This is a genomic window from Bifidobacterium sp. ESL0690 (genome assembly GCF_029392315.1).
Lineage (GTDB): Bacteria > Actinomycetota > Actinomycetes > Actinomycetales > Bifidobacteriaceae > Bifidobacterium.
This window is the reverse complement of sequence record NZ_CP113939.1, coordinates 2,364,531-2,479,873: the sequence shown is the minus strand read 5'-3', so window position 1 is coordinate 2,479,873 and position 115,343 is coordinate 2,364,531. Positions and strand designations below refer to the sequence as shown.

Here is a 115,343-nt window from a genome sequence, read left to right as displayed (position 1 = left end):
CGGTGTTGAAGCCGGAAAGGTCCAGTTGGCTCAGCCCGGTGCAGAAGTAGAACATGCTGGCCATGCCCGTGGTCTGGCTGGTGTCCCAGCTGGTGATTCCGTTGATGGTGGTAAGCGAGGTGCAGCTGTCGAACAGTCCGGCCGCTGCGGATTCGGCCAGATGCAGCGAGCCGCCCGTGGTGTCGACGCTGGTGAGGTTGTACATATTGGTGAACATGGGATTCAGGTCGATATCGCTTTTGAACAAGGTGAGGTTACCTTCAACTTTGACCCCGACAATGCTGCCGCGCCGTGAATTCCAAGGAATGTTGCCTTGTCTGTTCGAGATGTCAGGGCTTGTGCCGCCGGTGAGGTGCAATACGCAATCGCTTGTGATTTGCCATTGGACGGTGCTGCTGTCCTGGCCGCTTACGCCTGTGGCCCCGCTGTATGGCGTACCCCAGTTGGCCCAGTTTGTCGCCCTGCAAGTGGCTTGAGGCCCTACCTGCGGTTGGGATGTTTCCTCTTGTGGCCCGATTTGGCTTGAGGTTTTTACGGGGTTTGTGAGGTTGTTGTTTCCGGAGTTGTAGAAGTTGGTTTGTGCCGTCGCTGACGCAATGTTTGAGTCGTTGGTAAATGTTGTGCCGTCGGTTCCGCTATCGGCGCTTGCAAAAACCGCGCAGGAAGCTACGGCTGCGCATACCGCTGTCGCAATGATGCGCAGCGCAGTTACGAACGAAGGCTTTTTCATAGGGAATCACCTAGCTGACACGCCTGGAGTAACGCATAAAAAGCCCACGAAGCCCCCGTCCTGCTTTTGAGAACGGAGGTTCGCAATGGGCTTTGTAATGCGTGTTGACGATTTACCATAGGCCGATCAGCTTCCACCAGAGCGTGCCCACTCCGGCGTAAATAATGAGGTTGACGAGGCTGACGATGAAGCCGACCTTCCACCATTCTTTCTGGCTGACGTAACCGGTTGAGTAATAGATTGATGCGGTGCCGGTGCCGTAATGCGTCATGCCCGGCGAGATGCAGGTCAAGAGTCCCAGCAGCATGGTCGCCACGATCGGTGGCACGCCAAGCGAAACTAGGATGACCGCAAACGGGATGAAGAACGTCTGCACGTGAACGAGCACGCTGGTCAGCAGATAATGTACGTAGAGATAGAGCAGCACGATGACCGTGATGGCGAGCCATGCGGGGATGCCGGCGACGCTGGAAGTGAGCACTCGCTTGATCCAGCCGACCACGCCGGTTTTGTTGAGGTATTCGGTCACGCCGATCAGCGGGGCCAGCCAAAGCAAAATGTTCCAGCCTTGCTTTTCGGCGAAGACGTCGTCGAGATCGATGATTTTCAAAATCAACAGGGCGGTGAGGCCGAGCATGGCGATCAGCGTGTTGTCAAGCTTGGTGATGGTCGAGGTGCCCCAAAGTACGACGACGAGCACGAAGACGGCGATCATCAGGTACTCGTTCAATGCCATCTTCGGCATCTTCTTGAGCTCGGCCTGTGCGGTCTTGTGCACGATGGTGAGGTCGGCGCTTTGGCCTTGCGGGTGATGGATGGCCAGGATGACGATTGGCACGATTACTGCGGCGAGCAGCGTCGGGACGCTGGCGTACGCGAACCACTGGAACCACGAGATCTTGATGCCGAAGGTGCTGGCGGCCATGCTGGCGACCAGCGGGTTCGTGGCCATCGAGGTCAGGAAAAGCCCGCCGATAATCAGGTTGAGATGGAACGTAGCCAACGTGAGGAACGAGCTGACGGAACGTTTGCTCGGGTCCTTCGGCTCGTTAAGCGCCTCGACCAGCGACTGGTTGATGGGGAAGAGGATGCCGGCGCCGCGTGCATTGGTGTTCGGAATGACCGGAGCCAAGACCAAATCGCAGACGGCCATGACGTAGGCCAGGGCCAGCGGGCTGCGGCCGAAGTGGGCGATCAGCCAGTAGGCCATGCGCGCGCCGAGGTTCGTCTTACGGAAGCCGATGGCCATGAAGAACGCGAAAAGCACGAGCCAGACCGGGGCGGAGCCGAAGAATGAGATCAGCGTCGCTGCCGGCATCGTGAAGGTGACTCCCAGAAGCGTCATCATCGTCAGCGAAAGTATGGAAAGCGGGGCCACGTTGAAGACGCACCCGGCGAGGAAGAAGAGCACGATCGCGAAGCTGTGCCAGCCCGTGGTCTGCACGTGCGCGGGCGCGGGCGTGAACCACATGAAAATGAGGCCGATGCAGCATAGAAGGAAGAGGGCTAGGGGAATTTTCTTCTTGGTGAGTACCGAAGACATAATGGCTGCTCACGGTCCTTTCAACTCATGGTTTTATCGTTCTCTTTAAAGCTTTCCGCCACCTTCCGCTCGCGCCATGAAGCGCACGAAATCCACGGTCTTTCCCACCGTACATGTTGGGATTTTGTATTGCATTGGATGACTGAATGCGTTCTGTCTAAAAGAATTTCCAGAACCTACTGTTTTTATCTATCGTGTCGAAGAAACGAATTTTTTCGCCATCTTCTGTTGTATTATTCGCTAAAAAAACTAGCAAAAATCCCCGATTTCGTCTTCGCTGATAAAGAAATGTGACAGTGTGGAGTTTCCGACGCATTCGCGGTGTAGTTGCTTTTGGGATAAGTCGTAAAGGGCGAAGTTGTTGCGTCAAAATGGCGTAACTCCAAAAAAGTGTAAGAAAATACATTTTTATCTCCAAAAAAATGTAAATTTCTGCACTTTTTGGAGATAACTAGAAAACGGCATATACATTGGCAATATTTGACGGCAACTTATGTTGGGATATACTGTTCATATGGGATTTGAGGAAGAAGAACCGTTGATTCTTCCGTCAGCTTTTAAGCATGGGGTGTCAGAAAATGACATTTTGCATGCATATCGACAGGCGAGGGGACCGGTGGACGTCAACTACGACAGAGACCCGCCTACGTATATGTATGTGGGGCCGGGAGTTTCCGGAGCAGTGTGGTATGAAATCGGTACGGCAGCAAGAGCTGGGTATACTCAGGAATTGATTGTGCATGCGATGAAAGCGCGTGAAAGCTACCTTAAGAAGGAGGGGTTGCGATGAAGTTTTCCGATTTGTCAAAAGAAGAGCAGCGCGAATTGGCTGCTTATGGCGAGGAAATCAATGATGAGATGGATGCGCGTGTTTCTCCCGCGCCGGGAGACCCCACGATGGACTCGCGTTGGGACCCTTCGCGTGAATTGAGACGGCTCAATTATCAGCGTCATGCCGTCGAACGTGACATCGACCATACTGTTCAGCAAAGCCGAAACCGTGGCCAGTCGTGGAACACCATTGGCCGAGCTCTGGGTATCACCGCGGAAGCGGCTCGTCGGCATTACGGCAAGGGCCGCCTGCAGGTCGCCTGATTAGGTTTCGATTTTCGCCGGTAATGTCAGAATAGTGCACTTCGGCAGTGCCAATTTGCACTATTCAGACACTAGTGTCCAAAAGGTGCGTTTTGGAAGTGTCAGAGTGCACTTTTTGGACGATAGGGTCAGAAGAATGCACCTTTGCGGGTACCGGCTTGCACTTTAATGTCAGTGACGTCGGAAAAGTGCGTTTTGAGGTGGTAAAACGCGCGTTTTCGATAGTAGCGTCTGAATGGTGCACTTTGCAGGCGCTAACTTGCACTTTTATGGCAGTAGGGAGGCGCTCGCAGAATCTGGCACGCGAGATCTGCAGAAAATCACTGGCGTTCGCGGACAGCTAATGTGACTGTTGAAATACTGGTGAGCTTGCTGCCCATGCGCACCTCTACGCGCCAAGTTTGCAATGTTTTACCGACGTTTTCCGGAGTTGCGGTGGCGGTCAATGTGCCGGAAGTCACTGGGCGGAAATGATGCGTGCTGATGTCCACGCCGACGGCGATATGGGTGGCGTCAAGCCGCGCCATAGCGCCCAAACTCGCGGCTTCCTCGGCCAAAACCGCGTTCACTCCGCCGTGCAGAATGCCGAAAGGCTGTAGAACGTTTTCTGTAACCGGCAATGTTAAGATGACCTTTGACCGCGAGATTTCCTGTTGTTTGATGCCCAGATAATTCGCAAGTGACATAATATCGAACCTCGCATTCGTAATAGGGGACATGACGCTAAGGAGCCAACATGGCGACAAGTCACGATTTTGAGACTGTCAAAACGTATGACGAAATACTGTTCGACCGCCTCGACCATATAGCTAAAATTACCATCAATCGACCGGAGAAGCGAAACGCTTTCACTCCGAAAACCATCGAGGAGCTGCTCGACGCCTTCACCATCTGTCGTGACGACGCGACGATCGGCGTCATCATCTTCACCGGAGCGGGCGATCTCGCCTTCTCGTCCGGCGGCGACCAGGGTGTGCGTGGTAACGGCGGATATGTCGGCAGCGACCACGTCGCGCGCCTGAACGTGCTCGACCTGCAGCATCTCATTCGCATCATCCCCAAGCCCGTCATCGCGATGGTCAAGGGCTGGTCCGTGGGCGGCGGCAACGTGCTGCAGCTGGTCTGCGATTTGACGATCGCGGCCGACAACGCGAAGTTCGGTCAGACTGGTCCCAAGGTCGGCAGCTTCGACGCGGGCTACGGCTCGGGCCTGCTCGCCGATGTCATCGGCCAGAAACGCGCGAAGGAAGTCTGGTTCCTGGGCCACTTCTATACGGCCGAAGAAGCGCTGCAGATGGGCTGGATCAACAAGGTCGTGCCGCTCGCGGACATCGAAGAGGAAACGCTCAAGTGGTGCGACGAGCTGCTGACCAAGTCGCCCATGGCCCTGCGCTTCATCAAGGCCTCCATGAACGCGGCGACCGACGGGCTCGCCGGCCTGCAGCAGTTCGGCGGCGACGCGACGATGCTCTTCTACACCACCGACGAGGCGAAGGAAGGCCGCGACGCGTTCAACCAGAAGCGCAAGCCCAACTTCGACCAGTTCCCGAAATTCCCGTGATCGGAGGCCGTTGCGCATATCGCGGGGCCTGCACTCGCGTGCGCGTAACGGTTGCTTGACTGGGCATAGTCGCAACGGATTAGGGGGAAATCTGTTATGGATAATTGGGTGCTGAAACGCGCGATGCTCACGCCGGAACGTACGGCGGTTTTCGACGGCGAGACGCGCTATACGTTCGGTGACGTGTTCGACGAGGCCCAGAGGCTGGGCGCGGTGCTCGACCAATTCGGCGCGTTCAAAACGCAAAACGTCGCGATGGTTTCCAACAATAACGTCCGCGGCTATCTGTTGGCTGTGACGCTGCTGCTATACGGCAAGACGGTGGTGTGGCTCAACAAGCGCCTGACCAATTCCGAACTCGCGGAGCAGATGCGCGATGCCGGCGTGGCCTGCTGCCTCAAGGATGACAGCCTGCCGAACGATTTGCTGGGTGAGTCGTCGGCTACCAGCGCGGTTGAGAAAGATGTTGCCGCAAGCAAGAGTGCTGAAAACCTTGAAAGTCCAGCGAATGCGAAGGTTCGCATTGTTGGATTCGATGAGATATTCGCAAAGGCCCATGATTTCAAGCTTGGCGGCACCGGCAAGGTTTCGGGTGATGTACAAAAGACCTCCGGCAATCCCGCTTTGGTCTATTGTTCTTCTCCATCCGCGTTGGCGGAACCCACCGCGAAGAATTCCGTCGGTGATAACGACGTGGATCCCATAGTTTCGGCTCCGCCGATTCCGCGCGAATTCGACGACGACCAGGTGGTGAGCATCATGTTCACCTCCGGCTCCACTGGTGAGCCAAAAGGCATCCAGCAGACGGTGCGTAACCACTTCACCTCGGCGACGAGCGTGGCGCTGAACCTCGGCACGAGCCCTACTGACGAATGGCTTTGCGCGGTTCCGATTTTCCATATCAGCGGCTATTCAATCGTTTTGCGCGGCCTCATTTTCGGCGTCACCGTGCGCCTGATGGATCATTTCGACGCTCCTGAAATGGAACGGATTCTCACCAACGAGCCGGTGACATGGGTCTCTGTCGTGCCGACGATGCTCATAGAACTGGTGCCCGAACACGAGAAGCGCGTCACGGCGTCTACGGGCTCGGCGGCCGCTTCCGATTCCGGTCTGTCCGGTTTGCCTGGTGACAATGACGGGCCCATGCCGCTGCCTGCCAATTTCGGCTATTCGCCGGCGTTCAAGGGCTTCATTCTTGGTGGCGAAAAGTCCGACCTCAAACTGCTGAAACGTTGCCACGCGCTTGGCATGGTCGTCGTGCGCTCGTACGGAATGACCGAAACCTGCTCGCAGATCGTCGGCACCGGCACTGGCGATGGTGCTCGCAAGCTGTTGGCAAGCGGCAAGCCGTACTTCACCACGTCGCTGAAACTCGCGGAGAAAACCGGCGAAATCCTGATTAAAACCGATGCACTCACGCCTGGTTACCTCAATTGTCCCGGCGTTTTTGAGGCCAAGAAAACCGCCGATGGCTGGTACTGCACCGGCGACGTCGGCCATATCGATGACGACGGCTACCTATACGTCGACGGCCGGCTCGACAACATGATGATTTCTGGCGGCGAGCACGTCTTCCCTGAGGAGGTCGAGCGCGTCTACGCCGATTGCCCCGGCATCGACGAGATTGCCGTCACCGCCGAACCCGACGAAAAGTGGGGCGAAGTTCCAGTGGCCTACGTGATTTGCAAGGCTGAAGCCGAGAAAAATGGCGGCAGTAAAGGTTCCAATGCGGAGGTCGCGGCCTCCCTCGCTGCTCAGTGGCGCGAGTTCGGCCGAAGCAACCTGGCGCATTACAAAGTCCCGAAGCGTTTCTACCGTGTCGATTCCCTGCCGCGCACAAGCACCGGCAAGGTCCGTCGTTTCCTGCTTGGTAAAAGCTGAAGCCGAAGGCGGACTATGTCTCCGGGGAATGCTGGCTGACCGTTGCAGAGGTCGGTTGCCCGTTATCTTTCTGCTGTCAATCCAATCGTCGTTCATCCAATCGTTGCCAGCGTGAGTGTTTCTGCCGGGTTCGACGTGAATTCTGCTATCGCGCACAGCTTCGGTTGTAGGGCATTGCCTATAGGTCGTCGCCGTGGAACCAGCGTCGGAAGCGGAGGCGGCGGCCCTTACTGGAGTTGGAAGCGAAGTTTAGGGTGCGCTGGTGGGCGTTGAGCATGCGAGAGCGGCACCAGTCGGCGAATGCGTCGGGGTCGGGCAGTGCGCGGGTGTCGACGAGCACGCAGCCGTTCACGTCGCCGAACCGGTAGCCCCTGCCATTGAATATCGTGGTGTTAATCTTGCGTGCGGCGGAGGGGCCGATGACGATGGCGTGTGGTGTGCGGCGCACGCATTCAACCTCTTCCCATGGCACGCTGACGGTGTATGTCTTGCCGGATACCCATCGAATTAGTTCCAATCCTCTGTTGGAGGCGGTGAGCCGGCATGGTGTCTCCCAGCCGGGCCCGTAAAGCTGCGCGCCCGTCACTCTGCGCCACTGCAAGCGGTGCAACATTGCGTTGGATGTAACCGCCGGGAACCAAGTGTGCCATTGCCTGTACAAGCCAAACATCATTGCCATATGCCTGATTCCGCGCGAGAAAAAAATAATCAGGAAAGCCGATAAAAGGATAAATGTGACAGCGCCAAAGAAGATGGGATGTTTTTGCTGGTATATCACGCCGTCTAGGATGGTGATGATGTCTCCGACGGAGCAAATCACGAAAAATGAGATGCTGAACAACTGGAATTTGCGGCCATAAGCATTGGCGGCATCGACGAATTCTTCCATGACTGGTACCGTGAGTATGAAGTCATAGTGCTGCTCGTCAGAGGCAAGTTTGACGAATGGCTGGGCGATCTGTCCATTCATGTATTGCTGTTCCATAAGATCACCAATCCTCTGGGAACCAACTGTCGGCTTCCATCTGTCCTAGCATGCCAACAATGACTGTTCCAACGGCAATCCCTCCCGGACCTGCGAATGAGCCGAGTATAGCTCCTGCAGCGGCACCGCCATCGCCGACGACAGTGACAACGAGGTCCTTTGCAGCACGTTTGCCTCCGGCCTGTAACGCTCCTGAAATGCCACCGGTCTTGTAGCCCTCATGACCTCTGTGGATAATGTCGTAGACATTGTAGACAGCGATAGCTCGGCCTAGGAATTTTCCGCCTAGTGTGCGTTCGCCATATTCGGGCGTTTCCTTTTAAAAGTAACTGTAATTATACTAATTTAATAATAACAGCGTATCCGAGTCGATGATGGGAATGAGAGGGTATTGATATAGCGCATGTCTGTTTCCCGTGCTTTTCGTTACGTAATGTTGTCCATATAGTGGACGTTGTGGCGGTGGTCGCACTCGGACTCGCCTATGGTAATCCACTAAACGGGTCACGAACCCGAAAGAACTTGGTAAATGTTGAAAGGAGGACGCCATGAAGAACGGATTGATGAGTTTTAACGCGCAGTCTGCACGAATTATTAGCCCGTCTTCGTTGGCGGCCTGATTTTCGCATTCAGCTTGAGCCCCGCCAATGAAGGCAGGGCAAGCAAGCAAATCGTTCAGTCGAACGAAAAATGATATGAACAATATCTAGCGTATAGCTTTCTGAGCCCTGCATTCAAGCGCAGGGCTCATTTTGTTATTACGTCCCAAAAGGTCACCGTGGTAATGCCGCAAGTTCGTGCACGAACACAACTGAAAACTCGATAACTCAACAATGCAAAACTCAAAACCGACTAGTCGGCCGGAATCCATCGCATTCCGCAAGGATTTCAGGTCGGCCGCCCGCGAAGCGCAGGAAGCAAGACGCAACGCAGGCCGCGGGCGGCAAGGGCGGCAACGAGCGACGAGAGAACGAATGAAGCAGTAATCGGTGCGGAAAAGACAAACGTACCGGAGGAGAACATCATGACATCAGTCGACACAGCGACTGGAAACGGCAGTGGCAGTGGCAGCGGCAACGTTGGGGTCGCCGCACGCAAGGCAAAACTTCAGGAGATGGCGCACGATTCGGTCGGCACCGTCATCGCCGCCTCGATGGTCGGTACGGCCATTGAATTTTACGATTTCTACGCCTACGGCACCGCCTCGGCCAATTATTTCCCGAAGATTTTCTTCTCGGACAAGACCAACCCGACCGTAGCGCTTCTGGTCAGCCTTCTGACCTTCGCCATTGCGTTCATCGCCCGCCCGCTCGGCTCGCTGATCTTCGGCCACTACGGCGACAAGATGGGCCGCAAGACCACGCTGGTCGTCAGCCTGATGACCATGGGTCTCTCCACCTTCCTCATCGGCTGCCTGCCGACGTATAGCCAGTGGGGCCTGCTCGCGGTCGTCGTGCTCTGCCTTTGCCGCTTCATTCAGGGCATCGGCCTGGGCGGGGAATGGTCCGGCGCGGCTCTGGTCGCCACCGAAAACGCCCCGGCCAACAAGCGCGCGCTCTACGGTTCCTTCCCGGAGCTCGGCGCGCCGATCGGCTTCTTCCTCTCCAACGGTACCTACTTCGTGCTTGAGTCCTTCTGCACCCCGGCGCAGATGCTCTCCTGGGGCTGGCGCGTGCCGTTCCTGCTCTCCATCGTGCTTGTCGTGGTCGGCCTCGTCGTTCGCGTCCACATGGAGGAGACCCCGATCTTCCGCCTCGCTCAGGAGCAGAAGAAGACTGTCAAGTCGCCGCTGAAGGAAGTCTTCCGCACCAGCTGGCGTCAGGTCCTGCAGGCCACGTTCATCGTCGCGGTCACCTACACGCTCTTCTACACGCTGGCCACCTGGTCGCTCGCTTGGGGCACCAAGACCAAGCGCGAAGGCGGCGGCGGACTCGGCTTCACCAATCGCGAGTACCTGCTGATGCTCATGGCCGGCATCTGCGTCTTCGCCCTGTTCATCGTGCTCTCCTGCGTCTACGCCGACAAACTCGGTCGTCGCCGCGTGCTGATGTTCTCGGCGGTCGCGCTGGTCGTCTTCTCCTTCGTCTTCCCGTACCTCTTGATGGGTCACCGCAACTTCGTGGAGATCATGGTCTTCCTGTGCGTCGGCTTCGCCCTGATGGGCATCGCGTTCGGCCCTGTCGGCGCAATCCTGCCCGAGCTCTTCAGCGCCAACGTCCGTTACTCCGGCTCTGGCCTGGGCTATAACCTCGCCGCCATCGTCGGTGCGGCCTTCGTCCCGACCGTCGCCACCTGGCTTTCCTCCCACTGGGGCGTGCGTTCCGTCGGCCTTTACATGGCTGTGATGGCGCTGTGCTGCTTGGTCGCCCTGCTCACCTGCAAGGAAACCAAAGACACCGACTTCACCGCGTGATTGTGCCGGGCTGCCGCTGTGCGGTTCGTTGTGCAGGCCCTTCGGCGGCAGTCCTTATATATATAGGCGGCTAAATAAGCGGTTGAACGTTCGATTGTCATTTGCCGCAAAGGTTTTTATAACTGAATATTAATAATTAAAAAGTAATATAAAGATTTGAAAATGGTTATTGATTCGAGATTGATTTCGTCTCAAATATATTTATTACCTGTTCGATAATTGGACGGCGGCACGATTTGCATTGTGACCGGCGTTACAATGAACGGACAACGGGACAAAATCCCTATCGATCAAGAGCCAATTTCTACGCACGGCAGGCAGAGTGCTTAGTCGTGCAAATAATAATAAATTATGCAAGGAGTGCATATTATGGCAGCACAAATCTGGTACGAAGACGACGCTGATCTCTCCGTTCTCGACGGCAAGAAGGTCTGCATCATCGGTTACGGTTCGCAAGGTCACGCTCACGCGCTGAACCTGCGCGACTCCGGTGTGGATGTCGTCGTCGGCCTGCGGCCTACCTCCAAGTCCGTTGAGTACGCCAAGGAGCAGGGCCTGGAAGTCAAGCCCGTCGCTGACGCGGTCAAGGAAGCGGACATCATTATGTTCCTGGCTCCTGATCAGTATCAAGGTCAGATTTACAAGGACGAGGTCGAGCCCAACATGAAGCCTGATGCGGCGCTCGCCTTCGCACACGGCTTCAACATTCGTTACGGCTACATCAAGCCGGGCAAGGGCCACATGACCTTCATGGTCGCCCCGAAGGGCCCGGGCCACATCGTCCGTCGTGAGTACGTCGCCGGCCGTGGTGTGCCGGTGGTCGTCGCCTGCGAGAACGACGACAAGGGCGACGGCTGGGCCATCACCCTGGCTTACGCGAAGGCTCTCGGCGCACTGCGCGCCGGCGCCATCAAGACCACCTTCAAGGAAGAGACCGAGACCGACCTCTTCGGCGAGCAGGACGTGCTCATGGGCGGCGTCAACCACCTGGTCGAGACCGGTTTCGAGGTCCTCACCGATGCCGGTTATCAGCCGGAGATCGCCTACTTCGAGGTCTGCCACGAGCTGAAGATGCTCGTCGACCTGATGAACGAGGGTGGCTTGAACAAGGCTCGTTGGTCCTGCTCCGACACCGCTCAGTACGGCGATTTCACTTCGACCGTCATCGACGAGCATACCCGCCACAACATGGAGCATCAGCTCCAGCGCATTCAGGATGGCTCCTTCGCCAAGGAATTCATGGACGACCAGGCCAAGGGCGCCCCGCACTTCAAGGAGCTGCAGCAGAAGTACAGCCACGAGCGCATCGAGACCGTCGGCCCGAAGCTTCGTTCGATGTTCTCCTGGCTCAAGGGCAAGTCGGCCGACGCCGACGAGAACGAGTCCTTCAACGGCGACATCGCCCGTACGCAGGTTCAGAAGTGAGCTTGCTGCGGTTGCTCGTTTTGAGCTGCTGAGTTGAAGTTACTCGTTTCGACTGATTGAGCGGTTTCGCTCGTCAGGTTCGAGAGTTTCGTAAGGGTTGTCATCGGGTTTCGCCCGGTGGCAACCTTTTTTGATGCATACGTCACGGCGTGAGCTGACGTTTGCGTTGTAATAATCGCGATATTTCAACGGCTTATTATTTTGAAGATAGAGGTTTTCAGTAAATTTTAAGAGAAACACCAATAAAGTAGAAATAATTTCTTACCAGTGATAATATATTTTTACTAGGAACTGTTTCACTACAAAGGAGTTGAGATGAGCACAGGTCCATTATTGGTTGTTCTGCTTATCGCCATCGCCGTGATAGTGCTGCTGATCGTCAAAGTCAAGATGCATCCGTCTCTGGCTTTGCTGATTGCCGCATTCTTCGTGGCGTTTGTGACGAAAGTGCCATTGGGCAAGATTACCGATACGATTCAAAACGGTGTGGGGGATACTCTGGGGTTCCTTACGCTGATTATCGGCTTCGGCGCCGTTCTAGGCAAGCTGCTTGAAGTCTCGGGCGGGGCCCAGCGCCTCGCGTCGACGATGCTGCGGGTTTTCGGTAAGAAGCACGCCACCATCATCATGGCTTTGCTGGGATTGATTTGCGGCATTCCGGTATTCGTTGAGGTAGGTTTCGTGCTTTTGGTCCCGCTGGTGTTTGTGGTGGCCAAGGAAGCGAAGATTTCCCGTCTGAAGGTCGGCATCCCGCTGGCCACTTCGCTGATGGTGGTCCATTGCATTCTGCCTCCGCACCCCGCTGCAACGGCCATCGCCGGCACCTTGCACGCCGATATCGGCACTGTCATTTTGCTCGGCCTCTGCGTTGCCATCCCGTCGGTTTTGGTCGGAGCCGTTCTTTTCGCGCATTTCGCGATTCCCGAGAAGGATGACCCGAACGAGAACCTCGAAGAGGATCCGTCCGCCAATTTCGTGGAGAAGGACGAGAAGGATCTTCCCGGCTTCGGCATTACGCTTTTCACCATTCTTCTGCCGCTTCTCATCATGGTGGCGCGCACGATCTGCGAGCGTGTGCTTCCTGCGGACATGCTGGCCATGAAGTGGATCAACGTCATCGGCAACCCGATCACGGCGTTGATGCTTTCGCTGCTGTTCGCCTATTTCTCGCTCGGCCTTCACCGCGGCATGAATATCGAAAAGCTGCAGACCCTTACGGACAGCTCGTTCGGCCCCATCGGCGGCATTCTGCTGATCATCGGCGCCGGCGGTGCGTTCAACGCGGTCCTTACCGCTTCCGGCGTGGCCCCGAGCCTCGCGAAGGTTCTTTCCGGCCTGCCCGTCAGCCCGATTATCCTGGCCTGGCTCATCGCGCTGATCCTGCATTTCGCCGTCGGTTCCGCCACGGTCGCGATGATGAGCGCTGCCGGAATCGTCCTGCCGATGCTGACCGCAACACCGGGATTGTCCCCGGCGATTATGGCGCTCGCCATCGGAGCCGGTGCCATCGGCCTCACCCACGTTACGGATTCGCTGTTCTGGATGGTCAAGGAATATCTGCATATCACGGTTCCGCAGGCCTATAAGACACTGACCGTAGGCACCACCATCACATCCGTCGTGGCGCTGTGCATGACCCTGCTGCTGAGCCTGTTCGTCTGAGCGCGCAACGCAACATACCTATATATATATCTATATATCCGCGTTAATTAATCCGTTTCGTATCGATTCATACGCGACGGAAGGCAAGAAAAACAAGGAGTCGAAATGACAAATGAAGTATTGGGAAAGCCGATCAGCCAGTGGGTTGACGAATTTCCGCTGATCGATACGCTGATGAAGGAAGAGGAGACGACGTGGTTCAACGACCGTCTCCAGCCCACCGAGCAAGGCATGAAGCAGGTCGGGCTGAGCGTCAAGGACGTCGATGACGCCGCGGAGAGGCTCAAGCGTTTCGCGCCGTTGATCGAAGAGCTGTTCCCGTCCACCAAGCCGACGGAAGGAATCATCGAATCCCCGCTCGTCGCCGTTCCCGATCAGCGTCATGCCCTTTCGAAGCGTTATGGGCAGGAACTGCCGGGTCAATTGTGGGCCAAGCTGGATAGCGAGCTTCCCATCAGCGGTTCGATCAAGGCTCGTGGCGGCATCTACGAGGTGCTGAAGCACGCCGAGGATTTGGCCATGGAAGCTGGGCTCCTCACTTATGATGACGATTATCGCAAGCTGGGAACTCCCGAAATGCGCAAGTTCTTCGGCCAATACAAGATCGCCGTAGGCTCGACGGGCAATCTCGGCCTGTCCATCGGCATCATGAGCGCGGCGCTTGGTTTCGATGCCAGCGTGCACATGTCGGCGGACGCCCGCCAATGGAAGAAGGACAAGCTTCGCGCCAACGGCGTGCACGTCTTCGAGTATGAGCAGGATTATTCGGTGGCTGTGGCGGCTGGCAGAAAAGAAGCCGAAGCCGATCCGATGGCTTACTTCATCGACGACGAGAATTCCTCCACGCTCTTCCTCGGCTATGCGGTGGCGGGCCGCCGTCTCGCCGGTCAACTGCAGGCTTGCGGCGTCGAAGTCGATGAGGATAACCCGCTGTTCGTCTATCTGCCCTGCGGCGTCGGCGGCAGCCCGGGCGGTGTCGCGTTCGGCATGAAGACGGTGTTCGGCGACAACGTCCATTGCATCCTTGCGGAACCGACGCATTGCCCGTCAATGCTCATCGGCACCTATACCAAGGAATACAACAACGTCTGCGTGCAGGACTTCGGCATCGACAACGTCACGGCGGCCGACGGACTGGCTTGCGGCCGTCCCTCGCAGTTCGTCTGCAAGGCCATGGAGCATCTTATCGACGGATTCCTGACCATCGACGATGACGAACTCTACCGCATCGAAGCCCAGCTTCACAATGCGTGCGATATCGATATCGAGCCCTCGGCGGCCGCTGGCTTCGTGGGCCCATGGCGCGTGCTTGCCGGCAAGGAATATCGCGACCGCATGGGCCTTGACGACACCAAGATGGCGCACGCCACCCACGTTTCGTGGTGCACGGGCGGCTCGATGGTTCCTCGCGACGAGATGGCATCGTACATCGAAAAGGGGAATGGCCTACTGTAAAGCCGGGATTTTGAAGTGATGTTTTCGTCAGGCGTGTGTGTGGCGTTTGCCGTGCCGCGCCTGACGATTTTTATATCCCTTTTGCGGAAACGGGATACGGCTGCTGTATAGGAGGAAGTCCGATGGATGAGCAGAATCCTTTGGAATCAGATGCATACCATGGTTACGAATATGATGGGGGTATGGCAACAAAACGATTTTCTCGCGCTCGCAATGCGGAAGAGGAAAAACTTGATACGCAATTGCTCCAGCAATTCGTTCCGCTGGTCGAATTCCTCGGCAAAGTGCTCGGGCCAAGAAGCGAGGTAGTGCTTCACGATGCTTCCAAGGCCGACAAATCCGTTATCGCGATTGCCAACAATCAGGTTTCCGGCCGTCAAGTGGGGGCGCCTGCTACCGATTTCATGCTCAAGCTGTTGCAGGAAAGCAATTCGAAGGGCAAGGATTATGTCGTCGGCTACCAAGGAAGAACGGCGCTGAGCAAAAACGCTTTGATATCGTCCACGTACCTGATTCGGCGGAAGAAGCGGATTATCGGCGCTTTATGCATCAACACCGATCAGACTCCTTTCCTCAGACTGGAACGAGCGCTGGAGGAAGTGGGCGCGTCCTATTCATTTGCGGCCCAAGACGAGACGCCTCAGTCGCACGAGGAAGAAAATCTCATCACCTCGATTGAAGACGTCGCCACTGAAGTGATTGCCGATGCCAGCGCCAAGGCCGGCACGGGCGTCGAATCCTTCGGCTTGGACCAGCGCCTTGCCGTGATCTCGCAGTTGAACGACCAGGGCTATTTTAATTTCAAGGGTTCGGTCGCCAAAGTCGCCAAGCAGCTGGGCATCTCGGTATCGACGACGTACCGCTATCTGCATATGATCGACGATCAGCAATGAGTTTTCTTGCGCCGGCAAACTGATATTTCGTTTGTTGGGCTGCAAATTCAGCAAGGGTTGTCATCGGGTTTCTGCCCGATGGCAGCTTTTTTGATGCGTGGATAAGTTCAGAGTGCTTGTTGATAGCTGCTGATGAGCCGTTGCCGATTGTTGAATAGACCACTGATGGCTGTAGCTGATTGTTGATAGGCCGGAATAGGCCTCTGGCGGGCTGTCAAACAGCTGCCCAATAACTAGGCAGTTTCGTTGCGTGATACCTGCATTGCATTGTATGACGACATAATGGTGTGACGTACTTCACAACGAATAAAAACGGTTAAAACGTAATTATTGCCTTGATGTAATGCTGAAACGTTCTGCTGTATGGCGAAAGGTCGCGGCGGGGCGGATTCGCATCAAACCTTATGCGTGAAAACAGGCGTCATCTCGCGCAATACTAGGCAAAACGTGAAGACGGAATTGCGATACGCTACTTAGACATTACAAAAAAGAAAGCAATTTGTACCAGCGCGAGAAGGCACTACGAGTGCCGACAAGAGGCAACGCGCAATGTTCTAAGGATAACAGCCATGACCACACGTAACGATTTCAGCAAGCAGGGTAACGTCTTCAGTCAGCAAGGTGATTTTGCGGGCAAGCGCGATTCTGCAAGCAAGGGCGGCAGCCGCCCGGCCAAGCGCGGCATCTTCGCGCGCAAGCACAAGGACTTCGCAAGCAGCTACAAGTTCGTCGACACTTCTAAGAATTCCTCCAACAAGCAGGGCATTCTTTCCCGGCTCGGTTCATGGAAGCGCATCGCGGTCTTGGCGTTCGTCTTCGTTTGGGTCGCGCTCGCCTGCTTCGCCACGTTCAAGGCGTTCAACACCACGACTATCGTGACGGAAGATCCGCAAACGGTTTCCGCGACTTACGAGCAAAAGCAGTCTGATGCCGACAAGCCCGCCGCCGCGGTTCCTGCTGTGGATTCGGCTTCTGTGACGGCGTAGGTTCCCAGCGGTCGCGCCGATTGTGCGTTAATCCGCGACTTTCGGAATTTGCAACGAAAAGCGATGTTATTGATTGTCGAGCAGCCAGTCGAGCAGATTCTCCTGCTTGATGCCGTCGTGGTCGCCGTTGCCGATGCGGTCCAGAGTCAGCAGAGTTTTGGGATGGTTGTCGTCGATGTTTTTCAGCGGTGCGAGTTCGCGGCTGAGAGTCGCGCTGTCCAACACGGTCTGCGAAACCTGGAAATAATGAACCCCGTCGGCATCGGTGGCGCAAAAATCAATTTCCTTGGTGCCGATTTTTCCGATGGAAACGGTGCGAAAGCGCCGCAAAAGTTCAAGGTAAACCACGTTTTCGATGCGATGGCAGGTGTCGCCGCCGGATTTGCCGAGGAACCAGAACCTGAACCCGGGGTCGCCCAGGTAGTATTTCTCAAGTGTTTTCATATAGGCTTTGCCCTTGATGTCGTATCGCTCGGCCCTGAAGAGTAGATAATTTTCGCAAAGCGCTGCTATATATTCGCGGACGGTGTTGGGGGAGATGCCCTTATGCTCCTGTTTCATCGTGTCCGCGATGCCTTTGACTGAGGTGATATTGCCAACGTTGTCGGCCAGGAATGCGGCTACTTCGTTGAAAGCAGGCATGTCGATTTTCGGGTGTCGCACCGCGATGTCTTTAACGAGAATGGTGTTGAACACGCCGCTAAGGTAATCGGCAATGCTTTGTTCGTCGTCGAGATAGGTGGTGTATGGCAGGCCGCCGTAGGTGAGGTAACGTTCGAACGATTGGTCGGTGGTTTCGGATTGTGGCCGAGTCGTTCGGTACTCAGCGAACGAAAGTGGGAACATGTTGAGTTCGACGTAACGGCCGGTCAGCAGTGTCGCAAGTTCGCTGGAAAGCAGCTTCGCGTTCGATCCGGTGATGTAGATGTCGGTATCGTTGCGGATATACAGTGCGTCCACGGCTTTCTCGAAGTGCTCGACGTGCTGGATTTCATCCAAAAAGATATAGTTCTGACCGTGTTGCAGACGCTTGACAATGTAGTCGTAAAGCGGCTTGGCTTCAGTTGGGTAGCTCTCATCGAGACTTTCGAAGTTGATGGCGATGATGTTTTTGGGATTGACGCCTTCTTTGGCGAGGCGGCCGCGGAAGATTTCGAGTATCTTCGACTTGCCGCTGCGCCGCATTCCCGTCACGACTTTGATGGGTTCCTTATCGCGCCAGCGTTCCAGCCAATCCAAATAATAAGGACGATCAATCATTTTCAGCTCCAAACCTGTCAGTCTGTTGACAACTTTAGCATGAAATTAAAAGTTCTGTCAGTCTATTGACACAACTTTTAGTTTAGGTATAAACCTGTCAGTCTATTGACAAGATTGATAGAAAATCGAAAGTTCTGTCAGTCTGTTGACAACTTTTGTGGGAAAGTTCGGAAATTGTCAGCCTGCTGACAGGATTTTGGATTCTCGCAGGTGCTTTGGGGGCGTAATGGATGAGGTTGGTGCGCGAGTTTGCGCCGGCGGCGGGTTGCGATCAGATTCGCAGAAACAGTGTCGTTTATACTGCTGGGGGCTCGAAAGAAGTTATATTGTGACTAAGATTGTCTATTATCAATAAAGGGAGTGGATGGCCCGCTGCCGGGAAGATTGTTGGAAGGATATAAAAACAATGCAGGAAGATAATAACCCATATGGTGGCGGCACGTCGCCGCAACCCAATACGCCATACAACGGCCAGCCGGTATATCCGTGGCAGCAGTCGGCGGATTCCGCGCCGCAGCAGCAGGCCAACCCGACGCAGCAGAATGCAAACCCGACGCAAGCGCAGCAGCCGGCGAATTTCGCGGCCCCGCAGCAAGCGCAGCGCATGCCGTGGCAGCAGCCAGTAAATTCGGTACTTCAGCAGTCGGATTCTGCACTGCAGCGCTCGTCGGAGCCAGAATCACAACAGCAGAACGCAAACCCGACGCAAGTACCGCAGTCGGCGGATTCCGAGGCGTCGCAGCAATCGTCGGGTTCGGCGTGGCAGCAGGTAGATTCGGCTTCAGAACAGTCGAACGGTTCGGCGTCGCAGCAGCCGTTCAATCCCGGACAATCGCAGCAATCTGAGACTCCGTCGTGGCAGCAGTCGGGCACGGCCCCTCAGCATTTGCAGGGCTCGTGGCAGCAGCCGGTAAATTCGGCACCGCAGCAAACAGCCGGCATGCCGGCGCAGCAGCCGATGGGGCCCATGTATCAGCAGCCAGTGGAGGTGTCGTCTCAGCCGCCGACCACTCCTGTCTCTGCGCCCCCGATGGGCACGTCATCCCAACCTCCAATGGGCACGTCGTCTCAGCCGCCGGCAGGCATGTCGCCGCAGCAGCCGTTCGGACAGGCGCCGCAGCGTCCGCGTATGGCCATCGTCTCGCTGATCCTGGGCATCGTCGCCATCGTTCTCTTCTGGATTCCCGTCGTCGGCATCGCCTGTGGCATCGCGGCCATCGTGACCGGCTTCATGTCCATGCGCAAGATCAACGCCGGAAGGCTTCCTGGCAAGGGTCTGTCAATCGGCGGTCTTGCTACCGGCATCATTGCCGCCGTCCTTTCGGTTATTGTGTTCATCGCCTCTTTCAATACCATCATGGACGCATTCAACGGCAATGGAACGACGAGTTTCTCTGATTCTTCCGCCATCTCGGCCACTCCGCGTGGCGACGATCAGCAGAAGAAAGAGCAGGAAGACTACAAGAACCCGGAAAAGAAGGTGCTGAAAGGCAGCGGAAGTTTCACGGATACCGAAGTGAAAATCGCCTCCGCCAAGCGGGGCCCGAAGGATCATGAGGGGAACTGGACGCTAATCATTACCTATCAATATAAGAATACGGGCAAGGAGAAGACTTCTTTCCTGAAGGCTGTTGACGATAGGGTTTCCCAGAACGGCGTCAATCTCGCAAAGGACTATCTTCCGGACAACACTGAGGGATACAGCTTCGATAGCTACGACGCTGATGTAGCGCCCAACGCCAGTTCGAAAGTCACTGTTGCCTACAAACTCGTCGACGGCTCAACGCCTGTGAATGTGGTGCTCGAGTCCGGGATTAATTTCAAAGAGGAGACATACGTTACGCAAACCATCAACATTAAGTGATGGAACAACGGCTTTTGTAATAGAAAACCGTGATTGAAAATCTGCTCCCAAAGGTTTGAATATCTTTGGGAGCAGATTTTTGTTGTTTCTAGGAGTTTGCCGCACTCTTTTCGCGCTTCTCTTTCAGCACTTCGGGGCGGGCGGAGGAGACGTCCATATCCTTGAGCTTGACGATGTGGGTGTGGTGCGTGAACTTGAAGCCGAAGTAGAGGATGGCGACGAGAATGACGCTGAAATAGGTCATCAGCAGCTCGCCCACATTGCCGGAAGCGAAGGCGGGGAGATCCTGGCCGCAGATCACGACGAGGCAGATTACGATGGCGAGAATCGGGCCGAGCGGGAAGAGTTTCGCGTGGTACTTCAACTCGGAGAGCTTGTGGCCCTGCAGCTTGAATGCGCGGCGGAAGCGAAAGTGGCTTAGCGCGATGCCCATCCACGAGATGAAGCCGGTCAGGCCGGTTGCGGTAACGAGCCACATATAGAACTTTGGTCCGAAAATGCTCGACGAGAACGCCAGCGCCTCGATGCAGAGCGTGGTAATCAATGCCGCCAGCGGCACCCCGCGCTTGGTGGTGGTGCCGAGGAATTTCGGCGCGTAACCGTCTTTCGCCATGCCGTAGAGCATGCGGCTTGAGGCGTAGGCTCCCGTGTTGACGGCTGACAAAATCGAGGTCAGCACCACGGCGTTCATGATGCTTGCCGCACCCGCCAAGCCGGCCTTTTCGAAGACGATGGTGAACGGCGACATCGCGATGTTGGTGTCGGAAGCGCCGAGGAGGTTCTTGTCGGTATACGGAATGATTGCCGCAATCACGAAAATCGAAAGCAGATAGAACAGCACGATACGCCAGAAGACGTTGTTGATGGCCTTCGGCACCGCCTGGCTTGGGTTCTCGGATTCCCCGGCAGTAACGCCTACGACTTCCGTGCCTTGGAACGAGTAGCCGGCGATGAGGAAGACGCCCATGATGGCGGGCAGGCCGCCGATGAACGGCCCTCCTTTATAGGTGAAGTTCTTGAATCCGACGGCCGGTTGGAACATGATGCCGCAGATCATCATCAGACCCACCACGATGAAGATGATGATGGTGACCACTTTGATCAGCGCCAACCAGAATTCGGTCTCGCCGAACGCGGAGACCACGAAGGCGTTGAGACAGAAGATGATCACGAGCATGGTCAGGCTCCATACCCAACCCGGTGATTTCGGGAACCAATATTGCATCAAAAGCGCGGCGGTCGAGATGTCGGTGGCGCCGGAAATCGCCCAGTTGAGCCAGTAGTCCCAGCCCATCGCAAACCCCAGCGCGGGGTCGACGTATTTCGAGCTATACACCGAGAACGAGCCGGAGACCGGCATGTTCGTGGCGAGCTCGCCGAGGCTGGTCATCAGGAAGTAGACCATGATGCCCATGGCCGCGTAGGCCACGAGTCCGCCGCCAGGTCCGGCCTGTGCGATGGTGCCGCCGGAGGTCATAAAGAGGCCGGTGCCGATGCACCCGCCGAGCGCAATCATCGAGATATGGCGGGTTTTGAGCTTGCGGACAACTCGGTTGCCGCCTTGATTTTGTGGTTTGCCAGCTTGCGTATTGTTGCCGGAAGCGGCGTTTGCGTTGTTGCTGCTCATGCTTTGGCCGCCATCGCGAGTAGGAATGTCGTCATCGTCAAAGGGGCGTGGTGGTGGCTTGCGTTGGGCATATACCTTATACTCAAACCGTTGCCGCCTCTACTGCTCGTAGCGTTACTTCTTGCTGTGCCCGACTCGCTGGTCATGTGGCGCTCCTCTTTCACGGGATTCCCTGCTCGTGTATTACATATCGCGTCCTTCGGCGCGATGTTTGCGATGGAAATAAAACTCATGGGCCGTTTTGGCCGTGACTGGCGGTCGGAATTTGCGGCTCGCTTGAAAATTCCCCCAACATTTCGAAAGTGTAAGGGTGCAAACGGATATTTGTGCGGATAGGTTCAGGATGCGGTGAAGCTTTCCGGTGATTCGTGGCGTCGTTCTGGTTTTGCGTTACGTATTAATGTGTTCCTGCGTCCCACCTGTTTCAAGCCAGTTTTGCTTTTTGTGATACAAACTCTCATTTATGCGTCGAGATAGTCCACGTTATGAGACGCGGCCCGAAACTTTTGCATTTCGGCTAAAAGGGAGCGATAACCCCTGAAATTGCGTGTTGCTTATGTGAAAGCGTCCAATTAATTTTGTCATTTTTTATCATATATCGTCATTTTGCCGGTGATAAACCCCGCAAAACCGGGCTTCGAAACCTTGATGTCATCTCTCGCGGCGTACTCTATTCACTATTGCGCGCATAAGCAGCAAGAAGCGAAGGGAAGATTATGACACAAATGGATGAAAGCAGGAATGCCAGAACCAATGCCGAAACCAACGCCAAAGCTGCAACCGATACCTCGGCAAACATCCGCGGTGGCAGCGCCGGCGAAACGACCAATAAGCTCGAGCGCGGCCTGAGCAACCGGCATGTCCAGTTCATCGCCATCGGCGGCACCATCGGCACCGGCCTTTTCCTCGGCTCCGGCAAGTCGATTGCGCTGACGGGCCCCAGCATCATCCTGGTCTATATCCTCGTTGGCGTGATGATGTTCCTTCTGATGCGCGCCATCGGCGAACTGATGTACTACGACCCGAACCAGCACACGTTCATCAACTTCATCGGCCGCTACCTCGGCTCCGGCTGGGGCCATTTCGCGGGCTGGACCTACTGGATCGTCCTTATCCTTATGGGCCTCTCGGAACTCACTGCGGTTGGCACATATTTCGTCACCTTCTTCGACACGTTCGGCTTCAACCTGCAAAAATGGCAGCCGCTCATCGAGGTCTGTTTCCTTGCGGTGCTCGCGATTATCAACCTCATCGCCGTCAAAGCGTTCGGTGAAACCGAATTCTGGTTCTCGATGATCAAGATCACCCTGATCGTCGGCCTGATCGTTACGGCAATCGTGATGGTTATTATCGGATATCACTATCCCGCCGTCCATATTCACGGTCTCGACCACGTCAGCCCCGCTGGTCACGCCGGTTTCGACAACATCTTTAAGGGCCTTTCGCTGGCCCCGAACGGCTGGCTGGCGCTTCTGATGAGCTTCCAGATGGTCTTCTTCGCCTACGAGATGATCGAGTTCGTCGGCGTCACCGTCTCCGAGACCAAGAACCCGCGCAAGGTGTTGCCGAAAGCCATTAACGAGATCATCATGCGAATCCTGATCTTCTACGTAGGCGCGCTTGTCGCCATCATGCTCATCGTGCCGTGGCGCACGTTCAAGCCGAACAAGGACGGTTCCTTCGCTTCCCCGTTCATCATGGTCTTCCAGTACGCGGGTCTCAACTGGGCTTCCGCGCTGGTCTTCTTCGTCGTGATCACCGCCGCGTCCTCGGCGCTCAACTCCTTGCTCTATTCCGCAGGCCGTCATCTCTTCCAGCTGGCCGAGGTCTCCACTTCGCCCACGCTGCGCAAACTCGGTGTCGTCTCCAAGCGCAAGGTACCGGCGCGTGCCATCGTGGTCTCCGCCTGCTTCATTCTCCTCTCGCCGATCATCAACGCGATTCCGAAGGTCTCCAACGTCTTCGTGCTCTTCTCCTCGGCCTCCAGCGCCGTGATCATCTTCGTCTACGTCCTGACGATGATCGCCCACCAGCGCTATCGCCAGTCCGCCGATTTCATGGCTGACGGTTTCGTGATGCCGGCCTACAAGTTCACGAACACGCTGACGATAATCTTCTTCGTGTTCATTTATGTGACGCTTTTCCTTTCCTCGGATACGCGAGGCTCGGCCATTGCCGGGCTGGTCTGGCTGGTGCTGTTCGGTGGCTATAGCCTGATTCGTTACCGCGGGAAAGAAGCCGAGCTTTTGGTTTGAAAGAACCATAACCGTTGCCGTTAAAAAACCTTCGATTGGAACGTTTGATTGCCTCGACGCACCCTCTCTCAGGCGGGTTTCGCTGTGAGCGAGAAAAATTTTTAAAAGGTTTTTAATGATTTTTCGGTTCGCGAAAGTATCGCAAAAAATACTTTTTCCGATAGTTATTATTGGAACCTAATTGTAAAAATCGTTGTGAAACGTGGGGTTTGAATCGGAAAAATGAAACGCCGTATTACCTAAAATTGTATTGGAATCCGAGTATATTACATTAATGTAATATGTGCAACGCTAGCTGGCCCTCGATTGGGCCTAAAACTGTTCCCGTTTGCCGGGAAAGTGATACAATAAAACTATCTGTAACGCAGATTTTCACGAACAAACGGAGGTAGGAAATGGCTAAGGCAGTTAAGGCACAGCATGGAGTTCGTCAGCTTCAGGAGCGCACTTGGTGCGTTCGTGCGACGTCGGAGCTGGCTGATTGGGTTCTTTCGGGCGCAGCGGACGAAGAGGTTCGTCCTTCTGCACTCATTCGCGAGGCGGTTGGCGAGTATCTGAAGCGTCATCACGCTGATCTTCGTCCGGTCGCCAAGGCCTGATTGAAATTTTCTAAAACTTTCCGCGTTTGCGCTTGATTTGCGCGGGCGCTGCCACTCGTCGCTTGATGCGGCGGGTGGTTTTTTATTGCCTTTTGGGGTGTCTCTCCGGCGAATCGGGGTTTGTCGGGAAGCGGGTTCTGTCAGTGTGCGTATGGTGTTGCGGTTGAGAAACGGCAAGCAGGCACTGCAGAGAACCGGTTCCTTGGCTGATGTAAAGTATGATACTCTTCACATTTGGTAAAATACTGATAGTGTTAGCTATTTAATGGTGTTAGCATTATGTACGCAATAATCTTCTAGAAACGGAATGGTCATGGGATTCGAACAGGAAGCGCTGCAAACGCTGCGCGATACCGTACATGGCAACAAATCGGCCATGTGGCACCAGGTCGAGGGCGCAGGCAAGGGCGAGCCGTTTGTGCTGCGGCATCTGCTTAAGCATGGCACCCAGACCCCTTCACGTCTTGCCGAAGCGTTGCATGCCAGCTCCGGCAGGATTTCCGCGTTGCTCGGCACGATGGAGAAAAAGGGCTATGTCACGCGAGAAATCGACGATCACGACCGGCGCAATATCCTTGTTTCCCTAACGCCGAAAGGCACTGAACAGGCTGAGCGCGACCGCGATGACATCGATTCCGTTGTCCGTTGGATTTTCTCGCAGATGGGGGAGCGCCGCACCCGTGAGTTCGTCGATCTCGCCCAGGAATTCATGACCTATATGTCGGTGTGCAAGCCTGGCGCTCCAAGGCCTACGGCCGAAGAGGTCAACGCAGCGTTCGCCGCCAAACGCGAGCAAAGCGACGAGAAGGCTGAGGCTGCTTCCACGCAGACTAACGGGTGATGCCCGGCTCCGGCCTTGCCGACGGATTCCAGTGCGGTGATGCTGGTAAACGGCATCTGGTGGTCAAGAGGAAGCCGTTTACCGGTATGAATGTGTTGGATGGGACTGTTGGTGCTGGTAAACGGCATCTGGTGGTTGGTAAGAGTCCGTTTCCCGGCAGTAAGTACGGTTTTCGGTAATCGGCATTTGCGGCCACGTGTTCATTCTGCAGATTCCTACGCGTTGGGTGAAAAGCAGGCATCATCCAGAAGTCGCGAGTATTGTACTTCAAGTCAAGAAAATATTTAACATCGTTAATCATTATGGGTGCTCGGTAATTACGACTCCGAGGCCAAAACCAATACGGAAGGGGATTCATGCTTCGCATCAGCAAATATCTCTCCAAAACGGAGATCGGGCAGCTGCTGCTGAGCCTTGCGTTCATCGCAGGGCAGGTCTTTTTCGACCTGAAGCTGCCGGACTACATGTCCAAAGTCACGGCGCTGGTCGAGACGCCGGGCAGCAAGATGATCGACATCTGGAAAGAGGGCGGCAAGATGCTGCTCGTCTCTCTGGGCTCGGTGATTTGCGCCATCGTCGTCGGCTATTTCATGGCCCGCGTCGGCGCTTCGTTCAGCCAGCGTCTGCGCTCGCTTGAGTTTCGCAAGGTGGAATCCTTCGGGCCTGCCGAAATGAGCAAGTTTTCCACAGCCTCGCTCATCACCCGCTCCACCAACGACATCACGCAGATCCAGATGTTCATCACCATGGGCCTGCTGCTCGTCTTCCGCGCGCCGATCATGGCCGTCTGGGCCATTTTCAAGATTGCCGGCAAGGGCTTCGAATGGACGGTCGCCACGGCCATCGCCACCGCGATCATGCTGGTTTTCGTCATTATCATCATGATCATGGTGATGCCGAAGTTCCGTTCGATGCAGCGCCTGACCGACAACATAAACGCTGTCGCCCGCGAGAACCTGACCGGCCTGCGCGTCGTCCGCGCCTATAACGCCGAGGATTATCAGGAAAACAAGTTCGCGCGTGTCAACGACGATTTGACCAATACCCAGCTCTTCACCACCCGCGCGATGGCCGCGATGAACCCCGTCATGTCCAGTGTGATGAACGGCCTCGGCCTGGCGATCTACTGGATTGGTGCCTACCTCATCAAGGACGCGGCGCTGCCGGCCACCAAGCTTACCGATTTCTCGAACATGGTCGTCTTTTCCAGCTACGCGATGCAGGTCATCATGGCCTTCCTCCTGCTGAGCATGGTCTTCGTGCTCTGGCCGCGTGCCGACGTTTCCGCCCAGCGTGTGCTGGAAGTGCTCGACACCGAGCCGAGCGTGAAGTCCGGAACGCTCAAAGAAGGCAAGCCCGGCGAGACCGGAACCGTCGAGTTCAAGAACGTCAGCTTTGCCTACCCCGACACCCGCGAGGCGATGCTCAAAGACATCAACTTTACCGCCAAGAAGGGCCAGACCGTCGCGTTTATCGGCGCCACCGGTTCCGGCAAATCCTCGCTGGTGAACCTGGTGCCGCGCTTCTACGACGCGACCGAGGGTGAAGTGCTCGTCGACGGCGTCAATGTCAAGGACTACGACATCAAGGATTTGCGCGACAAGATCGGTTACGTGCCGCAGCAGTCGGTGATGTTCAAGGGCACCGTGGCTTCCAACGTGAGCTATGGCGACCGGCCCGGCGACGCCGAGACCGTCGAGGTCGCCGACACTTCCACGGCCAAGGGGCGCAAGCGCGAATTGGAGCTGATTGCAGGCGAAGACAAGCGCGACGAACTAACGCCCGAACAAATGGCCAATGTCCGCGAATCCAGCGAGGTCGCGCAGGCCGACGAGTTCGTGGAGCGCATGGACGGCGAGTACGAGGCGCCCATCGCGCAAAGCGGCTCCAACGTCTCCGGCGGTCAGAAGCAGCGGCTTTCCATCGCCCGCGCCGTCTACCGTCACCCCGAAATCATGGTCTTCGATGACTCGTTCAGCGCGCTCGATTTCAAGACCGACCGTGCGGTGCGCGACGCCCTCAAGAAAGACGCCGCCGAGTCCACCAAGCTCATCGTCGCCCAGCGCGTCGGCACGATCATGGACGCCGACACCATCGTCGTGCTTGACGACGGCAAGGTCGTGGGCGAAGGAACGCACAAGGAACTGCTCAAGACCTGCAAGGTCTACAAGGAGATCGCCGAGTCCCAGCTGAGTCCCGACGAGCTGGCCGCATAATCTCGCGTCTACTGCTTGGGAACGGCATCTGGCGCATGCTCAGAGTCCGTTTTCCCGCAGGATTGTGTGGATGCTGCTGGTAAACGGCTCCTAGCTCGGGCTTAGAGTCCGTTTCCATGCAACACTGCCAACGCTGTGCTGGTAAACGGACTTTAGCCCACGCTTAGAGTCCGTTTCCCAGCACTAATGAAATCGCAACTGAAATAAAAGTAAAACGTCAATAGGAAAGTAGCCAAAATGCCAAGAATGAGGGGACCGGTCGAGAAGCCGGCTGATTTCGGCGGAGTGATGCTCAAACTCGTGCGTTACTGCCGCAAATACCTGCCCGTCATCATCATCGCGCTCGTTTTGGGCGCGGCCGGCACCATCTGCCAGATCATCGGGCCGGATCAACTGAAGAACATGACCAACGCCATCGCCAAGGGCCTGCCCGCCCTGGTGCACGGCAAGCCCGTGATGGGCGCGGTCGATATGGGCGAGGTCACGCGAATCGCATGGCTGCTGGTCGGTCTCTATGCCGGCTATGCCATCCTCGGCTACGCGCAGCACTGGATGATGGCCACCGTCACCCAGCGCATCGCCCAAAGCCTGCGCAAGTCGATCTCCGACAAGATCAACAAGCTGCCGCTCAAATACTTCGACCACACCAGCTACGGCGACGTGCTTTCGCGCATCACCAACGACGTCGACGCCATCGGCCAGACCCTGGGCCAGTCGCTGGGCATGCTCATTACGTCGATCACGCTGTTCGTCGGCTCGCTGATCATGATGTTCTACAACAACGTCATCATGACGCTTTGCGCGATTGCGGTCTCGGTTTTGGGCGTCGTGGTCATGCTGCTCATCATGCACTATTCGCAGAAATACTTCGCCCGCCAGCAGATCGCGCTCGGCGACGTCAACGGCCACGTCGAAGAGATGTACTCCGGCCATATCGTCGTCAAGGCCTACAACGGCGAAGCCGACTCCATCCGTCGCTTCGAGAAGTACAACAACGACCTCTACGATTCCGCGTGGAAGAGCCAGTTCCTCTCCGGCCTGATGGGCCCGATGATGAACATGATCGGCAACCTGAGCTTCGTCGCGGTCTGCATCGTCGGCGGCGCGCTCGCCATCAACGGGCAGATCGAGTTCGGCGTCATCGTGGCCTTCATGATGTACGTCCGCCTCTTCACCCAGCCGCTTTCACAGTTCGCCCAGGCCTTCCAGAACCTCCAGCGTTGCGCCGCAGCGTCCGAGCGCGTCTTCGGCTTCCTCGAGGAGCCCGAGATGAGCGACGAGAGCAAGAAGCCCGCGCTGCTCGGCCGCGACCCGAAGACCGGCAAGCCCGTTCGCGTGCGTGGCGACGTCGAGTTCAAGGACGTCAGCTTCGGCTATGAGCCAGGCAAGCCGATCATTCACGACTTCTCGGCGAGTGTGAAGGCCGGCCAGAAGGTCGCCATCGTCGGCCCGACCGGTGCCGGCAAGTCCACTATGGTCAACCTCTTGATGCGCTTCTACGATATTGACGGCGGCGCCATGTACATCGACGGCATCGATACCTCGACGGTCCCACGCGCCAACGTACACGACCAATTCTCTATGGTTCTGCAGGACACATGGGTCTTCCGCGGAACGGTCAAGGAGAACGTCGCGTATAGCAAGAAGGGTGTCACCGACCAGCAGATCGAGGACGCATGCAAAGCCGTCGGTCTTGACCATTACGTGCGCTCGCTGCCGCAGGGCTACGACACCGTGCTCGACGACAATTCCTCGCTTTCGCAGGGCCAGCGCCAGTTGCTGACGATCGCCCGCGCGATGGTGCAGGATGCGCCGATTCTGATCTTGGACGAGGCCACGTCGTCGGTCGATACCCGTACCGAGGAGCTGATCCAGAAGGCGATGGATGACCTGACGGTTGGCCGCACGAGCTTCGTGATCGCGCACCGTCTCTCGACCATCAAGGATGCGGACATGATCCTGGTGATGAACCACGGCGACATCGTCGAACGCGGCACCCACGACGAGCTGCTGAAGAAAGGCGGCTTCTACGCCGACCTCTACAACAGCCAGTTCTCCACGTTGGTCGCATAAGCGCCCGCAGCCGATGGTTTTATCAATCAATAAGTGCGCATCGACCCGCCCAAGCTGCTTGCCATTCGGTTCGGTTTGAGGCCAAGGCATTTTACATAACAAGAAGCCGTTCATTGCGTGGTAACGCGCAGTGAACGGCTTCTTTATTCCGTAAACGTTTATCGTTTTAAATAATACTGTTAACTTGTCGCCGAACCTACCGCATTGTTGAGGTGGATGTTCGGTTAAGTGGCAAATTTGGCAAAAATCCGCGCCGAAAGCTGATCAAGAAGGCGAGGCCGGCCTGATTGTATTAGATAAATATTATAGATATGTGTAGTTTTGGCTGGCAAGAATGTCGACAAGATTATTGTTTTCATACGTTCAGAGAAAAATCAACTGATTTATTAGGCATTATATTGCATTGTCTCTAATCTGCATTACGATAAACGTTAAACGAAGAGATGCAGCGTATCTCACTAAGAAGGTATCGAGAGATGAGTAGAAGGAGCACGAAACTTGTCGGCGTTCTGGCTGCTGCGGCAATGATGCTGAGCACCGCCGTCACTGCGTTGGCGCAGTCGACGGGTAGCAGCTCGGCTGACGGTGAGCAGACCAGCGTGCAGAGTACGAATGCCGCCCAAGGGCAGAATGGGCAGCGGCCCGGCGATAGCGGTTCGTCCAATGACGCGCAGCAACAGTCCACCGGAAAGCTAAGCCAAGCCAACGATAAGAAAGGCGATGCGGGTGCTGCCAAGCCAAGCGATTCCGCAAATGCCGAGGTCAAGAGGGACGCTGCTCCCGCGGCCCAGGCAAACGGCCCGGTGCAACGTCAGCAGCCCACGATCAGCCAGCAACCAGTGATCGGTCCGCAGGCCACGTGCCCGGGCGGTACGTGGGGCACGGCCAGCTATACCTGCGAGGTCAATTCCGATTCCACCTACACGCTTCACGTAGGTGCCGGTACGCTGGAAGCCAACTACCATGTCGATCATGATGGCTATCGACTGATGTCTGAAGTGCTGACCAACGTCAGCAAGGTGGTGTTCGACGATCCCGCCGATACCCATTTGCCTGCGGATAGTTCGTATCTTTTCGGTTATGACAAGTTGGATAATTTCAGTCCCAGCCAGAATCTGCTCACGGAGATCGTGGGTATCGGCGATGTCGATACTGCCCAGGTCACCGGCATGAGCGGCATGTTCGATGGCGCCACTCACCTGCAGTCGCTTGATTTGCACAAGTGGGATACGTCCCATGTGCGTTCAATGTATTACATGTTCTATGTGGATTCGGCACTTACCGCGGTCGGTGACATCGGCAATTGGAACGTTTCCCAAGTCGGGAACATGGAGCATATGTTCGCATATGCTAAAAGTCTTCAAAGTCTTGATCTTTCGAGATGGAAAACCAGCAATCTGAGCCGTATGGACAGCATGTTTATGGGCGCCCGCTCTTTGACCGGCGTCGGCAATCTGTCAGGCTGGGATGTCTCCCATGTCAACGATATGCAAGACGTCTTCTCGTATATGGATTCTCTGCAGTCGCTTGATTTGCACGGCTGGGACGTTTCCCATGTGGATTCCGTCGGGGGTCATGGAATGGATTCCCTGTTCGAAGCCGATAATGCGTTGAAGAGTGTGGACGTGCGAGGTTGGAACCCCAGCCATGTCGTCACGATGCAGCAGATGTTCATGGAAGACTGGAATCTGACTTCCATCCCCGGAATCGGAGGTTGGGATGTCTCTCACTTGCGCAACGCGGGCGATATGTTCGCACATGCCGGCAGGTCGGTGCAACAGGAGCCCGCCTGGGGAGCCGAAATCGCCAACTGGCACATTTCTTCGGCGTTGACCAGCGCATCGTACATGTTTGAATCGACCAATCTGACCAAGCTCGATCTTTCCCAATGGAACACGCGCTCGCTGACGGATGGCGAGGGTATGTTCGATACGCCTTGCAACTATTCCAACCAAGATGTTTGGCGTACCCACGGAATCCGTGATCTGATACTTGGCCCGGATACCGTCATCGATGCGAATTTCTTCAGTACTTATGAGGCTACCGGCCAGCCGCCGAGCGACCCGGAATTGGGATACAGCGGCCAGTGGATTCTCACGCATGACGCGGCTGGAAACGCGCATTGGCATGGCGAGCGTACCAATTCCGATGCTTCCGCGCAGTTTGCGGCGCGTACGCAAGGCAGCCAGCCGTTCGCGGGTGAATACCAGTGGGAGCGTTCCTATACCCTGCGTTATGACACGGGTAGTCTGCCCAGTGGGTCGGTCAGTGGCATGCCCAACCCCGCGGATTCGGTCTATTACGGTAAAACCGGCACCAAGGATTTGACTTTCGATTTCCCTGAAGGTGCCCCGACTGCAGAGCAGTACGACTTTACCGGTTGGAAGACCGACGACGGTATGGTCTATCAGGCCGGCGCCACCGGCGTTTCCCTGGCGCTCAAGGCCGGTGTCAATCACCTGACGGCTCAGTGGCAGCGCAAGCAGGTGCAGGTGCAGTACAAACTGACGATGGAAAAGAACGGGAAACCGGGAGCCGTCATCGATGGTGACACCATCACGCTCAGCAGCACGACGACCGATACCAGCCACACGTTCACGCTCAGCAACGACGACGTCTACACCGACACCAGTGGTCTCCACCAGTTCGTTTGCTGGTCGACGGAATCTGACGGAACCGGTATCAATTACCATATCGGCGATCCCGTCACGTTGAGCAGTGGCAAGCCGACATTGACGCTTTATACACAGTGGTCCACGCGTTACAAGCTGTCCATGGCTGCTCATGCTCCGGAAGCGGGGATTACCGTCAAACAAGATGAAACGTATACTGGCAATCCTTCGTTCTTTGTCTCTGCGTCCCCTGCAATTGGTTGGGCGATTCCGGCCAATTTGAATACGATATTCACGCTTCATGATGGCACTGGCGCCGATGTGACTTCGGACTTCGAGTTCACCGGATGGACCTATGACGAAGAAGGCAACGATAAAGTTACCGGAAACGCAGAGTCTAGCGAAACCAATCCGAACACTACCATCTACGCTCAGTGGAAGCGGGTCAGGGCCAAGAAGCAGTATATCTATTCGCTTGAGTTCGACACCAACCTTTCCGGTGGAACTCTCTCCAAGACATTCCCGACAGTGACCAGCGGCCCTAACAAGGTGGCAGACATGACCTATGCGTTGACTATTCCCAGCGAATACACGGTCGACCACGATGACAGCAACGGCCATGTGTTCCATGGCTGGACCGACAAGGATGGTCATACCTATCAGGCCGGAGATACGGTCAATCTGACTTCTGACCATACGAAGGTCAAGCTCTACGGCATTTGGACGGCTCGGCCCGGTCATATCACGCCTATCACCGGCCCGTCTATTCCGCAACAGCCTTCCCCGGTAGCTCCGTTGCCGTCTACACAGCCTGGGCAGCCCGGTGAGCCAGCTGAGCCGACTCAGCCTGCCGAGCCTACCCAGCCTGCAGGTTCGACAAAGCCGACGACTTCGAAGACCCCTGCAAAGTCCAAGGCTCCTTCCAAGGGCCGCCAGAGCGTAATTGCCAACAATAATGCCAAGTCGACGTCATCGGCTGTGCCGACGCAGGCCGTGCCTGTGCCCGTTCCTGTGTTCAGAACCAACGCGCCGACTATCGTCACGGTTCCTCGTGTTGCATCGCGGGCAGCTACGCCGCAAACCGCTTCTCGGGGCGCCGCTCCGGTCGTCCCGCAGCAGCGTAATCAGGCTGCGCCTCGGCGCCACAACCCTTGTGTGTCGGGCGACAAGCGTGCCAATACCGCAGCATTCATCATGCAGGCTTCCGGCAATGTCAACCTGGCTGGCAATGATGTCTGCGGCGGAGAAGAGGCGTTACCGGCCTCATCTGCCCTGAATCGTCCGGCGTTCCCCTGGTGGATTTTCCTGGTTTTGGCGCTGGTGCTTGCTGCGGCTGTCTATATTCGCCGGGAAAAGATGGTGTATGCCCAGCACCGTAGCGAGGTGTGCGATCGGTGATTGGGTTTATGCCGAGCAATGATAGGGCATAATCCCGCGAACCACGGCGACATCGCCGAGGCGTGGCGCCTACGACGGCGTCGCTGAATAAGGATCGCTTGCTTCGGCGCTGACCCTGCGACAACCGGGTTCTCCACGTTGTTGGTTTGGGTCTGGGATTGAAGCCTGAACGGTTCGGACGTCAAAAGCCGTTCACTACGTACTTATCGCAGTGAACGGCTTTTCGTATCGATGTATTGATGGATTAATGGCTCTGCAATAATCCCTTATTTCATTTCTTGTTGGATTGTCCGCCATCGGGTTTATTCGGCTTGGATCCGGTATCCCGAGAATCCGGCTTGGGATCTTTGTGTACGACCGGCTTGATGTTTTCCGGACGTTGGGGGAGCGTCTGGCCCACCGGAATTTCCACCGTGATCATCGGCATCGGCATCGTGCTGGTGTCGAGGTTCGGGTTCTGCTCCTGGGTCAGCACGAGTTCGCGTGCTTCCTCTTCGCTGCCCACCGTCGGCATGGAGCCGGGCAGCGGCGACTTGGAAGATTCGCGCATCACGATGGCGGCGATGCCGCTGAAAATCGCGAAGAACATGATATAGAAGCCGGGGGCGTCGTGGTTGCCGGTGAAGGTGATCAGTGCCTGCGAGACCAGCGGCGTGGTGCCACCGAACAGGGAGACCGCGAAGTTATAGGAAAGTCCCATGCCGGAGAAGCGCGACTCGGTGGGGAAGAGGGCTGGCAGCGTACTCGCCGAAACACCGGCATAGAAAGCTACAGGCACTGCGAGCATGGCCAGCGCGCCCTGGATCGACCAGAACGTGCCGTGGTGCAGCAGCTGGAAAGCAGGATAGACCAACACGAACGTCGAAACCACTGCGATTCCGTAGATCGGCTTGCGTCCGATGATGTCGGAAAGATGGCCGATGAGCGGCAGGCACAGTGCCATGATGATGAGCACCGGCACCGTTGCGGCGGCGGCCATCGTCGGGGTGGTGCCGACTTCCTCACGCAGATAGGTCGGCATGTAGCTGGTGAGCACGTAGCCGGCGGTGTTGGTGGCTGCGACGATGGCTACGGCGATCAGCAGGCGGCGCCAGTGGCGCTTGATGACGTAGAGCATCGTACCGGGGCGGTCCCAAGGCGATTCCTGACGCCATGCGGCTTCGCGCGCCTCGTGCGACCAATGCTCCTGCTCTTCCTCTTGACGTTGCTGGTGTGCGGCGAACTGCGGAGTTTCGGGAATATGCGTACGCAGCGCCATCGCGAGGATGCCCAGCGGAATGGTCAGCAAGTAGGGAATGCGCCAGCCGCCGTTGACCATCGCGTTCGCGCCCCAGCCGTGTTCGGCGATAAGCGTTGTGGCAGCTACCATCGCGGCGCCGAACGCCGAGCCGATGTAAGAGCCCATGTCAAGCCAGGCGCTGTAGAAACCGCGCTTGCGGTCTGGCGAGAACTCGGAAATGTAGGTGGTCGCGCCGGAGTATTCGCCGCCGGTCGAGAAGCCCTGCACCATCTGCAGTGCGTAAAGCGGGACGATGGCCCATACGCCGATTTGCTTGCTGGTGGGCAGAATGCCGATAAGCGCGGTGGAGACCACCATCATGCCCATCGTCAGGAACAGCACCTTCTGCCGGCCGACGCGGTCTCCGAGCGGGCCCAGAACGATGCCGCCTAAAGGTCGGACCAAGAAGCTCACGGCAAAGCCGAGCAGCATCACGATCAGGCTCATACTTTTCGGCAGTCCGCTGGTGAAGACGCTCGCCATCGTCACCGCGAGATAGCCGTAAATGCCGAAATCGTACCATTCCATGAAGTTGCCAACCACGGTGCCCGCGATGGCCTGCTTCAGCGTCTTTTCCTCGACGACGGTGACGTCTTTGGTGCGTAGGAACTGGCGGCGGACGTGGATTTTCTGCATTTTCGGTTCGTCGGATTCGGTCGCAGTTGACGAACCGGCCTTCTCGGAACCGGCTTGTGTCGAACTCACTCCGATATGTATTACGTTTTTGACGGTTTGAATCGGATGCACGCCGTGCTGGTTTTGTCCTGAGCCTTCAGAATCGCGGTTCTGCCCCTGATTGGCTGGTGATGACATGACGAATTTGTCCTTTCAACGCGCAATATGGCTCGTCTTATGGGCTTAGCGCAATTACACCATAATAACCCCTTACCGTTTTAATTTTATTGGTGGGCTTAATTGTCGAATTTTGCGTTATCGATTTTCGTTTATTAAAAATTGTCTGGCGACTGGTTTTCGAAATCCTGATCAACCCATGCCAGAAGCAGGCCATTTTGGGCTTACCAGTAACTGTTTTCTTGCAAATCCGCGAGACGATGCTAGAGGTCGGACTTTTAGAGATCGCCAGTGGCCAGTTTCTTACGTAAGCCGACGCGGAAGCTAGAAACCGGTCATTGAGGACTTGTCAGTGGCCAGTTTCTGGCACAACGCAAACCGGACGCAAGAAACCGGCCGTTATATATATCCTCGTGGTACCGTCTGCCTAACGTTCTAGAAGCAATACTGAACGGCTTTGAAGAACTGGCGAGCCTGTGGCACATTCGGCCAGAAATGGTTCTTTTCGAGTATCTCCAGGCATTCGGCTGGATCGATATGGTATTCCTGTACGATTGCGCAGGTCAATTCAGCACGTCGTTTGTCGGGTATGATGGCGGAGCTCATCAGCGCGATGTCGCAGGCTGTCCTGGTCGGAGAGGTCACTTTTAGCCCGGCGATGGAGCTCATTTGCCCTTCAGGGACGATGCGGTCGTAGGTTTTGATCGGCCGCCCGTAGGTCATCGAGCGGAAGTGCGAGGCCGAAATGATGTCGATGGCATCGGGGAAGGTGCCGCCCATCCATATCCATAGTGCGCTGCGTCCGCAGGCGATCGAAGGCCTTGGCACGACTTTGGTCATGATGATGCCTCGGCCGAAAAGCGTGTCGGAGTATTCGGCGAGATAGGCGTTGATATCGTCCAAACGATGCACCGCGCCGAAATCATCGAGCCGGTTCATGCTCAACGGTCCGGGCAGGTCGCGGTTGCTCATCAGCATCGGCATGGTGCGGTTTACGGGTGCTGGCATCACGGTTGTGCTGACGTTGCCAAAGTCCGTACTGGTATTTGTCGAAATGCCGCGTTCGGCGAGGTCAGGGACATTCTCTTCGAAACGTTCTTCTTCGCGGCGGATGCCTTCTCCGCCCTCGTCTTTGAGGGCTTTCGGTTTGCGATTGCGTTGTTTGCGTCCCAGAACGCCGGGGCGCCCGCTGCTGTTGCCAGAGCGCGTGGCTGGTTTTGCCTCGTTTGGTGGCGGAGGTCGGCCGGTGCCGGGGTACTCGCTTCGGCTTGCAGTCTCGCTGGCAGTGGAGTGATTGATGTGCTTTGTATTGATGGTTGTAGTGTTCATGGTCAGCAATATAGATAGGTCACCAAGGTATTGCAAATCGAAAATTGCAAAAAGTGGATATGTGCATAACTGGCGACCTGGCTTCAAAAAATGTGGACGACACAGTCAACAAGTGGCCTCGTTCCGCTCATTGTCTCAATTCCATCGGTGCTCTTTCCTCCAAAGTTCGGTGCTGTCCCCGCTGCGCCCAATAATCGGTAGTTATGACTCATATTTTGGTGAACGTTGCATGGCCGTACGCGAACGGCCCACGCCATATCGGCCACGTGGCTGGTTTCGGCGTGCCGTCCGACGTGTACGCGCGCTACGAACGTATGAAGGGCAACGATGTCCTGATGGTTTCGGGCACCGACGAACATGGCACCCCGATTCTGGTCGAGGCGGACAAGGAAGGCGTGAGCCCGCAGGAGCTCGCCAACCGCTATAACCGTGTGATTGCCAAGGATCTCTGCGACCTCGGCTTGAGTTACGACCTTTTCACCCGTACCACGACGGGCAACCACGAGCATGTCGTCCAGGAAATGTTCAAGCAGTGCCTGAAGAACGGGTATATATATAAAGGTACGCAGAAGGTTGCGATTTCGCCTTCCACCGGCCGTACCCTGCCCGACCGCTATATCGAGGGCACCTGCCCGATCTGCGGCGCGGACGGCGCTCGCGGTGACCAGTGCGACAACTGCGGCAACGAGCTTGACCCGGACGAGCTGATCAACCCCGTCTCCAAGATCAACGGCGAAACCCCGGACTTCAAGGAAACCGAGCACTTCTTCCTTGACCTGCCGGCGCTCGCGGAGGCCAACCTCGCGTGGCTCAAGACTCGCAAGGGCTGGCGTACCAACGTCATCAACTTCTCGCTGGGACTGTTCAAAGAGGTCAAGCCCCGTGCCATCACCCGCGACATCGACTGGGGCATCCCCGTGCCGGTTGACGGCTGGATCGACAACCCCAACAAGAAACTTTACGTCTGGTTCGACGCGGTGATCGGGTATTTGTCCGCCTCCATCGAGTGGGCACGCCGCAAGGGTGACCCGGATGCGTGGCGCGCTTGGTGGAACGATCCGAAGTCTCCGGCCTATTACTTCATGGGTAAAGACAACATCACTTTCCACTCCCAGATTTGGCCTTCTGAGATGCTCGCTTATAACGGCGAGGGTTCCAAGGGTGGCGAGCCGGGAGACTACGGCAAGCTCAACATGCCTGAGCAGGTCGTTGCCAGCGAGTTCATGACGATGGAAGGCAAGAAGTTCAGCTCCTCGCGTGGCATCGTCATCTATGTCAAGGACATTCTGGCGCGTTATCCCGTTGACGCCGTTCGGTACTACATTTCCGTGGCCGGCCCGGAGACCTCCGATGCCGACTTCACTTGGTCCGAGTTCGTGCGCCACAACAACGAGGAACTCGCTGCAAGCTGGGGCAACCTCGTCAACCGCGTTGCCAACCTCATGTACAAGAACTTCGGCGAGATTCCGGAGCTTGACGAGGATTCCATGACAGCAGAGGACCGTGCGCTTCTGGAAGAAACGGCCACAGCGTTCGACACGGTCGGCGGGCTCATCGAGCACCATCATCAGAAGAACGCCTTAAACGATGCCATGAAGGTCGTCGGCGACATCAACAAGTACATCTCCGCGGTCGAGCCGTGGAAGATTAAGGACGACCCGAAGCGTCTCGGCACCGTGCTGCATATCTGTGCCCAGGCCGTTTCTGACGCGAACCATCTGCTCGCCCCGTTCCTGCCGCAGTCCGCGCAGAAAGTCTGGGAGGCGCTTGGTGGCGTCGGCACGTTCTCACCGCTGCCGCATATCGAAGAGGTCGAGGATCTTGACAAGCCCGGCTTCAAGTATCCGATCATCACCGGCGACTACGAGCTCGGCCGCACAGTGCACCCGTGGCAGAGCGAGCCGTTGATTGCCGGCACCCCGGTTCCCAAGCCTTCGCCCATCTTCCAGAAGATTCCAAAAGAGGCCATCACCGAGGAGCTGACTCGTTTCGAGGCTGACTTGGAGGCCCGCAAGGAGGCCGAAGCCAAGCGCCTGGAAGAGGCCAAGGAAAAGCTTGCCGAAGAAGAAAAGGGCAAGTGATATCTTAGCGATACCGTCTAGTTAGGCGAGTGGATCGCGAATATATCTCTGCAGTACTTTAGCCCTGCCGCAGCAGCTTTTGCGGTGGGGCCAAAGTGTTTTCTCGTATGGAGTAGTCGCGATGTCTTATCTGGTTGTGGCTTCGCATCGAGTTGTGGCGTCTTATATGGATCTCGGTATCTGCCAAGTTTGTGCTTTGAGCTGAGCTTTGATAAGGGGACAAGTTTTCGCTGAAAACGGGGAGTTGTGACCTGTTTGTTGTTTATTTACGGTTGATTTGTTTACCGTTAGACATGAAAATGTGTTTGCCGTCACACATTTTGCCCTATCTTTACAAGATAATTACAATTTTCACAGACTTCTTTGAGTATCACATATCGTTTCTCCAAGGAAGATGCTGTTATATTAAAGATGTCAGCAGTTAAACCGCTGGCGAGATTCTTCTTTGAATCCCATAATTGAACCTTCTTCTCTCTTCTCTCGCCCGGCGGCTTTCTCTCCGCCGGGCATCTCTTTTTCTAAGTCTGGCTCACTGCTCGCCAATATTCCGCCGTAACGGTCGGGGAGTACTCCAAGTTGCAGCAATGAACGAGTATCTATCAAGCCACGGCATTTCGCCGTCACGCTCTAGACTGGGATTATCGGCTCATTGCCAAGGAAGGTGTGAATAATGAAATACAGCGAAATCGGAACGTCCGGCGTGAAAGCCTCGCGCGTGGCCCTCGGAGCAATGCGAATGAATGCCAAGAGTGCCGACGAAGCGCGCAAGATCGTGAGCACGGTGCTGGACGGCGGCGTGAATTTCTTCGATACCGCGGACTGCTATACGGCCGGCGAAAGCAGCAGGCGGCTCGGACAGGCGCTCAAGGACGTCGGCGTGGACCGCAGCAAGATTTATGTGCAGACGAAGTTTGGCATTTATCGCGATCCGGCGAACGATGAAATCACACGTTACGATTTTTCCAAGGATCATCTCATTGCTGCGCTTGACAGCGAACTGGAGAACCTGCAGACCGATTACGTCGATTTCGTGCTTCTGCATCGCCCCGATACGCTCGTCGAGCTCGATGGGCTGGCTGAAGCGTTCAACGAGCTGCAATCGAGTGGCAAAGTCCGTCATTTCGGCGTGAGCAACGTTAACCCAATGCAGGTCGAGATGCTGCAGAGTGCGCTCGACCAGAAACTCGAGGTCAACCAGCTGCAATTCGGTCTTGGACACACCGGCATGGTGCAGCAGGAAATTCACGTCAACATGCAGGACGCGCCGAGCGTCGACCATGATGGCGGGCTGATCAGCTACTCGCGCTTGAAGAAGATGACCATTCAGGCGTGGAGCCCGTTCCAGTTTGGCTTCTTCGAGGGCGTCTTTATCGACAACCCAAAGTTCCCCGAGCTCAATGAGGTGCTGCAGCGCGTTGCTGATGCTCATGGCGTCGCTAAGAACGCGATCGCCGTGGCCTGGATTCTGCGGCACCCAGCCAAGATGCAGGTGCTGTTGGGTTCGATGACCCCCAGCCGTCTCAAGGAGATGATGGCTGGCGCGGATGTCGAAATCACCGCTCAGGAGTGGTACGACCTCTACGTCGCCGCCGGCAACGATCTGCCGTAAAATCGCCGATCGATTATTCATGCGGGTAAACGGCATCTGGTTTCAACTCAGGTGCCGTTTACCCGCATTTTTGCATGTATACGCGCTGCTAGTGCTGGTAAACGGATGTTGGTTCGTTGTTGGATGAGGTTTACCCGCACCACTGTGTGCTATTAACGATTTCGTCGTGGTGCTGCTGGTAAACGGACTCTGGTTGCTGTGTACGTGCGGTTTTCCAGCACTAATGCGTAGGCTTTGCATTTTGCTGCTGGTAAACGGCATCTGGTTGTTGGTTATATGCAGTTTCCCAGCAGCAAAGTGTGAACGTGTGCGTCTGCTTGCTTGGTAATTGCAATTTCGTCGTTGTTCAGCCCGCTGTAATCCCGCGTTGCTAGGGTAGTGGCGTGCACTACTTCACCCCGAAACGTTGCGCCAGCTCGCGCAAGATCATCTACCACGACAAGGCTCAGGCCGAGCGCGCCGCCCGGCAAGCCTTCATCGAGCGCGGTGCCGAGTTGTGGGTGTATCGGTGCGAATATTGCGGTGGCTGGCATCTGACCCACCACGATCCGAAAGAGGAACAGTTCCTGCGCGGCGTGAGTGCTCAGGCTGCTGCCCAACGCAAAAGGCCTCACTCTCGCAAGCGCGGTTTCAAGCCGCGTCGCAGGTAATCGCCCTTTATCCGTAGCAAATTGGATTCAGCAAAGTGCACTTTTTTGACGCCAGCGTGAGAAAAGTGCACTCAAGGTGTGTAAAGTGCAGGTTTTTGACGGTGGCATGGGAAACGTGCAAGTTGGCTTGCTCAAAGTGCATGTTTTATACGGTGGCGTCAAAAAGATGCAGATCAGGTTTGGCAAAGTGCACTTTCTTGACGGTGACGTGGCAAAAGTGCGAGTTGACTGAAGCAAAGTGCATGTTTGAAACGTTAGCGTGTAAAACGTGCATGTAAAGCTGCGCAAAGTGCACTTTTTACACGCTAGCGTGAGGAAAGTGCACCCTGCGTAACTTAATCAGCAGGTTCAGCGGTCGAAACGGAAGCCTTGGTCTTCGGCGACCGGCTTGATGGAGCGGCTGAAGACGCCGGTGTCGACGGCATTGTTGGCGATTTGGTCACTGAAAGCGTCGACCGGGCGCGAGGTGTTGCGCAGATCGTAATACTTGTGGACCGTATCGTCGAAAGCTTTGAGTCCGTGGAGCAGCTCAGCATCGTCGGCAGGGTAGCGGTCGGCGAAGAACTGGTCGTCGCGCTCCATGCGCGGCTTCAGCGCCGGCGACTGGTCGGGTTTGCCGATGGCGAGGCCGAGCACGGGGTAGGTAAATTCGGGCAGGTGCAGCAGTTCGATGAGCTTGCGCGGGTTGTTCAAAACGGAACCGAGGATCACGCAGCCAAGGTCCAGCGAATACGCGGCCGTTTCCATGGCATGCAGCGCGAGAACGGCGTCGTTCTGCGCCTGGGTGAAGCGGTAGCTGGAGTTCAAGGTAAATTCGTCGGAGTGCACGTTGACGCCCTTGCGCTTGGCGATGGCGGCGTTGCGATGCTCGTCGGCGACGAAGAGGTATAGCAGCGGCGCTTCAGCCACGTAGGTCTGGTTGCAGATTTCGGCGATGGCGTCCTTGAGACTTTGGTCTTCCACGCGCACGGCCGACCAGTCCTGCAAATACTGGCTTGAGGCGGCGTGCTGGGCCACGGTTTCCAGCGTGGCGACGGTCTGTTCGTCGATGGTGTCAGGCTTGAATTTGCGGATCGAACGGCGGTTCAGCAGCGTTTCGATGGTTTCGTTGGTGCGAAGATTATTTTGAGATTCAGTCATAGCGCCATTCTTTCAGATAGGCACGAAACAAGCCAACGATTTTCCGCTCTGGGTAACGAGACGAATGTGAGATTGATATCTATTTCCTGCTGCGTCGGTTCTGCCGGCGGGTGACCAGCGCGTTCGAACCGCGCGTACCGAGCGTGGAGATGATGGAGCCGAACGCTGCCGAGGCCGCTGCGAAGATGACGCTGGCGATGAAACCTTGCTGTTGGGCTTCTTCGGCCCCATTCCCGGCCGAAGCGTGCCTGTTGGTGACTTGGCTATCCCAAACGGTTTTGAATACCTTGCCGGCCAACGCTCCCAGAACGGTTGGCAGCACGATTTTGAAGATTTTGTCGCCCAGAGTGTCCGGGTCTTGCAAGCGATGTTGACGCATGGTTTCTACTTTCTGGTCGACGCGATGGAGAGTTTCGACGATGTGGTCGGCCGATGAGGACGAGGGTGAAGATTCGTATGAAGTTGGTGCGGATGCGGGCGCGGACTGGTAGGAAGACGAGGGCAGCGTGAACGAGGAAGTTGCGGATGGCGAGGATGCGGGAATCGGAGCCTCTGAAGACCGTGATGCATTATTGCTGTTGCCGGATTGGCCGCTATCTAGACCACCGGTTGGCGCGGAATCAATTACGGAGCTGGCTTCGGTCTGATTGGATAGCGTGGAAGATACGGGCGGTACCGAAGACGCGGAAAGTCCGGAAGGTTTGGATGGCTTTGACGGCATGAACGAATCCCATTCTGACGTTTCGGGATTACGTGCGTTTTCCCTGCCGGCTTCCTTTATCGCGGTTTTGCTGTGTCTTGCGTGCATTTTTCCATAATAGACGCGGCACTGTCCCTGACACCGAATCCTTTGACGATAGCTGATTGATTTTGCGCCTTTTCCGGGCCTGCGTTAGAGTGGCGGTATGACTAATTATCTTACTTCGGGCGAAGGAGCCTCGAAACCCGGTTACTTGGTATTGATGCGCCACGGGCAAACCGCGTGGAGTTTGATCGGACGGTATACGGGTTGGACGGATGTGCCGTTGAACGCGGAGGGACGGCGACAGGCGTTGGCTGGCGGCAAACGATTGCGCGAGGCGTTTCCCGACGGTTTTGGTCGCGGGCACATTTTCTGCAGTCCGCTGCATCGTGCCAGCGAAACCGCACAATTGGCGGGATATTCCGATTTTGAAACGCTGGATGATTTGATGGAATGGGATTACGGCCCAGCTGAAGGCCGCAAGCGTGAGGAGATCAGCGCGGCGCTGGGGCACGATTGGTGCGTATGGGACGAAGGCCCTGAAATGCTGCCGTCTTCTCTGCAGGGTGACTGGGTCTGCACGCTTCCCAGCAGCGAAAAAGTGAACGTCCACAGTGGTACCGGTGAAACCGTCGAGGCGACCGCCGTTCGCGCTCGTCGCGTCATCGAACAGGTGACGCCGCTGATTCTCGCCGGCCACAACGTCTTGCTCGTCGCGCACGCGCATATCCTGCGAATCCTTACCACGCAATGGTTACACGCCGACCCGCATGCGGGCCGCCTCCTGCGTTTCGACACTGCCCACCATTCGGTGCTTGGTTACTACAAAAACGACCCGGTCATCGTCCGCTGGAACGTGTGAAGCGTGAACCTGTGAACTTGTGACCGATTGCGACGCAACACATTCTTGCGTTCGTTGCAGCGAAAAACGAAAAGTGCTTGGAACCTTATAAATTGCAAGGTTCCAAGCACTTATTCGTTATTGCTTGTTTCGGTCGCTACGGCTTACTTATCGAGCAAAAGCCAGGCGCTTGCGTCTTGCGGCAGGCCGCCGTCGGCTGCAAGTTCCGCGGAAGTGAGCAGAATTCGGCCCTTCGGCAAGGCTACGGGAGCCGCACCGAAGTTCGTGATGCTCGCAAACGTGGTCGGTGAGCCCTGGTAGACCGCCGGGCGCGTGTAGGCGATGACGTCATCGCCCATGTCGAGCCAATCAAGGCTCACGTGGTCGCCGGTGGCGGTCAGCAGTTCGGCACGATCCTTGAGCGCTGCGTGATAAAGCGTGAGCATTGAGGTCGGGTCGGCGGCTTCTTTGTCTGCTGCAAAATCCTTGAACCACAAGGGCTGCGGGAGATGCGGAGCCGCGGCGGGAGTTCCGTCGGCTTTGGTTGCAGGGGAGAAGCCGAACGTTGCGCCTTCGCCGAAGTTCTTGTCCCATTGTGCCGGCTTGGGTTCATCGTCAGCAACCCACGGCAGCGGCACGCGGCAACCGTCGCGCCCCTTGTCGGTGGCGGCTTGCTTGGTATTTGTCGCGTTCGGGTCTTCCAAACGGTCCCAAGGAATATCCGGCACCTCGAAAAGCCCGAGTTCCTCGCCCTGGTAAATGTAAACGGAACCTGGCAGACTCATTTCCATCAGGGCAGCGGCGCGTGCGCGACGGGTGCCGAGCGTGCGGTTTTCGAAGTAAGTCTTGCCGTCGCGCAGCAGCCAGTCCTTGGCGATTTGGTGCTTGTCGGTCGACGGGACCTGCGGCAGCCCGTAGCGCGTGGCGTTGCGCGGAATGTCGTGGTTGCTCATCACCCAAGTGGAGGTCGAACCGTTGGTGCGGGCCGCGGAATCAAGTCCTTCCGTGATGGCCGTGCGCATCTGGTCGACGTCCCAGTCGGCCTTGGCGAACTCAAAGTTGAAGACCTGCCCGAGCTCGTCGGTCGAAGCGTAAAGATGCTGGTGCTCGGGAACCACCCAAGCCTCCGCAACGGCGAAACGCGGCGGATTGTACTCGTTGAAGACCTGACGCCATTCCTTGTAAATGTCGTGGACTTCCGGCCGATCCCACATTGGGCTGCTGCCGTCGTGGCTCTCTTGGTCCTGTACGCTGAATTCCGCGCCCAGTTCCTCCATCGACTTGGAATCGAAGTCCTTGGCCAAACCGTGAGCCACGTCGATGCGGAAGCCGTCGACGCCATGGTCGCTCCAGAAGCGGAAGGTCTTCTTGAACTCTTCGTGGATGTCCGAGTTCTTCCAGTTGACGTCGGGCTGCTCGACGGCGAAGATGTGGAAATACCACTGGCCGTCATCGACGCGTTCCCAGGCCGGGCCGCCAAAAAGCGACTGCCAGTCATTCGGCGGCAACTCGCCGTTCTTTCCGCGTCCTTCGCGGAAGATGTAACGGTCTCGGGCGGCCGAGCCGCGGCCGGCCTTGAGCGCTTCTTGGAAGAAACGATGCTTGTTGGAGGTGTGGTTCGGCACGATGTCGACGATGACCTTGAGGCCGGAACCGTGCGCGGCGGCGACCATGTTGTCGAAATCGTCCATCGTCCCCAGCCGCGGGTCGACATTGCGGTAATCGATGACGTCGTAGCCGCCGTCGGCAAGTTCGGAAGGATAGAACGGCGAAAGCCAGATCGCGTCCACGCCCAGAGTCTTCAAATAATCCATCTTTTCGGTGATGCCGGCGATGTCGCCGAGTCCGTCGCCGTTGACGTCCTTGAAGCTGCGCGGATAGACCTGATAGACGACGGCCTGCTTCCACCAGTCGTCGCGCGAGTTGTTAGCGGTCATGATTTCCTTTCGTTGAAGGTTTCCCATTGGAATGTTGTTGCACGCTGTCGTTTTCGAATTTTATAAAACCGTAACATTCAATTTTTTTCATGTCCCTTATTATCCAATAATAGACTCTTGCGCGAGATGGCCTGTGTATCGCATATAGCAGATATAGGCGCGTCCAATGATTTAGAGTGTTCTGGGCGTCGCAGTTGTGTCGCGTAGCATTAATTGGATCGGGAAAGTGATATATGGGTTGTCAATTTCGCTGGGTTGGTCGCCTTTGGGCGTATCTTTTCCCGGTTGTGCAGAGCGTTTCTCTTGTTCGTGATTCATCGCGTCAAGGGTCTTGCGTGCCGCAGTTGCGCCTAGGAGATATGGGTCCTGATGCAGCGTCGTCAATCCGGTTTGCTTCGAAAGATTCACGTCGTCAAATCCGATTATCGAAAGATCTCGCGGTATTTCTCTGCCAAATCGTCGAATCCGATACAGTACCGGTAAAGCCACTTCGTCTCGAACGAAGCATACTGCGGTGGGAGCAGGGTCAGCGGTAAGGATCCCGTTGATTGCGGCATCGATAAGATTTTCGTCGTGATTGAATAGCATGACTTGCGGTATTACACTTGGATGATCTTTGCAGGCCTCTTGGAAACCTTGCAAACGCGAATCGGTGCTGTAATGCATGTGGCTGCCGTTTGCCGTTTCGCCAACATATCCGATAACCTTGTGGCCGAGGGCTACCAGATGATTGACGGCGATATGCATTGCTTTGCGATCATCGATGCTTACCGTGGCATCAAATCCTTTATTCGAAGGTACGCTGATTCCTATGACCGGAACGTGCATGCTTCCCAAACGTGAGACCTCGGAGGGATCAATATCGAATGAATTGACCACAACGGCGTCGACATTGCGTCTAACGGGAAGGTTTTCGAAAAACGCCTGCCTTTCTTTGATGTTGGCAAGTATGAAAACGGAAATGTCGTAGCCGGCCGGGTGCAGAACCGAATCGAGCCCCGCGAAAATGTGAGAATTGAACCATGTGGGTATGCCGTCATTGGTCAGCAACGCAACTCGGAATGATTGCCCGCTTTTTAATGACGCAGCCGAACGGGAAACGCTGAAGTCGAGATTTTCGGCAATTTCCATGACCTTTTTGCGGGTTTTGGCTGAAACGAGATCGGGTCTGGTAAATGTTCGCGAGACAGTGGAAATGGAGACGCCTGCCTTGTCGGCTACGGTTTGTATATCTGCTTCCATATTCGCCTCCGTGCGTACCGGCACTTATTATTACAACCGTTTATAGTATCAGCGCTGCAATTCATCGGTTGTTCAAGCTAATTTTAGCGTTGCCTTTGATTAAAGCGACTATTTGCGCGTCAATATGCCCTTATGTGCAGCGCCGTGCCGCGCATCATATCGAATACAACCTGATTCCATATTCGTGGCTGATCCGGTTTGGATGGCCTTTCGGGTGCTGAGGATGGTTGAATATATCTGTATACGTATTCTTGGCAATAACGGTTCCGGAGAGATCCTGCAAGCACAGTTCTGCGTCCCAACGATGGCCGTTATCGGTGATATCCAAAGTTGATACATCGGTTACGTCGCCGTTACCCAAAGTTATGGTTGTGTGGCTCTCGGCTTTCGTTCCGGCATCCCGGTCGACAATCTTCCACGAGACTTCGACGTTGGCCAGAATGCGGTTGGAATCGTTGACCGCCTTGATACTTTTGATGCAATGGGCTGTCTGCTCGAAAAATACCCCAATTGGTTGGTTTATGGCTTTTAGTTCGTTGTAAGCGGGCTTCGGCGTCCCTTTCCAGTCGAGCAGCCCGTAGAAGCTTTGAGGGCACAAATCGATGAACATAAACTGCACATAGCCCCAATTCGGCCTGTTTTTCTGGCAACGATAATGCTCGATGTAATACTTGGTGAGTCTGGATTGATAATGCTGCAGAGATGGAGTCAGCTTCGTCAATTCCTGAGTTATCCTGCTCGGCAAACCAACGGATTCCAAGTTGGCCGCTGCCCCGGGAGCGTCAAAGCCGAATTCCGTGTTCAATTTTTCTCTCGTGCCGTCGATATCGGTGTATGGCTTGTCAGGAGCTTCGAGAGATCCGCAGTAGTTATGGCTGTCGCCGCTATAAATGTCATCTGAGCAGAAAGAGCCTTTGATTGCTGGTCTTGTCCTGTCGAATTCGGTGATGACCTTGTAGATTTGTGGACCGGGACTTGTCGTCATGGCATAGCTCTGCGTGCCTTGGACCATGTCGTCGCAGCCCGGCTCATTGAGACAGATCCAGCAGATAATCGAGGGATGCCGGTCGAGCACGGCGACGGTATCGCGGAAAATTGTGATGAACCGACGTTCCCAGTCTTCGGATTTTGGTTGTGTCCAGTTGTATTCCGAATCTTGGATGATGACGATTCCCACGCGGTCGCACAAGTCATAGAATTCCGGATTTTCAACATGGACATGAACGCGGATAAGGTTGAAACCTGCGGCTTTTATCGCTTTGATGTCGCGTTCGTACCTTGCCTTGTTCATGGCGGACAAGTAGACGTCGGGGAAATAAGAGGTGCCTCGTACGTAGAACGGCAGTCCATTGATACGGAATTGCGTTTGATTATGGGTACGAATGAGCTCTACCGTTCTGAAGCCTATCTTTCGGCACAGGTTTTCATTGCCATCTATTGACAGACGAAGCGTATAGAGATTCTGTTCGCCTTGGTCCCACGGCCACCATGGCAGCGCATCGTTCAATGTCATGGAAATTTCGAAATCCCCATTGACTTGGTATTGCTCTTTTCTTACTGAAGAGCCATCCGGTGCTGTGATGGATAGGGTCAAGGAAGCTTCTGGGCCTATTAACCGTCCCTTTAACGTTACTTTTCCTGTACTGCCATCCAGTGTTGTCGAGATTCTGGTCTCACCCGTAAGGAATGATTCCTGTTGCTTTATGAGGCAGACGTTTCCGTATATTCCTACCGGATTCACGTCTCGGGCTATCAGTCCATCAGAGTGTTCGTAGGTGCCTTTGATGAGCTGGCGTTCAACGAGGTGCGTACGTTCCTGCGACGCGTTGTCTCTGACACTCGGGTCCCAAGGAGACCAAACTTTCACGATGAGCGTGTTGTCTCCGTGGTGTACAAAAGGTGTCACGTCGCATTCAAAAGGCAGGGAATACCCTTCATGGCAGGCCACCAGTTTCCCGTTGAACCAGACTTTTGCATAGTAGTCAACATTGGTGAAGCGAAGGGTGTAGCGGTTGGTGTCTGTCTCTTCGTTGAGCGTGATGATATTGCGGTACCACCAGGGCGCTTCATTGAAATAGCGTAATTCCCTGCCCCAGTAAGGGTGCTGTGCAAACAGCAGCTGAAGATGTTTGAGGGCCTCGATCGGTTCCCATTGCGAGATTTGAGGGCCGATATCCGTGAGATCGGGATCGTTATACAACTTCAGGTATTCTCCCTCATCGTGGACGTCCTGAAGAACGGACCAGCCGGTATCGATGTCAATTTGTTTCATTCGCGTGACCCCATTGCTTTATTGACCCCTTGATTCGTTTGTTCGGTGCGATGCGTTTGACATATAAAGTTCGATAAACATCGTTCCGTGGGAAAATTATAAAAGATTGAGTTGATTATTGCAAACGGTTGCTATAGTATGGTTACGTTATTTTCGAAGCTTTGAAATAACAATGTTTTATTGCTTTCTTTATAACATTGTAGTTAAGGAGAATTAAATATGAGTGGATTATTTCCGTGATAAAATGTAAGCGTTTGCAATAGGATATTCCTCAATCTGACGCATTCAGGATTTGTCGTCGGAATGTGGAGCGTGTCCATTTTGTCTCTCGGAGAATTTGACTGTGTGGCTGGTCTGAAACAGCCACAATCCATGAAGGAGTGGAGATATGAGACGTCGTACTGGTTATGCCTTGATGGTCGTGCCAGGTGTAATATTTCTTTTTGTTTTTATGACCGTCCCCGCATTGATGGGTATGTTCTACAGTCTGACCGACTATAGGGGATACGGGGGATGGAATTTCATAGGGTTCAAGAATTACGCCCAACTGTTTACCGACCCATCGGTAATTCATAGTTATATATTCACTATCGGTTTTGCGTTGTTGGCCTCGATTCTGACCAACGTCATCAGCCTTTTGCTTGCGGTCTGCCTGACGCAGAACATTCGGTTCCGCAGTTTCCTAAGAGGCGTGTTCTTCCTGCCGGCGGTGCTCGCCACCATCGTCATCGGCTATGTTTTCAACTTTATCTTTTCGCAGGTCGTTACCTCAGTCGGTAAAGGATTACATAACGATTTTCTCTCCAAAAGCATCTTGGGCAACAGCCAATGGGCGTGGGTCGCTATCGTGATTGTCGCTGTCTGGCAGGCTTGCGCGGTGACGACGGTCATTTATATGACAGGTATCGAGTCCATTTCAACCGATATCTATGAAGCGGCGAAAGTGGATGGCGCGAACACGGTCCAGACATTCTGGAAGATTACGCTGCCTCTGGTGACTCCGTTTGTCATGGTGAATATGATTCTCCAGCTGAAAACCCAGCTTCAGGTCTTTGATTTGATTGTGGCTCTTACCAATGGCGGGCCTGGAACCGCGACGCAATCGATTTCGTTCCTTATTTATCGCAACGGGTTCCAGGGCGGTCAATTCGCCTATCAATCGGCCAATGCAGTCGTTTATTTCCTGCTGATTTTGGCGATTTCGTTGATTCAAATGGGTGTGTTTGGCTCCAAGGAGGAGAAGTAATATGGATAGCTCAAGCAAACTTATCAGGAAGCGCAGCAACTGGCTGTTGACCATATTCCTTATATTCTGCTCCCTGACGGTGCTGATTCCGATGTATCTGACGCTATCCACCGCTTTGAAGGATCGCCAGCAGAGCGCGAAAAGCCTATGGGCGTTGCCGACGCAATGGCGATGGAGCAATTTCTCGGAAGCCATCGTCGAGACCAATTTCTGGAGGGCTTTGGGCAACAGCCTGATTCTGACGATCGTTTCGGTGGTCATCGGTGTGCTGACGAATGCCATGATCGGATACGCCATAGCCCGCAACATGAACCGTAAAGGCTTCAAGATCGCCTATTTCTATATCGTTTCAGCGATGTTCATCCCATTTTCGATTCTGATGCTGCCGCTGGTCAAAGAGATGAGCATGCTGGGATTGGACAATCTTTACGGGTTGATACCAATCTACGTCATTTACAACCTGCCGTTCAACACCATGTTCTACGTGGGCTATATGGACACGATTCCCAGAAGTCTTGATGAAGCCGCGATGCTTGATGGCGCCAATACCTGGCAAACGTTCTGGAAGGTCATTTTCCCGTTGCTGGGACCGGCTAACGCAACCGTTGGCATTTTGCAAACATTGTGGGTATGGAATGATTTCATGCTGCCTTTGGTGATGATATCGAAGCAGGATCAGTACACTATTCCTCTCACTCAGTACATGTTCCAAAGTGCCTTTAATACCAACTATAATCTGTCATTTGCTTCATACACGCTCGCTATGATTCCGATGCTTATCGTGTATCTGTTCGCGCAAAAGCAGATTATCAACGGTGTTGCTGCAGGATCTGTAAAAGAGTGACTCTTTAATTCTCTTTAATTTGATTTTGCAAACGATTGCATTATAATAATTGATGAGCGGCAGCGGAGAAGCGATTGGGCCATTCGCTGCCGTTAGAAACAAACTCCAAAGGAGAAGTGAAATGCTAAGGAAAAAGGCGATTAAGTGCGTTGCGCTCGTGGCTTCCATTGCCATGGCAATTCCTATGATGGCTGGCTGCGGCGGCAATTCCGCAGATGGAAAGGAACACATCCAGTTCTTCCAGAAGAAGCCTGAATCGGTGAAAATCACCAACAAGCTGATTAAGGAATTCGAAGCTCAGAATCCGAATATCACTGTTGAACAGCAAACGGCTTCCAACCCCATCACCGTGTTGAAGTCCCGTATGGCCAAGAACGACGTCCCCGATGTCATCACTGCTGATGGTACCTATTACAACGATCTGGTCAAGGCAAACATTCTTACCGAGCAGACGGGAACCACGGCCTACAAGTCCGTGGCGAACAAGTCCTATTATGATTACCTGCATAAGATCGGCCAGACCAAGAAGAACTATGTTGTGCCGTGGTCCATCATTGGTGAAGGCGTGCTGTACAACAAGGATATCTTTACCAAGCTCGGTCTGACGGCTCCCACCACATGGGATGAGTTCGTCCAGACGGCCCAAAAAGTCAAGGATGCAGGTCAGCAGCCCTTCATCTTCACTTGGAAGGATGCCGATCCCGCCAATAAGATGGCTATGGCAGTGGCTGCTCCGGAACAGGGCAAGGATTTCTGGGACAATCTGCAAAAAGGCAAGGCAAGCTTCGCCAAGAATCCCGGTTGGAAGCTTTCTGCTGATCGTATGCTCAAATTGAAGACCTTCGCTCAGGAAGATCCTGCAGGTACGGATTATGATACTGGCAACTCGCAATTCGCCAATGGCAAGTCCGCCATGTATATTCAGGGAATCTGGGCCATTCCGGCAATTCTTGAGGCCAATCCCAACATTCATCTTGGATTCTTCGTGCTGCCTACCCGTGATCAGCCCAACACGACTCCTCTGATTTCCGGTACCGATGCATTGATTGGTGTTTCTTCTGCTTCCAAGCACCAGAAGGCGGCTCAGAAGTTCCTTACATTCCTGCTCTCCAAAAAGATTCAGAAGGAATATACGGATGACCAGAACCTGCTTTCCGTTCGCTCTGATGTCCCCGCGAATACCGACGTGCTGAAGGCGATGAAGGCCGATTACATCGATAAGGGCAAGACCTGCATCTTCCCGGATGTTATGTTTACCGGTGCGAGCGATATGCAGGGGTTGAGCCAGGAGTTCCTTGAGAAGGGCGATGTCAACGCCTACCTCAATGCGCTCGACGCAGATTTCCAGAAGAACGGTATCAAGTAACCATAACGTCTTCCGATTTTGAAATGCTTGGGCTCTTTTTGCGTCTGCACGAAGAGCCTGGGCTTTCGTTTGTTGCGTGAATTTGCGGGCTATCGGAATTCGTATGGCGATATGTACTGTAAAAAATTACGATTTTTGTAAAGGTTAAATTCATGAAGTTTTTAAACGGTGCCTGGCTGGTCAAAAAGGGTTACGACGTGAGGTATGCCGCGAATGTGTATACGGCGGACATTACCGAGGACAAGCTGACGCTTTATTGCCCGCTTGGAAGACATATCCATACCGTAGGGGACACATACAATATTGGACTTTTGACCATCGAGGTCACCAGCCCCCGTCCGAACATCATCACGACGAGACTCATCAACTATAAAAAAGACCGGAGCCGGTGCCCCAAGTACGAGTTGAATGAAACCCATCCGCAGGTCCAAATCGATGAGAACGAGAAGGAATGGACTTTTACGTCCGGCAGGCTGGCATTGCATATTGCCAAGGGCGAGCTGATTGATTTTCTTTATACGTTCGACGGCAAGCAGATTGCGCGTTCGGGCTGGCGAGGCAAATCCGTGGTGCTGGATCCTCAAGGCCAAACCAATATCGTCGAACAGCTTGAGTTGGGTGTCAACGAGAAGATTTACGGTCTGGGGGAGAGGTTTACCAATTTTGTGAAAAACGGCCAAACCGTGGAGAGCTGGAACCTCGATGGAGGCGCCGAAAGCGAGCAAGCGTATAAAAACGTACCTTTCTATCTGAGCAACAAGAAATATGGCTTGTTCGTGAACACACCTGGAAGAGTGAGTTTCGAAATCGGCTCGGAAAAGGTTTCCCGAGTTCAATTCTCCGTACCTGAACAGGAGATGTCGTATTCGGTTATTGGTGGTACGGATCTCAAAGACATCATCAACAACTATACGGATTTGACCGGCAAGCCGCCTGTGGTTCCTGAGTGGAGTCTCGGACTGTGGCTCTCCACTTCGATGAGCCCGTATTTTGATCAGAACACCATCATCAAGATGGTCGACGACATGGCAAAGCATGATATTCCGCTAAGCGTCGTGCATATCGACAGCCATTGGATGAAGGAAATGGAATGGTGCAGTTTCGAGTGGGATGAAACGAAATTCCCTGACCCCGAAAAAATGCTGTCCGAACTTCATAAACGTGGTGTCAAGGCTTGCTTATGGCTGAACCCCTATATAGCTCAGAAATCGTCGATATTCGACGAGGGCGCGAAGAACGGTTATTTCATCAAGGATGCCGACGGTTCGCCTTGGCAGTGGGATATGTGGCAGCCGGGGATGGCTATAGTCGATTTCACCAATCCGGATGCCAAAAAATGGTACCAATCCAAGTTGCGGCATTTGCTGGAGCAGGGTATCGATTGCTTCAAGACCGATTTCGGCGAACGAATTCCCACCGAAAACGTCAGTTATTATGACGGCTCCGACCCAAAGCTGATGCATAACTACTACACACTGCTGTATAACCAAGCCGTCTATGAGGTCACTGCGGAGGTCAAAGGCGAGGAGAATGCGGTCGTCTTTGCCCGTTCGGCTACCGTGGGCAGCCAGAAATACCCTGTTCATTGGGGTGGTGACCCGAATCCGACCTATTTGGCCATGGCCGATTCGTTGCGAGGTGGCCTGTCGTTGGGAATGGGTGGTTTCGGCTATTGGAGCCATGACATTGCCGGTTTCGAGGAAAGCCCTGTTCCTCCGACGCCTGATCTTTATATGCGCTGGACACAGTTCGGACTGCTCTCATCGCACTCCCGTTACCACGGGGCCGGGGATATCAAGGTTCCGTGGCGATACGGCTCCGAAGCGGTTGAAGTCACGCGTGAGTTCAGCAAGCTCAAAGATAGTTTGCGCCCTTATTTGATGAAGATGAGCCAAGAGGCACATCGGTTTGGTACGCCGGTCATGCGCGCGATGGTTCTGGAATTCCCGGACGACCCGAACTGTGAGGATATCGACACCCAATACATGCTGGGTGACGATTTGCTCGTGGCTCCCGTCTTTTCGGAGGATGGTGTGGTTCGCTTCTACGTTCCTGACGCCAAAGGTGAGATGCAGGGGAAGCCTTGGGTCAACCTTCTCACGAAAGAATCGTATGAGCCAAACCGTTGGTATACGCAACAATATGATTACCATACGTTGCCTTTGTTGGTGCGGCCTGGTGCCGATCCTTTGAACGTCTGACTGATGATGCCGGTTGTCTGATCCGCTTAGGTACCGTGCAATCGAATAAGGGCTAAATACGAGTAGCTTTGTCGTTATTTAGCCCTTATTTTATTTGTTGATTATATTGGTGAATTGGCTGCTGCACGCAGGCCGATTACTCGAACGGATAGCGTAGGCCCCAATCGGCGCGAATCCGGTCCATGACGCCAAGAATTCGTAAGGTATCGCTGTGGCGATGCTGGCTGTATGGTGGCGATGATGGAGCTGAAGACTTCGGCCATGGCACCGTTTCCGTAGGCCAGAGTGGTGAAACTCTGCGCGTCTACGCCGATGGAACGGAGTTGTATGGAAGTCTGGATTTTCGCGATTGGTTGTGAATTAAGTTGTAGGGTTTGTTGCGGGCTTTGTTGTTGCGATATCTGCTGCTCGCGTTCTCCTCACGGGTTTTGTTGCCCAAGAACGGTATCGACGAATGGCAAAGCGTAAATGCCGATACCCGGCATCATTGCCCCCTGTCTGGGTATATGATCTCCGCTATGTGCAACAGCGGAGATGTCATAAGACTACAGCTAGTCTCGTTTTATAAAATTCCGAAAGGGAGTAAGCTGGCAAAACGTCGCAAACTGCTGTTTGCGAGAGGTAGAAAACGTCGCAAAACGCAATCTGATATTTATGAAAAACGTCGCAAAACTATGCTAAATTGATATGTAAAACGTCGCAGAATGGTGGTGTAAGGTTGAAATTGCAACGATTAGCTGAAAAGCGTTTAAAGGCGTGGCACAATAACCCGCAGCATCGTGCTTTGCTTATTGACGGAGCGCGACAGGTAGGCAAGACGTACCTTGTCCGTCAATTCGCCAAATCGAATTATGACGTCTTCCTGGAAATCAATTTCATCGAGACTCCAAGCGCCAAAACGGTTTTCGAGGGAGATCTCAATGCGGATACCCTTATCGCCAATCTTTCGATCTACTCCAACAAGCCTTTCGTCCCGGGAAAGACGTTGATTTTCCTAGACGAAATTCAGGAGTGTCCGCGCGCGCGAACCGCAATCAAATTCCTCGTCGACGACGGGCGTTTCGACTACATCGAATCGGGCTCGTTGCTGGGTGTCTCATATAAGGAAGTTCCTTCATATCCGGTTGGTTACGAAGAACATTTGACGATGTACCCGTTGACATTGCAGGAATTCTATTGGGCGAATGGCATCCAGCAGTCGGTCATTGACGAGGTTGGCGGCGCATTCAAAGAATTGAGACCGGTAGTAGAGGTTTTCCATCAGCGTCTGATGTCGCTGTTTTCGTACTATATGGTTGTCGGTGGCATGCCTGCAGCGGTTTCCGCGTTTGTGGAGACAAATGATTTGAATGCAGTAGGCAATGTGCAACGTGATATCTTGTCGCTGTATCGTCAGGATATCGCTAAATATGCTGATACCAGCGTCGGCCGTATGCATATCAAGTCGATTTTCGATGCCGTGCCTTCGCAACTCAATAAGAAGAACAAGCGTTTTGTCTTGGCTGATTTGTCGAAAACTGCCCGAATGGAAAGATACGCCAGTGATTTCATGTGGTTGGCCGATGCCGGTGTCGTCCTTCCGTGCCGGAACGTCTCAGAACCCGTTTATCCGCTGAAACTCAACGAAAAGCATAGTCTGATGAAGGTGTTTCTCTGTGATGTCGGCTTACTGAGTGCGGCCAGTGCGGGGTCGACGGCATTGGAAATCATGCAGGGGAATGTAGGTGTTAACTGGGGCAGTTCACTTGAGAATTTCGTAGCTCAGGAGCTAACGGCTCAAGGTTTTGATCTTTTCTATTTCGATAAGGCGAAAATAGGCGAAGTCGATTTTCTGATGCAGCGCGGCAGCGCCATCGTGCCGGTAGAAGCGAAATCAGGAAAAGATTTTGCTGTTCATGCCGCACTCGATAAATTGTTGGCCGTCAAAGAATGGAAGCTTGATTCCGGTTTTGTGCTTTGCAATAGCAATGTAGAACACGAAAAAAAGAATGATGTCGTCATTGATTTGCCGTGGTACATGACGATGTTCATGAAACCTCAAGGGTTTTAGAAATATAGTGCAAAGAGGCCTCGGCACACCAATTCAGCTCATATTGTGGCGACTGTCAGTCGCGTTTAAGGATTGTGGATAGACTTATTGCGTTATTGACTTTATCAACAATCCACGCGCGAGAAAGTTGCGCGATTAGGCAGGCAAGGCCGCGAAAGAAGGATTTTATGACAAGCTCGCAAACGCAAGCGACGTCCGACAACGATTCGGTCTCCAAGGACGCTGGCGCTGATACGCCGGGCGACATTACTGACGTTAGCGACATTACTGACGTTAGCAACAATGCCGACACCAGCTATCTCGACTATCGTCCCGAAGGCGACGGAGCCGGCGTCGAAATCGACGGAGTTCCCAACTCCCGCGGCATCGGCGGCTACCCGACGCAGGATGGCCGCAAGTTGCGTGACGGGCTGTTCTTCCGTGCCGCCGGCCTCAATTTCCTGGGCGAGCATGGCGTCGACGACCTGCGACGCCTCGATATCAAAGAGGTAGTGGACCTGCGCGACCCGCTTGAAATCAAGCAATGGCCGTATACGCTCCCCGATGACATCCACGTCGACCGTGTTCCGCTGCTCAAAACCAGTATGAGCGTGCTGGGCGGCATGAAAAAAGTGGCCAAGGGCATCGATATGGCCGAAATGTACCACGATATCGTTTTCGGTTCGGCCGAGCAGATTGTGCTCATCCTGCGCAAACTCTTGAAAGACGACGGCCACCCGATGCTCATCCATTGCACCGCCGGCAAAGACCGTACCGGCATCACCGCAGGCATCCTGATGAGTCTGCTTGGGGTGAGCGACGACATGGTGGTCTCCTGCTATGCCCAGTCCGGTGCGAACCTCGGCGCCGCATTCAAAAAAACCGTGATGAAAGGTCTTACGAACGACGAAAAAGGTGTCGGCCGGATTTCGGCCGCCCAGACCGCGATGCTCGCCTCTCCGCCGGAACTGATGCGTGGCGTGCTTGCCGGCATCAAGGACGAGTACGGCTCGGTCGAGCAATATTGCTTGCAAAACGGCATGAGCGAAGACGAAGTCGCTGGGTTGCGTGCGTTGTTCTTGGAATAAATAATATCTATTTCGCAATAGATAATACATAATGGGTAATAGGCTATGCTAAGTTGCCGGAATTTGCAGACCGTTGATCCCGGCAATGTGGGACATTCCACGTTTTCTGAACGCAAGTAGGTGCAGTTAGATATAGACTTGGAATGCAGGTATTCGGGCTTCAGCAAAGTTCCGGAATACTTAAGAGCTTAGGCGGAATAAAGGGGTACCGGAAAGATAGGCCGGCACCGTTTTCGCCGAAGGAATGTCAAGTTGAAAGGCGAACAATGACGGAAGCTATTGCAAATATTGGAGTCGTCGGTCTGGCGGCAATGGGGTCGAACCTCGCGAGGAACCTTGCGCATCACGGCAACACCGTGGCGCTTTACAATCGTCACTATGAGCGCACCGAAAAGCTCATGGAAGAGCACGGCAGCGAAGGCAAGTTCGTGCCCGCCAAGACCATTGACGAATTCGTGGCGTCGCTCACCAAGCCGCGCACGGCCATCATCATGGTCAAGGCCGGTGCGCCGACCGACGCGATGATCGAGGCGCTCGCTGACGCCATGGATCCGGGCGACATCATCGTCGACGGCGGCAACTCCTACTTCAAGGACACCATCCGTCGCGAGAAGGAAATCCGCGCCCGTGGCCTGCATTTCGTCGGCTGCGGCGTTTCCGGCGGCGAAGAGGGCGCCTTGAACGGCCCGTCCATGATGCCCGGCGGCACCGATGAGTCCTGGAAGACCCTCGGCCCGATCCTCAAGTCCATCGCCGCGAAGGCGGAAGGCGAGCCCTGCGTCACCCACATCGGTGAGAACGGCGCCGGACACTTCGTCAAGATGGTCCACAACGGCATCGAGTACGCCGACATGCAGCTTATCGCCGAAAGCTACGACCTCATGCGTCGCGGCATGGGCATGACCCCCGACGAGATCGGCGACGTGTTCGAGGCTTGGGACAAGACCGAGCTCAACTCCTACCTCATTGAGATTACTGCCGATCTGCTGCACCAGAAGGACAAGAAGACCGGTAAGCCGCTGGTTGACATCATCGTCGATCAGGCCGGCATGAAGGGCACTGGCACCTGGACGGTTCAGACCGCCCTCGAGCTTGGCACTCCGGTCACCGCTATCGCTGAAGGCGTGTTCGCACGCGGCCTTTCCGATCAGGTTGAGCTGCGCGAAGGCGCTGCCAAGCAGAACTTGGCCGGCCCTGACGGCAAGATTTCGTTCGCGAACGACGACGAACGCAAGGCCTTCATCGAAGACATCCGCCAGGCACTCTATGCCTCCAAGATCGTCGCCTACGCACAGGGCTTCAACGAGATCAACGACGGCGCCAAGCAGTACGACTGGAAGATTGATCTGGCTGCGGTTGCGCGCATCTGGCGCGGCGGCTGCATCATTCGCGCCCAGTTCCTCAACGTCGTCTCCGATGCCTTCGAGTCCGGCGAGGCAGATATTTCGCTGCTCTTTGCTCCGTACTTCAAGAGCGCTATCGAAAATGCGCAGAGCGCTTGGCGTCGCGTGGTGGCCAAGGCCGCGACCTGCGGCATCCCCGCGCCGGTCTTCTCGACTTCGCTTTCCTACTACGACGGCATGCGCTCCAAGCGTCTGCCCGCCTCCATCATTCAGGCTCAGCGCGATCTCTTCGGTGCCCACACCTACGGCCGCGTCGACGAGCCCGGTGCCTTCCACACCCTGTGGGCCGAGCCCGGTCGCCCGGAAGAAAAGATGTCCGACTGATTTGGACATCTGATCGCTATAGCTGGTTGAAGCGCTAAGCTGCTATAGTTTGGTTCATTCCGTCTTCTGTTGAATATTGATAATCTTTGGTATTCATCAGGAGACGGTTTTCTATTTCGGGATGTTGATTTGCGAACTCCGGTGTTCGTCTGTTGCACTCTTTTGTGCTGGTAAACGGACTTTGAAAGTCCGTGAGGTGCGGTTTGCCTGCATTGGGTTGCGGGAAGCTGTTGGTAGTGCTGGTAAACGGACTTTGAGAGTCCGTGAGGTGCGGTTTACCTGCATTGGGTCGTGGGAGAAGCTATTGATAGTGCTGGTAAACAGCTTCTTAGTGTTGATAAGATGACGTTTACCAGCATCAATGTGTAATTTACGATTTTGATCGTTGTTTCTAGCTAAGTAAGTGTATTGCGGATTTACAACTTTGCAACCGCATCAGGCGTCGTGAACCATACGAACTCCTCGGTTCCGGTGGCGAAGCTTGCCGGGTAGGCCGGGTTGCTGGCCTGAGCGAAGACATGGGCGGTGGCATCGGCCTTGCCGGCTCCGCAGGTGAGCATCCAGGTGCGGCGGGTTCGGGCAAGCATCGGGGCGGTCATCGAGATGCGCAGCGGCGGCATCTTGGGGGAGTGCGAGACGCCAACGGCCAGGCGCGCCGGATCGGTCACCTTGATTCCGTCGTGGTCCGGGAAAAGCGAGGCAAAGTGGCCATCGGGGCCCATGCCAAGAATCAGCAGATCCATCGCGGGCTCATCGCCGAGTTCGCGTCTGAGATCGTTTTCATAATCTGCGGCGGCCTTGGCGAGCAGCTCGTCGTTTTGGGCATCACTGGCAGCGGCGACTTCTTCGGGTGTGCGCGTGTCCACAGCCATCTCGTGGATGTTGCTTTCCGGCAGACGCCCGTCAGCGACGAGCTTGTTGAGGAAACGTTCGCGGGCCTGCCACGAGCTGCGGTCTTCGTCAGTCGCCGCGACAAAACGGTCGTCGCCCCACCAGAAGTGAACGCGGCTGAAATCGATGGCATCGACCAGCGGGTTTGAAGCCATGTAAGTCAGTGCGCGGAGAATATCGGATCCGCCGGTCAGTGCTACGTCGTAGCGGCTGCGGACCGGTTTCGTCTCCGCCCCAGCGCTGCTGTCTTGCTCGCTCAGCCCGTCCAAGATGGCGAGCAACGTGCGTTGTGCTGCCGCCCGAGCCACGGTTTCCGCGTCCTTATATACTTCCAGTTTCCGATCGGCCATGTGCAGTGTGCTCCTTATTACATTGAATATTGTCAGTCTAGATGAACCCAACGGCCATATTTATTGGTATCGAATAAGTTTTTGAAATTACCAAGATCGCGTTGCCGCACCATAAATATGCAAAAATCAGAATGCCCTGAAACCTCAAACGAAAGTTTCATAGCATCCCGATTATTGCGTTTACTGTTTTACGTTAGACGGTTAGAACTCGGCGTTAGACGCTCAGCTCCCAGCGCCGACACCCCAATGCTCAGCTTTGGATCATATCCCAGCCCGTGCGGATCACGTCGGCGTAGACCTCATCCGGATCAATGCGGCGCAATTCCTCGCTCAGACAGTCCTCCAACGTGCGCAGTGGCATGGCGACCTTCTGCGGGGTCTGGCCGGGCTGGCTGATGACGGCTTCCTGCGAATCGGGCCGCTCCAACGCAATGGTACCGTCAGAACGGTTCAGGTAGACCCCGGTTATCGCGTCGGCGCCGGTGACATAACCGAGTTCAACCGGCACGTTGAGCTTCAGCGCAAGCCAAGCCGCGAGTAGCTTCAACGGTAGATAATCAGGCTGGCCGATTACTTTGACGGACTCGATCGGCAGGTGCGGCGGCTGGTCGATGGTGGTGGCCAACATCGCACGCCACGTGGTCAGGCGAGTCCATGAGAAGTCGACATCTTTAGGCTCCCAGTTTGCGCGAAGCTTGGCAAAAGTCGCATCCGGGTCTTTGGAACGGAGCGCATCTGTAATACGGCTTCCGGCCATGGCGCCCAGAGGGTCGCGGGACGGGTTTGCCGGCGGATTGGTCGGCCACCAGGTGACGACCGGTGCGTCCGGAACCAACAAAGGCATAACAAGCGTATCGGTATGCTGGCAAAGTCCACCGCGCGGGCGCAGAATGATGACTTCGCCTGCCCCGGCATCAGCGCCGAAGCGAACCTGTGCGTCCAAATCGGTCTCAACGTCGCCGGAATCGGTGACGTAGCAATCGGGTTCCTTGTCGACGTCACAGAACGGCAGTTCCTTGCTGTTTGGCACGATGGCGATGACGCGGCAAGGGTGCTCGCGGCCTGCGGAATTGGCGATTCTCAGCGCATTCTCGAGCTCTTGTTCATCCGTCGAGATGATGAGCGTCAGCACGCGGTCGTTGCCGGCCTCGCCGCGCTCTTGGTGCAGCTCGTCGATTTTGCGCGCGATGGCGTTGGTCTGGGTATCGGGCATTTTGATGATCATGGCATCCTCCAATGGCGTCCGTCGCGTGCGAGCATTTCATCGGCTTCCTTCGGCCCCCAAGTGCCGGCGCGGTAAGGTTGCGGCTGGCCGAGCGTGGACCAATATTCTTCAATCGGGTCAAGAATCTGCCAGCTCAGGTCGACCTCTTTGGTGGTCGGGAAGAGCGGTGGATCGCCGAGCAGCACGTCGAGAATCAAGCGTTCGTAAGCTTCAGGCGAGTTTTCGGTGAAGCTGCGGCCGTAGCTGAAGTCCATCGACACATCGCGGACCTCCATGGCGGTGGCTCCTGGCACCTTCGCGCCGAAGCGCATGGTGACGCCCTCATTGGGCTGCACGCGAATGACGATGGCATTGTTGCCGAGTTCGCGCACGGCGGTCTGCTCGAAGGGCAGGTGCGGGGCGCGCTTGAAGACCACGGCGATTTCCGTGACGCGCTTGCCCAGGCGTTTGCCGGTACGCAGGTAGAACGGCACTCCGGCCCAGCGGCGCGTATCGACGTCGAGCGTGATGGCGGCGTAGGTCTCGGTGGTGCTTGACTTGTCGATGCCTTTTTCGTCGAGGTATCCGCAGACTTCCTGCGAACCTTGCCAGCCGGCGGCGTACTGGCCGCGGGCGGTATAGGCGCTGAGGTCTTTTGGCAGACGTACGGCGGAAAGCACCTTCGTCTTTTCGGCGGTGAGGTCGGAGGCGGCGAAGCTCACCGGTTCCTCCATCGCGGTCAGGGCCATCAGCTGGAGCAAATGGTTCTGGATGACATCGCGAGCTGCACCGATACCGTCGTAGTATCCGGCGCGGCCGCCGATGCCGATGTCCTCGGCCATGGTGATCTGCACGTGGTCGACGTAGTTGGAGTTCCAGATCGGCTCGAACATGGAGTTGGCGAAGCGCAGCGCCAGCATGTTCTGCACGGTTTCCTTGCCGAGGTAATGGTCGATGCGGAAGACTGAGCTCGGGTCGAAGACTTCGGAGACGACGCGGTCGAGTTCCTTCGCGCTTTCGAGGTCGTGGCCGAACGGCTTCTCGATGATGACTCGGCGCCATGCGTTGTCATTCGATTTTGCCAGTCCAGAATCGGCGAGTTGCTTCGAAACGATGGGGAAGGCGCTCGGCGGCACGGACATGTAGAACGCGTGGTTGCCGCGGGTGCCGCGATCACGGTCGAGCTCCTTGACCGTCTGGCTCAGGCGTTCGAAGGCCTCTTTATCGTCAAACGTGCCTTGCACGAAGCGCATTCCCTTGGCGAGGTTGGCCCAGGTCGATTCGCGGAATGGCGTACGGCAGTGGGCCTTCACGTTCTCTTTGACGAAGTTCGCGAATTCTTCATTACTCCACGGACGGCGGCCGAAGCCGATAAGTCCGAAACTTGGCGGCAACAGGCCGCGATTGGCCAAATCGTAGATGGCCGGCTGTAGTTTCTTTTTGGCCAAATCGCCGGTGACGCCGAAAATCACTAGACTGCAGGGTCCGGCAATGCGCGGCAGCCGCAGGTCTCGCGGATCGCGCAGAGGGTTCACCCAAGTTTTTTGTTCACTCATGCTGCCTAGTGTAGTGCCAAGCCCAGTATCAGTAAGCGTAAAATCAATACTGTGACCCCATTTGTCGCCCTAATCACAGTTGGGGAATACAATATTGATTTATCTTTTCGGCAAGTTACAGAGAATTGTAACAGTTGAAGTAGGATACATATGAATCTTTAAACTTTAACTGTCGCAATGGTATATCGGTTATTATGTTCATGCTAGTGTCCCTGATCATTTTTCCGATTAATGGTTTCGCTGTGAATATTCTTTGAGCTCATTACGGATTTCAGGAATTTCTGATTCGAAGCTGTTATCCTTTTGGAGCTCAACCAGTAAAGAATCTATCTGTTTGAAAAGCTCATCCGGTAGTGTTGCCTTCAGTGACATTGCTTTTTTAAGAATGTCCTTCACTGCAGAATCCCACTCTTTATAATCGGGGTCGCAAAGGTCTTGAAGGTAGACTGATGCATTTTCGAAAGAGGGGGCAAAGATTCCATTGATTGCAAGCTCTCTGATAAACGGATGCCTTCTGTATTTGATAACGGTGGAATCAATTTGTTCTCTTTCAAAAAGCTCTTCTAGTTTATTCAGGAATGATTTCAAGCCATCTTGGCCCAGAAGAAATTCTCTATTGTTTTTCGGGGTCTCTCCAGTCAAGTCTTGCTGTTGATGACAATTTTTGAATAAAAGCTGAACGGTTGATGTGGCATATCTTTTGAGATATGTTTTCTGATAGATATCAACAAGAAGTGTAGAGACAAAATCGTCATAGCTAGAGTCATCAGAACCATTGATATTACTGTTTTTTGATGGTTGGTCAATTGGACAGCATTTATTGTCATCGATAAATCGTGCATAGTCGTCGATATGACTTATGATGCCGTGATAGATACCACTGGCTGGATATTTCTGCTCAAAAAAGTAAAGATTGTTGAGAGAATAGTTATCAGTATATTTATTCGCATTACGTATATCGAAATGTTTAAATATCTCGTCAATATTAGTTTTGTCTATAATGTAAGTTCCATGTTGCGAGATAATTGGTACTAAATGCAAACCGGAATGGAAATGTGGTCGATGTCTCTCGAGTAGAGCTATTAGTGCATTATAAGAAGCCGGTGAATTATCTTCAAAAAGAGTTCCGCAAATTTTCCAGTTTGCTTCGAGACAACGTAAAAACCGGAAAACGCTGTCGTTGGTTACATCTGTTGGATTAGTGTTCAACACGGCACTTTTAATAAAATTAATTAGTGGTTGTGTGATTAATTCTCCCGAATAATCTGCTATGAAGTCTAATGCATGGGAGGAGTTTCTTGTGAATTCGTCAAATGCTCTTATTTTAAGGGGTCGTGTTATATCTTTACTGTAGGCAAAAGCTCGAAGAAGAAAATATTGTCCATCTTTTTCGTATTCCTTGTCCACTGTTTGCATGAGAGTTGCAATTTCAGATCGACTGTTTTCGTAATGTTCAAGTAAATAACGAAGGAGGCTAATATTAAAAGCTGATATATCGTTGTAGCGTATTCCGTTCCTTTGCTGAAGTATTTCAATATCAGAATCGGTGAGTTCGGTATCGCTTTTATTTAACGAAAATGAGTTGTTGTGATTATTGAGTTGTTTAATAGATTCAATATAGCCTTGCGCATTTTTCGGTAGAGGAGCAGGCGTTATAGCGCGCAATTCACCCGGTAAGTTTTTGACGATTTTCTTTAGAAGCTCATCTTCGACGGATTTTGATGATTTTGTAGACTTATCCGAAATCTGCTTCAGGTATTGACTATATAGTCGTTGCAGGATGAGCTCGATTTTATCTACATCGGGTTTCGCAGATAAATCTTTTTGCTGTATCGCATGTCGGCACATAATGTAGAGAATGATGATCTGATCGGCGGCATTTTCTGAAGCAAGCATGAATATCTGATCTGTGTAGATATTGATGTTGGTAAAAGTGAATTTAAATAGATTGTCCTTTGGCTCGTCTGGAATGGCAGAGAATATTCCATCTTCATTTTTTTGTTTTTGCAGATAGGGAAATGCCATTTTTGCCAAGAATCGAGAGAGGATGAGTTTGAGAGTACTATCTTCAGGATCCAGAGTATTTTCATCGGGCATAGTTGTGGAAGAATTCAATTTGCTGATTAAAGAGCTGAGATCTGAAATCAGTTGTGTATCAGCAGCTTTATGGCTGAAAATTCTGTCGAGCGTAGCCGAGTCGCTTCGATAGTGAGAGGTGTTCTGGTACAAATCAGTCAAAATCCGAATAAGCATACCGTCACTTGAGGGGGTTAATGATTCAACAGTATCGTCTAATATGAGTGCATAATCCGGAAGGTTTCCCATTACTGTTTTATAGATGGAACATCCGTTATTGTCGGTCGGATATTTTTCAAGCGACAATAGATTGTTCAATGAAAGATTAGTGCAATCGATGGTTTCATTTTGCTTCTCGCCAAGTTTTTGAAGTGCAAAAATTAGAGCGGGACGTGTTACAAGGAAAAATCCGTTTAGGGCAAAATATTGCTGTATGTTTTTCGGTATTCTATCTTTTTCGAAATCGTTATCTACGTATCCTTGACGATGAATAAATTCGGTCATATTGTTAACGAGAGTTATATCGGTGTTTTCATTATAAAATTGCAGAGTATCTGTCCAGTTATCTGCAATAAACAGTATCAATCCCCATGCTTGATGGCTGTATTTAATAGTATCGTTATTTTTATTGATTACTTGTAGTGCCGCATTAATGAGTTGTAGTTTTTGGTAGAGGCTGTTGAAATCACTGGTGATGAGTGTCTCGAAAACATTAGGAGAAAACGTGGCAATTATTTCTGTTGCCGAAGTTTTATTTTCAAAACTAATTTGGTATGAATTACCGAAGAATTCGTTCAAAAATTCTCTACCGCTGATTTCGTATTGTATATCGGTGTTTTTCAGCATTGTTGTAGCCGATTTCCTATTATTTTTTATTTGCGAAGCATTATTTCTTGTATCAGGCTTTAGCAAATATTGAAGGATAAAAATATTGAAGGTACAGTCCTCGTCGTATTTCAGGTTATCTTGCCCTTGTAAATCGGCAATAGCCTCATCGCTGAGTTCATAAGAGAAATCTGGAATTTCCGGTTGAATCACATGGTGAATGAACAATGCTGAGTTGTCTCGTCGTGCTAAGCCTGCGGAATTGTTTTCCATCGATGCGTACAATATGTAATCTTTGTTGATATATCCCGAAGACAGCAGGTCTCTTGCAAGATTAGATTGTGAAGTGGCCTGATACGTCTTTGTAATAGCTTCCCACATTTGGTTGGTTTTATCTTGTGGAGCCTTATCGGCATCCGTGGTTGAATCCATGATGGAAGTGAGTTCGATTAGTTCTTTGAAATCTGCTTTTTGGAGTTCTCTTATTCTTTGAGAGAGAGTGGCGATAATTCTTGAGATTCTCTTCGGTAGGTCTTCGTCTGTGTCTGAGATGTTGAACTCTTTGAAAAACTTTTTTTCTGCTTCTTTCGAAACTTGGTTTTTCTGTGTAGCGCTTAATATCGCGTTGGCGTCATTTATGCCATTCCGAGTTTCTTTAATCGCTTCATTCCTGATTCGGTTAGCTTCGTCATATAGATAGTCTAACTTGCTTTGTCTTTGAGGTATTTTTTCGAAATCTTCTGGATAAAAAGAATGATAAATAACCATCGCGAGAAGTAAAGATTCTTCGGTAGGCTCTCCATGTTCAGATTTTTGAGGGAAATAGGTTTCACCGAAAATCTTATCAGAAAAAATAAGATATTCATGGGCAATTGTTTTGAGTTGGCGCATGTCGGTGAGATAACGGCTCACGGTGCTTGATATTTGTTTGGTTGCATCCCAAAGAGAGTAAGAAGGTGCAAGAGTTTTTACACTGAAAATATTTTTCAAATAATTTTGAGAATTGAATGATGAGATAAAAGGAAGGACAGGAATTCGAACGTCAAAGAATTTGCTTTCTGCGTTTCTTGTCTGGCCTGTTTCAGAAGATTGGGAAATTGGATTGGCAGTTGTAGCTTCGCTGAAGAGGCTATCTCTGACGCAATAGATGAACCGAATCGATCTTTGATTTTTGTTGATTTTGGGAGCGTTGTTTAATACTGAGTTCAGTTCTCGTAGATTATTAAAAATTTCTGAATCATTAAACCTATCAAGATCTTCAAAGACGATTATGTCAGTTTGAGGATTGGTCTCAAAGAAGTAAATAATTTCGTCAAGGTACCTATCGAAATAGGATTCATCGGAATTGTTAACAGTTATTGAATTCGGTTCATTCCCCAGATGGATGCTTGAAAGAGATGGGGTTTTCTTTGAGTGACGCATTATATACACCGTGATAATACCGGTAATAATAAGAAGCGCCAAGAAGAAGAGGATGCGAACCCAAAGGTCTCCCGGCATACCTCTATGCGCAAATATCAGATGTATCGTAGAAGTTGAAAGAAGAATCAATGCAACGATGATAACAGTAATTATTGTAGTGACGGCGAGTGTCAAGTTTGGTATTTTGTGAAGTTGAGAATACCTCGAACGTGGGCCTTTGTCATTGCTGTAAATGAGTTGTTTGACGATTGAATGTTGTATCAGTTGATTTGTTGATTCCTGCTGAGGCTTCTTAATATGCCTATTTTCTAAATCGTCATTTTTCCCTGAAAATCGGAATGGCTCTGTGGAATAAAGTGTTTTTGAAGAGGGTTCATCGAGATTTGTTTGGTCTGGAGCTATAAGTGGGGCAAGTGTTGATAAAGAAATTATTTTGACCTGTGGACCACAACCGATTGCTTCGCATAGTTTTTGCAGGCCTTGGATTATGCTACTTTTCCCAGTATCGTAGGCCCCTGAGAGAGCTATATTATGGTTTTCTGAATCATGCAACGCATCAAGTAATTTACTGAGATATTCCCAATGGCTTTCAGGATCATAATGAGGTCTGAGATTCCCAGGGTCGTTTGAAGAAGATTCGCGAAAGTGGTTCTCTAAATATTTCTTTTGTGCTTCTCGTAAATGTTTGATATCAAGTTCGGTCATTGAAACTTCTTCCACGATTTTGCAATAATTTTAGATTAATACCTATATAAGGTTGTAGATTCGTTTTGACGATTATTTGATATATTTTGGCGTATACTTAATAATCAAGTCTGCCTTCGAGGAGGTATGGAAGTGGAAGCCGGATGTTCCTGAGTTTCTTGGGACCCGGCTTCTGCGTTGTCTACGCGTTTGCGGTTATAGGCCAAAAGTGTTGTTCATAATTCCGCGTTTGTTCTGACGTGATTACTCTGTTGAACTATCAAACAATCTTCTGGCTGATAGCTTCTATGCCTCATGCTTTCGCCTTGCCGCAGAGGCCTCCGCAAAAGCTATGCCATCTTCGGGCGAATGTCGGGGTGGCGCTCGCTGAGGTACGCCTTCATAACCATGCGCACGAGCGCTGAAGCATTGAGTCCTTCGGCTTTCGCACTGTCTTTGAGCCATTGTTTCATCGGTGCGGTCACCAGGATCCGCAGGGGTTCCTTGGCTGGTTGTGGTTGTTCCGCAAGCGGGCGGCCTCTGAAGATATTCATCAGTTCGTCATCATTGAGCGCTTTGCTGTTGTCGCTGCGGGGGCGTTGCGTTCCGGCAATTGGGCTGAGCCGGCCGTCAATCGCCATCGCGTCGAGTTCTTCGTCTGTATATTTCTTGCTCATCGTAAAGTTCTTTCTGTTTTTGTTGAAGTCTGATGTGAGAAATGTGCTATATCAAAGGAGATGGAGCCATCTGCTGGTCACGGGCATTGCGTGGAACACATGCATGTTTTTATCGGGTTGCATTTCGACGCCAATCTCAACGGCATCGTGTTTAAGCGCTCCTTGATGACGTGGCCCGACGATCATGACAGTAGGTGTTGTACCGTTCCCCTGCATGAGTTCGGAATTCCAGTTGTGCCTGATGGCATATTCGATTTCTTCGTCAGTCAGGCCATGTTTATGTGCAGAGTTACCTATGTCAAGTACCATAAGCATAGCCTTCTTTCGTAGTAATAAAATAGTACCATAAAAAGCAGCTATAAATTACTGCTATGAAATCTCGTGCATCCTACACCTTTGATATTCTCATAACTAGGCCTGCCTTCGAGGAGGTATGGAAGTGGGAGCCGGATGTCCTCGTGTTTCACGAGACCCGGCTTCTGCGCTGTCTACACAGATGTGGGCTTCAGCTAACTTACACTAATTACTTTTCATGTGGTCTTCAGCCGCATTCCGTCCTTCACTCCCGCAGTGTCTCGATGCTGCGCTCCGGGAGGAACGACACGGGCAGCTTGTAGCGAGCACCGGAAACGGAGAAGTCACCGTCAATCTCGCGGATGAGCACGTCGACGGCCTTACGGGCCATGCCTGCTATCGGTTGCGCCACGGTCGGCAGGTCCGGCACGAACCTTCGCACGGTGTCGGATCCGTCGTAGCCCACGATGTCGATGTCAAGATGCCGATGCGCGCACATGGCCTTGGCCAGTAAAGCAGTCATGTCGTCCGCGATGAACAGTCCGTCCAGATCGGCGCCTTGGTCGAGGACGGCCGCCAGGTCCTTGATTTTCGTTTCGTACGGCTCGTCCCAGTCGATGGGAAACACTTGCGGCGCACAGCCTCTTTCCTCCATCACGTCGCTATAGCCCAGGCGCCGCTCATAGCTGTATGGCGCGGATTCGTCTTCGAGGCTGTTGATGTGCCCGATGCGTCTCGCGCCGCGAGTCCACAAGGCTTCTGTCGCGATTCTGCCGCCTTGGTAATTATCGGAGCTGACCACGGGGATCGATTTCGTGGTGATGCGGTCGATGTTGACGATCGGCAGGTTCGAATTGCGGTAAATGGACATGCCTGTGTTGTGCGAGCCGATGATCATACCGTCGGCCTGGTTGGCCAGCAGCAGGTCGAGAAAACCTTGCTCCTGATCCACGTCGTTCATACTGTTGCACAGCAGCGCCTTGTACCCGCGTCGGTAGAGTTCGCGCTCGAGCTCGTAGACCATGTCGCCGTAAAAGGGGTTCTGTGTGGTGGGGAAGATCAGCCCGATGAGCCGGCTTTGCTTGCCTTGCAGCGTCCGCGCGCTCACATTGGGGCGGTAACCGATTTCCTGAATGGCGGCGTACACCTTGGCGATGGTTTTCTCGCTTAAGGAACCGCGTTTGTTAAGGACTCGGGAGACGGTGGTGACGGTGACCCCGGCCCGCGCGGCGACGTCTTTAAGTGTCGGCCGTTTCGAGGACCTTCTGGATTGAGCCATATCACGCACCTTCATATTGACATACGTAGTAACACTATACCGGGGTTTGTTGAAATCATGGGAACAGAAGCCATTTGTCACATTGATGAGCCCTTTGTAAATGCTAGAAATTATTGGTCTTTAAAACCTGGTATGGCTGGTTTGCCATATATTCCGATGCGTGGTAATGTTCAAATTGTTAAACGTTTAACAATTTGTTTAAGTGGTTTTCCGCTCAAACTCAGTGTTGAAAAATAAAAATGTCAAACGCTGATAAAATCACGACGCAGTGAGTCGTAGAGGAAAGGTTGATAATTATGAGTATCCTTTTGGCGCTGGTTCCCTCGATTCTGTGGGGCCTCTATTCATTGGTCATTCCTAAAATCGGAGGCAGCTCGGAGCAGCAGACGCTCGGCGTCACGCTTGGCGCTTTGCTCTTCGCGTTGGTTACCTTCCCCTTCACGCCGCATAACTACAATGTCACCAATGTCATTGTCAGCCTGGTTTCCGGCTTCATCTGGGCTTTCGGCTGCCTCTATCAGGTGAAGTCGTTCAAGGAAATGGGCGTTTCTCGCACCATCCCCATCACCACCGGCATGCAGCTGATCGGCACCAGCTTGGTCGGCGTGCTGTTCCTGCATGAGCTCGGCACGCCCGCGGCTCTGGGGTTCGGCGCTGTGGCCCTCGTCGCCTTCATCATCGGCATCACTTGCACGTCCTATTCCGAGAAAACCGAGGCCTCGAACAGTCTGGGCAAAGGCATGCTTTTCGTTACCATTTCCTCGGTCGCCATCATCATCTACGTCGTGCTCATTGAGCTTTTCAAGGTCAATTCCTTCGATGTGGTGCTGCCTCAGTCCATCGGCATGGTGCTCGGCGCGCTGGCCGTCAGCATCAAGTCTTCGGAGAAGCGTTTCTGCAAGAAGACCGCCGAGCTCATGCTCCCCGGCATCCTCTGGGCAGCCGGCAACCTCGTGATGTTCTACTCCAACAGCTCCCTCGGCGTGGCCATCAGCTTCCCGCTTTCGCAGCTCGGCCTGGTCATCTCGACGATCGGCGGCGTGCTCTTCCTCAAGGAAGCCAAGACCAAGAAGGAGAAGATCGCGGTCGGTATCGGTCTTATCTTCGTCTTCCTCGGCGTCATCCTGATCGGCTTCGCAAAGAGCGTTCAGTAGTTTCGCCGGATCCGTCTTGGGCTAATGGGCCGGGTATATGGCAAGACCGCGAATATGCCAGGCCCATCGAAATATTCGTTATGACAAAGTCCGTTATGACAATAAATAAGGAGAATGTGAATTATGAGTGACAACAGCAATTCAACGCTGAACGATACCGCCAAAGCGGATGCGTGGATCCGTGACCACCGTGATTGTGTCAAGCCGCGCTATCGTCTTGATTATCACGTGATGCCGCCTGTCGGTTGGATGAACGACCCGAATGGCCTCGTCTACTTCAAAGGCCAGTATCACGCCTTCTACCAGTTCTATCCCTATTCCAGCGAATGGGGCCCGATGCACTGGGGCCACGCCATCAGCGATGACATGGTGCATTGGAAGGACGCGCCCGTGGCCATGGCTCCGGGTTCGACGGCCGATCGCGACGGCTGCTATTCCGGCAGCGCGGTGGACGACGACGGCAAGCTGAGCCTTATCTATACCGGCCAGATTTTCGATGACGGCGACATCAAGCCTTTCAACACGGAGTTCTCGGAGACGCAGAATCTCGCGGTCAGTGAGGACGGCATTCATTTCAGCAAGTATGCGCAGAACCCCGTCATTCCCGCAGCCCCGTCCGACAACTCCCGTAATTTCAGGGACCCGAAGGTCTGGAAGCACGACGGCCGTTGGTACGTGGTCATCGGCAGCTCCACCAAAGACAACGAGGCCAGGGCTCTGCTCTACAGCTCCGCCGATTTGCGCGAATGGAAGTTCGAAAGCGTGATCGCCCATTCCGAGGGCAAGATCGGAGAGATGTGGGAATGCCCCGATTTCTTCAGCCTCGACGGCAAGGACGTCCTGCTGTTCTCGCCGGTGGGCATGGAGCCTGAGGGACTGAAGTACCACAACGTGTTCCAGACGGGTTATCTCGTCGGCGATTTCGATTACGCCTCGGGCAAGCTTCAGCACGGCGAGTTCGAAGAAGTCGATCGCGGCCACGATTTCTATGCGTCGCAGACCTTCGAGGCCGCGGACGGCAGAAGAATCTGCATGGCTTGGATGAACATGTGGCAGACTCCTATGCCTGAGCAGGCCGACGGTTGGGCCGGTGCCATGACGGTGCCGCGCGAGCTTCACGCAGTCGACGGACAGGTTCGGATGACGCCGATCAAGGAGCTCGAGTCGCTTCGCGGGCCGGTTATCGCGGATGTCGCTGCGCCGCTGAGCAACGACCAGGTGCTTGCGGCTCCGAAGGAAAACCGCTGCGAGGTGCTCTTCTCCGCCGACGTTCCCGCTGACGGGAACAGCAAGATCGGTGTCTCCTTGGACATCGGCACCGACCACGACGTCTCGTTCACCTATGACGCGGCTTTAGGCCGCCTCACCCTGGACCGTGGCGGCGAAGACGGCGTTCGCGCCTACGATTGCGGCAAGCTGGAGAAGCTCGACCTGCATATCTACATTGACCGGTCCTCCATGGAGGTCTTCGTCAATGACGGATTGGCGACGTTCACGAGCCGCATGTATCCGGCGACTGCGGCCACGATCAAGGCCGTTGCCCCGGCGTCGGGCCTCAACGGCAAGGTTCGTGTGTATGCGCTGAACGCGATGCGCTGATAGGTTGTGCGCCTGAAGCTCCGGGATGTCGCATGACGCGACGCCGGAAGTTTCGATTGGAGGAAATCGCAACCTTTGATAGGGGAGCGGGGATGACCGGTTATCGGCCGTCCCCGCTTCTGCGTTCGTCGGCAGTTCCCGGGTTCCTTGGAATTCGGCTTTCGCGCTTTTCCTTGTGTGCGGTTTTAGGTTCTATGACCTTGTAACCGCGTTTGCTATCTTTGTTTCCGGCTGAGGACTATATGAATTGATACAAAATAGATAAAATTAGTATTATGTAAAATAAAGTCAACAAAATCGGAATTTTATGTCAAATGTTATACATTTATTTTTTGGTGGTCGGTTGCAATTGTCACGATGAATGAGACGCAAGGCCAGTAATCTTTTGTTGGGCGTGCCAAGAAATAGGTTGAAAAGGCCGTTTTAGTTGAAATACCGGGCTTTGCTGCCATTTTGATAGCTAAAGATTTCATTTTACGGCCAACGTATGTGGCGTTGTTGACGCTTTGCTGTGAGTCTGTAAAACTCTTTTGTGATTTTTGTATTTCGTTTTGGGAATGTCAAAAATTACCGAAATTTCTCACGTTTGCCGTCGTACAAAATCAACAAAAATCAAATTTTCATAGTCGAATATGTACCGTTTGCCCATTATTTACTACCGCTTGCCGTTTATGGCGAGTTAATTAGATAAATATGTGTAATGCTGTCCAATGGGTGCGTAAGCTGACATTGTATTTTGTATTACAAAAACAAACCGCTTCGCGCTACAAAGAAATGAAGTCGATGCTGGAAAGGATGACGCAGGCGAATGGGGAAGCAGCAAAGAACGCTCGTCGGTGCGGTGGTCGCGCTCGCGCTTTTGGCTTGCCCAATAGTCGTATCGGCCAACGGGGATATATTCGACGGAAACCCTGTGCCTGAAAGTGCGCCGGCGCAAACTTCGTTGCTGCAGGATAATGGCGCTGTCGCACAATCCCAGCAAAACCCGAAGCTTGGCGAACAGAAAAGTCCGGTAAGCCCCACCCCGCAGCAATCCGAAATCGGTAAGTCCTCACCCATAAATGGGCAAGGTTCGGCCGGAAGCACCGCTCCTTCCTCCGGAACCGGGAGTGCCGGAGCTTCTCCCGAAGCGTCGCCTTCCTCGCGTTCTTCGGTATCGGCACAAGGCCTGGGTCCGAGCTGCGGCGATTCCGATCATTGGCAAGGTTCGCAAGATCAGGCCTACTGGACGTCCGCATGGGACGGCGCTGATTGCATAGTCACCATTCAGCCGGGTTCGATCGACGGTGCCAAGAGCGCACCTTGGTCGAGAGGCAATCCTCTTCATGATCAAGTTACTGTTATCAACTTTGCAAACAATACGGGTGTCTTCCGCTTCAGCGGCAACGTAGCGGGCCTCTTCTCCTCGATGCCTTCGCTCCGACAGGTTCGTGTAGACAACCCGGGCAATTTCGACGCGAGTGGCACGGATGGCGATTTTTCTCAGATGTTCGCCAACTCCCCGCAGCTGCAAAATCTTGACCTTTCGGTTTGGAAGGCCACGGCTCGTCCCAAGAAAATGGCCATGATGTTCATGGGCGACACCGCCCTGACCGATGTCGACCTTTCCGGTTGGGATACCTCCGCCGTCACCGATATGTCGAGCATGTTCCGCGGCGACACCGCTTTGCGCGCCGTCAACGTGTCGGGCTGGAACGTCTCATCCGTCACCGATATGTCCGGTATGTTTTTGAATGACGCGGCTTTGACCTCCATCCCCGGTCTGCAGGCGTGGGCGCATCTGGGCGCCTCCGCCCCGACCGTGTCGCTGTGCCAGATGTTCTCGGGAGCCGCATCGCTGACCAGCCTCGATCTTTCCGCATGGAAAGCCAGCAACGTCATCAATATGTCCGGCATGTTCTACGGCGCTTCCTCGCTTTCAAGCCTGAACCTTTCGAATTGGAACACTTCGCGGGTACGGGATATGTCGAACCTCTTCGCCCTCGACGCGAGCCTGAGGGCCATCGATGGCCTGGCGGGCTGGAACACGAGCGGGGTCGAGTTCATGCAAGGCATGTTCTCGATGGTCAAGCAGGTTCCCGATTTGCCGCTTCCGGGCACGCCTGATGCGTCGAAGCAGGCGGGTCCCTCGGATCTTTCCGCGATTTCCGGTTGGGACGTGCGCAGGGTCCGCACGTTCAATCAGATGTTCATGGGCCTGAACCGACTGCCCGTTTTGAATCTTTCGAATTGGAAGACGCTTTCGGCCAATTCCATGCAAGCCATGTTCGCCGGCTGCACCAAGCTTTCCGATATCAAAGGCGTTGACAAGGCCAATCGCGATTGGAGCACCGGCCGTGTCACCGATATGTCATACATGTTTTACCTTGACGGGGTTCTCGCCCGTCTGGGTGATCTTTCGAACTGGAAGACCGCCAAGGTGCAGAACATGGAAGGCATGTTCCGCTATGACGAATCGCTTTCCGGCGTGAGCGGCATGAAGAACTGGAAGACTGACCAGGTCACTTCGATGGCGGGCATGTTCCAGCGCAACCGCGCGCGCACCGATCTCAAGGATGTGTCCGTTTGGAAGACGCCCAAAGTCACCGCGATGTGGGATATGTTCGGCGGCGACAGCAACCTTACGTCTTTGGATCTTTCCGGCTGGGACACTTCCAAAGTCACCAGCATGACCTATATGTTCCAAGGCACCGGCATCACTTCGCTTGACCTTTCCAACTGGGACACCACCAACGTTCGGGCCGGCACGAATGCCCGCGCCTGCGCCGAGGGCACGGTGAAGGCCGACGCAGGAACCTGCCGGGTATTGCCCGAATATCTTAACGAACTTACCGTCGGCGGCAAGACGAAGCTCACCCCTGAGTTCTTCAGCAGTGAGCCCTTGAAAAACAAGGGTTATACCGGCCGCTGGGCCCGCAATGACGACAAGTGGACCAGCGATGACAGCGCTGGCGCCAACGAACAGCTTGCCGCGCGTTGCCCTGGTTCCGGCTCTGTGGGCCAAGATATTCAGACCTACCTCTGGCAACAGACTGCCACGGTCAATTTCGACGCCAACCTTCCCGAAAGCGGTTTGCAGCTTTCCGGCGGAAGCCTGCCGAGCGCGATCGCGGTGACGGGTGCCGATGTCTCGAGAGCCGAGCAAACGGTTCCCGAGTCCGCACTTGCCGCCAATGGCTATCGTTTCACCGGTTGGAACACCGTATGGAACGGCGGCAACGACCTGAACGGCAAGCCGGGCAAGGCCTATAAGGCCGGCGACCAGCTTAAGCTCAATCGCGGCGATGTAATCACGTTGTACGCCCAGTGGCAATCCACTGGCGGGGCGTCCGGATCCGGTTCGGAGCCTGTGGATAACCAGCGGTATACGGTGCGTTACCTGCCGAACGAGCCTGACGGGTTCAAGGCAAACGGCTCCATGCCGGACGATACGTTCACCGCAAACGCCGCAGCCAGCAGCGCCTACAAGCGTGCGCTCGCCGAAAGCGGATATACGCTTGAAGGCTATACGTTCCAGGGTTGGAGCCGTGTGCCGTCGTCCAGCAGCGCGTGGCGTCCGGGCGTTGAACTCAATATGCAACCCGGAATCAACACCATGTACGCGCAGTGGACGAAGAACGGGGCCGGGACCGCCGAAGGCAACGGCAACATCTCTGGCAACGGCGAAGAAGGCACAGACGAAGAAGGTTCCGACGGCCAAGGTATTACCGTTATCGTGCAACCGGCCACTTTGCCGGGTGCTCCGCAGCTGGGAGCCGCGCCTACACCGGTAACCGGTACTGCAAACTCTGCCACCCGTGCGCCTGGCGCGAGCAACAATGCCAACAACGGCCAGCAGAACCGTGATTCCACAACCGATGCACCTCAGAACACTCCGACGGTGCCGAGATGCGTCGAGCGTTCTACGGGTGAGGTCCGCAACAGCGCCAGTGGCATCAGCTACGTCACCCCGGCTTCAACGTTGCCCTATTGTGATAACGACAGTGGCGGAACTCCCAAGAAGTCCGCGAATCCCGCTTCGGCCAAGACGTCAGTCCTTCCCTCTTGGTGGTGGCTGGTTGTGTTGTGCGTGACGGCAGCTGCCCTGGGAGCTATCGCGTTGCGTCAGCGGTCCGCTTCTCATGCAATGGCAGCATCGCAGCACAGGAAGAGAGGCAGGTGATGAACGGGAATTCGCATTCATCCGTCATGATCGACGACGGTGCGGTACGCCCGTCCATCCGCGGTCCTGGTTAGTCGTGCGGTATCAAAACGCAACTTCGTCGTTTGCGGCGTAAAGGAATTTAGAGGATTTAAGAAGATAAGGAATAACAATGAAACAAGGAAGAGTAACGAAGCTCTTGGCTTCGCTGGCCGCTTGCGTGGCCGGTGTGGCCATGATGGGCGTAGGCGTCACCAGCGCCTCGGCAGTTGAGGCTCAGCCCAATGTCGACTTGGACATCACAGGTGATTCAACAGTATTGGCCAATCACGTGTTCCATGCCGTCAAGCTTGCCGATTACATCAATCAGGAAGCCGGTTCGGTCGGCATCTCGACCGTAGCCACTAGGAAAGCTGCCATTGTGGCTGCTGCGGGCGCTTCGGGCACCACAATCAGCGCCAAGCAGGATGCCATGGCCACTTTGGTTGCGAAGTGGGGCGGCGACGGCGGTGAGAAGGCTTCGCCTTACGCGGGCTTGCGTCGTGATTTTGTCAACGAGCTGGTCAAGCAGAACGACATCAAGACGGCTATGACGGCTGGCGATGCATCCGCTACGTTTGATGCGGGTACCAGCAAGGCACACTTCAATATTCCCAATGGTATTTATGTGATTGAGGATGTGACCAGCGGCAGCGCCGCGGTTTCCATTCCGATCCTGGTCAGCACGGTCGGCAAGACGGCTACCAGCGTGGGCTCTTCGACGATTGAGGCGAAGATCACGCAAGTCACCACCGAGAAGAAGCGCAACAAGCCGACTTTCGATGTCGGCGAGTACGTTCATTACACCATCACCAGCGTGGTTCCGGTGTATACGAATCTCAAGAGCATGCAGCTGGATGTTGTCGATACCCTTTCCAAGGGTCTGACGTTCGATCCCAACTATTCGATCGATCCGGTCATCAAGGTCAACGGCTCCACTCTTAACGATACGGACTATACGCTTTCCATTGCAAACGCTGACGGTAGCCCTGCTGGCGCTTCCACGGCTGTGCCGGGTGCCACATTGACCTTCAGTCTCGGCGACTATATCAAGAAGAAGATCGATGTCAACGACTTCAGTCTTGCCGGCAAGAACATCACCATTGATTTCTATGCGATGGTCAACAAGGATGCGCTGACCTCGAACGGTGGGAACAGCGGAAATGATGCCACCGGCATTGTCAACGATGCCAAGACGGTATACACCAATAACGCAAGCGACCATGTCGTTACCGTTCCAGCTGACAAGGTGTATGTATATACCGGCAGCTTCACGGTGAAGAAGTTCTCTGAGACGAACAAGGAAACCGCTCTTACCGGTGCCGAGTTCAACATCTATAAGGGTGACGGCGTCAGCGGTGACCCTGTGAAATTCGTTGCCAGCGATCCTGCAACGGCCGATGGTGTGAACCAGTATCGTCGTCCTGAAGCCCGTGACCACAGCGGCAGCGCTACGTTGACGGCTCCGTTCAAGGTCAACGGCTTGGCTGACGGCACTTACACGGTCAAGGAGACCAAGGCTCCTGAAGGCTATAAGCTCATCGACGATTTCACCTTCACGGTGACCATCGAGCATGATGCGACTGCCATCGATGAGGCGGGTGGCAAGGGCCAGCTGAGCGCCGCTGTGACGTATACGCTGAACAAGGGCAAGACAACGCCTGCCAAGTATGATTTGGCGGCACAAGACGGGACCAACAAGTTCGTGTTCAACGTCTACAACGTGCAGTCGCTCTCGCAGCTTCCTGCTTCTGGTGCCGCCGGCATCCTGATGCGGGTTGTCGCGGGCCTGCTGCTCGTCGGCATCGCTGTGGGGCTCTATGCGATCATGCGCCATACGCAGCGCTCCCGCAGGGCTGTTCGCCGTCACTAAATGATGAGTCACTTTGTGGGTTGCCCCGAAAGCCGGTTGGTTTGCGAGGCAACCCACGAGCGGTAATTCTGAGCAATAGTTAAAAACAAGAAAGAACAAAAAATGAGAATGAATGGATTGGCTAAGGCGTTGACTATGTTGGCTGCGTGTGCGGCCATGATGGCCATGGGTGCGGGCACTGCGTCTGCGCTTAAGGGGCCGATTTCCGCCAACGCCGAAGCCACTCCATTCATCTCTGCCGATACCGGTGCCATTGCGATGGGCCGTGTTGTTCCCGCGGCGGATACCACCGGCATCAAAACCACAGAAACAGTACTTAACAACGCGAATACCTACAACGTGGGCGATCCCGCTGTTTTCACCATCGGCAGCAAAGTGCCGGTTTATACTTTCGCCACCTCGTTCATGCTCAAAGTGGACAACGTGCTCTCCAGGGGCTTGACTTACGACTCAGCCAGAGCGCATGTAACGGTCACTATCGGTGGCGAAGAGCTGCACGAAGTCCCGGCTGGCGACAGCACCGGCTACCAGCTTTCGGTCGCGTCGAGTTCATCCGCGGCCACCACGCTGAGTTTCGATTTTTCCTCCTATATCAACGGCAAAATAGGAAACCACGATTTTTCATTGGGCAATGAACCGATCAAGATTTCATACACTGCCTACGTCAATGCGAAAGCATACACAGGAAACGACAGCACAGCCACCACAAGTTCGGCCAAAACCGAATACAACGATGACCCGGGAAACACGTGCAAGAACACAGTGTTGCCAGGGCCTGTCGTCAAGCTTTATACCGGCGGCTTCGCCATCGATAAGATTTCGAGAACCAGCGGCGAAGCCTTGCCTACTGCCGAGTTTCAGATTCGCCGCAAGGGCGAGACGAATCCGCTGAAGTTCGTGCGTTCCGGCGGCGAGGGCACGGCCAGTGCCGACTATATCTTGCCTGAATCGTTGGAAACCGGGGCCACCGTCGATACGCTGGTGGTGCCGCAGTCTGGCAAAATCAAGATTGAGGGGCTTGCCGACGGTATTTATGTCGTCAAGGAGTCCAAGGCTCCGGAAGGCTATCTGGTGCCTTCCGGCTTCTCCTTCAATGTGACGATTACCCATGATTTTGACGCCAGCAATATGTTGACCGGCGTCTCTTATTCACAGTCCGGCGACATGTACGGCCTCGTGAAGCAGAACGGAAGCACGAATGAATTTACGGTTTCCAACGTGCAGTCCGTCGGGCAGCTACCGGCCTCAGGAGCCGCGGGCATATTGATGCGCTTGTTGATCGGCCTGGTGCTGGTAGCTGTAGCGGCGGCGCTTTACTTCGGCGTACGTTACGCAAACAAGCGCTCGCATAAGACCAATGCTCCAGACAGGGTGGGAGGACGTAAATGAGAGGTAAGTCCATGCTGAAACAACGTTTGACAAAAATCGCGATGGTTGTGTTCGCCGCTGTTGTATGTGTTGCCACGCTTTTTGCAGGTGCGCCTGCTGCGAGTGCAGACGAATTTCCTGGCACGACGACACCAGATCATGGTGCCCAGCCCCTTGTCCCATTGAAAATCAAGCGCAATGGTCCTGGTGAGACGCTACTTCTGAATATCGTAAAAATCGGGGATTATGTTAATCAGAACCCTGAAAAGAATACGTTGAAAGTCACCACGAATTCCGCTTCCGCTAAAGAAATAGTGAAGCAGCCTTATCCTTATACCGATACCAAAAGTGTCTTTTGCGAGTATGCAGGATTTGGCACTCAGTGTGAAACGGACTATAAGGAGATAAACCGTGACCCGATGAACTGGCTGGCAGACCAGTGGAGCAAGGAAACCCTTGCCGGTGAGACGAGTCGTGCGGGCATGTTTGCTTACAATATGAATATCACGGGGTGGTGGTTTTCGGAACACTTGGGCAGTGACACGTATGGGACAGCGCGTTTAGAGCATAATTATGAGCCAGAATGTGATGGAATCTGCGCAGGGGTTTCGGAGAATCCTGATAGTGACGGGAATCCGGTCGATACCATTCTTCTTCCCAACGGTGTTTATTTCATAAGTGCAGGGTGGGATTATTTAAGTACGACAGAGCGGGGGGAATATGAGCCTATCATTGTCAGCACCGTTGGTGGCGAGCTTGATACGCAACGTGAGGATTATCTGGGTACCAAAGTAATCACCATGAAGGGAAATCAGGATGGCTCTATCACCAAGACGGTGGGGAAGAAGACCTATAATATCGGCGATTCTGTTAAATACACGATCAATGCCGTTCTGCCCTCGACTTGGCGATGGGACTCGCTAGAAAAATTTAAAGTTCGTGATACGTTCTCCAAGGGATTGTCGTATGTCAGCAGCGATTTCAAACCGGAAGTATTCATCGACGGGCAGCCAGTAGAGCCTGCCAAGCCTGGAACCGCTGGCTATGTCCTGCAGGTCAGGGATGAGACTTGTCCGAATCCAGTCACATGTACGACCAACTTGGCGGATTCCCCTAACCCGATTCCAGGCGCTTATATTGTTTTTGATTTTTCCGATTATATCCATGGAACCACTTTTCGGGGTAAATCCTTGAAGATCGTATATTGGGCTAAGCTCAACGGCAGTGCCGGCACCAGTGATGCGACGGCCAATGAGGCAAAGATGACCTATAGTTTCCATGTGGATACTGGTTGTGGTTGCGGGACCGGACCAAATGACACTTGGGAAAGGGAGTTGCTGGCCGCACGGGTGAATGTCTACACAGGTGGTTTCTCCTTACATGTGCCCAAGACGTCATGGAATCTTTCCCCGGAAGGGGCGGCATTCACCGTCTCCCACAAGGAAGACCCCACCCACCCGATAAAGTTCGCGCAATTATCTACTGGGAATATCTCGAGTCCGGCGAAGTACTGTGCGGCCGAGGCCTCGCAGACCAACTCCACCGACACCATCAGGATACCGGCTTCCGGAGATGCCGAAATCACCGGTCTGGCCGATGGTACGTATATCATTCACCAGACTGCCGCGCCTGGCAACTGGGAAATGCTCGAGAGTTATGATTTCGAGATTACGCTGAAGCATCAGGACCAGGGCGACGGCACGGAAAGCTTGACGCAGTCGATTGGGAGTAATCCGTATGGAATGGCCAGCCAAGATGGCGACGGCAAAGTGGTGAACGTGCGGTATATCGGGGCGCTGAAGGATGTGCCGGCTACCAGTCCTGTAGGTACGGGGGTGCGCGTGCTCATTGGAGTCATGGCGCTGATGTGCGGCATCGGCATCCTCGTTGGTATGAAGCGACTGATGCGTAGGCGCAATGTTGTAAGTAGTGCGAGAGTCTGATGAAGTACGTCCGTCGTTGTGCCGCAGTGGCAATTGCAGTCGCCAAAGGTTTGCCGCTAATGTGTGCACGCGATAGAAAAACTCGCTTCGGAGCACTCTAGTTATGAAAAAACGTCATTCTGAACCACCTCAGGTTTCGCACGCTATACCGACCACTTTCGATGCCATCATCGCAGGCAATGAAGGCTTGAATCCGGTTGCGCGTGGTGGTGGCCCGTTGATGCTTCTGATGAAGTTGGTCGTAGGATTGCTTCTGCTGGGCGGAGTGGCGATGATCGGCTATCCGTTTGTGCTGCAGGCGGTCAACGCCTTCAAGCAGGCCTCGCAGACGCAGAGCCTCGAGTGGCAGATGGATCATAAAACCACGGAGGAGCAGCGCAAGGCGTTGGTGGCCGCCGACCAATACAACCAGCAGCTCGCCCAATCGGGCCAGTCGATTATGGGGGACGTCACCGATCCGTTCGATAAAAGCATCTATGGCGGCGGCGACCACAGCAACACCGTAGAGGTGAAAGACAAGCGATACCAAAGCATGCTCGACGAGGGCGGCGGTGTGATGGGCATGGTGATCGTGCCGAAGATCGCCGTAGATCTGCCGATTTATCACGGGACATCCGTGGAGACCATGGATATCGGCGCCGGGCACATGTACGGCACGTCATTGCCTGCGGGCGGCTCGTCGACGCACACTGTGCTCGTTTCGCACAACGGACTCACTCGATCACTGCTGTTCACCCGGCTTGACGAGATGAAAAAGGGCGATGCTTTCTATATTCATGTCCCCGGTCGCAAAATGGGCTATCGCGTCGACCGTATCAGCGTCATTCGCCCGGACGATACCAGCAAGCTGAAAATCGAAGCTGGTGCAGACCGCGCCACACTGATGACCTGCTTCCCCTATGGCGTCAACGATCACCGTTTGCTCGTCCAGGGTGTTCGCGATCATTCGCTCGACAAGCAATATCCCGATAATTTCGGGCGTCTAGTGATGAGCGCGATCATGGCGGTTACTACGGCAATTGCCGTTCTCATCATTGGTATCTCGATTATCGTCATCATCAAATACCGGCACCCGCAGGAACGCCCTGCCGGTCACGCGCAGAAACAGATTTCATAGACTTTGAGCGCAGACTTGAACGCAGCGTTTCGAACGGCTTCAATGCACGCGAACCAAAAACCCAGCTGAATAATCGGTAATTATACTTGCCGAATTATTTAGCTGGGTTTCTTGCAAGCAGATCGGAATCGACCTGCTACTTGCTGTGTTTCTTCTTCATCACAATGAGGTAGATGCCAAACGCCAACGCAACTACCGCGACAACGACGACCACAGTGATGGCTGCGCCGGTCGTAGCCATCGAATCATGCGGCTGCGTGGCTTGCGATGCCACGAGAATCTGGTTAGGTTTCACCAACGTATGGTGCTTCTTGTCGCCAGGCGTATTCGGATTGCCGAACGGCTGCGGCGCGGGGTCGGGAGTCGGATTCTTGGGACCGGGCTTTTGCGGGGTCGATGGCTTCGGACGCTCCGGCTGACCCTGCTGGTTCGGTGCCGGAATCGGGTCTTGCGCCTGCGTATTCGGGCTTGGGTCGAGGCTGAACGCCTCGGCTTCGAACGGCAATGTGCGGCTTACGGTTCCGCTGAACTTCTTGCACCCTTTGGCGTCGCATTCGATATCGAAACCGAATGAAACCTCATGGACGTATTCAAGATTGTCCCAAGTCACTGTACCGGTTACCGGGTTGTATGAGCCGGAACTCGGCTGGATGGTGCCGGCGGCGGGGGCGACGAACGAGCCGTCGACCGACTTGGGGACCCGCACGCTGACCACGGTGCTTGAAGTCGCCAGATCAGTCGGATGCTGGTTAGTGATGGTGAACTGCACCAAAGGCAGCCCTTGCAGAGGCTCGAGGTCGCTTACCTGATTGCCGTCTTCGTAGGGCGGGAGATTTTCGTCATTCTGCAGATACAGATACGTGAGGTTCGGCAGGTTGTGCAGCACCGAGATGTCGGCGACGCTGTTATCGGCAAGGCTCAGACGCATCAATTGCGTGAGACCGCGCAGGGGAGTAAGGTCGCTGATGGAATTGTTGTCCAAAGTCAGATAAATGAGGCTGGAAAGTCGCGACAAACTCGGCAAGGGCTTTTCATCGCTGTTGATGCCATCTCCGGAAAGGCTCAGGTTCACCAAGTTGGTCAGCCCGGAAACCGGCGTGAAGCTTTCGATGTTTGGGCTGGAATTAATGGTGAGATCAGTCAGATTCGTGAGATTGGCAACCGACGAGATGTCCGTAAGCTGGCTGGAGGGGATGTAAAGAATTCTGAGACTCGTAAGGAGGCCGAGCCCTTCAAGACTGGCAAGATTCTGGTCGGTCATGGAAATCTGCTTGACGCGCGAAGCGACGGTTGAAGTGAACTTGCTTGAAGTAGTGAACTGGTGCCCGCTGTCGCTTGCGGCGCTCGCCACGGCTGTTGCCAGCACCGGGTCGGGGAAGCATTCGGCGATGGTGTTGCCGCCGGTAGCGCACGCGCCACTCTTGGTCAACGGTTCTGAGGCCGAGGCTGCAGGAGTCATGCATTGCGTGGTGATGAGGATTGCGCCCAACAGTGCGGCAAAGAAAGCGGCGACGCTACGTATCAGCGTTCTACGTGCCTTTGCCTGCATTTTCATCACTCAATCCTCTCTTTCGTAGGTCGCAAAAGACCCAATTCCAGTAGTAAATATTATAGGTCATTTAGAGCAAAAATGACAGATAAAACCAGCAAGGTGTACTAAACAGCTGGCGACTGGTAGTAATCAGCCTGTGAACGGAATTAGTAGGAAGGGATTTGGTGGTTTTCGGGCTTATGATGCCAATCGGCGGCAGCGTTGTAGGGATGTACGCTGCCGCCGATGGCTTCTTTTTATTTGTTATTACTCCTTATTTACTTACTCCTTATTCGCCTCCCCAGTGCGAGGCTTCGGAATCGTGCGTCGAATCGCTGTGGCGCTTGATCAGGTATCCGATCACCGCGGCGAGCGCGATGACTATCAGCAGGATGATCCACCAGAGGCCGGAGAGGGCGTGTGTGCTTTTGGCCGGTTTGGCAGCCGATTGTTCGGCCGAGCACTTGGGCAGGCCTTCGTAGTCGGAGTCCTTCCAACCTGCATTCTCGCCTTGGGCCTCGAGCCAGTCGGTCTTGTTGCCGGCTTTGGCTTTGGCCTTGGCTTCGAGTCTGCGGGCCACGTCGTCGGATATGCACTTCGGGCGCGGTCGCGGCTTGCGAGCCTTGTCGGCGGAGTTGTCGCTGCCGGATGGGCTCTGCGGCGTGGTGGCGTTTCCGCTATTGCCGTTTTGCGTGCCGGATGGGTTCGAAGTTCCATTGGTCATGCTGTTGGCATTGCCATTGTTAGTGCCAATGCCGAGGCCGTTGCTAGCCCCGCCTATCAGGACGGGTCGGGCAGCAAGGCTGGGCTGGGCGATGGCGACCGGGCCATTGCCGGAAGAGGTTCCGGAGTTACCGTTCGAAGACGTGCTGCCGTTGCTTCCTGTGCCAGGCTTTGACGGGGTTCCGGGAGTGCCGGATCCTCCCGGGTTGCTTGGGGAACCGGGGTTGCTTGGGGCGCCGGGATTTCCGGGATTGCCGGGGTTGCCAGGCTTGTCGGGATTATTCGGTGTGCCGGGCGTTCCCGGATTGCCGGGATTACTTGGCTGGTCAGGGTTACCGGGCTTGTTGGGATTTCCGGGGTTGTCCGGTTTGCCCGGCTGGTCAGGATTCCCGGGATTGCCGGGATTGTCGGGCGTGCCGGGTTGATCGGGATTACCGGGTTGATCGGGATTACCCGGCTGATCAGGATTCCCGGGAACCTTGTTCGGTTCCCACAGCGCTCGCAACTTGAGGTCGTGGGTTACAGCGGCTTCAAGCCGATAGTCGCTCCAGTTGCCGTGGCCGTTGTCAATCTGCCATCCCTTCAACGTATAGCCTTCGCGCGTAGTTGCTGGGACCTTGCCGGTCAAATTGTCGCCGTCATTGACGGTCACAGGGTCGATGGTGCTGCCGCCGTTGGTGTCGAAAGTGACCTTGTGGGTCACGGGCGTCGGCGCCTCGCTCTTCACCCACACGGCATGCAGAGTGATGTCGTGCGTGACGGGGGTGTTCATGTCGTAGTTCACAAGGTTGGTGGTGCCGTCCTTGATGATTTGCCATCCCTTGAGTTTGTAGCCTTCGAGGGTGGTGTTGGGCGACGTAACCTTGTCTCCGTCGTGCAGGGTCACCGGGTCGACCTCACTGCCGCCTTCGGTGTTGAAATAGACGGTGTAGGTAATCGGCTCCTTCGAGGGTGCCGGTGGCTGCGGCTTGTCCGAACCGCCGCCGCTTCCGCTTCCACCACTGTCATGGATGTCGTTGACGTGGACGTGGATGGTGCCGCTGATGGTGCCTTGGCCATGGCCTATCGTCCCGTTTTCCTCGAAGGTGACAGCGATATAGGTGATGCCTGCAGGGCCGTCGATGCGTACGGTTCTTACTTCAATGGTTTGCGGGCCGAAGAGGGTGGCCGAGCATCCGGCGGGAGTGCAGGAGACGTTCGCGTTCTCTACGCTCGTCATACCGGGCAGATTGATGGTCGCCGGCAGAGGGGCGATGACCTCCACGCCCAACGCCTGTTTGGTCAGGTCGAAGGAGACGAGAGCGGGAAGCTGCGTCAGTGGGGTCGCGTCTGAGATGCTGTTGCCTCTGAGATTGACGCTCGTGAGGTTGGAAAGCGGCTTCATCGGCTCCAGACTCTTAATTTCGTTGCCGGAAAGATTGAGCGTCTTGAGCTTGGTGAAGTTGCCGATGCCGGTGAGATCGCGGACCTGGGCGTTGCTGGCGTCCAGATCGGTGACGGAGTCCACGAATTGCTGGGTGAGCCTGGAAGTCACGTCGATATGCAGCTTGCGAGCGATGACATTGGCAAGCTTCGCATCGGGCACGCACTGGATCAGGCTGCTTTTGCCGATATCGCAGCCCCAATTCGGCACCCACTTGGCGTAAAGGGTGAAATCGTGGTCCACCGGTTTCGAGAAGTCATAGTTCTCGCCGGTGAAGTCGGCTTTGGTCTTCCAGCCGCCGAAAGCGTAGTGTGCCAGCGTCGGGTTGTCGGGCACGGAGACCGTCTGCCCTGGTATTACGGATTGCTTGTCTACGTGGGTGGCCTGGCCGCCGGTCTCGAAGGTGACGGTGTACGGCGTGACTGTCCACTTGGCGTGCAGGGTGATGTCGCCTTTGACGGGCGTGGTAAGCGTGTCGTAGTCGGTCGGCCCACCCTGCCCGTTGTCAATCTGCCAGCCTAGGAAAGTATAACCCGGGCGGGTCGGAGGCGTAACCGTGCCGATGGTGTCGTCATAGTTCACCTTCTTCGGCGGGATTGTGGTGGCGCCATCTCCGGTGACGAAGGTGACGGTTTGCACATTCGGAATCCACACGGCGACCAGCTTGATGTCGTGCGTGACGGGAGTGGCAAGGTCGTAATCGACAAGCGCGCCATGGCCGTCTTTGTCGAGCTTCCATCCGCCCAGCGTATAGCCGATACGGGTCACCTTGGGTGCCTTGTCGGTCAGTGTCCAGTTTTCGGGAACACTGGTTTCCGTGATGGAAACAGGCGAGGCGTCGAAAGTCACCTTATAGTTGAGGGGCGCCCAGTCGGCGATTAGGGTGATATCGCCGGTCACCGGCGTGGTGAGCGTGTCGTAATCGACCAGGTTGGAGCCGTGGCGTATCTGCCAGCCGCGGAAACGGTAGCCGGGTCGCGTCGGCTTGTTGTCGATCTTGCCTATCGCGTCGCCGTCGCTGACCGTAATGGGATTGAATTTGGTCGCGCCCTCGCCAGTATCGAAGCTGACTGTATGGGTGGTGTGCTCCCACTTGGCATAGAGGGTAAAGTCAGAAAGCACCTCGGTGCTGAAGTCGTAGTCGTTGAGCTTGCCGTTGGCGTCCTTAAACTGCCAGGAAATGAAATCGTAATGCTGCAGTGTCGGGTTGGGCGGAGCGATGAAACTGTCGCCGTCGGCAACCTGCATCGAATGTACGAGGGGGCCGCCTTCGCCGGTGTCGAACGAAATCGTCCGCATGATTCGTTTCCATTGTGCGTAGATGGTGACGTCATTGGTCACTGGATTGGAGAAATCATAAACGACCAGATTATGAACGCTGTTATAACATTTCCATTCGGTAAAATTCCAGTGTTTTCGGGTGGGGTCGCCGGGCTTGGTAATCGTGTCGCCGTCCTTGACCTTGAAGGTTTCGGTTTTACCGGCCTCCGCATCGATAACGAAGGTGACGGTATGGGTCAAAGTCTTCCACTTGGCGACAAGCGTGATGTCATCGCTGACTCCGGCGTTAATGTTGTAGTCGGTCAGGACCCCGTCGCGTTCCACCTGCCAGCAGATGAAGGTATAGCCGGTGCGCGTCGGCTTTTCCACATCGCCGATAGTGTCGCCTTCGGCTATGTTTTTCGAAGTGATGAGAGTGCCGCCATCGCCGGTGTCGAATCTGACGGTATGGAAAGCGCGGATCCACTTGGCAAAGACGGTGGTGTCTTGCTGGAAATGCGCCGTCCTCAAGTTGATGCCCTGCAGCCTTCCGTTGTCTTTGATCTGCCATCCACCGAAGGTGTAGCCAGGATATGACGGAGGTACGGGGGAGACGGCTTGACCGCCGCATTTGAGCTCCTGGGCAGGAACGGCGACTTGTGCGTCACCGGTGTTGAAGAGGATGGTGCATGTGGATGTGGGCTGGTTCGGAATCTTTATCCATGTGGCCTTCAGTGTGATGTCCTTGGTGACGGGGGCGCTCATGTCATAGTCGACCCATTGGCCGTCCTTCTGGATTTGCCACTTGCCGAACACGTATCCGTCGTCGCGGCCTGGCGACTCGTCGTAGATTTGGTCACCATCAAAAACTTTGCGCGAATACGGGGTGGTGCCTTCGTAGCCTAAGTCGAATGTCACGGTATGTTGAGTCGCGAGCAGTCGTGAGACGGTGCCGGAGTAAGTCGCCCAGGAATTGTAGATGCCGTAGACTTGCGTGTCCTTGAACTGAAGGGATACCCGTTTGACACCATTGAGATTATTGAATGTGGCACGGCCTGTGTTCTGGTCGTAGGTCGCCCCTTTGGTCGGATTGGTGGAAGTGACTTCGGCGAAGCTCCCGTCAGAAAGTTTTGCGCCGTCGAGCGTGGTCGATGCGGGCGATTGTTGTGCGGGCAGCTCAATGGTTTGCCCCATGAGCTTGAGCACTTGCAGATTGTCAACGAAGCCTGCGAGCGGCGTAAGGTCGCTGATGTGGTTGTCATTGAGGTTGAGCATTCCGCGTTGGGTGGAGGAGGTTGTCGGATCCGTCATGCCAGAGGTGATGCCGGGGTGGCCGACAAGCGGCGTGAGGTCGCTGATGTCGTTGCCCTGCACGTCAAGTCCGATGATGAAAGGCATGGATTTGATCGGCGTGAGGTCACTGATCTGGTTGTCTCTCAAGTCGACGCAGGGAAGGTTGACGAGCTTGGCCAGCGGGCTGAAATCGGTGATGTGGTTGGAGTCGAGTTTTAACGCCGAACTGTCGATATAATCGAAGCCGTCATTCAAAGCGGTGCTGCCGAGCTTGGTGAGGCTTTCCAGTGGTTTCAGATCGCTGATGTTGTTGTGGCTCAGGTCGAGGCTGGTCAGTCCGGTCAATGAAGAGAGTGGCGTGAGGTCGCTGATGTTGTTGTGGGTTAGGTTAATGTCGACGTTTCGCCAGTTTTTTTGCCGGTTTTCGAGCTTGTGGAGGTTTGACAGTCCGGCAAGATTGTCGATTTTGTTGTAGGTGAAGTTGACGTCGCTCAGTTCTGTCAGATTGGTCAGCGGTGTGGTGTCGGTGATGACATTGTATTGCATATAGAGTGTTTGCAGGCTGGTGAGTGCGGATAATCCGGATATGTCGCTGATGCGGTTGTGGTCCAAATAGAGGCGGTTGAGGGAGGTGAGCCCATTCGGTTTTGTGGTGATGGCTTTTATGTTGTTCTGACTCAGCATAAGCATCTGGAGGGAGGTCAGTCCATCCAGTTTTGTGCCAATCTCCTCTATGGTGTTGTTCTGAAGGTCAAGTTGGGTAAGGGTGCTCAGCCCTGCCAATCCCTGTATGTCGCTGATGCGGTTTCCGCCCAGCGCAAGGTTGATGATGGCTTTGAGCCCCGCCAGCGGTTTCAGATCGCTGATTTCATTGCCGCTGGCGTCGAGGTCGGTGAGCAAGTTGAACCCGGAAAGCGGTTTCAAATCGCTGACTTCATTGTCGCTGATCTTCAATTGCCCCAGATGAGGTGCCAGATCTTTGAGGCCGTCAAGTGTGACGGTACCGGTGGAATTCAGATTTAGGTAGCCCAACCCGTAGAGCTTGCCGAGTGGTTTGATGTTGTTGTTGAGCTTATTGCCAGATAGGTCGAGGATGAGGAGGTGGTCCAGGTTCGCAAGAGGTGTGACGTCGGAGATGTCGTTGTTTTCGAGCTCTAGCTCGCTCAGTGAGGTAAGTCGTTTCAACGGTGTGAGACTGCGGATGTTGTTGGTGATTCTCGAGGAAGTGCCTGAGGCGAAGAGTGTGTTGAGTGATGTGAGGTTCTCGATGCCGTTGAGGTCGGAGATTGCGTTGCCTGAGATGTTGAGCCTGGTCAGTTTGGTGAGTTTTCGCAGCGGCGTCAGGTCTTGGATTTGGTTTGTTGGTGTGTCGTAATAGCTTCCGCTTGAGCTGTCGAGAAGGAGTATGTTGAGTGATGTGAGGTTCTCAATACCGCTGAGATCTGTGATTCGATTGTCGCTGAGGGTGAGGGTGGTCAGGTTTGTCAGGTTCTTCAGCGGTTTCAGGTCGGAGATCTTGTTGTTCGACAGGATGATTGTGTTGAGTTTTGTCAGCCCTGCCAGTGGCGTGAGGTCGCTGACTGTGCCGGAATCGAGGGTGATGTTGGTGAGGTTGGTGAGATATTGTGCGCCCTCAAGGCTGCTGACGGCATTGTGCGTGCGTGGCACCAATGATGTGATGCCGTCTGCCATGTCCTGCGTGAAGGTGGAGGCTGGGAGTGGATGCCAGCTTATCGCTTGAATGACTACCTTTGCAAAAGCCTTGTCCGGGAAGCATTCGGCGATGGTGCTTCTGCCGATTTCGCAATTGGGTTGGGCGGACGGCGTGGCTGGTGCCGGTTGGGCAGGATCCGATTGATTGCCGGGGGCTGCTTGTTGTGTACCGGTTTGAGCGTTGGAATTGTTAGCCTGATTGTTCGACGTTGAAGCTGCGGCTTTGGTGTTCGCTGCGTTCTGTTTGTTCAGAGTTCGGCTTTGTGACGGTTGTTTGGTTTGCGTGCGTGCGTCCACTGGCGACGGCACTGCGGCTACCTGTGCCGGGGCCGCGTCCAACTTTGGTGTTTGTGGCTCTAGCTTTTCTGAAGATGCCGGGGAAGTCGCCGGCTGTGCTGAGGGTTGGGAAGTCGCTTGCGCTGCGATTGCTTGGTTCGCTCCGGGAGGCTGGCCCGTGCCGAATTGGGCCGTCTGGGCCGAAGCGCTTGGTATGAGCATGGACATGCCTGTGATTGCCGCTATACCTGCAACGATTACCTTACGAGCATTCTTGCGAATCGTCTGTTTTGCCGTACCCATAGTTTCCCTCACGTCATTCTCTTTGTAAACCAATGCAAATTTGTGACAGCAGTGCTACAAATTAATACAATATGATTAAGAATATCGTAATGTGTTTACAAAGTGTGACGTAGGTTATATTTTGCGACTCGTGATGTCGCTATATACCAAAACGCCTCGGCAGTGGCTCGTGCTTTCAGGTGGTAGGGACATTGGAAAGCGTGGCTACTGCCGGGGCGTTTCGTTGGGTTTGCGGTTACTTTGCTTTATGCCTTGTGCTTCTTGGTGCGAACCACGACGGTGATTGCGGCACCTGCAAGCAGGAGGACCGCCGCTGCAACGGCGATGGGGATTACGACGCTGCCGGTTTCGGCCAGCTGTCCCGCGCCCTTCTTGCCGTTGTTGACGCCATTACCGTTGGCGCCGTTGGCACCCGGAGTGCTCCACTTGGCGTGCAGGGTGACGTTGCCGGTGATCGGGGTGGAGGGGTTGAAATCGACGAGATGGCCATGGCCGTCATCGATTTGCCAGCCGTCGAAGTGCTGACCGGGCTTGGTGGGCTTCTTGCTGTTGTCGATGGTGTTGCCCGAAGTCACGGTCTGATCCGGCAGAGTGCTGCCGCCGCCGGTGTCGAAGTGCACGGTGTTCTGGTGTGCCTTCCACTTGGCGTGCAGGACGGTGTTGCCGGTGATCGAGGTGCTGAAGTCGAAGTCAGCGTGGTTGCCGTTGCCGTCAATCGTCTCCCAGCCTTCGAAATCGTAACCAGGCTTGGTCGGCTCGCTAGGCTTCGTAGCGTGGCTGTTGTAGGTCAGATTCGTCTGGTCCGGCACTGCGCTGCCGCCGTTGGAATCGAAGTGCACCGTATAGTGGCTGACCTTCCACTTGGCGTAGACGGTCTTGTTGCCGGTGATGGGCGTGTTGTTCAGGTCAAAAGCGTTGTTGCCGGCGGCATCCGAGGCCCAACCTTCGAACGTGTATCCGGGGCGGGTCGGCGCCGGGTTGGGTTCGTGGGCTTTGTCGCCATCCAGGACTTCTTGCCTCGACTGGTTGAACTGGTTACCGGAGATGGTGAAGGAGCCGCCGTTGGCATCAAACGTCACGTCCCAGTTCGCGGTGTCCTTGAGACGGTTGGTAGTGCCGGTATAGCGGAAAGTTATGCCATTGATGGTGACGTCATGGTTGAACATCATGGAAATTTCCGTGGTGTGGGGGGTCAGGCCGGTCCAGGTGACGTCGCCGGTGGAGCTGTTGTAGGTATGACCGGTATTCGGGAGATAATAGCTCGGTTCGATCCAGTGGCCATTGGCGTCTTTGACCGATTTCAAAGTCCCGGTGGTAGCGTTCACGGGCAGAGGCGTGTCGATGTCAAACTGCTCGTTGAAGGCCGAGAAATGCGTGATAGGAAGGTTGACCAGCGGGGTCAGATCCATGATGTGGTTCTGGTCGATGATGAGGGTGTTCAGTGACGTGAGCCCGCTGAGCGGCGCCAAGCTGTTTACGGAGTTGTGGCGCAGGCTCAGGAATGTCAAGTGGGTCATGCCGGTAAGAGGGGCAAGATCTCCAACCATATTCCCATCGATGTTCAACGAAGTCAGCTGGGTCATACCAGTCAACGGGGCAAGCGTATCGAGGTTGTTGCCGGCCAACTCCAGATTTTTCAAATTGGGCAGGTTCTGGATTCCCTCAAGGTCCAGGATTCCTGCCGGTGAACTGACTGGCACGTTGTGGGTCAGGCTGGTGATGGCGTTCTGATCGGCCGTGGTGAAGGTGGCGGTAGTGCTCTTGCCGACTTTCGCCGCAACGGTGCTCGCCAGGTTCGGGTCCGGGAAGCAGCTTGCGATGCTGCTGGTGCCCGGTGTGCAGGTGCGCGGCTCGATGGCTTGTGCGCTCGTTGGTGCCAGCATTGCCAAGGCCGCTAGACCTGCTGCGGCCACGGTCAGCAGGCTACGCCTGCCTGGAGCTGTTGGTGAGTGCCGTAATGATGATGTATGCTTATTCACTGCTCTCCTCTTCTCTCTATAGGGGCGTTCGTACAGCACGCTTGAGGGTGTACAATATGCTTTGTCGGCGTGCACAAAAGTTAGCATAACACAATAAGTTAATAATTATCATAATATAATACATTTTTGATGAATTATTTTCTATCAAAAAGTGATTTTTCTTGAATTTGCCGAAAATTTATTACCAATTAATTATTGTTGCACAATTTCGCTTTCAGCGATGATTTACTGTCGGTGGCATACGGATTTGAATTGGTATAGGGCCGTTGAGATTCTGGTTCAAATTTGTGGGTTCAGGTTCGGCGCACATCGGATAACAAAAAAGTCGGTCGATACGAGATCAAGAATGGCTATTTTCGCCAATTTCAATTTCGTATCGACCGACCTTTTGGCCGGATTGAGGGTTTAGAGCTCCGGGGAGATCATCACCTTGACCTGGCTCTTGTCGGTGGCCAGGCCCTTGATGCCTTCGATAGCGTCGTCGAGGCCGACCTTCTTGGTGATGACCGGCTTGAACTGGTCCTGATGGGCGTTAATGATGCCGAGCACGGTGTCGAAGCTGTTCTGGTAGCACAGCGTCGAGTAGATATCGATGCCTTGCATGATCACGTCATCGGTGAAGTTGACGGAGACGGGCTTGCCGAACAGCGCGACGATCTGGATCTTGCCGGTGCGGCGAGTGACCTTGAGCGCGGTGTCGAACGTGGCTTGTACGCCGGCGCACTCGAAAGTGACATCCACGCCGTTCGGGTAGTCGGCGCGGATGACCGCGTTGACGTCCTGCTTGGCCGGGTTGAGCACGTCGGTGAAGCCGAGCTCGCGGGCCTTGGCCAGACGCACTTCGGAAACGTCGGAGATGTAGACGCGGTTCGCGCCGGCGATGCGGGCGAGCAGCGCGGTGGTCAGGCCAATCGGGCCGGCGCCCATCACCGCGACGGTCTGGCCCTCGCGCAGGCCGACCTTCTTGATGCCTTCATAGGAGACGGAAACCGGTTCGCACAGTGCGCCGAGGTCGTAATCCATGCCTTCGGGCAGCTTGTGAGCGAACACGTCGTCGATGTTGGCGTACTCGGCCATGCCGCCGTCTTCCGAGAAGCCCAGGAAGTTGCCAGCGCCGTCTTCGGCCACCACGTTGTCGCAGAAGTTGTAGTTGCCGGCGCGGCAGTTGGCGCACTTGCCGCAGGCCAGCAGCGGCTCGACGGCGATGCCGTCTCCCACCTTGAGGTCGGTGACTGCGCTGCCGACCTTGACGACCTCACCGGAGAACTCATGGCCCAGGGTGATCGGGACGGTCTTGCCGGTGAGCGGATGCGGCTGCGTGGGCAGACCCCAGCCTTCCGAATAGGCGTGAAGGTCGGAGCCGCAGATGCCGCAGAACTTTACCTTGATTTGCACCTGATCCGGCTTGGGATCGGCAATGGCGACATCTTCGACGCGCACATCATCTTGACCGTAAATGCGAACAGCTTTCATTGTCTACTCCTTTGTCTTTACGAAGGCCTTGTTGCCTTCGCCATATTTGTATTATACAAAATATGACAATTGATATAGCTAGTATTACGTTAACGCTAACATATCTATCATCGCAAGTGATTACGACATTGATTTTCGGGTATTGAATGGATAAATGAGAAGCCCGCACCGGTTTTATACGATGCGGGCTTCAGCGTGTCAACTTGCCATTGGTCTATTCTTCGGCTTGCATGGCACGGTGACGGACGATGTCGAATTCATCGCGGCGGCTGAGGGCATAGAACGCGAACAAAGTTATCAACAGGAGCAGCAGGAAGATCCAGAGCGGAGCCTGCCGCGTCGCGTCCGGGGCGAAGGATGTGGTCTGTTCGTCGGAGTTGCACCGGTAAGCCGCAGGGTGGATGTCGCCGGTGCGCCACGCTATCGCCTGGCACTTCGGGTTGATCTTCTTAGGGGTTGCAGGGCGCTGGGACGGAGTGCTGTTGGTATCTCGACCAGCTTGGTTCGCGGCGGCTCCGGGATTCGCGGCGGCGAGGGCACCGACGATGGGTGCTGCCACCGGTGAAGCGGCTGAGAAGGTGACCGGAGATGCGGAACTCGGAATCGCAGGCGCGATTTCGGTGGCAACGCCGCGGCCCGGTGTGGTTGCTGTCGTTGCGCTGTTGTGATTCTGCGTGGCGGATGGCGACGTAGATGGCTTCGAAGGCTTGGGCTTGTTGACTTTCCAGGTCGCGTAGAGCGTGATATCGCCGTGAGACAGGTCAATCTGATCTCCGGGCTGATACGTGGTGCCGGTGCCATTGGACTTCTTGGCCCAGCTTTTGAACGTGCAGCCGGCTTCGGGGCAGCCGCTGATGGTAAACGGGTTGTCGGGAATCGTGCTGGTTCCATCGAGGGCGACAAGGCTGGCAATGGGATCTGCAAGCTCGGCGCCGTTGTAGTCGCGGACGGGTACATCGGTGCCCTTGGCCACTTCGGAGTACTGGATGATGGGCGTATTGTTGATGACGCTGGTGCCGTGGGGCAGCGTGGTGGCCGGCTCGAGTGTGAGCTTGTTGGGGTTGGCGATACGCACGTAGGTGCCCACCCTCGCCGTGTCCGGGCTGTTCGTCCGGGTTTCCAAGCTGACCTGCGTGTAATGGATGACGCCAGCCTTGTTGACGTGGGCCGAGTCCGTGCCGGGCACCTCGAGCTGCACCCAATTTGCGGCCGGCAGGTCGACGGTGGACGCGAGCTTTGTGTCTTTTCCGATTTCAAATTGCTTCAACTTGTCGCAGCCGCTTAACATGTCGCTCATATCGGTGACCGCGCCGGTGTTGAACTTGACGCCAAGGTCCAGATTGGTGAGGCTGGAGCAGTCTTTGAACATGTTTGCCATGCCGGGGACGTGGTTGGTGTCGAAGCCGCTGAGGTCGAGGTTGGTCAGCTTGGTGTCTCCGGCGAACATGCCCTCGATGTCGTAAGTAATGATGGGGCTTGTTGCCTCATAATCTTCATCAAAGTTATCGAGCGGAAGCTGGGTCTTAACGGGACTATCCCCGTTGACCATGCTGGTGTCGAAGCCGCTGAGGTCGAGGTTGGTCAGGTTGGTGTCCCCGGCGAACATTTCCTCCATGCTCAGAGCGCTGCTGGTGTTGAACTTGCTACCCAGGCTCAGATTGGTGAGGCTGGAGCAGTCTTTGAACATCATCGCCATGTTGGGGACGTGGCTGGTGTCGAAATGGTCGCCGAGGTTCAGGTTGGTCAGGTTGGTGTCTCCGGAGAACATCTCGGCTGTGCCGTAATGATTGGGCACGTTGAACAAGTTGTAGGTGCCGAGTTGGCCGATCTCGAATTTGTCGCCGAGATCGAGGCTGGTCAGGCTGGAGCAGTCTTTGAACATCGCCCAGGTGCCAAAATAATCGTCTACGCTCGAAGTGTCGAAATTGTCGCCAAGATTCAGGTTGGTCAGGCTCTTGCAGCCGTCGAACATCCCGTACACGGCTTGGGCGTTACTGGTGTTGAAATGGTCGCCGAGGTCGAGGCTGGTGAGGCTGGAGCAGTTGCGGAACATGTTGAACATCTGCGAGACCGAGGTGGTATAGAACGTGTTGCCGAGATTCAGGCTTTCCAGCTTGCGGCAGTTGGAGAACATTTCTGCCATGCTGGTGCACCAACGGGTGTCGAATTTATTGCCGAGATTGAGGCTTTTCAGCTCATAGCAGTCTTTGAACATGATGTCCATCTGCATAACCCGTTGGGTGTTGAATTTGCTACCTAGGTCGAGGCCTTTCAACTTTTCGCAGTCGTAAAACATGCCGGACATGCTGTTGAATCTATTGATGCCGACGTTGCTGGTGTCGAATTTGCTGCCGAGGTCGAGGTTTGGCAGCACCAGTAATTCTCTGAACATGTAATCCATGTTGGTGACGTTGCTGGTGTCGAATTTGCTGCCGAGGCCGAGGTTTGTCAGCTTGGTGCAGTGGTAGAACATGCTGCTCATGTCGGTGACGCCGCTGGTATCGGCAAAATCGCTGAAGTCGAGGCTTTCCAGGATGGGTAGTTGGGAAAACAGATTGCTGCAGTTTATGGGAAGCATCGTGGTGTTGGGGCCAACGAAGGCGATTTTGGTGACGGTGGTGTCTAGACCCGGGAAAGCACGGAACAGCCTGCTGTCTAGGGTGCCGCCGCCGTTGCCTGCACTGATGTTGAGCTGGCAGCCGCCGGCGATGTCGGTCAGTTGCCCGGTGACGTTGGGTCCTAGGCTTCTGACGGTGGTGTCGCAGAGGTCTTGTGTGGAGGGCAGCTGCGGTGTTGCCCGCGCGGGGGAGTGGGTCGCCTGCGATTGGGGCGTGGCCGGCTTTGGCGCAGAAGACGTGGAGGACGTGCTGCCGTCACTCGGGGTGGCGGATGTGGTCGGCGTTTGAGGCTGGGCCGGGTTTTCCGGCTTTGTGTCCGGCGTTGATGGCGTGGTAAGTATCTGGCTTTGAGTGTTTTCTGGGTGTGAGCGCTGAATGTCATCAGCGTTGGAGAGTGACGGAATGGACAACATAGCTGCGGCGGCCAAAATCGCGATGGCTGCCTTCAATGGTGTACGCATGATTTCTCTCCCCTGTTGTTAGCTTGCTCAGCCGGCTGATGACGTTCCCCGCGTCGCCGGCCAGTTCGTAACATATGCTAATTATTATTGTAATATATAAATGCAATGCAGAAAAAAGTGTTCCCGCTGGGAAAAATGAACGGGACATCTTACGGTGAAATGCCTGAAAATACAACGAAAATCAGGATTTTTGAGCCTTTTCTGACTTTCGTCGCAGGATGGAGTGAAGTTTGATTTGAAAAGCAACATGAAGTGCAAATCGGGGATAAGTGAATAACCTAGCAAGCCGAATGCAAAACGCCCAGACACATGCGGGGCACGTGGCTGGGCGTTTTGTGAAACTTGGAGGTTTAGAAAGAGTGAATCTAGATCAGAAGTCCCAATCCTCGTCGTCGGTGGCCTCGGCGTTGCCGATCACATAGGAGGAGCCTGAGCCGGAGAAGAAGTCGTGGTTCTCGTCGGCGGAAGGCGAGAGCGCGGCGATGATCTCGGGGCTCACCTTGGTCTCGGCGGCGGAGAACTTGGCCTCGTAGCCGAGGTTCATCAGCGTCTTGTTGGCGTTATAGCGCACGAACGCCTGCACGTCGTCGATGAAATCGAAGCCTTCGTAGACCTGATCAGAGTACTTGACTTCCAGGTCGTAAAGCTGGTTCAGCAAATCGTCGGTGTACTTCTTGAGCATTTCCTGGTCGGCGGCGGTGCGATGCTCGAGGTGGCGCTGGTACTTGTAGCCGGAGTAGTAGCCGTGGATAGCCTTGTCGCGAAGGATGAGGCGGATCATGTCGGCGGTGTTCATCAGCTTCGCACGGCTGGAGAAGTAGAGCGGCAGGTAGAAGCCCGCGTAGAGCAGGAGGCTGGAAAGCATCACGGCCGCGACCTTGCGCTTCAGCGGGTCATCGGACTGGTACTGCTCCATGACGATGCGCACGCGCTCCTGCACCAGGTCGTTTCCCACGGCCCAGCGGTAGGCTTCGTCGATCTGCTCGGAGGAGCAGAGGGTGGAGAAGATGGAGGAATAGGAGCGGGCGTGCACCGACTGCATGAAGGCGATGTTGGTGTAGATGGCCTGCTCGTGTTCCGTGAGCGCGTCGGGGATCTGAACGAGCTCGCCGACGGTGGCCTGCTCGGTGTCGAGCGTGGTGAGGCCGGTGAAGACGCGCACGGTGGTCTGACGCTCGTGCTCGGTCATCGAACGCCAGGAAGGAATGTCGTTCGACAGCGGCACCTTCTCAGGCAGCCAGAAGTTGGCGATGAGGCGGTTCCATACCTCGAGGTCTTTGTCGTCCTGGATGTTGTTCCAGTTGACGGGGCGGATGCGCAGGGACTTGGGATCCGCGCCCTTTGCGAAGGCCGTCGACCACTGCGGGGGTGTCAGCGAATCGGCCATCATCTTGTCATCGGCGAGTTTGACCTCGTTTGTCATGAGTGTTCCTTCTTTTATGGCGTTCTGGTTTTTAAAGTTTCGTCGGTATCCGCTTGCTGCTTTGGCCGGCCGCGCGCGAATACGTTTTCGGAGGGTTCATTCTCCCGTATTCCGTTGACATAGAGCGGTTGGTTTCCCAACGGTGACAGCACTATATCTAGTGGTTCGGCAATGTGATACCTCTATATATAGTAATGGCAAGGTTGCAGCTTCGCTTTGCGGCACGCGGGGCAATGCTGTGATGTACCTAACATGGGCATGTCATACATTGATGGTGCGAGAAGCCGACCGACGACTGTACGTTACCCGTGCGGACCGGCCCGAATGCCGCCAAACGCCTATGTCACTATGCGAAATAATGGTGCGACACCGGATGGAACGCAGTACTTTGGTGTGCGAGAACAGAGAATCGAAGGTGCGCGGTAGGTCTTGCGCTCTCTAACACGATTTCATATGTTTCATTAGAAATTATTAGGACAGAAATTATCGGAACTGAAAGGGTGAGTATGGCGAGTATTAAGGAACGTATTTTCCGAAAAGAGGACCCCAGCGTCTATGAGCAGAAGGACGCTCATCTCAAGCGTACCCTGCGCGTACGGGACTTCCTGGCCCTGGGCTTGGGAACCGTCCTGTCCACGGCTATCTTCACCCTGCCCGGAACGGTAGCGGCCCAGCACGCAGGCCCGGCGGTGGTGCTTTCCTTCATCGCCGCTGGCGTCGTCGCTGGTCTGGTGGCCTTCGCCTATGCTGAAATGGCTTCGGCGATGCCGTTCGCAGGTTCGGCGTATTCATGGATCAACGTCATTTTCGGTGAGTTCTTCGGTTGGATCGCCGGCTGGGCCCTGCTGGCGGAATATTTCATCGCCGTGGCCTTCGTCGGTTCGGGCCTGTCTGCCAATTTCCGCGGTTTGATTGAGCCTTTGGGCTTGAAGCTGCCGAAGATGTTGGCCAATCCCTTCGGCACCGATGGCGGAATCATCGACCTGGTTTCCGTGGTCGCGATTCTCGCCGTGGCGCTCCTGATTTCCCGAGGAGCCAGCCAAACCAGCCGTGTCGAGAACGTTCTGGTGGTGTTGAAGGTCATCGTCATCCTGCTGTTCATCGTGGTTGGTTGCACGGCGATCAAACCGGAAAATTACGTACCGTTTATTCCCAAGTACCATCTCAATCCTGACGGGTCGGCCTTCGGCGGCTGGCAGGGTATCTATGCCGGTGTCTCGATGATTTTCCTGGCGTATATCGGCTTCGATTCCATCGCCGCCAATTCCGCCGAGGCCAAGGACCCCGCCAAGACGATGCCTAAGGGAATCATGGGTTCCTTGCTGATTGGCGTCGTGTTGTTCGCGGCCGTCTCGCTGGTCCTGGTCGGTATGTTCCACTATCCGCTCTATGCCAACAACGCCGAACCGGTGGGTTGGGCCTTGCGCAAGAGCGGCCACGTGATTATCGCCACCATCGTGCAGGCGGTGGCTTGCTTGGGCATGTTCGCAGCGTTGATCGGCATGATGATGGCCGGTTCCCGTCTGCTTTATTCCTTCGGTCGTGATGGTCTGCTCCCGAAGTGGCTGGGCAAGATCAACGAGAACCACCTGCCGAACAACGCTTTGCTCGCGCTGACGGTCTTCGCCGTGATCATCGGTTCCATCTTCCCGTTCGCGTTCTTAAGCCAGCTGATTTCGGCTGGAACCCTGATCGCCTTCATGTTCGTCTCGCTGGGTATCTATGGCCTGCGCAAGCGCGAAGGCAAGGATATCGCCGAGCCCGGCTTCAAGATGCCGTTCTATCCGGTGATGCCCGCCTTGGCTTTCATCGGCTCGTTGGTCGTGTTTATCGGGCTGAGCAACGACGCGAAGATTTATGCGTTGGGCTGGTTCATTTTCGGCCTGATTCTGTATTTCTGCTACGGAATGCGACATTCCGCTTTGAACAACAAGAAGTAAGGAGGAGAAGTTGGATAACAATCAACAATTATTGGCCCAGGAGAGCAAGGTCCTGTCTCCTGCGGTGCGTATCCAATATTTCGATATCGTCATCCAAAAGGCCAAAGGTGCCCTGCTGACCGATGCCGATGGACGTGACTATATCGACCTGCTGGCCAGTGCGTCCGCGACGAATACCGGCCATTGCCACCCCCACGTCGTGGAGGCGATCCAAAAGCAGGCAGCAAACCTGATCCAGTACACGCCGGCCTATTTCGCCAGCGGCCCTGAGATCGAATTGGCTCAGCGCCTGGCTAAGCTGGCACCGATGAGCGGGCCTGTCAAGGTCGCCTGGGGCAATTCCGGCTCGGACGCCAACGACGCGATCATCAAGTATTCCCGCGCCTATACCGGCCGTCAGTACATCGTCAGCTACACGGGTGCCTATCATGGCTCCACCTACGGCTCGATGTCCATTTCGTCGGTCAGCCTCAATATGAGCCGCAAGATGGCTCCGATGCTCCCGGGTGTGGTGAAGGTGCCGTATCCCGATTTGCATAAGCGGCTGCCCAACGAGAGCGAGGACGAGTTCATCGAGCGGATGATCGCCGCCTTCAAGCTGCCCTTCGAGACCTATCTGCCGGCCGAGGAGGTCGCCGCAATCGTCATCGAGCCGATTCAGGGCGATGGCGGCATCATCAAGGCGCCGCAAAAGTATATGGACTTCCTCTGGAAGTTCGCGCACGAGCACGGCATCGTCATCGCGATCGATGAGGTCAACCAGGGCATGGGGCGTACCGGCAAATGGTGGTCGATTCAGAACTTCGGCCTCGAGCCCGACCTGATGACCATCGGCAAGTCCATCGCCTCCGGTCTGCCGCTGAGTGCGATTATCGGGCGCGCGGAGATCATGGACTCCTTGGGTTCCCCGGCCGTCACCTACACGACCGCCGGCAACCCGGTCACCACGGCTGCGGCGAACGCCACGCTGGACGTCATGGAGCAGGAGCATCTCGTCGAGCGTTCCGCGAAGCTGGGCCCTGAAGTCAAGGCCTACTTCGAGAAGAAGCGTGAACAATACGATTTCATCGGCGACATCCGTTTCTACGGTCTCGACGGCGGCATCGACATCATCAACCCGGAAACCGGGGAGGGCGACCAGGAGGCTACGACCAAGCTGATCTATCGCCTCTACCAATTGGGCGTCATCATCATCAGCCTTTGTGGCTACATCCTGCGCTTCCAGCCGCCGCTGGTCATCACCGAAGACCAGCTGCAGCAGGCCTTCAAGGCCTTCGACCAGGCGCTGGCCGAACTGGCGGAGGGTAAGCTGAGTCTGCCCGAAGACGCCGGGAAGATCGGCTGGTAATAAGCTAAGTCAGTAGTAAATGACATCAGACGGGCTGTCGGCTTTCAGTGGCCGGCGGCCCGTCTGGCTTTTCTGACGGGTCGGCTGGCTCGGAAGTTCTTCTGAAGGTTCTCTTTCGAAATCATCTTCGAAATTCTTTCCGGAAATCCGTGTGGCAGAGTGAACATCGTGGTCCACTATTAAAAAATTCGCTGATTGCCAAATTGGCGAAATGGCGTGTCGTGCAAAGTTGCGAAATTTCACAAGAATTCCCGACCTTATCCATCCGCAGACAATCGACTTCGGCGATTGCTTAAAACGGCGAATTTTCCACCATTTAGCGACATGAGAACAACAATAATGTCTGGTTTACTATTCTTAACGTTCTATTATGTATATTTCGCTTTATGAAGTGTATCGTTTGATACCTAATTTGCAAATTCTCTCTGTCTAGAACATAATAACTATAGTGGATTAAAATTATTAGTCTGTGTATCTAGAGAATGAGAAGAAATGGCTACCAATAAGAAGTTAGTCAAGGTATTTGGTTCGGTTGTCGCTTTGGCCATGTTATGCGGAACCGCCGCTATTTCCGCGAGTGCAAGCGACTCAAGTGCGGGTGGGAGCGACCAGAATTCCTCTGCTCAGCAGGCCAATGCGAAAGCGGAGGAGAAAAATAAGTCTGCCAAGAACGATGGGCAGGCAGTTGGAAGCGGTGAGACGGCCGCCCACGCCAAGCCGCAACCTCAATCAGATAACGGCAATGGTTTGAAGAGCGAAACGTCCAAGGAGTCCGCAAGCGTGCGGGATCCGCATGCTCCGGATGCCCCAAAGGGTGCAAGCTCTCAGCCCCAGGATGTCCAAAACGGTATAAATTCTCAGCCTCAGAGCGTAACGAATCAGCCATCTCAGCCTACGAACGACAATCATGGCCCAAGTTCTTCGCAGCTCGGCCAGAAGCCAAGCAAGCCGAGTGCCAGCCTTACTTTTGCCGATGGTGGATTCACGTTCAAGGTGGTCGATGGTTCGCTGCTCCAGTTCCGCAGCGACGGCAGCTATACCTATCGTTCCTTCGACGCTACGACGACTTCTGCCAGCCCGAAGCAAGTAACCTTGGAAAAGGATGGCATCAAAAAGTACGAATATCCGTACGGTTCGGCGCTGAGCCTGGTCATGATGGATGCAGACGGGACGTTGGATACCGTCCGCTTCGATGTGCCCGGAAATCTTGTCGCCGAAATCGGCGGTGGCAACAAAAACGGCTTTTCCATGACGCGTAATGACGAATGGCGTGAACAGACCTCCGTTCGGAAGTGGGGAAGTGCCACGATAACCAGAAATAACGTCTTCACTAAGAGTGGCGGATCCGAAAGCGATAACTACTTTATCGGCGACGGCACGCTTGGCAGCTATACCGACGCTCCCTGGTACACGGGCAGGTGGGGCACCAGCCAGATGTCGGCCACAACCAAGATCAACTTCACGGATCCGCAACACACGGCCCTTCCTGCCAACAGCACAAGAATGTTCGCTTACCAGCGCGTCGAAGACATCTTCGACATGGACCAAATCGGCAAGCTCGATACCAGCAAGGTGACGGACATGAGCTCCATGTTCTACTCGACCCCTTGGCTTACGAGCACCGCAGCGCTCAAGAATTGGGATACCTCAAAGGTGACCGATATGAGCAATATGTTCAGCGAGACGTACGTTTCGGAATTCACGGCGCTTTCAAGCTGGAACCTTTCGCAGGTAAAGAACATGGCACGTATGTTCTACGATGCGCGCGGCCTGAAAAGCCTTGGTGACGTGAAAAACCTCAAGCTCGGCAGCCTGAACGACATGACCGAGATGTTCGCGTTGGACGGAGACCTCAAGGATGTGAGCGTCCTCGGCACTTGGGACACTTCGCATGTCACATCGATGAAAGGCCTTTTCTCAGGCGCGCGCGGATATCAGGACGAGTCTCCGTCGACCGAATCGTTGACACAGCTCAAAGGCGTCGATAAGATCAACATGAAATCCGTGACTGACGCCAGCCAGATGTTCGCCTATAACCAGAACCTGAAGTCGATCGGCGGAATTGAAAATCTGCAGGTTTCCAACGTAAACAAGATCGATAGCATGTTCTGCGACGATTGGGCGTTGACCGATCTTGACCTGCACGCGTGGAACACGAAGAACCTCAAGAACATGTCCGATGTGTTTGCCATGGATATCGGCATCTACTACGGCCACGGGATGACGGGCAGCGAGAAGAAGATGCCAAGCCAGCTCACCTCGGTCGATCTTTCGGGCTGGGACACCTCTTCGGCGGAGAATATGTCTTCCATGTTTTCCGGTTGCTCGAGGCTTACCGAAATTAAAGGCATTCCGGAGTGGAACACCGCGTCCATGAGCAGCATCAGCGCCATGTTTAAGAATTGCTACAAGCTTTCCACGATCGATCTTTCCCACTGGGACATTTCCCATTTGAAGGAGGCGGGCTACGCGTTCCAGAACTTTGGCAAGGATGCAAAGGACGTCAATCTTGACTCGTTGAAGGGTTGGGATTTCGCCGGCCGGGACGTCAAGGTCGATCGCATGTTCGATGGTTGTGCGGCCAAAACGCTGCCCATCGCCGGTTGGAGCATGGGCGGTGTTCGATCTACCGAAAACATGTTCAGCAATATGCCGAACCTCAAGACGCTGGACGTTTCGAAATGGGACACGCACAACAACGAGGCCACAGCTGACATGTTCCAGAATGATCCGAAGCTTGAGTCGGTCGACGTCAGCAATTGGGACACCAGCAAGCTCTGGCTTATGGATGGCATGTTCAGCGGGGATTCCTCGCTGACGAGCGTCGGCAGCATGGCTCACAAGTCCGGAAGCAAGGTATGGGACACCTCCATCGTTGCCAATGCATTCAACATGTTCAAGGATTGCCCGAAGCTCAAGTCATTGGACCTGAGCGGATGGGACCTGAGCCAGGTGCATTCGGATTACCAGCATGAGGTCCACGAAGGCAACAACACCACATACCATTACAATTACGGCATCGACAACATGTTCTCCGGCGACTCCGGACTCGAAAGCCTCGATCTTTCGAACTGGAACGTTAGTAAAGCGACGACTTTGAACAACGTATTTGCCGGTACTTCGAGCCTCAAGACCATGAATCTTTCTGGTTGGGACGCCAGCAAGATCAAGAGCTTCGACAACACCTTCAACGGTGCGGGCGCGCCTGAAGGCATGAAGCTCGACCTCTCCGGCTGGAAGGTCAACAACGCAGTCAACGCTGAGATGTCGATGCGCGACGCCAACGTTGCCGCGCTCGACCTCACCGGTTGGGACACGACGGCGAATACCGGCTTCCAGCCGCGTTTCTCCGCCAAGCTCCGCCAGCTCACTGTGGGTCCGAAGACCACGCTGCGCCCGGAATACTTTGTCGCCGGTGTCGAGCCCGGTGGCGTCACTCGCGACTTCAGCCAATATAGCGGCCAATGGGCCGAGGCCAGCGCCAAGGCCAGCGCCGAGCAGGCCTGCACCGCCCCCGACGGTTCGAGCTATACGGCGCAGGGCGAGGCGTGGTCGAGCTGCGGACGGGCTTCCGGAAGCAGCGCCACGGCCGCGATGATTCAGCGGGCCAATGCCAACAAGTCCGAGGCGACCTACGTTTGGGAACAGGGCGCGCTGGTGCATTTCGCCGGCCTCGACGCCACCAAACCGAAGGATTCTTACGACGACAAGGCGATGGCTCCGAAGAAGCTTTACGGCGCTGACGGCGAATCGATCAAGGTGGACGGCTCCGCGACTCCCGTCGACGTGCACGGTATGGCGTTCGTGGCTCCCCAGGCGCTTGAAGCCAAAGGTTTCAGCAATGTCGGCTGGCTGCGCGATGGCGATACGGCGGCGAATATCAGTGCTCCCGGCACCAAGATGTGGGTGCCTGCCGGCGAGCAGGTGGTGCGGGCCATGTGGCAGATTTCCAGCCCAAGCAAGCCCGATAAACCGAGTAAACCGAGTGAGCCCAGCAAGCCTAGCAAGCCGGAAAATCCCAACAAGCCGAGTTCGCCTAGCCAACCCAGCAAGCCAAGCACTCCTGTCACTCCGATGAATCCCAGCAATCCTGGTCCCGGTAACGGCGGCGGCAACGCGGGCGGGAACGCCGGATTGCCTTCGGCTCCTGCGTCTCCGGCACCTTCGTCCGGCGCTTCCGGCCAACGGTTCTTCTCGGGAGCGACGGGTGTAGCTCCGCAGGCCGCCGCCCCGCAGAGCAATGACAAAGCGCAAAAAGGTACTGCCAATAACAGCAAGCGCGGCACTCAGCGTGAGCCGAAGAAGAAGCCGGTTTGCGTCCCCAGAAACCAATCCAGCTCGTCATATGAGATTGACGCTTCCGGTTACGTGGTGCCGAGCACGGTGTACTGCGAGGAAGAGACGACGGCTTCGCCGGAGGCCCTCATGCAGACGCATCCCGCTTTCCCATGGTGGATTATTCTGCTGGTGGTCTTGGCGGTACTTGCCTGCTATGCCGCCACGAGGCGCAGCCAGATCGTCTACGCGCAGCATCGCGGCAACGAGTAGAGCGGACGCTAATCATCGAATCCGACTGAATTTGTTTTGGATATTGATATAGGTTGCAAACTAGGTTGAGGGCCACAGGTTATCAAATCTGTGGCCCTCAACCTAGTTTTTCGTTTCCGCTCATAATCCGTCAGTAGCTGCTATAAGCCGCTACCGGCAACGCTTTTGCATATCGGGCAGTAGAATTTCCAAAAATCGTACGGTAGGACTCTCGGAAATCTTATGGCAGGGTTCCCGAAAATCGTATGGTAGTCCTTTTTTGATAGTTGCTGACTAAAGTTGTGGAACCGAATGTATCTACGAATTGAGCCCGCCGCCGGTTTCATGCCGACGACGGGCTCAATATTATTTGATGATATTGGTTATTGGTTATTGCTTATTGCTGGCGTTTACTCCAGGCCGATGCTCTTGATGTCGTGGACGGTGAGCTTGTCGACGGCGAGAACGCCCGACTCGGCGCTGAGCTTGACCGCGCGCTTGCCTTCGGACGGGTAGCTGTAGGAGCTCAGCACGTGCAGGCCGTCGTTGACGTAGACTTCGACGGAACCGCGATCGACGTAGACGTGCAGCTTGAGCTCGTCGGCGTCCAGTTCGGCGTCGGTGAGCTTGGCGGCGCGATATCCGCGGTCGCCACGGGCTGCGGCCTGACGGTCGACGACCACGGTGCCGGCCTGCGCGTCGTAGGCGACGTAGGTGTAGGAGCCGTCGGGGGTGGCGTGAACCTTGAGGCCAGCGCGCTCGGCGGTCGTATTCTTCAGGTTGATGTTCAGCTCGATTTCCACGGCCTCGGCGTCCTCGTCCACGAGCGCCTCTTCGTTGGCCTCGATGGGGCGGGCGACGTGCTCGAAGGTGTTGATGCGCAGCTTGTCGATCTCCGGCACCGGCACGGTGTGCAGGTCGCCGTCATCGCCGAGGAAGCATTCGCGCGGCAGCGTCATCTGGCCGCACCAGCCGTCGGACTGCATCGGCGCATTCTCGGAAAACGGGCTCATCCAGCCGTACATGATGCGGCGGCCGTTGGCTTCGAAGGACTGGGGAGCGTAGTAGTTCGCGCCGCAATCGAGCAGACGGAACTCGGTCTCCGGCTTGAAGGCCTCGCCCGGCTTCCAGGTGCCGATCATGTAGCCGGCGTTGTTCTCGTTGCGATTCATATAGCCCTTGGCCTTCGAACCCATCGCGGAGAAGACGATGACCCACTTGGTCTCGCCGTTTTTGTCCTTCAGGGGGAAGAAGTCGGGGCATTCGAGCATGAAGACGTCCGGGTCCGGATCGTCGTACAGCACGTTCTGGAAGTTCCAGTGAATCATGTCGGTGGAGGTGTAGGCCCAGATCTGGCCGCGATGGTCGGCGGTGGAGACGCCGTGAACCAGATGCCAGACACCGTCCTGCTTCCAGACCTTCGGGTCACGGAAGTGCGAATCTACGCGCTCGCGTGGGCAATCGATGACCATGCCCAGCTTGTTGAGCTTGGTGGCGTCGTCGTCCTCGGCTTCGGCGAGCATCTGGACCTGCCACTGGCCGTCCGTGTCGTCCTTGCCGTTGTTCCAACGATGGCCGGTGTAATAGAACTTGAGTTTGCCGTCGTCGTCGATTACGGCGGAACCGGAGAAGACGCCGTCCTTTTCCTGTTCGAGGCTGGGGGCCATCGCGATGGGCTCGCGGCGCCAGGAAACCATGTCGGCGCTGGAAACGTGGCCCCAGTGCATCGGGCCCCACTGGGTGCCGTAAGGGTGCAGCTGGTAGTAAACGTGCCAGCGGCCCTTGTAATAGCACAGGCCGTTCGGGTCGTTGATCCATCCGCCGTTCGAGGCGATGTGGTACTTCGGATACCAGCGGTCATCGCGCTCGAGGGCGAGCGTTTCGACGCCGGCTTCGGCCTTCGCCAGTTCTTCGGCGTGGTCGCGGATCGGGGTGTAAACGGGAGATTCAGTAGTCATCTTTGATGCCTTTCTCGTATCTAGCATATGATAATTGCTTTTATCCGCGTAAGGCCCCCACGCCTTGATGGGTGCGGAGGCCTTACGACGCTATGAAATTTTGTGGTTGCAGGAACTTCAGGCCGGAAGCTGGTCGTCTGCGGCTTCAGCCTGGATGGCCTCGCCTTCCTGCTCGACCTTCTTGCGGTCCTTGATGCGGATGAACGGATCGCCGCCCACCTGCTGGTCATCCTTCTTGATCACGAAGAATCCATAAATCAAAGCAAGGAGAACGATGCCGGAGATGGTGAAGAAGGTCTTCTGCGGGCCGAGCGCGTCACGCAGGGCGCCGAGCGGGTGCGACATGATGACCTGGCCGACCTGTGAGGCGATCTGGAAGCCGACCATGTAGAGGGTCGCCGATAGCTTCGTGTCGTAATGCAAGGTGAAGTAACGGAACGTAGGCAGGCAGAAGAGCGGGGTCTCGATAGCGTGGAACATCTTGACGATCGAGATCATCACCGGGTCATGGAAGACGCCGCAAAGGCCGATACGCAGGAACATGGTCACAGCGCCGAGAAGCAGCGCGTTGCGAACGCCGATGTGGTCCATGATGATCGGGACGACGCCCATCATCACCGATTCGCAGAACACCTCGGCCGCATTCAGGATGGAGTACCATTCCGCGCCTTGGGCCGGCGTGGCGAAGAGGCTCTTGTAGTAGCTCGGGAACATCTGCTGGTCGAAGACCGTGTAGAAGGTGTTGGTGAACAGCATGAAGATGATCAGTGCCCACAGCGAGCCCATGCCAAGTACGGAAATCATTTCCTTGGCGGTTGGGTTGGTGCGTGGGGCGTTCGGATCGGCTTCCTTCTTGAGCTCTTCCTTCTGCTCTTCCGGGCGCCAGAACAGATAGACGCACAGCATGCCGAGACCGAAGAGCGAGCCCAGCCAGAAGTTCCACTTCATGTCGATGTTGAAAAGCGGGCCGGCGATGAGGGCGACAACGGCGTAACCGAAGGAGCCCCAAGCGCGGGACTGGCCATATTCGAAGCCGAAGTGACGGCTGTAACGTTCGGTGATGGCCTCGACCAGCGAGCAGCCAGCCATGAAGCCTGCGGAGAGGACGACCGAGCCGAGCAGCACGCCGATAAACTTGGTGGTGCCGCCTGCCGAAAGCAGGGGCTTATAGACGAATTGCGCGAACGGGCCGACGCATGCGGCGATGCACGAGACAACGATCACCAAGCGACGCTTGATGCCGAGGTTGTCTTGGATGATGCCGTAGAAGAACATGATGAACAGAGTCACCAATGAGTTGATGGAGTAGATGTCGCCTTGCTGGGCGGCCGTCATACCCATACCTTTGGGAGCTGGGCTGGTGAGCCAGATCGAGAAGAAGGACCACCAGATGCCCCACGAGCAGAAGAACATGAAGATACCGGTAGAGCTCTGTAGATATGAGGGGTTCCGGTAAGTCTTGGCTCCTTTGATTGCCATTTCGTCACCTTTCTTTTTGGTACCGCTGCCGCGCGGTGCCGTCTCTTACTGCTGTTCTTGCCGATTTCTGCGGCATTGCCTTAAGCAAGAAACTTATGACAAAATATAGGACGAGAATCGATTCACGTCAAACTGTAAATCGTTTCCGGCGTTTCCGAATGAATAGAGGCTATCTGTATAAATTAACGCGAGGGCTATGTCTATAATTGCGCTGCGTTGTGAAATCCGAGCCCAGCTTTTGTCCTCATTCAAGACCGTTAGTGTCAATTTTCTTGCATAATGGGCTAAGGAAGTTAGGAACCGGACGTTAAGCCGTCGTCAGTGACCACTTTCTGGCACTGCTGGGTCATTATTCAAGAAAGTGTCCGCTTGCCGGTCGCCGGTAGCTGTTTTCTTGCATGACTGGGCGTGGATGACAGAAGGCGGTCGTTGCGGTGTTATCGGTGTCTGTTTTTGCACAGCTTGATGTGGATGCTAAAACCGGCCGATGGTAACCGAAGGCAGGGGAGTGCCCGATTACTTCTTGCGGGCGGCAGTTCCGCGATTGGCCACCGAACCACGCTCAAGCAGGGTGCAACGGATGCGCACGGGGCTTGGCGCGTCGAGCGGTGGGATGGCGGCGACGGTTTTCTTGCTTTTACCCGGTCCCAGATTGCGGTCTTCGATCATCGAGATCAGTTTGCGGGCACCCCAGTAGCCCATTTCGTAATGCGGCAACGCGATGGTGGTCGGTTGCGGCTCGAAGGTCTCCTTGATGATGCGGTTGTTGTCGATGCCGACCACGGAAATGTCGCGGCCGACTTCGAGCCCGCGCTGCGCAGCGCACTGATAGACGTACCAGGTTCGGGCGTCGTTGAAACAGAAGAAGGCGTCGGGGTGCTCGCGGTCGAACAGGTCGGAGACGGCTTTGAGGCCGCCGTCGTTTTTGGCGATGCCGACATTGAGCTCCGGATCGACTGGTCGGCCGGCGTCTTTCAACGCCTTTTCGTAGCCGCGCACGCGCAGCGGTTCGGCGAGCAGGTTTTCGCTGCAGCCAATGTAGGCGATGCGCTTGGCACCGGACTTGATGAGATAGGTGGTGGCGTCATAGCCCATGGCGACTTCGTCGGGGACGATGTACGGCACACGCTCGTCGGATGACGTCGCGTCGATGAGGACGGTGTGTTCGCCGGAAAGTGCCTTCGGGGTATCCGAAACTCTGTCATACATTTTGGCGTAAAGATAGCCGTCAACGCCGTATCGTTTGAGTGCTGCGATTTCGGTGGCTTCGTTGGCGTTGCCGTCGGTGTTGACCAGAAGCATCATGTAGCCCAGCTCGCTCGCGGCGTCCTGCGCGCCCAAAATCATCTCGCCGGCGTACGGGGTCGTCGCGATTTCCTCGCTGATGAAGCCGATGGTATGCGTACGGCTGGTGCGCAGGGAGCGGGCGAGGGGATTGGGGCGGTAGCCCATTTTCTTGGCGGTTTCGCGAATGTGCTCGGCAAGTTCCTTCTTGACGTGCCCATCCTCGCGGTGGTTCAGTGCCATCGAGACGGCGGTTACCGACGCCCCGGCCTTCTTGGCTACCTCTTTGATTGTGGTCATGTTCTGTATAATAACTATCGCCCGTGATTCGGCGGGGGTTGAAGTGTCATTTATGATTCGTTTTACCTAGCTGGTTTGTGGTAATGAAAATATTTAAAAGTTATAAGATTGTAGTAATTATTGATGAAAATGAAAGACGCGAATCAAGTGAATAAAACTTCGAAATCTTTGGAAGCCGTTTGGGGCGGTTTGCTGGCGATGGTATTGGCCATGGCACTTGCGATTGGCGTCGCTCCGGGGTTGGCGCTCGCGGATACTACGGCTGCGGGCGGGCAGGCGGCCACGAGTGTGCTCGATACGTTGCCGGTCAAGGGACGCGCGCCGAAAACCGGGTACAAGCGGACGCAATTCGGCAAGGCCTGGGCCGATGTGGACCGCAACGGCTGCGACACCCGCAACGACATTCTGGGGCGTGACCTCAAAGACAAGAAATTCAAGGCTGGAACCAACGATTGCAAGGTGATGTCGGGCAAGTTGGATGACCCGTACACCGGCAAGACCATTGAGTTCAAGCAGGGTAAGAAGACTTCCGCCAAAGTGCAGATCGATCATGTCGTTGCGCTTTCCAACGCTTGGCAGACCGGTGCGCAGAAGATAACCGCCGACCAGCGCAAGCAGATGGCCAACGACCCGTACAACCTGCTGGCTGTCGACGGGGCTGCGAACCAGCAGAAAAGCGATGGCGACGCGGCCACTTGGCTGCCGAAGAACAAGTCTTACCGCTGCTCGTACGTTTCGCGGCAAATCGGCGTGAAGCACAAGTACAATCTGTGGGTCACCAAGGCGGAAAAAGCCGCGATGCAGCGTGTGCTTACTTCCTGCCCGGCGCAGACCGTTCCCGCCGACGATGGTCCGTTTGCTCAAAATGGCGTGGCGTCTCAAAGTAGCGCCCCGGCTGGTGCCGCAGGAGAAAGTTCCGGAAATTCTGGTCAGACGAATGGGGGGAATGCCGGTTCTGTTCAGAGTGTTCCCGCGCCTGCTCCTGCCGCACCTGCCGCACCTGCTGCTCCTGCGGCTCCGCAAGGTGGAGGCGATGTCTACTACCAGAATTGTGATGCCGTACGCGCCGCCGGCAAGGCTCCGATCTATGCCGGCCAACCTGGTTATCGCGCCGCATTGGATCGTGACCACGACGGTGTCGGCTGTGAATGACGGTCGATTGCCGGCAATGGCGGATCTTGGCTGTAAATGACGGGTATCGGTTGCGATGATGCACGTTGGCTGCAAATGCTTAATGGGTCGAATGAGATGGCGGCTGCGAGCGAAGTGGTCAGTCGCGAATGACTGATGTTGTCTTCGAAACAATCGTCTTCCTTGAGCCTATGTCGGCGGATAAGTAATGTCGGCCAGAGCGTCAAAGGTTTCAAGCAATATCATACAAATAGCATAATTGTATATAAATATCACACTATCCGGCCTTTATGTGAGATTGTATACATCCTCTGAAAACGTTGATATTTCAACGATTCTGGCGTTTGCTAAACCAATATTACAACTGTATAATTTCTTACGTCGATTCGGTTCCAGTGTTGGGGCAGAAACGATAAGATAGCGATGTTTGGGCACTCCACTTCAATGCTTTTGCAAGTGGTTAATCGTTTTATGCCCACGCTATCTAACCGACAAGAAAGGAACAGCTATGAAAGCCGTTATGTTCGAAGCGTATAAGACATTCCCCGCCTTGCGGGAGGTCGACAAGCCCACTCCCGGACCGGGCGAGGTGCTGCTGAAGGTGGCCGGCGCAGGC

70 protein-coding genes (2 of these 70 cut by a window edge) are annotated in these 115,343 nt (G+C 54.8%); 41 read left to right on the top strand and 29 right to left on the bottom strand.

Annotated features, from left to right (window positions below; translation table 11 throughout):
* Positions 1 to 730: the 5' portion of a BspA family leucine-rich repeat surface protein gene (locus OZX62_RS09595; protein WP_277175956.1), read on the bottom strand. It extends 2,549 nt beyond the left edge of the window; 730 of the gene's 3,279 nt are visible here — the first part of the coding sequence; it begins with the start codon at positions 728 to 730; the stop codon falls past the left edge of the window.
* Positions 731 to 842: 112 nt separating this feature from the next.
* The gene (locus tag OZX62_RS09590) at positions 843 to 2,273 is read right to left on the bottom strand and encodes a DASS family sodium-coupled anion symporter (RefSeq protein WP_277175955.1); all 1,431 of its coding nucleotides are present in this window, start codon (positions 2,271 to 2,273) and stop codon (positions 843 to 845) included.
* Positions 2,274 to 2,787: 514 nt separating this feature from the next.
* On the opposite strand from OZX62_RS09590, the gene OZX62_RS09585 reads away from it, so the two are divergent.
* Positions 2,788 to 3,063: a hypothetical protein gene (locus OZX62_RS09585; protein ID WP_277175954.1), complete on the top strand. Its 276-nt coding sequence runs from the start codon at positions 2,788 to 2,790 to the stop codon at positions 3,061 to 3,063.
* Positions 3,060 to 3,368: a hypothetical protein gene (locus OZX62_RS09580; protein WP_277175953.1), complete on the top strand. Its 309-nt coding sequence runs from the start codon at positions 3,060 to 3,062 to the stop codon at positions 3,366 to 3,368. The genes OZX62_RS09585 and OZX62_RS09580 overlap by 4 nt, the downstream gene beginning before the upstream one ends.
* A 320-nt stretch (positions 3,369 to 3,688) precedes the next feature.
* On the opposite strand, the gene OZX62_RS09575 is transcribed toward OZX62_RS09580, so the two are convergent.
* Complete coding sequence (locus OZX62_RS09575) at positions 3,689 to 4,054, bottom strand: PaaI family thioesterase (RefSeq protein WP_277175952.1); 366 nt, start codon at positions 4,052 to 4,054, stop codon at positions 3,689 to 3,691.
* 50 nt (positions 4,055 to 4,104) lie between these two features.
* Between OZX62_RS09575 and menB the strand changes: the two genes are divergently transcribed.
* The gene (gene menB, locus OZX62_RS09570) at positions 4,105 to 4,929 is read left to right on the top strand and encodes a 1,4-dihydroxy-2-naphthoyl-CoA synthase (protein WP_277175951.1); all 825 of its coding nucleotides are present in this window, start codon (positions 4,105 to 4,107) and stop codon (positions 4,927 to 4,929) included.
* A gap of 96 nt (positions 4,930 to 5,025) precedes the next feature.
* The gene (locus tag OZX62_RS09565; protein WP_277175950.1) at positions 5,026 to 6,813 is read left to right on the top strand and encodes an AMP-binding protein; all 1,788 of its coding nucleotides are present in this window, start codon (positions 5,026 to 5,028) and stop codon (positions 6,811 to 6,813) included.
* Positions 6,814 to 6,991: 178 nt separating this feature from the next.
* Here the strand turns inward: OZX62_RS09565 and OZX62_RS09560 are convergent, their stop codons facing one another.
* Positions 6,992 to 7,798 (bottom strand): hypothetical protein, encoded by an 807-nt coding sequence (locus OZX62_RS09560; RefSeq protein ID WP_277175949.1) that lies wholly within the window; start codon positions 7,796 to 7,798, stop codon positions 6,992 to 6,994.
* Between the two features lie 1,114 nt (positions 7,799 to 8,912).
* Between OZX62_RS09560 and OZX62_RS09555 the strand changes: the two genes are divergently transcribed.
* The 6 genes from OZX62_RS09555 to OZX62_RS09530 all read left to right on the top strand — a co-directional run bounded on the left by OZX62_RS09555 (position 8,913) and on the right by OZX62_RS09530 (position 16,632).
* A complete protein-coding gene (locus tag OZX62_RS09555; protein ID WP_277165959.1) occupies positions 8,913 to 10,211 on the top strand; it encodes an MFS transporter in 1,299 nt (432 codons plus the stop codon).
* 369 nt (positions 10,212 to 10,580) lie between these two features.
* Positions 10,581 to 11,636: a ketol-acid reductoisomerase gene (gene ilvC, locus OZX62_RS09550; RefSeq protein ID WP_277175948.1), complete on the top strand. Its 1,056-nt coding sequence runs from the start codon at positions 10,581 to 10,583 to the stop codon at positions 11,634 to 11,636.
* A 315-nt stretch (positions 11,637 to 11,951) separates the two neighbouring features.
* On the top strand, positions 11,952 to 13,298 hold the full coding sequence (locus OZX62_RS09545; RefSeq protein WP_277175947.1) for a gluconate:H+ symporter: 1,347 nt from the start codon (positions 11,952 to 11,954) through the stop codon (positions 13,296 to 13,298).
* A gap of 105 nt (positions 13,299 to 13,403) precedes the next feature.
* Positions 13,404 to 14,753 carry a D-serine ammonia-lyase gene (locus OZX62_RS09540; RefSeq protein ID WP_277175946.1) on the top strand — a complete coding sequence of 450 codons (1,350 nt, stop codon included), beginning with the start codon at positions 13,404 to 13,406 and terminating at the stop codon, positions 14,751 to 14,753.
* A gap of 182 nt (positions 14,754 to 14,935) precedes the next feature.
* Positions 14,936 to 15,646 (top strand): PAS domain-containing protein, encoded by a 711-nt coding sequence (locus OZX62_RS09535; RefSeq protein ID WP_277175945.1) that lies wholly within the window; start codon positions 14,936 to 14,938, stop codon positions 15,644 to 15,646.
* Positions 15,647 to 16,215: 569 nt separating this feature from the next.
* Complete coding sequence (locus tag OZX62_RS09530) at positions 16,216 to 16,632, top strand: hypothetical protein (RefSeq protein ID WP_277175944.1); 417 nt, start codon at positions 16,216 to 16,218, stop codon at positions 16,630 to 16,632.
* Between the two features lie 66 nt (positions 16,633 to 16,698).
* Here the strand turns inward: OZX62_RS09530 and OZX62_RS09525 are convergent, their stop codons facing one another.
* Entirely contained in the window at positions 16,699 to 17,892 is a 1,194-nt protein-coding gene (locus OZX62_RS09525) for an ATP-binding protein (RefSeq protein ID WP_277175943.1), read from the bottom strand.
* Positions 17,893 to 18,298: 406 nt separating this feature from the next.
* On the opposite strand from OZX62_RS09525, the gene OZX62_RS09520 reads away from it, so the two are divergent.
* Entirely contained in the window at positions 18,299 to 19,756 is a 1,458-nt protein-coding gene (locus tag OZX62_RS09520) for a DUF5067 domain-containing protein (RefSeq protein WP_277175942.1), read from the top strand.
* A gap of 88 nt (positions 19,757 to 19,844) precedes the next feature.
* Here the strand turns inward: OZX62_RS09520 and OZX62_RS09515 are convergent, their stop codons facing one another.
* Positions 19,845 to 21,383 (bottom strand): amino acid permease, encoded by a 1,539-nt coding sequence (locus tag OZX62_RS09515; RefSeq protein WP_277175941.1) that lies wholly within the window; start codon positions 21,381 to 21,383, stop codon positions 19,845 to 19,847.
* Positions 21,384 to 22,099: 716 nt separating this feature from the next.
* On the opposite strand from OZX62_RS09515, the gene OZX62_RS09510 reads away from it, so the two are divergent.
* From OZX62_RS09510 to OZX62_RS09485, 6 genes are all read left to right on the top strand, one after another.
* The gene (locus OZX62_RS09510; RefSeq protein WP_277175940.1) at positions 22,100 to 23,638 is read left to right on the top strand and encodes an amino acid permease; all 1,539 of its coding nucleotides are present in this window, start codon (positions 22,100 to 22,102) and stop codon (positions 23,636 to 23,638) included.
* Positions 23,639 to 24,033: 395 nt separating this feature from the next.
* Positions 24,034 to 24,237: a hypothetical protein gene (locus OZX62_RS09505; protein ID WP_277142805.1), complete on the top strand. Its 204-nt coding sequence runs from the start codon at positions 24,034 to 24,036 to the stop codon at positions 24,235 to 24,237.
* Between the two features lie 313 nt (positions 24,238 to 24,550).
* Entirely contained in the window at positions 24,551 to 25,078 is a 528-nt protein-coding gene (locus OZX62_RS09500; RefSeq protein WP_277175939.1) for a transcriptional regulator, read from the top strand.
* A gap of 356 nt (positions 25,079 to 25,434) precedes the next feature.
* Positions 25,435 to 27,294 carry an ABC transporter ATP-binding protein gene (locus OZX62_RS09495; RefSeq protein WP_277175938.1) on the top strand — a complete coding sequence of 620 codons (1,860 nt, stop codon included), beginning with the start codon at positions 25,435 to 25,437 and terminating at the stop codon, positions 27,292 to 27,294.
* A gap of 237 nt (positions 27,295 to 27,531) precedes the next feature.
* Positions 27,532 to 29,367: an ABC transporter ATP-binding protein gene (locus OZX62_RS09490; protein ID WP_277175937.1), complete on the top strand. Its 1,836-nt coding sequence runs from the start codon at positions 27,532 to 27,534 to the stop codon at positions 29,365 to 29,367.
* A gap of 476 nt (positions 29,368 to 29,843) precedes the next feature.
* Positions 29,844 to 33,377 (top strand): BspA family leucine-rich repeat surface protein, encoded by a 3,534-nt coding sequence (locus OZX62_RS09485; RefSeq protein ID WP_277175936.1) that lies wholly within the window; start codon positions 29,844 to 29,846, stop codon positions 33,375 to 33,377.
* A gap of 271 nt (positions 33,378 to 33,648) precedes the next feature.
* On the opposite strand, the gene OZX62_RS09480 is transcribed toward OZX62_RS09485, so the two are convergent.
* Complete coding sequence (locus OZX62_RS09480; RefSeq protein ID WP_277175935.1) at positions 33,649 to 35,469, bottom strand: MFS transporter; 1,821 nt, start codon at positions 35,467 to 35,469, stop codon at positions 33,649 to 33,651.
* Between the two features lie 414 nt (positions 35,470 to 35,883).
* Positions 35,884 to 36,777, bottom strand: a complete 894-nt coding sequence (locus tag OZX62_RS09475; RefSeq protein ID WP_277175934.1) for a hypothetical protein — start codon at positions 36,775 to 36,777, stop codon at positions 35,884 to 35,886.
* Positions 36,778 to 36,980: 203 nt separating this feature from the next.
* Here OZX62_RS09475 and metG point away from each other — a divergent pair, with 203 nt between their 5' ends.
* The 3 genes from metG (at position 36,981) to OZX62_RS09460 (ending at position 41,117) form a co-directional block, all read left to right on the top strand.
* On the top strand, positions 36,981 to 38,858 hold the full coding sequence (metG, locus tag OZX62_RS09470) for a methionine--tRNA ligase (protein WP_277175933.1): 1,878 nt from the start codon (positions 36,981 to 36,983) through the stop codon (positions 38,856 to 38,858).
* Positions 38,859 to 39,528: 670 nt separating this feature from the next.
* On the top strand, positions 39,529 to 40,467 hold the full coding sequence (locus OZX62_RS09465; RefSeq protein ID WP_277175932.1) for an aldo/keto reductase: 939 nt from the start codon (positions 39,529 to 39,531) through the stop codon (positions 40,465 to 40,467).
* Between the two features lie 383 nt (positions 40,468 to 40,850).
* Complete coding sequence (locus OZX62_RS09460; RefSeq protein ID WP_277175931.1) at positions 40,851 to 41,117, top strand: hypothetical protein; 267 nt, start codon at positions 40,851 to 40,853, stop codon at positions 41,115 to 41,117.
* A 348-nt stretch (positions 41,118 to 41,465) separates the two neighbouring features.
* Here the strand turns inward: OZX62_RS09460 and OZX62_RS09455 are convergent, their stop codons facing one another.
* Positions 41,466 to 42,257, bottom strand: coding sequence for a nitroreductase family protein (locus OZX62_RS09455; RefSeq protein ID WP_277175930.1), 792 nt, complete (start codon positions 42,255 to 42,257; stop codon positions 41,466 to 41,468).
* A 79-nt stretch (positions 42,258 to 42,336) separates the two neighbouring features.
* Entirely contained in the window at positions 42,337 to 43,065 is a 729-nt protein-coding gene (locus OZX62_RS09450) for a DUF4235 domain-containing protein (protein ID WP_277175929.1), read from the bottom strand.
* A gap of 97 nt (positions 43,066 to 43,162) precedes the next feature.
* On the opposite strand from OZX62_RS09450, the gene OZX62_RS09445 reads away from it, so the two are divergent.
* On the top strand, positions 43,163 to 43,861 hold the full coding sequence (locus OZX62_RS09445) for a histidine phosphatase family protein (RefSeq protein ID WP_277175928.1): 699 nt from the start codon (positions 43,163 to 43,165) through the stop codon (positions 43,859 to 43,861).
* A 143-nt stretch (positions 43,862 to 44,004) separates the two neighbouring features.
* Here the strand turns inward: OZX62_RS09445 and OZX62_RS09440 are convergent, their stop codons facing one another.
* The 3 genes from OZX62_RS09440 to OZX62_RS09430 all read right to left on the bottom strand — a co-directional run bounded on the left by OZX62_RS09440 (position 44,005) and on the right by OZX62_RS09430 (position 49,291).
* Positions 44,005 to 45,777 carry a glycoside hydrolase family 13 protein gene (locus tag OZX62_RS09440; RefSeq protein WP_277175927.1) on the bottom strand — a complete coding sequence of 591 codons (1,773 nt, stop codon included), beginning with the start codon at positions 45,775 to 45,777 and terminating at the stop codon, positions 44,005 to 44,007.
* A 171-nt stretch (positions 45,778 to 45,948) separates the two neighbouring features.
* Complete coding sequence (locus tag OZX62_RS09435; RefSeq protein WP_277175926.1) at positions 45,949 to 47,019, bottom strand: LacI family DNA-binding transcriptional regulator; 1,071 nt, start codon at positions 47,017 to 47,019, stop codon at positions 45,949 to 45,951.
* Positions 47,020 to 47,173: 154 nt separating this feature from the next.
* Positions 47,174 to 49,291 carry a sugar-binding domain-containing protein gene (locus tag OZX62_RS09430; protein WP_277175925.1) on the bottom strand — a complete coding sequence of 706 codons (2,118 nt, stop codon included), beginning with the start codon at positions 49,289 to 49,291 and terminating at the stop codon, positions 47,174 to 47,176.
* A gap of 415 nt (positions 49,292 to 49,706) precedes the next feature.
* Between OZX62_RS09430 and OZX62_RS09425 the strand changes: the two genes are divergently transcribed.
* The 7 genes from OZX62_RS09425 (at position 49,707) to gndA (ending at position 59,792) form a co-directional block, all read left to right on the top strand.
* Complete coding sequence (locus tag OZX62_RS09425; protein WP_277177094.1) at positions 49,707 to 50,537, top strand: sugar ABC transporter permease; 831 nt, start codon at positions 49,707 to 49,709, stop codon at positions 50,535 to 50,537.
* A 1-nt stretch (position 50,538) separates the two neighbouring features.
* Positions 50,539 to 51,381, top strand: coding sequence for a carbohydrate ABC transporter permease (locus OZX62_RS09420; protein WP_277175924.1), 843 nt, complete (start codon positions 50,539 to 50,541; stop codon positions 51,379 to 51,381).
* Between the two features lie 121 nt (positions 51,382 to 51,502).
* Entirely contained in the window at positions 51,503 to 52,747 is a 1,245-nt protein-coding gene (locus OZX62_RS09415; protein WP_277175923.1) for an extracellular solute-binding protein, read from the top strand.
* 152 nt (positions 52,748 to 52,899) lie between these two features.
* A complete protein-coding gene (yicI, locus tag OZX62_RS09410) occupies positions 52,900 to 54,948 on the top strand; it encodes an alpha-xylosidase (RefSeq protein ID WP_277175922.1) in 2,049 nt (682 codons plus the stop codon).
* 718 nt (positions 54,949 to 55,666) lie between these two features.
* On the top strand, positions 55,667 to 56,998 hold the full coding sequence (locus OZX62_RS09405; protein ID WP_277175921.1) for an ATP-binding protein: 1,332 nt from the start codon (positions 55,667 to 55,669) through the stop codon (positions 56,996 to 56,998).
* Positions 56,999 to 57,165: 167 nt separating this feature from the next.
* A complete protein-coding gene (locus OZX62_RS09400; protein WP_277175920.1) occupies positions 57,166 to 58,065 on the top strand; it encodes a tyrosine-protein phosphatase in 900 nt (299 codons plus the stop codon).
* 266 nt (positions 58,066 to 58,331) lie between these two features.
* A complete protein-coding gene (gene gndA, locus OZX62_RS09395) occupies positions 58,332 to 59,792 on the top strand; it encodes an NADP-dependent phosphogluconate dehydrogenase (RefSeq protein WP_277175919.1) in 1,461 nt (486 codons plus the stop codon).
* Positions 59,793 to 60,208: 416 nt separating this feature from the next.
* Here gndA and pgl read toward each other — a convergent pair whose 3' ends face one another.
* From pgl to OZX62_RS09360, 7 genes are all read right to left on the bottom strand, one after another.
* A complete protein-coding gene (gene pgl / locus OZX62_RS09390; protein ID WP_277175918.1) occupies positions 60,209 to 61,033 on the bottom strand; it encodes a 6-phosphogluconolactonase in 825 nt (274 codons plus the stop codon).
* 250 nt (positions 61,034 to 61,283) lie between these two features.
* The gene (locus tag OZX62_RS09385) at positions 61,284 to 62,258 is read right to left on the bottom strand and encodes a glucose-6-phosphate dehydrogenase assembly protein OpcA (protein WP_277175917.1); all 975 of its coding nucleotides are present in this window, start codon (positions 62,256 to 62,258) and stop codon (positions 61,284 to 61,286) included.
* Positions 62,255 to 63,793 (bottom strand): glucose-6-phosphate dehydrogenase, encoded by a 1,539-nt coding sequence (gene zwf / locus OZX62_RS09380; protein ID WP_277175915.1) that lies wholly within the window; start codon positions 63,791 to 63,793, stop codon positions 62,255 to 62,257. The genes OZX62_RS09385 and zwf overlap by 4 nt, the downstream gene beginning before the upstream one ends.
* Positions 63,794 to 64,021: 228 nt before the next feature.
* On the bottom strand, positions 64,022 to 68,821 hold the full coding sequence (locus OZX62_RS09375) for a hypothetical protein (protein WP_277175914.1): 4,800 nt from the start codon (positions 68,819 to 68,821) through the stop codon (positions 64,022 to 64,024).
* Between the two features lie 329 nt (positions 68,822 to 69,150).
* Positions 69,151 to 69,477 (bottom strand): hypothetical protein, encoded by a 327-nt coding sequence (locus tag OZX62_RS09370; protein WP_277175913.1) that lies wholly within the window; start codon positions 69,475 to 69,477, stop codon positions 69,151 to 69,153.
* Between the two features lie 51 nt (positions 69,478 to 69,528).
* A complete protein-coding gene (locus OZX62_RS09365; protein WP_277175912.1) occupies positions 69,529 to 69,786 on the bottom strand; it encodes a hypothetical protein in 258 nt (85 codons plus the stop codon).
* A gap of 250 nt (positions 69,787 to 70,036) precedes the next feature.
* The gene (locus OZX62_RS09360) at positions 70,037 to 71,050 is read right to left on the bottom strand and encodes a LacI family DNA-binding transcriptional regulator (RefSeq protein ID WP_277175911.1); all 1,014 of its coding nucleotides are present in this window, start codon (positions 71,048 to 71,050) and stop codon (positions 70,037 to 70,039) included.
* Between the two features lie 57 nt (positions 71,051 to 71,107).
* On the opposite strand from OZX62_RS09360, the gene OZX62_RS09355 reads away from it, so the two are divergent.
* The 8 genes from OZX62_RS09355 (at position 71,108) to OZX62_RS09320 (ending at position 84,284) form a co-directional block, all read left to right on the top strand.
* The gene (locus OZX62_RS09355) at positions 71,108 to 71,287 is read left to right on the top strand and encodes a hypothetical protein (RefSeq protein ID WP_277175910.1); all 180 of its coding nucleotides are present in this window, start codon (positions 71,108 to 71,110) and stop codon (positions 71,285 to 71,287) included.
* Positions 71,288 to 71,346: 59 nt separating this feature from the next.
* Entirely contained in the window at positions 71,347 to 72,204 is an 858-nt protein-coding gene (locus OZX62_RS09350) for a GRP family sugar transporter (protein ID WP_277175909.1), read from the top strand.
* 123 nt (positions 72,205 to 72,327) lie between these two features.
* Positions 72,328 to 73,803: a glycoside hydrolase family 32 protein gene (locus OZX62_RS09345; protein ID WP_277175908.1), complete on the top strand. Its 1,476-nt coding sequence runs from the start codon at positions 72,328 to 72,330 to the stop codon at positions 73,801 to 73,803.
* Between the two features lie 808 nt (positions 73,804 to 74,611).
* A complete protein-coding gene (locus OZX62_RS09340; protein WP_277175907.1) occupies positions 74,612 to 77,965 on the top strand; it encodes a BspA family leucine-rich repeat surface protein in 3,354 nt (1,117 codons plus the stop codon).
* Between the two features lie 151 nt (positions 77,966 to 78,116).
* Positions 78,117 to 79,856, top strand: coding sequence for an isopeptide-forming domain-containing fimbrial protein (locus tag OZX62_RS09335; protein ID WP_277175906.1), 1,740 nt, complete (start codon positions 78,117 to 78,119; stop codon positions 79,854 to 79,856).
* A gap of 102 nt (positions 79,857 to 79,958) precedes the next feature.
* The gene (locus OZX62_RS09330; RefSeq protein WP_277175905.1) at positions 79,959 to 81,245 is read left to right on the top strand and encodes a SpaA isopeptide-forming pilin-related protein; all 1,287 of its coding nucleotides are present in this window, start codon (positions 79,959 to 79,961) and stop codon (positions 81,243 to 81,245) included.
* A gap of 11 nt (positions 81,246 to 81,256) precedes the next feature.
* Complete coding sequence (locus OZX62_RS09325; RefSeq protein ID WP_277175904.1) at positions 81,257 to 83,167, top strand: isopeptide-forming domain-containing fimbrial protein; 1,911 nt, start codon at positions 81,257 to 81,259, stop codon at positions 83,165 to 83,167.
* A gap of 103 nt (positions 83,168 to 83,270) precedes the next feature.
* Positions 83,271 to 84,284 carry a class C sortase gene (locus OZX62_RS09320; protein WP_277175903.1) on the top strand — a complete coding sequence of 338 codons (1,014 nt, stop codon included), beginning with the start codon at positions 83,271 to 83,273 and terminating at the stop codon, positions 84,282 to 84,284.
* A gap of 136 nt (positions 84,285 to 84,420) precedes the next feature.
* Here OZX62_RS09320 and OZX62_RS09315 read toward each other — a convergent pair whose 3' ends face one another.
* The 6 genes from OZX62_RS09315 to nrdF form a co-directional block, all read right to left on the bottom strand.
* Positions 84,421 to 85,839 carry a leucine-rich repeat domain-containing protein gene (locus OZX62_RS09315; protein WP_277175902.1) on the bottom strand — a complete coding sequence of 473 codons (1,419 nt, stop codon included), beginning with the start codon at positions 85,837 to 85,839 and terminating at the stop codon, positions 84,421 to 84,423.
* A gap of 265 nt (positions 85,840 to 86,104) precedes the next feature.
* Entirely contained in the window at positions 86,105 to 92,806 is a 6,702-nt protein-coding gene (locus OZX62_RS09310; RefSeq protein WP_277175901.1) for an InlB B-repeat-containing protein, read from the bottom strand.
* A gap of 245 nt (positions 92,807 to 93,051) precedes the next feature.
* A complete protein-coding gene (locus OZX62_RS09305; protein WP_277175900.1) occupies positions 93,052 to 94,785 on the bottom strand; it encodes an InlB B-repeat-containing protein in 1,734 nt (577 codons plus the stop codon).
* Between the two features lie 405 nt (positions 94,786 to 95,190).
* On the bottom strand, positions 95,191 to 96,258 hold the full coding sequence (locus OZX62_RS09300; RefSeq protein ID WP_277175899.1) for a 2,3-butanediol dehydrogenase: 1,068 nt from the start codon (positions 96,256 to 96,258) through the stop codon (positions 95,191 to 95,193).
* Positions 96,259 to 96,472: 214 nt separating this feature from the next.
* Positions 96,473 to 99,337, bottom strand: coding sequence for a BspA family leucine-rich repeat surface protein (locus tag OZX62_RS09295; RefSeq protein ID WP_277175898.1), 2,865 nt, complete (start codon positions 99,335 to 99,337; stop codon positions 96,473 to 96,475).
* Positions 99,338 to 99,707: 370 nt separating this feature from the next.
* A complete protein-coding gene (gene nrdF / locus OZX62_RS09290) occupies positions 99,708 to 100,727 on the bottom strand; it encodes a class 1b ribonucleoside-diphosphate reductase subunit beta (protein ID WP_277177093.1) in 1,020 nt (339 codons plus the stop codon).
* Between the two features lie 539 nt (positions 100,728 to 101,266).
* Here nrdF and OZX62_RS09285 point away from each other — a divergent pair.
* From OZX62_RS09285 to OZX62_RS09275, 3 genes are all read left to right on the top strand, one after another.
* Positions 101,267 to 102,700 carry an amino acid permease gene (locus OZX62_RS09285; protein ID WP_277175897.1) on the top strand — a complete coding sequence of 478 codons (1,434 nt, stop codon included), beginning with the start codon at positions 101,267 to 101,269 and terminating at the stop codon, positions 102,698 to 102,700.
* 10 nt (positions 102,701 to 102,710) lie between these two features.
* A complete protein-coding gene (locus OZX62_RS09280; RefSeq protein ID WP_277175896.1) occupies positions 102,711 to 104,048 on the top strand; it encodes an aspartate aminotransferase family protein in 1,338 nt (445 codons plus the stop codon).
* 492 nt (positions 104,049 to 104,540) lie between these two features.
* Positions 104,541 to 108,596 carry a BspA family leucine-rich repeat surface protein gene (locus OZX62_RS09275; RefSeq protein ID WP_277175895.1) on the top strand — a complete coding sequence of 1,352 codons (4,056 nt, stop codon included), beginning with the start codon at positions 104,541 to 104,543 and terminating at the stop codon, positions 108,594 to 108,596.
* 389 nt (positions 108,597 to 108,985) lie between these two features.
* Here the strand turns inward: OZX62_RS09275 and OZX62_RS09270 are convergent, their stop codons facing one another.
* The 3 genes from OZX62_RS09270 to OZX62_RS09260 form a co-directional block, all read right to left on the bottom strand.
* Positions 108,986 to 110,533, bottom strand: a complete 1,548-nt coding sequence (locus OZX62_RS09270) for a glycoside hydrolase family 32 protein (RefSeq protein ID WP_277175894.1) — start codon at positions 110,531 to 110,533, stop codon at positions 108,986 to 108,988.
* Positions 110,534 to 110,650: 117 nt separating this feature from the next.
* Positions 110,651 to 112,012 carry an MFS transporter gene (locus tag OZX62_RS09265; RefSeq protein WP_277175893.1) on the bottom strand — a complete coding sequence of 454 codons (1,362 nt, stop codon included), beginning with the start codon at positions 112,010 to 112,012 and terminating at the stop codon, positions 110,651 to 110,653.
* A gap of 516 nt (positions 112,013 to 112,528) precedes the next feature.
* Positions 112,529 to 113,596 (bottom strand): LacI family DNA-binding transcriptional regulator, encoded by a 1,068-nt coding sequence (locus OZX62_RS09260; protein WP_277175892.1) that lies wholly within the window; start codon positions 113,594 to 113,596, stop codon positions 112,529 to 112,531.
* A gap of 210 nt (positions 113,597 to 113,806) precedes the next feature.
* On the opposite strand from OZX62_RS09260, the gene OZX62_RS09255 reads away from it, so the two are divergent.
* A complete protein-coding gene (locus OZX62_RS09255; RefSeq protein ID WP_277175891.1) occupies positions 113,807 to 114,748 on the top strand; it encodes a DUF1524 domain-containing protein in 942 nt (313 codons plus the stop codon).
* A 487-nt stretch (positions 114,749 to 115,235) separates the two neighbouring features.
* Positions 115,236 to 115,343, top strand: the beginning of a protein-coding gene (locus OZX62_RS09250) for an NAD(P)-dependent alcohol dehydrogenase (RefSeq protein WP_277175890.1). 942 nt of this gene lie beyond the right edge of the window; the window shows 108 of its 1,050 coding nt (coding positions 1-108); its start codon is at positions 115,236 to 115,238; its stop codon lies off the right edge, out of view.

Bases quoted from the DNA above. Each gene is read 5' to 3' on its own strand.
- OZX62_RS09590 (WP_277175955.1), bottom strand. From the start codon at position 2,273: ATGTCTTCGGTACTCACCAAGAAGAAAATTCCCCTAGCCCTCTTCCTT.
- OZX62_RS09585 (WP_277175954.1), top strand. From the start codon at position 2,788: ATGGGATTTGAGGAAGAAGAACCGTTGATTCTTCCGTCAGCTTTTAAG.
- OZX62_RS09580 (WP_277175953.1), top strand. From the start codon at position 3,060: ATGAAGTTTTCCGATTTGTCAAAAGAAGAGCAGCGCGAATTGGCTGCT.
- OZX62_RS09575 (WP_277175952.1), bottom strand. From the start codon at position 4,054: ATGTCACTTGCGAATTATCTGGGCATCAAACAACAGGAAATCTCGCGG.
- menB (WP_277175951.1), top strand. From the start codon at position 4,105: ATGGCGACAAGTCACGATTTTGAGACTGTCAAAACGTATGACGAAATA.
- OZX62_RS09565 (WP_277175950.1), top strand. From the start codon at position 5,026: ATGGATAATTGGGTGCTGAAACGCGCGATGCTCACGCCGGAACGTACG.
- OZX62_RS09560 (WP_277175949.1), bottom strand. From the start codon at position 7,798: ATGGAACAGCAATACATGAATGGACAGATCGCCCAGCCATTCGTCAAA.
- OZX62_RS09555 (WP_277165959.1), top strand. From the start codon at position 8,913: ATGGCGCACGATTCGGTCGGCACCGTCATCGCCGCCTCGATGGTCGGT.
- ilvC (WP_277175948.1), top strand. From the start codon at position 10,581: ATGGCAGCACAAATCTGGTACGAAGACGACGCTGATCTCTCCGTTCTC.
- OZX62_RS09545 (WP_277175947.1), top strand. From the start codon at position 11,952: ATGAGCACAGGTCCATTATTGGTTGTTCTGCTTATCGCCATCGCCGTG.
- OZX62_RS09540 (WP_277175946.1), top strand. From the start codon at position 13,404: ATGACAAATGAAGTATTGGGAAAGCCGATCAGCCAGTGGGTTGACGAA.
- OZX62_RS09535 (WP_277175945.1), top strand. From the start codon at position 14,936: ATGGCAACAAAACGATTTTCTCGCGCTCGCAATGCGGAAGAGGAAAAA.
- OZX62_RS09530 (WP_277175944.1), top strand. From the start codon at position 16,216: ATGACCACACGTAACGATTTCAGCAAGCAGGGTAACGTCTTCAGTCAG.
- OZX62_RS09525 (WP_277175943.1), bottom strand. From the start codon at position 17,892: ATGATTGATCGTCCTTATTATTTGGATTGGCTGGAACGCTGGCGCGAT.
- OZX62_RS09520 (WP_277175942.1), top strand. From the start codon at position 18,299: ATGCAGGAAGATAATAACCCATATGGTGGCGGCACGTCGCCGCAACCC.
- OZX62_RS09515 (WP_277175941.1), bottom strand. From the start codon at position 21,383: ATGAGCAGCAACAACGCAAACGCCGCTTCCGGCAACAATACGCAAGCT.
- OZX62_RS09510 (WP_277175940.1), top strand. From the start codon at position 22,100: ATGACACAAATGGATGAAAGCAGGAATGCCAGAACCAATGCCGAAACC.
- OZX62_RS09505 (WP_277142805.1), top strand. From the start codon at position 24,034: ATGGCTAAGGCAGTTAAGGCACAGCATGGAGTTCGTCAGCTTCAGGAG.
- OZX62_RS09500 (WP_277175939.1), top strand. From the start codon at position 24,551: ATGGGATTCGAACAGGAAGCGCTGCAAACGCTGCGCGATACCGTACAT.
- OZX62_RS09495 (WP_277175938.1), top strand. From the start codon at position 25,435: ATGCTTCGCATCAGCAAATATCTCTCCAAAACGGAGATCGGGCAGCTG.
- OZX62_RS09490 (WP_277175937.1), top strand. From the start codon at position 27,532: ATGCCAAGAATGAGGGGACCGGTCGAGAAGCCGGCTGATTTCGGCGGA.
- OZX62_RS09485 (WP_277175936.1), top strand. From the start codon at position 29,844: ATGAGTAGAAGGAGCACGAAACTTGTCGGCGTTCTGGCTGCTGCGGCA.
- OZX62_RS09480 (WP_277175935.1), bottom strand. From the start codon at position 35,469: ATGTCATCACCAGCCAATCAGGGGCAGAACCGCGATTCTGAAGGCTCA.
- OZX62_RS09475 (WP_277175934.1), bottom strand. From the start codon at position 36,777: ATGAACACTACAACCATCAATACAAAGCACATCAATCACTCCACTGCC.
- metG (WP_277175933.1), top strand. From the start codon at position 36,981: ATGACTCATATTTTGGTGAACGTTGCATGGCCGTACGCGAACGGCCCA.
- OZX62_RS09465 (WP_277175932.1), top strand. From the start codon at position 39,529: ATGAAATACAGCGAAATCGGAACGTCCGGCGTGAAAGCCTCGCGCGTG.
- OZX62_RS09455 (WP_277175930.1), bottom strand. From the start codon at position 42,257: ATGACTGAATCTCAAAATAATCTTCGCACCAACGAAACCATCGAAACG.
- OZX62_RS09450 (WP_277175929.1), bottom strand. From the start codon at position 43,065: ATGCACGCAAGACACAGCAAAACCGCGATAAAGGAAGCCGGCAGGGAA.
- OZX62_RS09445 (WP_277175928.1), top strand. From the start codon at position 43,163: ATGACTAATTATCTTACTTCGGGCGAAGGAGCCTCGAAACCCGGTTAC.
- OZX62_RS09440 (WP_277175927.1), bottom strand. From the start codon at position 45,777: ATGACCGCTAACAACTCGCGCGACGACTGGTGGAAGCAGGCCGTCGTC.
- OZX62_RS09435 (WP_277175926.1), bottom strand. From the start codon at position 47,019: ATGGAAGCAGATATACAAACCGTAGCCGACAAGGCAGGCGTCTCCATT.
- OZX62_RS09430 (WP_277175925.1), bottom strand. From the start codon at position 49,291: ATGAAACAAATTGACATCGATACCGGCTGGTCCGTTCTTCAGGACGTC.
- OZX62_RS09425 (WP_277177094.1), top strand. From the start codon at position 49,707: ATGGTCGTGCCAGGTGTAATATTTCTTTTTGTTTTTATGACCGTCCCC.
- OZX62_RS09420 (WP_277175924.1), top strand. From the start codon at position 50,539: ATGGATAGCTCAAGCAAACTTATCAGGAAGCGCAGCAACTGGCTGTTG.
- OZX62_RS09415 (WP_277175923.1), top strand. From the start codon at position 51,503: ATGCTAAGGAAAAAGGCGATTAAGTGCGTTGCGCTCGTGGCTTCCATT.
- yicI (WP_277175922.1), top strand. From the start codon at position 52,900: ATGAAGTTTTTAAACGGTGCCTGGCTGGTCAAAAAGGGTTACGACGTG.
- OZX62_RS09400 (WP_277175920.1), top strand. From the start codon at position 57,166: ATGACAAGCTCGCAAACGCAAGCGACGTCCGACAACGATTCGGTCTCC.
- gndA (WP_277175919.1), top strand. From the start codon at position 58,332: ATGACGGAAGCTATTGCAAATATTGGAGTCGTCGGTCTGGCGGCAATG.
- pgl (WP_277175918.1), bottom strand. From the start codon at position 61,033: ATGGCCGATCGGAAACTGGAAGTATATAAGGACGCGGAAACCGTGGCT.
- OZX62_RS09385 (WP_277175917.1), bottom strand. From the start codon at position 62,258: ATGATCATCAAAATGCCCGATACCCAGACCAACGCCATCGCGCGCAAA.
- zwf (WP_277175915.1), bottom strand. From the start codon at position 63,793: ATGAGTGAACAAAAAACTTGGGTGAACCCTCTGCGCGATCCGCGAGAC.
- OZX62_RS09375 (WP_277175914.1), bottom strand. From the start codon at position 68,821: ATGACCGAACTTGATATCAAACATTTACGAGAAGCACAAAAGAAATAT.
- OZX62_RS09370 (WP_277175913.1), bottom strand. From the start codon at position 69,477: ATGAGCAAGAAATATACAGACGAAGAACTCGACGCGATGGCGATTGAC.
- OZX62_RS09365 (WP_277175912.1), bottom strand. From the start codon at position 69,786: ATGGTACTTGACATAGGTAACTCTGCACATAAACATGGCCTGACTGAC.
- OZX62_RS09360 (WP_277175911.1), bottom strand. From the start codon at position 71,050: ATGGCTCAATCCAGAAGGTCCTCGAAACGGCCGACACTTAAAGACGTC.
- OZX62_RS09355 (WP_277175910.1), top strand. From the start codon at position 71,108: ATGGGAACAGAAGCCATTTGTCACATTGATGAGCCCTTTGTAAATGCT.
- OZX62_RS09350 (WP_277175909.1), top strand. From the start codon at position 71,347: ATGAGTATCCTTTTGGCGCTGGTTCCCTCGATTCTGTGGGGCCTCTAT.
- OZX62_RS09345 (WP_277175908.1), top strand. From the start codon at position 72,328: ATGAGTGACAACAGCAATTCAACGCTGAACGATACCGCCAAAGCGGAT.
- OZX62_RS09340 (WP_277175907.1), top strand. From the start codon at position 74,612: ATGGGGAAGCAGCAAAGAACGCTCGTCGGTGCGGTGGTCGCGCTCGCG.
- OZX62_RS09335 (WP_277175906.1), top strand. From the start codon at position 78,117: ATGAAACAAGGAAGAGTAACGAAGCTCTTGGCTTCGCTGGCCGCTTGC.
- OZX62_RS09330 (WP_277175905.1), top strand. From the start codon at position 79,959: ATGAGAATGAATGGATTGGCTAAGGCGTTGACTATGTTGGCTGCGTGT.
- OZX62_RS09325 (WP_277175904.1), top strand. From the start codon at position 81,257: ATGCTGAAACAACGTTTGACAAAAATCGCGATGGTTGTGTTCGCCGCT.
- OZX62_RS09320 (WP_277175903.1), top strand. From the start codon at position 83,271: ATGAAAAAACGTCATTCTGAACCACCTCAGGTTTCGCACGCTATACCG.
- OZX62_RS09315 (WP_277175902.1), bottom strand. From the start codon at position 85,839: ATGAAAATGCAGGCAAAGGCACGTAGAACGCTGATACGTAGCGTCGCC.
- OZX62_RS09310 (WP_277175901.1), bottom strand. From the start codon at position 92,806: ATGGGTACGGCAAAACAGACGATTCGCAAGAATGCTCGTAAGGTAATC.
- OZX62_RS09300 (WP_277175899.1), bottom strand. From the start codon at position 96,258: ATGAAAGCTGTTCGCATTTACGGTCAAGATGATGTGCGCGTCGAAGAT.
- OZX62_RS09295 (WP_277175898.1), bottom strand. From the start codon at position 99,337: ATGCGTACACCATTGAAGGCAGCCATCGCGATTTTGGCCGCCGCAGCT.
- nrdF (WP_277177093.1), bottom strand. From the start codon at position 100,727: ATGATGGCCGATTCGCTGACACCCCCGCAGTGGTCGACGGCCTTCGCA.
- OZX62_RS09285 (WP_277175897.1), top strand. From the start codon at position 101,267: ATGGCGAGTATTAAGGAACGTATTTTCCGAAAAGAGGACCCCAGCGTC.
- OZX62_RS09275 (WP_277175895.1), top strand. From the start codon at position 104,541: ATGGCTACCAATAAGAAGTTAGTCAAGGTATTTGGTTCGGTTGTCGCT.
- OZX62_RS09270 (WP_277175894.1), bottom strand. From the start codon at position 110,533: ATGACTACTGAATCTCCCGTTTACACCCCGATCCGCGACCACGCCGAA.
- OZX62_RS09265 (WP_277175893.1), bottom strand. From the start codon at position 112,012: ATGGCAATCAAAGGAGCCAAGACTTACCGGAACCCCTCATATCTACAG.
- OZX62_RS09260 (WP_277175892.1), bottom strand. From the start codon at position 113,596: ATGACCACAATCAAAGAGGTAGCCAAGAAGGCCGGGGCGTCGGTAACC.
- OZX62_RS09255 (WP_277175891.1), top strand. From the start codon at position 113,807: ATGGCACTTGCGATTGGCGTCGCTCCGGGGTTGGCGCTCGCGGATACT.